Genomic DNA, 85634 nt, shown 5'->3' on the forward strand with positions numbered 1-85634 from the left:
GAGCGAGCAGTCGGGCAGCTACGTGGTCGACAGCGGCCGCCTGCGCGGCGGGCAAAGCAAGTCGAGCGACCACATCGACCGCAGCCTCTTCCTGCAGTACGACTACGCCCACAACCGCGGCACCGACGCGCCGCCCTCGGCCTCGGCCGTCACCGCCAACTGGGGCTGGACCGGGCGCTACTTCGACGACAACTCGGCGCCCTCGCGCGGCTACGGCCTGGCGCTCGAAATGGCCGCGGGCTACACGCTCACCGGCCAGCAGCTGCCCTTCACCCGCACCTACGCGCGCTTTCTCGGCGTGCTGCCGCTGGGCGCGGCCGACGACAAGAACGCCCGCGCGCGCCGCAGCCGGCTGCAGATGCGCCTGGAGGCCGGCGCCGTCGCCGCCAAGGACAGCGCGCAGATCCCGTCCACGCTGATGTTCCTCACCGGCGGCGACACCACCGTGCGCGGCTACAGCTACAAGCAGATCGGCACCGTGCGCGCCGACGGCAAGACCGTGTCGGGCCGCTACCTCGGCGTGGCCAGTCTCGAATGGCAGCGCCCCTTCGTCTACAAGGACAAGCTCACCGAATGGGAGAGCGTGGTGTTCGTGGATGCCGGCGCCGTGGCCGACAAGCCCGGCGAGCTCAAGCCCAAGGTCGGCGTGGGCGTCGGCGCGCGCTGGCGCAGCCCCATCGGCCCCGTGCAGGCCGACCTGGCCTACGGCGTCGACTCGAAGAAATTCCGCCTGCACTTCCGTCTCGGCTTCACCTTCTGACCCGCTCCATGCCGACCACGCCCGCCACAGCCACGCCCCCTCCCAGCCCCCGCCGCCGCTCGCGCACCCGCCGCGTGCTGCGCGCGCTGGGCTGGACCCTGGCGGGCCTGTTGCTGGTCGTGCTGCTGCTCGCCGCAGGCACCTGGTGGTGGCTCGGCTCGAACAAATCATTGGCCTTCGCACTCGCGCAGGCCGCACAGCGCCTGCCCGCGGGCCAGACACTCGAGAGCCGCGACGTCACCGGCTCGCTGCGCACCGGCGGACGCATCGGCTGGCTCAAGTGGCAAAGCGAAACCCTCGCCGTCGAGGTGAACGACGCCACGCTCGGCTGGCAGCTCGCACCGCTGTTCCAGCGCAAGGTGCAGCTCGGCGACATCCACGCGGCGAGCCTGTCGATCGAACGCCGCGGTCCACCCAGCGACACGCCGACCGAGCCGCTGACGCAGGTCGCGCTGCCCGTCGAGGTGGCCGAGGTGCCCTTCCGCATCGACGAACTGCGCTGGGCCGGCCCGCCCCCGCTGAAGGCCACCGGCCTCGCGGGCCGCTACAGCTACCTCGGCGCGCAGCACGCGCTGGACATCGAAGGCGTCGACATCGCCGATGGCCACTACAGCGCCCGCGTGCGGCTGCAGGGCCCGGCGCCGATGGCGCTCGACGCCACGCTCGACGGCCGCGTGAAAGCCCCGCTCGCCGAAGACCGCCACCTCGAGGTGCAGGCCAAGGCCTCGGTGAAGGGCACGCTGGCCGGCCCCAAGGCGCGCCTGCAGGTCGCCGCCGACCTGCAGCCCACCGAGCCCAACGCCGAAGCGCCCATGGAAGCCAAGCTGCGCGCGCAGATCGCGCCCTGGCTGCCGCAGCCTGTGGTCGATGCCAAGGCCGACCTGCGCAACGTCGACGCCGCCAGCCTCTGGCCCGGCGCGCCGCAGACCCGGCTCACCGGCACCGTCGAACTCACGCCCGACGCCGCCACCGGCCCCGCCGCATGGAAGGCCTCGGCCGACATCCGCAACGCCGTCGCCGGCCCGTGGGACCAACAGAAGCTGCCGGTCGAGCAGGTCGAAGCGCAGGTCGGCTTCGACGGCACGACCTGGACCGTGCCCGAAGCCACCGTGCGCGCCGGCGGCGGCCGCATCGACGCCGAAGGCAGCTGGAGCCCCGCGCCCTCGCCCTGGCAGGTGCGCGCCACCGTGCGCGGCGTGCGGCCCGGCGCGCTGTACAGCGAGCTGTCGGGCGCGCCCATCGGCGGGCAGATCAGCGCACGGCAGGCCGAAGGCTCCGACACCCTCGTCTTCGACGTGGCCCTCCGCGCCGGAGGCAACGGCGGCGCCGGCAGCAAGGCGCTGCCCGGCTTCGGCCTCGACCGCGCATTGGCGCAGGGCCAGTGGAAAGACCAGGTGCTCGACCTGCGCACCTTGCGCGTCGAAGCCATGCGCGCCCGCATCGACGGCAAGCTGCAGGTGCGCGTGGCCGACCAGGCCGCCAGCGGCAAGCTCGACCTCTCACTGCCGGGCGGCAGCGCGCAGCTCGACGGCCGCATCGCGCCCACCACCGGCGGCGGCGACCTCAAGGCGCGCATCGACGACGCCGAAGCGATGCAGCGCTGGGTACAAAGCCTGCCGGGCCTGTCGGGCGTGTTCGCGAACGCCAGCGCCAAGGGCAGCGCCCGCCTCGACGCCAGCTGGCAAGGCGGCTGGCAGACCGTGCAACGCCGCATCGAAAACCCCGGCGCCCCCACCGCACGCGGCAGCGCCGAGCCCAGCCTCAAGGCCGCGCTCGCCGTGCCGCGCCTCGACCTGAACCTGCCCGCCGCACAGCCCGACGGCACGGCCACCTCCGTGCAGTTACGCGAACTTCAGGCCGACCTCGCCGGCAGCATCGCCCAGGCCACGCTCACGCTCAAGGGCGAAGCCACCACCGGCACGCAAAAGCTCGCGCTCGACACCCGCGCCAGCGGCGGCCTCGCCAGCGCCAACCAATGGCGCGCCACGCTCGCCAGCCTGCGACTTCAAGCGCAAGACACCGCCACCGCGCGCCCCGGCCAAGGGCCCTGGGTGCTCGAGCTGGGCCGCGAAGTCACGGCCACCGTGCGCGCCGCCGACAACCGCCTCGACGTCGAAGCCTCCGCCGCCGACGCCACCCTGCGCGGCCCGTTGCCCGGCACCGTGCGCATCGACTGGCAGCCGCTGCGCTTCAACCAGAGCGGCGCCGCACCGAACCGCGTGTTCCGCCTGCAATCCAAGGGCCAGATGCAGGGCCTGCCCATGGCCTGGGCCGGCGCGTTCGGTGCCAACGCCACGCTGAGCGAACTCGGCATCAGCGGCGACCTCTTGTTCAACGGCGACTGGGACATCGACGCCGGCGACACCCTGCGCGCCAAGGCCCGCCTCGCACGCCAGAGCGGCGACATCCGCGTGCAGGCCGGCGAGGCCGCGCTCGTCACCCGCATCACCAGCACCGGAACCGGCACCGCGAGCGAACGCACCATGAGCTCGGCCAGCGGCAAGAACGACGTCAACGGCGTCGATCTCACCGCCACCCCGGCCGGCCTGCGCCGCGCCGAACTGCAGCTCGACGCGCAAGGCGACGCCGTGCGCGCCACCCTGGCCTGGGACAGCGAACGCGCCGGCCGCCTCGACGCCGAACTCGGCACCCGCATGCAGCAGCGCAGCGGCGGCTGGCAGTGGGCGCCCGACGCGCCGCTCAACGGCACCCTGCGCGCCGCGCTGCCCAACCTCGGCGTGTGGTCGATGCTCGCGCCGCCGGGCTGGCGCATCGCCGGCACGCTCGACGCCAACGCCACCCTGTCGGGCAACCGCACCGCGCCGCGCTGGAACGGCACGCTCGGCGCCGACCAGCTCGCGCTGCGCGCGCCGGTCGAAGGCCTCGACCTGCGCGACGGCCGCCTGCGCGCCTCGCTCACCGGCGACCGCCTCGAAATTGCCGAGTTCACGCTCAAGGGCGGCGCCGGCAGCACCGCGCGCATCGGCGGCCAGAGCGGCAACCGCAGCACCGCCGCCAGCGAAGCGCGCACCGACGGCGGCTCGCTCACCGCGCACGGCGACCTGAGCTGGGGCAGCAACAACAGTGCGACCAGCACCGGCATCCGCATGGCCCTGCAGGCCGAGCTGCGCGCCCTGCGCGTGCTGGTGCGCACCGACCGCCAGGTGTCGCTGTCGGGCAACCTGCAGGCGCGGCTGGACAACGGCCAGTTCAACGTGCGCGGCAAGCTCAAGACCGACCGCGCCGTCATCATCCTGCCCGACGAGACCGCGCCCAGCCTGGGCAGCGACGTCGTCGTGCGCTCGGCCGCCAAGGACAAGGCGGACGCCGAGGCCGCGCAGCGCGAATCCGCCAAGGCCGACGCCCAGGCGGCCAAGGCCGCCAACAAACCCCAGACCGCCAAGCCACCCGACATCGTCGTCACCTTCGACCTCGGCGACGACTTCGCCGTGCAGGGCCGCGGCATCACCACGCGGCTCGAGGGCGAACTCGAAATCCGCAGCACCCGCCTCGATGCCCCACCCCGCATCACCGGCGAAGTGAAGACCGTGAAGGGCCAGTACCGCGCCTACGGCCAGCAGCTCGATGTCGAGACCGGCATCGCGCGCTTCAACGGCCCGTTCGACAACCCCGCGCTCGACATCCTGGCCATCCGCCCGAACATCTCGCAGCGCGCCGGCGTGCAGATCACCGGCTCCGCGCAGTCGCCCCGCGTGAAGCTCTACGCCGAGCCCGCGCTGTCCGACGCCGAAACGCTGTCATGGGTCATCCTGGGCCGCGCCTCGGCCACCAGCGGCGGCGAATCGGCCCTGTTGCAACAGGCCGCCCTGTCGCTGCTCGGCAAGATCGGCGGCACCACCACCGGCGGCAGCCTGGCCAGCCGCTTCGGTCTGGACGAACTCGGCTTCAAGGGCCCCGGCAACGGCGGCGACCTGCGCGAGTCGGCCGTCACGCTCGGCAAGCGGCTGTCGAAAGACTTCTACATCACCTACGAACGCAGCCTGGGCGGCACCTTCGGCACGATCTTCATCTTCTACGACCTGACGAAACGCCTCACGCTGCGGGGGCAGGCGGGGCAGACGAGCGGGGTGGACCTGATCTATACGGTGAAGTACGACTGAGGGTGCAGACACCCCAAACTGGTAAAGTGCGGGCCGCGCAGCAGCAGCTGCAGCGCGCACCGTCTTCGTAGTTCAATGGATAGAACGGGGTCCTCCTAAGACTCAGATACAGGTTCGATTCCTGTCGAAGGCACCAAAGACCCGGTTCACGGCGTCTCACCACGCATCAAAACCCGCACGTTTCCCCAGCGTAGCGGGTTTTTCTTTGCCTCACGACTGTGCACGGCGTAGCATCCCATCTCACAGAAATACCGTTACTTTTGTCGGTATCCCGGAAATCCCCATGGCGGGATACCGTCAAGGAGTTGAGATGGCACTGACAGACACGTTTGTTCGGCAAGTGAAGGCCACCGAGAAGGCCATCGGAGACAAGTACGCGGACGGTGGCGGCATGTACCTGCTGGTGAAGGCAGCCGGGAAGTACTGGCGGATGGACTATTCATTCAGCGGCAAGCGCAAGACGCTCGCGCTAGGCACCTACCCAGAGATTTCGCTTGCCAAGGCCCGAGAGCGCCGAGCTGCGGCCAGAACGTTACTTGCCGAGGGCGTGGATCCGAGTGCGGCCAAGCGAGAGGAAAAGAAAGCCAGAGCCGACGCAGCGGCGAACACATTCGAGGCTGTGGGGCGCGAATGGCTAGGAAAGACTGCGGCGAAGCGAGCGAGCGGGACGCAGCTCAAGGTCAAGACCTGGCTGGAGAAGGACGTGTTCCCCTTCATCGGCAAGATGCCCATGTCCTCCATCGGTCCACGGGACATCCTGGAACGGGTTGTGCGTAAGCTGGAAGCACGAGGGGCCATCGATACCGCCCATCGCGTGAAGCAGCTTTGCGGGCAAGTGTTTCGCTTCGCCGTGGTGTCAGGGCTGGCAGAGCGGGACGTGACCGCCGACCTGAGCGAAGCCCTGGCCTCGAAAACGAGCAGACACTTCGCTGCCATTACTGAGCCCAAGAGAGTCGGCGACCTGATCCGATCAATCCATGCCTACAGCGGCCATCCCAGCACTGTTGCCGCGCTAAAGCTCTCCCCTTTGGTGTTTGTCCGGCCTGGTGAGCTGCGCACGGCCGAATGGGCAGAGATCGATCTAGATGCGGCCGAGTGGCGCATTGCCGGCGCAAAGATGAAGATGAAGGTCGATCACATCGTGCCCCTGGCGACGCAAGCGGTGGAAATCCTGCGCAACCTCTACCCCATCACGGGCCACGGGCGCTACGTTTTCCCCAGCATCCGCACGGGTGAGCGCCCCATGAGCGAAAACACGATCAATGCCGCACTGCGGGGGATGGGCTACAGCGCCGAGGTCCACACAGCCCACGGCTTCAGAGCAACGGCGCGGACCATCATGGACGAGGTGCTGGGTGAGCGCGTGGACTTCATCGAGCATCAGCTCGCGCACATGGTCAAGGATGCCAACGGTCGTGCGTACAACCGCACCGCCCACCTACCCGCGCGTCGCGAAATGATGCAGCGCTGGGCCGACTACCTGGACAAGCTTGCCGCAGGCGCCGAGATCATCCAGTTCAAGGCAGCCTGACCGATCGCTCGGCGCGCCGCGCCGGCACGGTTGTTCTGTCTGAAACGGGGAAACCTCGGGCGCCTGGGCTTCAACTGGACGCCGAAACAGTCGGTAGCCGAGATGTTCGGGCGCGGTTGGCACGCCATGCACCAGGGCGGCGGGCTTCTGCTGTGTTGCGAAGCGCCGGCCCGCGCGCTCATCTCCGCGCCCGACAGCCACAACCGATGGCTCGGTGAGGATGAATACGTGGTGGAGTCGTCGATGCTCCAGGTAGTGCGCGTGGTAGCTCGCTACCCAAGGTCCGGCGCCTGAATAGCCCGATGGGCGCTAACCTCGGCACTGACCATCGCAGCGCTAACCTGCCGAGGAGACGCTCGCAGGCAACGCGGGATTTTCCCGGGTTCCCTGCGTACCTCGTTGCGTAGTGGCGCCTCGCGTACCCATCTCCGAGCACTCAGCGCTATGGCATCCTCGCCCATCTAACGGTCACTCAACGATTCGAGGCTACGTATGGACGAAGAGGCAAAAGCGGTCGGAGAGATCGCCAAGACAACGGGCAAGGCAATCGACGCAGCCCGCGACGCTGGCGGCTTCATCGCTAAGTTCATCGCCGGGCCCATCGAGCAAGGCGTGGGAATTTTCGAGGACCGGCTTCGATATACCCGATGGGAGCGCCAGCATCGCCTGATGCAGAGAGCCGAAGAGTTTTTGCGCCTGTCGGGCTTGAGCGGCCCCACCCGTGCGGTCCCTCTGAAGCTGGCGCTCCCGCTGATCCAGGGCGCCTCCCTCGAAGACGACGACATGCTTCAGGATCGGTGGGCTGCACTACTCGTCAACGCTGGAAATGCGAGCTTCCCATTCGAAATTCGCCGGGCATACGCTTCAATCCTTGAGCAACTCACGTCGCTTGATGTCGCCGTCTTGGACGCGATCTATGCGCGCCCATTTGAGGCCTGCCAACATGATGGGGTACTGACCTCCGCCCTCCCGAGCGAAGCTTCGATTGCGCCGCAAGGTCAAAGCGAGGTTACAGAACCATCGAGCGATGTGCTAATTTCTTTAGCCAACCTCACCAGAGTTGGTTGCATCCGACCGTCTTTTACTTGGGGCGGGGGCGAGTCGTTCTCGAGGGTGCTTCCGACAGTGGCAGGAAGGGCATTTTTCGATGCCTGCCAAATGCCAGCTTTGAAAGAGTGAGGCCGCGCGATCCGCACGCACCCACCCGGCCCAAGCCACTCACTTTTAGAGTGAGTTGAGATGCGCTGGTTGCCTCGATGCTTCCGCCCTCTCGCTTTGCACTTCGTCTGGATCAAGATATGGAATCGCTCTTCATCAGCTGCCTCGCACTGTTCTTCACCGTTCTGAGCTTTTGGTGGATGCATTGGCGCCCAGGAAAGCTAGAGGTCGGCAACCTGCAGCATTTCGCCGCAGGAAGCGTCCGTTTCGGCAGAACTGACGCTCCGAACGGCTGGATCGTCGGGCTGCCGCTCATCCTGATGAACACTGGCGCAAGCCCCCTTGTATTGGAATCGTTGAGACTTGTACCAGCCAAGGACAATCCCGCCGGGAAATTGATCTTCAATGGCGTCGACACGGTGCTATGGACAGCAGACTCGGACGAAGAGAATGTGCATGACTTTCTCTACCTTCCGAAGATCATCAAACCCAATGACGCACTAGCCGCCAACGTGTCGTTTCTTTGGGCGCCAACCGATGCTCAATATCAAGCTCGGCTCTATCACTTCTTTCTCGAGGCGAAGATCTCCGGCACGAGGGCTTGGCAGAAGGTGAAAGACATCGAGCTGAATTTCGCCGGCTCCAACGACGACACGCTCTACGAACTTTCCGCGTTCTACAAGGTGTACCGCTATGCGCCCAGTGCATAGACTTCGTCCATCTACGCTTCCCGCCCGAACTGCATCACCACGCCGGCGGTAGCTAGGCCCACCATGCGAAGCTCGCGCAGCGTGAGGTCGAGGCGGGTATCGCCTACCTCGGGCGTCCCTCCGCCGCCGGGCACGAACGTCATGGAGACCGCGCGACCCTCAAGGCTGGCGGCACAACAAGCGGCAACTTCGTGGCGCAGCCCGCGCTCAGCAGCGTCACGCGCTACAGCAATCTGTAGTTGGCATCTTGACTCAGTCCTTCAGCGCGAGCGCGCCAGATGCGGTAGTGAAGCAGTACCTAGGCGCCAATGCCAGCGACAGGCCCTTGCACATGCGGATGCCACACTTCGCCCGCCCTGCTTGCCTTGGCAAGTCGCTCAAGAAACTGCTTCGGCAGCGCTCCTCCAGGCGGATGCGAACAGAGCATCCCAGTAGGCGAGACCTGCGTAACCACAATCCCTGCGCCGTACCCCGCGAGTCGATCGAGAGCTTCGGCCACAAACAACGGCATGCCTGGCTGAGTCACTTCGATCCACACGGTGACATTCTGGTCCATGCGATTTGCTGCGTCGATGGCAGCAGACAACAACTCAGCCGCCCTCCCCGTGGTTATTGCAGCCGTCGATCCAGCCGCGCTGATGGTCAAATGCATGACGGAAAAGTTCCAATCCAGGGAGTCGCTCCAGATTTTCGGATGAAACATGTCAGCTACTGCGTTGAGCGCGGCTGCATCGGTAGCATTGAATCCCATGGACACCCCTTAGTGATGAAGATTCGCTATGGTATTGGACAACTCGTCTGGGGCTCATGACGTGTGCCTCTCACTCCAGCAAGTCGAGGCCGATGCGCGCTGAGCATCAATGTACGTCGCAACGTCTGGGATGTAGGCAACCCATTCCCCTGACTCCCCCAGCTTGAACATGGGAAACGGCAAGTCTTTCTTGTAGATCTTGTTCTGAACAGTCCTCGCTCCAAGGCTGAGCAGGTCCGCGACCTCCGAGAGCCGCAGTACTGGTCGTCCATCGGTCATCAAAAGAAGCATCATTTCTGTCTTCACGGTATCAGCCCTCATGTACTCGATCGAGGACACGGTGGCGCCTCGATCCTGAGTGGTGCGCGAGAATCACTCAAGCTTGGTGATCAGGCGTTAAGACTTGGAGCGACCGATGGATATGCCAAAGCCAGTTGACCCGTCAACGACGATCAGCCGCTACGTGAGCTTCGCAACCTTCCTGAGCATAGTGCGGACCAGGAAGATGTATTTCCCGGCTGCTGGCACCTTCAGCGACAAGCATGAAGGCAGTGGCACGGTAATCGACGAGATGCACCTTGACGGATTGTTCGACGCGCTTCACGCACTGGTGAACTATCGCATGACCGCGTCTCTTGGGATCGGTGTCACACCGGAGAGGCGCGAAACGCTCAAAGCTGAAGCCGAGGCTATTGAAAAGCGCCGGCGAACAATCCAAACGCCGTTTGGCGCCCTCGATGTAACTCCCGAGCGCAAGTATCGGCAGATCCTCGCGGCTCTTCGCCTCTCCCTAGACGTGTCGTGCTGGCATGAAAACATCGATGAGAGCCTCGCGATGTGGAAAATCTACGGCGGATCCGCGGAGTCGGTATGCATACGGTCAACCGTTGGTGCGCTCGACTCGGCGCTTCAGCTCGAACCAGACGCCCGAAAAGTCGTGGCGCGGGTGAAGTACATCGATCACCAGCAAGACTGGTTTGAAGACGGTCACGCGTTCTCCTCGGTGACGCACAAGCAGAAGCCCTACTCGTTCGAACAGGAGGTGCGGGCTATTGTGTGGAACCCTGGATCTGATCCTTTCGAGCCTCGCGCTGCAACGGGAAGTCTGGTCGATATTGACCTGCACAAGCTTGTTACCAGTATCCGCCTATCCCCCGAGGCACAGCCGTGGTTCAGGGCACTGGTGGCGGGCGTAGTTGCAGACGACCTGAAAGTTGAGATCGAACAGTCGATCATCAGCCGTGACCCGATACTCTGAGGGCGCCATGGGCTGGACGATTGCTGCGCCTCCGCACGGTGCGGGTCAGCCTCTCTCTGCGTCAGCGGAACCGCACACCCTGACTGATGTGAGTTTGCACATGAGCAGCAAGCAAGAAGCCGGACGGCGGCCCTTCGAAACCGATGCCACGCATCGTGTCGTCAGTACTTCCCTGCGGATGAATGAAAAAGCGCATCCCCTCCTCGAAGCCTTTCTCGCGCCTGAGGGCTTCATTCAGTAGGTCCACATACTGGCTTGGCGTTACCTGGCGCACATCTTTTTCCTCGGAGTGGCGCCGTCAGTATGGCTCCGAATCGGTAGGCACTTGACGCCATATTTGATTTGGAACTACCATATCTAAATGGACAAACCAATATCAAGCCGAGGTGGAGCGGGACGCGGCCAAGGCAGAAAGCCCCTTGACGGTGAATCGGCAATGAAGCCCATCTCAATCAAGATGACCGACGCACAGCGAGACAAGCTGAAAAAGCTTGGCGGGGCGCCTTGGGTGCGCGAGAAGATCGACAGAGCAAAGGAGCCGATCGATGACTGAGTTGATGACGTTGGAGCACATTGCCGAAATGCATCACTGCTCACTACGTCACGCCCGGGATGTGGTCGTGAAACTACCGGGCTTCCCAGCCGAAGCGCCGACAAGTACGCCCAGGAACAGGCTTTGGCTTCGATCCGAGATTTCGGCGTTCATCCATCGCCGATAACGTGTTGGCCTGCCACGTAAACGCAGGCTACAAAAGGCGACGGCCCAAGGTGGTACGAACACCAAGGACCGTCTAACCACAACGTGCAACTCTGAAAGGACCGCACATCATGGCTATCATCAATATTAGCAAGAAGCTCCAAAACCGAGCTGAAGCAGCCGCCAGCGGTGCGGCCAGCATTCACGACATTCGCGCCTGGATCGTTTCGGCCGACGCAAAGCTGGAAATGGCGTATGACGCCGCTGAAAATGGCGAGCCGGTCGATGTGCTTCTGGATCACATCTGCCACTCAGTAATGCTGGAGCCGGTTCGCATCATCCACCGTGAGAACCTGACGCAGGCTGACGCCCAGCGTGTCTACGACAGCCTGTTCCCTGCACTGGCCTGCATCCAAGGCGCCATCAAGCTGGCTGACGGTACGGTCCTGCAGCACACACTGGAAGAAGCCTTCGAGTTGCTGGATACCGCGCAGACGGCTCTCGACCCAGTGAACGAGGCTGTTCGCTCTCTCGCTGATGGCGACGAGTACTCGCCGGATCACCCGCATGCGGCACCCATCGCTGCGCCCGCCCCCGGAGAACGTGGCGCACGTATGGAACGAGGTGCAGCATGACCACTGCGCCGTCTTCGATTCACGCCGCCGATAAAAGCGCGGAGCGTTCGCCCTGCAACGTCGTGCCTTTCCCTGCGCGAGCGGTTACGGCTCAAGTCAAAGCTATCCGCAGAAGGAGAAAGGCCAAGGGCTCCAACGTACTGAAGTTCACCGGGCTCACGCGCTACAACTACGACCGCGAAACACTACTTGCCAAGCACAAGGAGTGCATGCAGAAAAAGGTCATCGACCTATTCGGCCAGCTCGTCAACGGCGAAGTAACGGGGTTGGCCCTCTCCGTCACTAAGGGCGGGCCGCTGAGCGGTGTCGAGACAACCTTTCATGGCCTGCTGGCTGAGGAATACAACCTCACACGCAAGATCGCAAAAGGCGTCTTCGAGTACTCCTATGAACGGTTGCTCGAAAAGGGGATGCATGTATGGGCCAACGAAGAATAGGCGGCGTGAGATTCTGATTTTTGAAGGCGCTGGGGGTTGCTCCCGAACATCCGTTTCCCTGACGGACTGCGCCAACTCCCTCGATCCTTGAAAGAACTGCCGTGAGCGATGACCTGCCAATCCATACGGAATTCGAAGCCATGACCATTGCTCTTGCCCGCGATGGAGATGCAGAAGCGGGGATGGAAGCACTGCGGCTTTGCGCGACGGGGTTGTACGCGAACAACCTATCAGAGCCGATGCGCTTCTACCTAGCCCAGTGCTTGCTCGACCTCACCGACGGGATTCAGGCTGATCGAGCGATGAATGTGGAGGTCGAGCGAGGGAAGGGGCGGCCTACCAACCCATTCCCCGAATGGGAAACACCACTTGCTGCATTCGGCGCCCTCCTTCATCGACGCGGGTACATCGCTGCGCGAATTGAAGAAGCGATGAGCGATGCGCGCCGAGCGACCGAAGGCAAAGACTTGGATTCAAGGGAGGCCCGCCGCATTCGAAAGAAATACGCTGCCATGGAACTACTGGATGACGATCTTCTAGCCCACCTGTGCGGTGATCAAAAGATGCGGGGAGAAATCGGAAAATTTCCCCCCGTGCCCTAGAGGCGTCACAACGGAACACTTCATATCAGCCGCGAAGGAGGCGGCCGATATGTCACACAACACTCCGTCATTCGACGCACTACCCAACAGTGCTTTCATCCGCGTCGCGCAGTTGGTGCAAAGCCCTAAACGGCCAAATGCCCCAGCTCCTCTACCCTTCAGCGCCCCAACTTTATGGCGAAAAGTTAAGGCGCGAACCTTTCCCGCCCCCTGCCGGATCTCTGAGCGAGTAACCGCATGGAAGGTGGGCGACGTGCGCGAATGGATCGCGGCTCAGACGGAAGGAGGTGCGCAATGACCGACCTTCTCAGTCCGAACAGCGCGCCGACGCTAAACCCTATCGCCAGCCGTGGAAGCGCCGTGAAAGAGCAGGAGCGACGCATAGTCGCGGCCCTCAGGCTGCGCCCAATGACGACCGATGATTTTCGAAAGATCGGCATCTTTCAGATCAGTGCTCGTATCTGGGGCCTACGCGCACAGCAATACGCGATCACCACGGATCGCATCACCGTTGTCGACCGAGACGGATACGCACATCCCCGCGCCGCGCTCTACACATTGGTTTCGGAACCGGACGGAGGCGTCAAATGCTGACCCAGCAAATGGAAACGCCTGGAGAAGCGGTGGCAGCCGCAACCCAGGCGCAAAAACTAAGCACTAACGAAGCAATTGTCAGCGAACCATCGGCAAAGCTCAAGGCCTTGCTGATGGAGCGTGCCGCACGAGCTGGCGTAAACGTCTACGAGATGGGATCGGGCGGCTATGCCGTGGGCTGGTGGGCACGCAGTCGAGAGGTTCCGGACCTTCGAGCGCTCAGCCGCTGCCTCACGCAGTTGGGTGTCGCAGCATGAACGCCGCCCAGCACACCACAGGATCGGCTGAGGATGGCCAACGGCCGAAATAGCGGCAGGAAGGGCGATTCCGGGCGGGATTCGGGTGGGTTCGTCGCCCTCCCCTGGTCCGTGCTCGATTGCCCCGCCTACGCCGCTCTAAGCCATCCTGCGCGCTCCCTGCTGCTGGAGATCGCGCGGCAGTTCGTCCGCGACAACAACGGGCGACTGCTGGCCTCCGCTGCCCACCTTTCAAAACGGGGCTGGAACAGCGCTGATGTGATCACCCGTGCCAAGCGCGAATTGTTGGCAGCCGGCTTCATCCACGAGACCGTGATGGGCCACCGACCAAATAAAGCAAGCTGGTATGCCGTCACGTGGCGGGCATTGGACCGCCTGCCCGGCTACGACGACGGCGCTGCTCAGACCTTTGTGAGAGGCGCCTATCAAAACGCAGGGCTTAGACCGTCTCGCGGTGTAGAGAGGCGCGCCATTGCACCGTCTCACGGCGTAGGGAAGGCCCGCCCTACACCGTCTCACGGTGCTATCAGCCCCACTTTTCAGGCTCTCTCTACACCGTCTCACGGAAACCATCTAGAGAAGCCATCTCCTGTGTTGAGAACCTCGCATTGAAAGCAAGTCATGAACGAACACATCCCGCACTTGAACATCGAGACCTTGGACAACGGCAACCTGAGGCTGGAGAACGAAACGGTGGGCGACAGCTATGTCGTTGACCTTCATCCGATCCACGTCCGCCTTCTTGCTGAACGGCTCGGTCTGATCGCGAGTCCTTCTGAACCGAGCGCTGATCAGCCCACCCTTGCCGAACAGGCACGAGACATCGACCGGCTGAAACGGGACATGCTTCGTGTTCGACAGCACGCCTTGCAACTCCAGCACAAGTTTGCGACTGGTGCAGATTGGGCGCATGCGGATCTCACCTTTGAAATGTGCCTGATCAACGCGCTTGTGGATCTGCTGGACATGGCGGTGGATGACTTCGTGGACGATTTCACGCCGCACGATCCAGCGCCCTATCCGTCCCCTCCCTCGAACCAACTGGAGCCAGGCGTTGAAGCCGACAAGCGCGGAAGGAAAACGCGAGATGGCGCCACGCCGGAAATAGTCGGCACACAGACCGAGCCGCTATTTGCCGAGGTGCGAGAGTGAGAGGAATCTCAGAGCCTCAACCCGATGCACGGGGCACGCCCCTGGCAGATACCGCCGTACTGCTTCTGAGCGCCGCGAGATCGAGGGCCATAGTGCTTTCAGGCGATCTGCGCGTCAACGAAAAGGACGCAGCATCGCTGCTTGGATACTCCGGCGAATATCTCAAGAAGATGCGTCAAGAGGGGAAGTCGCCGCCGTTCTTCCTGCGAGGCGTTGGCGGCGGAAGGATCAGCTATCGCATCACAGACATGGCGCAATGGATCGATGAGCGGCAAGAGAGCGGATAGATGAAAGAGCGCGACCAGTCCCAAAAACGGGACCAGTACCGATTTCGGGACCTCTCCCAAACGCCGGATTCCATCTTATTTTCTTGCTGCTTTCCGCGACAAAACGGGATGTAGCGGGATGGATTTGTGAGGGCCATCGGAAGATCATGGATGAATGTCCAATGATGCGCAACGCAATACATCGATGCCTTTCACCAAGGTGTCGCACGGCGACGGAACCATTCGGATCTTGCGGCTTCCCGCGGTCATCAATCGGGTCGGTCTGTGCCGCTCATCCATCTACAACCGCCAGCGCGCCGGAGACTTTCCTCCTGCGGTGAAGCTCGGCCCGCGCGCTGTGGGATTCGTAGAGGATGAAATTGACGCCTGGCTGCAGGCAGCCTGTGGCCGTCGCGAAGGCGCAGGCGCATGACGGAAGTTCTAGCGTCCGAGGCGGTCGCGATCACCCATCACTTCGGGGGAGGGGTTTACGCCAAAGAAACGCACATCGCTGCCGGCCTCATTCTCATCCAGCACAAACATGAACACGATCATCTTTCGGTGCTGGCCTCCGGCACAGTCGAACTGTTGATTGACGGCGTGCGGAGCGAGATGACGGGCCCGGCCTGCCTAACGATCACCGCAGGCAAGCATCACGGCGTGAAGGCGCTCACTGATGTAGTTTGGTTTTGCATCCATGCGACCGACTGCACCGACTCGCACAAAGTAGACGAGGTGCTGATTGCCGCGCCAGATGATGCCCTTATGGGCTCGATGATTCAGGAGCTGCAACAGTGACTGCGCCGCGCATCCTCCTCATCGACGAAGGAATCGCCGTTGGCCCGATGCAAGTGGCATTGGCTGCACATCCAGAACTGTGGGACCAAAACACCGGCAGAACCGCACCGGAGACCTCGCCTCATCACGGCCTGTCCGACATTTGGGCTCGCTACGCAGATCCGTCCACAATGAATGAGGATGGCTCGCACGATTCGGTTTGGTATCCGTGTGCAGACCTCCTGCCGGTGAGAGAGATCGTGTACGGCCTCATGGCCAAAGTCCGCGGTGAGCGTCTGGGTGGCGTGCTCATCACGCGCATCAAGCCCGGGAAAATCTGCAAGCCTCACACAGATCCCGGCTGGCACGCCCGTTACTACGACAAGTACGCCATCCAAATCGAGGCAGCACCCGAGCAGACCTTTCATTTCGAAGGGCAGTCACTTGTGACCAAGCCCGGCGATCTGTTCTGGTTTGACAACTCGTTCACGCACTGGGTCACGAACGACAGCCAGCGCGACCGAATCACCATGATCGTCTGCATCAAGACGGGGAGTAACTGATATGCCATGGAGCATTGCAGCACCAGTAATCGGCGCGGTAGCCAGCAGCGCGCTTTCGGACAGTGGCGGAGGTGGTGGCGGAGCCGGGTCACAAACCCAGAGCAAAGAGCCGTGGGCGCCCGCGCAACCGTGGATCATGAACAACCTGATGCAAGGTCAGAACCTGCAGAACGCCTACACAGCCCAGCCGTTCAGCGCCTTGCAGAACCAGGCCTATGCCAATCAGGGAAACCAGAGCAACTACATGCGCGCTCTGGTTCCCGGCCTTCTTACCCAACTCAGTCAACAGCCGCTCGCCTATGACCGGTCGAATCAGAACGCTCGACCGCAAGCCTTCGACTTCGCCAGCGGTGACACGCTGAAGGGGCTTTTGGCTCAAATGGCGAGCGGCCAAAGCAATGCACCCCCGATCCAGAACACGCCCCAGGTGACTCCGCCGAAGGCCGACGAAGGCGCATTCGCTCAGCAGAACGGCATCGTCTCTGGCATGAACATGAGCAGCTTCGACGGCCAGAACATGTATGGCTCGGGTGGCTATGGGACGTTCAAGTACGGCATGCCGACGCCTCAGCCTGGCACGCAGCAGTACCGCGACATGTCGGCCTACTTCGCCAATGGCGGCGTGGACCCGAACAACTACTACGGCAAGGGTGCCGACTACAAGGACTCGAACGCCAATCCGCTGGCTTACATGTGGGGCGGCGGTCAGGTCAATGGCGGTGTTGGCATCGGCGATACCGGCGCGAACGCGGCTGCTTCGGCCTCTGGCAACGACGGTTGGTAAGGAGAACTGAAATGGCAGGCTTCGGCGATCAAAACCCATTCCTGGGTCAAAACAACCCCTACCTTCAGCAGAACATCGACAAGGCCCAGGGCGATCTCGTTCGGAACTACAACCTGACGACACAGCCGGCCTACAACACCGCCATGGTGAAGTCGGGTTCTTTCGGGAATGCGGGCGTTCAGCAGATGAACGAGAACGCGCAGAAGAACCTGCAGGGCTCGCTCGGCGACGTGTCCAACAGCATGCGGATGCAGGACTACAACAACCAGCAAGGCATGTACCAGTGGGACCAGGGTTTCAACCGTCAGCTGTTTAACGACGCCTATTCTCAGAACATGAACAACCTGACCACTGGCGTCGGGCTGCTCGGAACACTCGCCGGCTACAACTCCAACGACCTGACCAACGCGAACAACATCCAGAACACGCCGTTCAACTACTGGTCGCAGTTCTCAAATCAGGCCAACGCGCTGGGCCAAGGCTACGGCACGCAGACCAACAACATGGGTAGCTCAAGCAATCCCGCGCTTACCGCGATGGGCGGTGCGATGCTCGGCTCACGTGCTTACAACGCATGGCAGAACGCAAACGGCGGCAACACCTACCAGAGCGTTAACCAAAACGCCCAGAGCAACGGCTACGGCGACACGTTCCAGCAAAACGGATACTCCGGCGATCAGAGCTACGGCTAGGGAGAAATGAAGATCATGGCAAAGACCATTCCAAGCATCCCAGTAGTAGACAACGGCAGCGCGAAAGAAGTGTTCGTGAGTGAAGCGGTCGGCCTCATTCACAACCTGGGCAACTATCACATTTCTTTCGCGGGCCTGATTGCAGATCACAGTAATCCGGAGGCGCCAATGGCTCGCTTGGTGAATCTTCGACTCGTCATGCCTATGGAGGCTGCTCACTATTTGGCAGATGAGTTGATAGGACACGAGAGGGCGCGTCACGCGCTTGCTAAGGCGGCAAGGGGAGCGTGATGGCACTAGAGAGTGCATACCGAATGGCACGGGACCATAGATTACCTACAACCGAGGCCCCGAATTTCGCATGCGCAGAGGGCACAGCATGACAGCCTCTGCGACGCAAGGGCACGCTCTGCAGCTCGTCCAGAAAGCACACGCGGACGGCACTAAAGAGACGGAGGCGGAGGTGGTGGGCCGCTCCCTGGCCGATTCCGCGGTCAGCGCCGGCCTGATGGCAATGGCCTACAGCGCCCATATTGGCGGGGGAAGCTCGGTCAATGCCAACATTGCCGAAGTGCGGCGAATCACCGCGGCGGTGAAGGACGGCGACCTCTCGGACCTTGAGGGGATGTTGGTCGGTCAAGCGGTGGCACTGCAGACCATGGCGGCCAACTTCGCCCATCGAGCACAGATCCAGGACAAGCAACGCAACCTGGAGGCGTTCTACAGCCTCGCGTTGAAGACGCAGGCGCAAAGCCGGGCAACGATTCAGGCACTCGTGGAACTGAAGTTTCCCCGGCAAGTGGTTTTCTCAAAGAACGCGAACATCAACAACGGCCAGCAGCAGATCAACAACGGGGTTCCCTCGCAGGCGGAGCAAACCGAATCCACGCAAAACAAAATTTTGGAGAGCAGCAATGGCCAATGGCTGGACACAGGAGCGCCGGGAACGGCAATCCCTACTCATCCGCACCTGGCGACCGTGGGACAAGGCCACCGGGCCGACAAGCCCAGAAGGAAAAGCAAAGGTGTCGCGTAACGCCTATACCGGCGGCGCGTGGCGCGAGCTGCGAGAGCTTGCCAAGGAAACGAATGCACTGCTTCGTGAGCAGCGTGACGCAGTAGAAGCCTTGACCTAACGCCAAGGAGACCTGCTATGTTTTTCGAGATGAAGACGACGAACACCCCAGTTCAGGGTTTGCTCGCAATCAAGGTCGAAACGGCCAAAAAGAGGATTGCGACCGTACCCCTCAAACAGAAGAAGCAAGCCCCGCCGAAGCGCGATTAAGTGATTCGTGATCGCCAAAAACAAGAATCGCGGCCACGTGTCAGCCGGCGCTTTGACCTTGGTCGAGGTGTCGCTTTCGGCCTGGCGGAAAGACGGTCGGATTGCTTCAACCGGCACCCGGCGCCCGGTTCTACCAACGCCGAAATGGCCGAGCGCGCGGACGCCTCGGAACGCACGATCAAGCAGGCCAAGGTAGTGCAAGAGAAGGCGGCATCCAGGATCCCATCACTTCAGCCGAGCGCATCCTTGGCTAGCCACGGCAGCGGCCCCGGCTTGGGCGCCGAGGCTGTAGCCCTTGGCATAGTCTGCGTTGTCAAACTTTCCGTGCACCATCGTTGATCGGAAATTGCATGTGGTGTTGACTGTAGCTGCGTAACCGTCCTGTTGCCCCGCAGATTCCCAGTCTTTTGAATCGCAGGCGGACAAGGCAAGTGCGCCAGCCAGAAGGACCATTCGCATTTGAAAATACATCTCAGACTCCGGACATCGCCCGGCCTTTTGGTTTTGTAGCCCTCCCGATGGAGGGTTTCCGGGACGACCTTGCATTTCGCGACAACTACGCGCGCGCGACGGTGACCGAGCCTAACGGCGCATCATTCCATTTCTGTCAGCCTCCAAAGCCCATGCAACGCGGGCCACTGGTAGCCAGTGGATCACATACGCTTGAGCCGATTCACCAAGCGCAGCGAATCGGCAACCTCGGCGATATGCAGCGCATCTTGATCGACAAAATAGGATCGCCCAATCTTGACCGGCGCTGGAACGATGCGCCCTTGACGCACCCATATGCGCAGCGTGTTCCGGGCCGGTGGCGGGCTGAAGCGGAGCGCAGCCCAAGCATCTAGGGTTATCTTTGGGCGCATTCAGCTGTCCTTCGTTCGTCGTGGGTGCCTAGCTACATCTCTAGTCGCCGTGAGGAGAGTCCGTGATCTCTCTCCAAAATTTCCAGCAAGCTGTCCTTTCCGCACAGGTGCCCGGCACCGCAAAAAACCATCACCGACGATCCCGTCGCCGCCTCTTCCGCGATCTTTGGTGCCCAAGCTTGATTGCGGCGCTTGTACATGGCATTGTGGATCGCTGGCGTTGTGTCCCTCTTGGTCATCTCTGAGAGCTTCTTTACGTCGTGGCGGCGCCATGCGTTGTACGTGGTATCGAGGTTCTTCTGCGCTTGCAGCGAATTGGGAATGCGCTTGCGCAATGTGGCGACATAGTCTGCCAGCGGCACCTCGGAGAAGCTTCCCAAAAAATCCGAGGCCCCCTCCAGCTCTCGCATTGATTGCTCGCCGTACCACTCTGCCAAGAGTGCCTCCACGCCGAGCGAAAAACGAAGTCCCATCTGCCCAGCGGCGAGCCACGCGCCCAGCAAATTGCAACGATCAAGAGCGGGTAAGGATGTGGTTTCCCAGTATTTCGAGATTACCGCCAGAACATCAGCGGGCAATTGTGTTGGCGAGAGGTGCGACGGAGTCGCAAAAACTCCTTGAGCTTTCGCCTGGTGCGTCTCCACGTAGTGGACCTCAGCCGATTCAAATGCTCGTCGCATCGCGACTTGCCACTTTTCCTGTCCGACCGACACGATATGCATGGTCCCCATGATTCGGACATTCGTCCCTTGAATCTGATACAGCACTGCGGCGCCTCCTCGTGAATGGCTTGATTGTCAGACACTTCATGTCGCGACACGAGCAACGTTGCCCTAGAACACTACCCGCGTCGGAGCCGATTTACCAATCGGTCCCCTGCCATGACCTCGGCAATGTGCCGTGCCCCAGGCTCCACGTACCAGGTCTTTCCAATCTTGATTGGGGCTGGGATGATGCGTCCCGCCTTCACCCACAGGCGTAATGTCCGATCTGCTGGTGGTGGGTCGAACTGCTGAACGGCCCATTTGGCCAATGAGATTTTGAGAGCCATTTCAAGAGGTCCTTGAGCATTATCTTCAGGCCCATCCTGCCGAATATGCCTCGGATAGGGCAACGCCGCCCAGCCCGAAGAAGTCACAATGTCGCCATGCCTGACATCACATCAATCCTCAAAGCTGAAATCTCTCGCGTAGCTCGGAAAGAGGTCCGCGCAGAAATCGAAACGCTCAAGAAGGCCTCGACAAGCCATCGCTCAGCAATTGCAGACCTGCGCCGGCAGATTAGCGCGCTGGAGAAGGAATTGCGGCGCGTCAGCAAAGGCACTACACGCCAAGCCGCTGCGGCGACACCAGACGATGCAGACGGCTCAGACACAAAGCGCCGATTCAGTGCAACCCGCCTTGCGGGACATCGGGCCAAGCTCGGACTCTCCGCCGCAAGCTATGGAGCGCTTGTCGGTGTTTCGGGCCAGACGATCTATCACTGGGAGCAAGGCAAGGCACGTCCGCGTGCGGCCCAGCTCGAAAGTCTGGCGACGGTGCGAAGCCTTGGGGCGCGTGATATTGCGGAGCGCTTGGCCGCTCAATGATCCAGCCGTTTGGCGGCTACTGTAGGGCGCAACTCACTCGCAGTCAGTCGTCACGACACAGCCCTGGGCGACCTCCCCACACGTCCGGGGAGCAATGGAGGGTGGTTGCCTCTGTGTGCAGCGCCAAAGTGACGGGTTTTGCCACCCGATTGCTGCTTGCCATTGCAACCAGCAATGAGGCGAGCAGACAGAAGGCCGGGATTCTGGAAGTTGTTACCAAGAAACTTAGCAACTATTAGCCACTTGGACGAAAACCGAGGGAAACGGGCTCTTCGCCGGCATCCTGCAAGTCTGAGGTCGGGCCCAAGAACAGGCTTTCCGCTTGACTCGGGACGCGCGTCGAGTGACAAAGCAGTGGTGTGCCCTGCCCCGGCCTTCCACCGCCTTTTTTGAGCATCCTCAAACTCTCCATCCCGTGAGTGCGCCGCAGGAAGCTGGCCAGCAGAGCGAATGGAGGTTCAAGCTTCGTCTTCAATCAGGCGAGCACCGTCTGAATCTGGACGCGCTACCGAATTCCGCTTAAAGAGATAGCAGGTACAAACCCCTAGCGCAAATTCCTAGGCATTCCGGAAACTCAAAGCGTCCGGCTTAGGATGAGGAGTAGGTCTTGAATAAATTCGAGGGATATAAATCCTGTTTCGATGCACAGAGGCTTGTTAAGCCATGGTAGCTGTGCCCAAAAAGCGCCGCCCTCCAGCGAAACGCACAAGTTCCGCCACGACGGCCACCACGGCTGCACCGTCTGTCGAGTCTTTCGACGCAGAATCTCCTCTTACCCCGAAGGCATATCCGGAACTTGTATTCGGATTGGTTGGCCCTGTGGGTGTGGATCTTGATCCGGTGATCAATGCTCTCTCGAAGGAGTTGAAGATCGCGCAATACCGGACCCAAACCATTCGTCTCAGCGAACAAATTCAACGGTTCTTCGGAACGGATCACAGTAGAGACGCCGAAGACGAGCGGATCGTCAGTCTCATGGACGAAGGTACTCGTTTACGAGAGGGAAGCGAGCGAGGCGACGCTGTCGCCCTGCTGGCAATCGCTGAAATTCGTCGCGTCCGCGCGGAAGTACTTGGTGGACGGGCCGAAAAAAACGCCTACGTACTGCGCTCTCTTAAACATCCGCACGAGGTGCAGACCCTTCGCCAAGTCTACGGTAAAGGATTCTTTCTAATTTCCGTCTACTCTCCGCGCGATGTGCGTGTCAGTGCCATGGCAGAGCGAATCAGCAAAGCGCTGTATGGCGCCTCAAAAGGCGCCAGAGCAAAGGCGGAGAGCATTGTGGAGAGGGATGAGATTGAGGAAAACACAAAGCTTGGTCAGGACGTGAAGGATGCGTTCCCGCTTGCAGATTTGTTTGTAGATGGGAGGAACAAGACTGCACTAGCAAACCAGATTTCGCGCTTCGTCGAATTGCTCTTCGGGAATGTTTTCCATACTCCGAGTCGAGACGAGCATGGCATGTACCATGCGCGTTCTGCAGCCCTGCGTTCTGCAGACCTCAATCGCCAAGTAGGTGCTGCAATCCTTCGGCCAGAAGGAGACTTAGTTGTCGTCGGTTGCAACGATGTTCCAAAGGCAGGCGGGGATCTGTATTGGCCTGAGGATGCCGGTGATGCGAGGGATTTTCAGAAAGGTGTTGATGCGAGCGCTGATCAGCGCGTGCAGGTGCTTGGCGAGCTGATTGAAAGATTCAAGGAGCACGGACTCCTTTCGAACAACGCAGCATCAGAGAAAACCGACAAGTTCGTGCGAGAACTAATTTCGGGGTCCAAGAAGGTTGTTCTCAAGGGAACAAACGTCATGAATCTTTTGGAGTTTGGACGAAGTGTTCATGCGGAAATGGCTGCTCTCACTTCCGCTGCGAGGCTAGGAGTTTCGGTTAAGGGGGCAACGCTGTTCTGCACAACGTTTCCGTGCCACATGTGTGCCCGCCACATAGTGGCGAGCGGCATCAAGCGAGTTGTCTATGTGGAGCCGTACCCGAAGAGCAAAGCCAAACTTCTTCACCCAGACGCTATCAGCGTCGACCCCACGGTTCCCTCCACAGATCTAGTCAACTTCGAGCCCTTCGAAGGAGTCTCCCCACGGCAGTATCAAGAGATCTTCGACTCGGCAGATCTCAGAAAAGACGCTGACGGACGCGCTGTCGAGTGGAGGCTCAACAGCGGCACGCCGAGAATCTTGAGGTTTCGCAACACATACATGGCCATCGAAGATGCGATCGTCGCCTTCGAAGTGCCTCGTCTTGCCAGGGCTCTCGGAATTAGTCTAGAGTTGGAGTTTGACGAATCAAGGAGCACGAATGACCATGAAAAAGCACACAAGCCTCGCTGAGCAAGTCAAGCAAGCTCAGACGGTCGTGAGCGGTTGGTCTGAAGCGAAGCGCTCATCGCTTCATCTTGACGGCGTCGATGTGTTTCTCAATCGAAAATCGACGACGCACAGGACGCCGCAAAGCTCCCTTCAAGAGCCTCGCTCCAAGAAGGTTGCGGCATAGGTCTTGCGATTGAGGATTTGCTGTCCTCTCTGCTTGGCCCTCATCGGCGTTGCATTAAAGCGACGCAGTAGATTTTCGCGGTATTTTTCCCGGTACTTCTACTGGGGGGCCGAAGAAAGTCCAACAACCATGCGCCCTACAGCCTGATTTTCGATTCCTGTCGAAGCACCACATCCAAGGCCTGGGACTTCCCAAGCGCCTTTCGGCTCCCCCAGTGACACAGTGCCTTCAATGGCCTGCCTCACCCCAAGCACGTCATCACGTGCCTGGAGTTCGAGGGTTTCAGGCGTCTCGGAGACTCACGCCTGCGAGCGCACGTTGTCGCGCGATCTCACGGACATCCGCCCACCATGTGGACCACCGCTGCGCGACCTTGTCCGCCGTGAAGCGCTCTGCGGACGCCAATGCGCCGAAGCGAAGGTCATACGCTTTCTCGGGGTCCTCCAGCAGCGCCACGATCGCATCGGCCATCGCGCCGACCTCTCCGGGAGGAACCAGGATGCCGGCATTCCGGCCCTCCAGCAAATCCTTCGGACCGTACTTCACGGAAAAGGCCACCAGCGGGCGCGCGTGGGCCAGGCACTCCAATCCGAACAACGAGAAACCCTCCTCGCTGGACGCCATCACGCCGAGACTCGACGCCCTGAAGAGGGTGGCAACGTCACTCGCGTAGCCGTGGACAAAGATGCTCCCCGCCAGACCGGCGGCGTCGACGCGTGCCTGGAGCGCCGCCTGCAGAGGGCCGACGCCGTAGTTGTGCAACTGCGCATCCGGGATCTTTCGGAGGACGCGCTCGAACACCTGAAAAAGCAACTCATGCTGCTTCTTCGCTGTGTAGCGCGCCAGATAGATCACCCGTTTCTCCGGCAAAGAAGCAGATTCGACGGTCTCGGGCACACGAGACAACGCGTGCGGGATCACATTCAACTTCATGGCCGGCACACCGGTCTCGAGCAAGTCCCGCTGCTGCTCTTCCGTGGCAACAATGAGGCTGTCGAAAGAGTCCGGATCTTCGAGCAGATGCCGATAGCTGATTTTCAGTTGCCCACTGGGAAGCCGATGGGTGCTGTGCACGAAGGCACTGACAGTGCAGTGAAGCCGGCGGCTTGCCGCGCTCTGCCGGAGCTTGCGGTACATCTCGTTCTTGTCGACGAGAAAGTGCCAGGTCACGTCTTCTTCCAGATTGGCGCCCATCATCGCGCAGACAAAGTCACTCTCGGTCGCGTAGGTGATCGAGATGCCCTGCGCACTGCGCAACTCGATGGCCTGCAGATCCGCGCCGCCTCGGCCCGGCTTGAACGTCTTTCGCATCAAGACCTGGCCGTTCGCCAGTTCGAATTCTTCGCAACCGGTCTGCGTCGAATCCCACGCTGCGGGGTGGCTGACCTTTCGCAGCGAAAGCCTGGCAATGTTCGGCTTGCCTCCCCCCGCAGGCGAGCCAGCCGCCGAACGCGATGAAGCAAGCGGGATCAGCAGGCCCTCGTCACGCATGTCCACGAGCCAGTCATAGACATTGAGCACCCTCGTTTCCGAAGGCAGCGCTCCCTCGGCCTTCAAGGTCGCCACGTTTTCACGCAGGCGAGGAGAGAAATTGCTGGTCAGTATCCATGGGGTGATGCCGAGGTGCCCATGGAAGAGATGGGCTCGGCGGATGCCTGCGACCTCAATGCCGTTGCCGATCTGGCGCAGATTTTCCTGCAAGAACAACACGCGCTCCGCCCGGGAAGGCCCCACAACTCCCGCCGTTCCTGAAATCGCCGATGCGTGGTCGGCCTTGAGCGGCGAATTCCCAGTGTCGTTCGTCAAACCCAACTCCTCGAGGTACGTGCTTGCAGGGTGCGTGGCGTCGAATTGTCAATCAAGACGGCATTGCAGCGTCGCTGCTTCGGACCGTCGACGGTGGTGCGTCGATTCGGGCGCTGCATTCAAACCCGGATGCGTGCGTGCCGCCTCGCGCAGTGACGCGCCTTCCATCCACGGCCCGACGGCGCGACGGACTACTTTTGGATGCGCGGCGTAACGGCATGCTGCCCCTCATAGCAGACACAACACAGCAGGGGGCAAGCGATGAACAAGACCGAGGCCTTGGCGGCCATGGTGGAAGTGGCTCGGATCGGGCGCGGCATGACGCCCGCCGACGCACTCACGCACCTGGGCGAACTGATCGCGCAAGAGTCACCGGACGATCCGGCGCATGACGCCAATGTCGAAAGGCTGCTGCGCCTCGGCGCCTGCATCTGGTCCTTGCGGCGTGGGCTGTTCTTGCCCGAGCTGGCCGGGCGCGGCGACGCGCCGGAAGCAGCGCAGCGACCCCGCGAGATCGCACCCATCGGCACGGTGCCTGCGCGTGCATCGCACCCCGTCTCGCACCACCCGGTGATTCCGGCGCTGAGCACGTCGGGGCACTACGGGCTCGCGACCGCGTTCACACCACCCGATATTCCTCCACCACAAAGGCGGTGATCTCGGCCAGGAAGGTCTTGGCGTGCGCCATCGTGCGTTGGCCTTCGGGTGAGGCAAAAGCGGCGTTCAGCGTGTCGGGGTTCTCGAACCACAGCTCGACGATGCCGTCGATCGGCAGCTCGGCGTAGCCGCAGGGCGTGCCTTTGTCGAACTCGCGCGCGACCACCACGTTCTGGCGGTAGCCGGCCACGCCGGGCATGCGGCGCACATGGTCGGCGTGCACCTTCCATTCACGGCGGAAGTCGGCCTCCGACTGCGCGGCCGGGCGGCGCAGGGTCGAGATGCGCTTGAGCATCACCGGCCCCGCCAACGATGCGGGCGATGGCGGCGCGATGACCTCGGTCTGCTCGACCGTCACGATATGCAGCCCGCCCAGAAAGTGCTGCTCGTCGGCGCGGATCTCTGCGGCGAGTTCGCCGATGTTGAAAGCCGCATCGGCCTGCGCCGCGGCATCGAACAGCAGCTGCGAGAAGCCATCGAAGTCCCACGGTCCGCGCGCGAAGTCGATGCCGCGCTGCAGGCGATCGGTCACGCGGTTCTGGCGGTAGCCGCGCAGCGTGGGCAGGCGCGCGACGAGCGGGCCGTGGCGTTCGCGCCAGTGGCGGCTGAAGGCCTCGTCGGTCCAGCCGGGCTGCTTGCGGATCAGGCCCATGCGCAGGGTCGTGGTGGTCGGTTCGGTCATCGGCCGGTCTCCTTGTGAGGTTGCGTGTGCTCTGCTTCGGCGCGCGCACGCGCCAGGCCGGGCGCGCGCTTGGCGAGCCACACGCCGTGGCGCACGGGCCAGCGCTGGTATTGCGGGTCGGCGCCGAGTGCGGCGGCTGCGTGGTGCGGCCAGTAGGGGTCGAACAAGGCTTCGCGGCCGAGCGCGATCAAGTCGGCCTGCCCGGCGGCGAGCACGGCTTCTGCCTGCTGCGCGTCGACGATCATCCCGACGGCCTGAGTGACCACGCCGGCCTCGCGCCGGATGCGCTCCGAGAACGGCACCTGGAAGCCCAGGCCGCGCGGCACGGGCAGCGCGCGTGTCTCTTCGGTGAGGCCACCCGACGAGCAGTCGATCACGTCGACGCCGCAACGCTTCAGCTCGCGCGCAAGCACCACCGAGTCGTCGAGGTTCCAGCCGTCGAGCGTGCCGTCCACGGCCGAGAGGCGACAGAACAGCGGCTTGCCGGCGGGCCATGCGGCGCGCACGCGCTGCGCGATTTCCAAGGCGAGCGACATGCGGTGCTCGCGGCTGCCGCCGAGCGCGTCGTCGCGGTGGTTGGCATTGGGCGACAGGAAGCTCGCCACCAGATAACCATGGCCGAAGTGCAGCTCGACCACGTCGAAGCCGGCCTTGTCGGCGCGCACGGTGGCATCGACAAAACGCTGCACGACCTCGGCCATGTCTGCGGCATCAAGCGCGCGCGGCGCCGACCAGCCGGGGCCGGCCGCGAGCGCGCTGGGGCCCAGGCGCTCCCACGGCTCGTCGTCGGCCGCCATGCGCGCCGGGTCGATGGCGGCACCGCCCTCCCACAGCGGCTCGCTGCCGGCTTTGCGGCCCGCGTGCGCGAGCTGCACGCCGATGGCGCTGCCTTGCGCGTGGACGAAGTCGACCACGGCCTTCAGCGGTGCGATCTGGCTGTCGTTCCACAGGCCGAGGTCGGCGGTGCCGATGCGCCCGCGCGGATCGACGGCGGTGCTCTCGGTGAGGATCAGGCCCGCGCCGCCGAGCGCGAACTTGCCCAGGTGCACCAGGTGCCACGGCGTGGCATGGCCGCGCTCGGCAGCGTGCTGGCACATGGGCGAGATGACGATGCGGTTGGCGAGCGTGAGCTCGCGCAGCTGCAAAGGCTGGAACAGCAGGGGAAGTGAATCGGACATGAGAAGAAGGGTTCAGGGTGCGCGGGCAGCCACGGGCCGCGTGCCGAGCCAGGTGCCGGTCATCACCGCGGCAAAGCCGAACAGGTGCCACCACGTGAGCACTTCGCCCAGCAGCAGCGCCGCGAACAGCACGCCGAACACCGGCACCCAGTAGAGAAAGACGGCCGTGCGCGCCACGCCGATGACGGAGATCGCACGGTTCCAGATGAGGTTGCCCGCGGCGGTGGCCGCGATGCCCGAGAACAGCACCAGCGCCCACGGCCACACGCCGGGAAAGAGCTGCGCTGTGCCCAGCCGCGACGGCCCGAGCACGGTGTGCACCACGAGCATGAGCGTGCCGATCATGTAGATGACCCAGCTGATCGACAGCGGATCGATCTGCCGCGCCAGCCGCTGCACGCCCACGCCGCCGACCGCGAAGCTCACCACCGACAGCGCAAGCATCAGATCGCCGATGCCGGCGCTCGACAGCCCCGCGCCCGGGTGGCTCAGCACCACCGCGGCCACGCCCATGAAGCCCAAGGCCACACCCACCATGCGGCGCGGCGTGAAGCGCTCGCCGAAGACCAGCGCGGCCATCAGCGCCGACACCAGCGGACTCAGCGCCATGATGAGCGCGCCGTTGGTGGCGGTGGAGCGCAGCAGCCCCTGCGCGAACAGGATCTGGTTGCCGTAGACCATGAGGAATGCGCAGCCCGCCATCACCGCGAGCTGCCGCGCCGTGAGCTTGGGCACGCCGCCCCGCCGCCACAGCACGATGGCGCTGAGCGCGCAGCACGCCACACCCATGCGCAGTGCCGAGAGCGGCAGCGTCTCGAAGGACGTGGTGAGCGCCTTCACGACCGACACGTTCACGCCCCACACCAGCATCGCGAGCAGCATCCAGCCCTGCACGGACGCGGGCGTGGCGCCGTGCGAGGGCGCGTGTTGGATCACGCTAGCTTTCGAGCGCGTTCCACATCTCGATGTCGCGCTCGGCTGTCCAGATGCGCGGGTGCACGTGGCCGGTGGCCTCGTCGTAAGCACGGGTCACGTCGAAGGGCATGCAGTGGTCGAAGATGACCCAGTGGCCGTAGGTCGGGCGCAGCGCGGCCACGGTTTCCTTGTAGATCACGTTGAGCGACTTGCCTTCTGCCACGCCGTTGTTCACCAGCGTGTAGACGTCGGAGATGAAGGCGCGCGTGGAGGCAATCGCCTTGCGCACGTCGGCGGCGTTTTCCAGCGCGGCACCACGGCCGGGCACCAGCTTCTCGAAGCCGAAGCCAGCCAGGCGATCCAGCGTGGTGGGCCAGTCGCGGAAATAGCAGTCGCCCGCGTACGCGGTGCTCTGGTATTCGACGAGGTCGCCCGCGAAGCAGATCTTCTGGTCTTCGAGGTAGGCGATGGTGTCGCCCTTGGTGTGGCCGCGGCCCACTTGAGCGATCTTCACTTCGAGTTTCTTGCCGAGCCACACGCTCATGGTGCCGTCGAAGGTCATGGTGGGCCAGGTGAGGCCGGCCGGCACCGACTCGACGTTGCGGAACAGGCGCGGGAAGCGGCCGATCTCGCTGGCCTTGTCCTGCTCGCCGCGCTCGACGATCAGGTCGTAGGTGTCGCGGCTGGCAATGATCTGCTCGGCGCCTTCCTTGAAGTACGCCGACGCGCCCAGCACGCGCACCGCGTGGTAGTGGCTCAGCAGCACGTACTTGATGGGCAGCGGCGTCACTTCGCGGATGCGGCGAATCACGTCCTGCGCCATCGCGGGCGTGGCCTGGGTGTCGACCACCATCACGGCCTCATCGCCGATGAAGACGCCGGTGTTCGGGTCGCCCTCGGCGGTGTAGGCGTAGGCGTTCTCCGAGAGGCGGGTGAAGGAGACCTTCTTTTCTTCGAGGTCGGCCTGGCTGGCGAATTTCTTGGTGGTCATGAGTGGTCCTTTGAAGTGAGAGGGAAAGTCAGTGCGTGCCGAGATAGGCGGACTTCACCTTGGGGTTGTCGAGCAGCTCGCGGCCGGAGCCTTCGAGCGTGATGCAGCCGGTTTCGAGCACGTAGGCACGGTCGGCCACGCCAAGCGCCTGCTTGGCCATCTGTTCCACCAGCAGGATCGTGAGACCCGAGCTGCGCAGCTGGCGGATGGCGTCGAAGATGTCCTTGATGATGAGCGGCGCCAGGCCCAGCGAGGGCTCGTCGAGCAGCAGCAGGCGCGGCTCGCTCATGAGCGCGCGGGCAATCGCGAGCATCTGCTGCTCGCCGCCCGACAGCGTGCCGGACAGTTGATGCTCGCGTTCCTTCAAGCGCGGAAAGCGCGCGAACTCACGCGCGATGGCGCGCTCCACGAAGGCCTTGTCGCTGCGGCGCGAATAAGCGCCGAGCATCAGGTTCTCGCGCACGGTCTGGTCGGGGAACACGCCGCGGCCTTCGGGCGACAGCGCCACGCCCAGGCCCACGCGCTGGTGCGCGGGCACCTGCGTGCAGTCCTTGCCGTCGATGAGCACGCGGCCTTCGGCCACGGGCTCCAGCCCGACGATGCTCTTGAGCAGCGTGCTCTTGCCGGCGCCGTTGGCGCCGATGATGGTGACGACCTCGCCCGCGCGCACTTCCAGGCTCACGCCCTTGACGGCCTCGATGGCGCCGTACGAGACCTTCACCGATTCGATTTTCAACATGATGGTTTCGGTCCTCTGGCTCAGGCGGGCACGGCCTGCACCGTGTGCGCTGGTTCTTCGTCGTCCACGCCCAGGTAGGCCTCGACCACGCGCGGGTTCGACTGCACCTCGGCGGGCTTGCCTTCGGCGATCTTCACGCCGTAGTCGAGCACGATCACGTGGTCGGAAATCGACATCACCAGGTCCATGTGGTGCTCCACCATCAGGATGGACACGCCGCACTTGCCGATGCGCACCAGCAGTTCGCCGAGCTCGGCGGTCTCCTGCGGGTTGAGGCCGGCGGCGGGCTCGTCGAGCAGCAGAAGCTGCGGCTCGGTGGCCAGCGCACGCGCCAGTTCCACGCGGCGCTGCAGGCCGTAGGGCAGGCTGCCGGCGGGCCAGTGCGCCAGGTGGCCCAGGCCCACGAGGTCGAGCAGCTGCAGCGCGCGGTCGCGCGTGGCGCGCTCCTGCTTGCCGGCCGTGGGCCAGGCCACGAGCGACGACAGGAAGCCGTTGCTCATGCGGCTGTGCCGCCCGAGCATCACGTTGTCGAGCACCGAGAGGTCGGCGAACAGCCGCAGGTTCTGGAAGGTGCGGCCCATGCCCAGGCAGCAGATGGTGTGCGCCGGCTGGCCCACGATGTTGCGGCCCAGGAAGCGGATCACGCCCGCGTCGGGTTCGACCACGCCGGTGAGCATGTTGATCATGGTGCTCTTGCCGGCACCGTTCGGTCCGATGAGCGCATGGATGTGGCCGCGCTGCAGGCGGAACGACACGTCCTGCGCGGGCTTCACGCCGCCGTACGACTTGGTCACGCCCTGCACCACCAGCAGCTCGCCTTCGCCGCCGGGACCGATCTGGCCCGGCACGCCGTTGCCGGCCGTCCCCTCGCCGCGATGGCGCGACTTCAGGAACCACTTGTTGAAGAGACCCACCACGCCGCCCGGCATGACATACAGCGCGAACAGCAGCAGGAAGCCGTACAGGAAGTGCTGCGCCGAGGGCCAGCGCGCGAGCAGCGCGTCGGTCGCCGTGAGCAGCACCGCGCCCACGATGGGGCCGTACATCGAGCCCGCGCCGCCGAACAGCACCAGCAGCAGGATGAAGATCGACAGGTGGAAGGTGATGAAGTCGGAGTTGATGTACTGGTTCTGCTGCGCCACGAGCGCGCCCGCGATGCCGCAGGTGACGGCCGCGACCACGAAGGCCATGACCTTGGCGCGGTACACGCGCACGCCCACCGACGACGAGGCGATCTCGTCCGCCTGCAGCGACAGCAGCGCACGGCCGAAGCGACCCTGCAGCAGGTTGCGCAGCAGCAGGTGCAGCGCGGCGCTGAGCACGATGCCCAGGATCACCCATTGCACGCTGCTCAGCGGCTGGCCGTTCCAGGTCAGCGGGCGAATGCCGTAGATGCCCTGCGCGCCGCCGAACACGTCGGTCCATTCGCCCACGAGCTTCTCGACCACGATGCCGAAGGCCAGCGTGACCATTGCGAGGTACGGGCCCTTCACGCGCAGCGAAGGCAGCGCGATGAGCACGCCGCACACGCCCGAGACGACAGCCGCGAGCACCAGGGCCAGCCACGGGTTCAGCTCGGTGCGCGAGGTGATGAGCGCAACCGCGTAGGCGCCGGCCGCGAACAAGCCGGCCTGCCCCAGCGATTTCTGCCCTGCATAACCGACCAGCACGTTCATGCCGGCGGCGCACAGGTAGTAGACGCACATCATGAAAGCGATGCGCAGGTAGTAGTCGTTGCCGGACAGCGAGACGAGGCCGCACAGCACGGCCGCCACCAGCACCACGGCGGCGGGATGCATCAGGCGCTTCATACCTTCTCCACCGTCGAGCGTCCGAACAGGCCCGTGGGTCGGAAGGCCAGCACCAGGATGACGAGCGCGAACACCGCGACCTCGCGCCACTGCGCCTGCCAGAGGTTCACCATCGACTCGAGCACGCCCAGCAGAAAGCCGCCGATGACGCAGCCGCGCGGGTTGCTCAGGCCACCGATCATGGCGCCCGAAAAACCCTTGAGCCCCACGGTCAGCCCCATGAAGAGCGAGGCCTGCGCGATGGGCGCAAGCAAGAAGCCCGACAGCCCCGCCAGCGCCGAGCTGACGACGAAGGCGCCGATCATCATCGCGTTGGTGTTGATGCCCATGAGGCTGGCGACGTTGCCGTTCTGCGCCACGGCGCGCATGGCCTTGCCGATCATGGTGCGGTTCATCACGCGGTCGAAACCGATCATCACGACCACGGCCACGCCGAGCGTGAGCAGTTCCTGCGGGCGCACGCCCACGCCGAACATGCGGATCACGGTGTCGCCCACGGGCGCGGGCACCACCACGGGCTTCGGACCCCAGATGGCAAGCCCCACGCTCTGCAAGATCACGCCGAAACCCAGCGTGCTCATGACCCAGGCCATGCCGGGGCGGCCCGCGAAGGGACGCACGCCGAGCACGTAGAGCAGCCAGCCCAGGAAGCCCATCACGCCGAGCGCGGCGAGCAGCGCAAACAGCTGCGCGCCCGCGCCGGGCACGGCGTCGCCGAAGGTGGTGGAACTGAGCGGCTTGCCCAGCACGAGGAACAGTGCGCTCATGCCGATGAACGCGCCGGCCGAGACGAACTCGCCGTGCGAGAAGTTCAGCGTCTTGGTCGTCGTGAACGTGATGCTGAATCCCAGCGCCACCAGCGCATAGGCACCGCCGACGGCGAGCCCGCTGATGAGCGCCTGCAGGAGCGCTTCAACCATGGTGTGTATCTCCGTTGCGGAACGAGGCCGTGCCCCGTTCCTTTGTCTCAGACGTTTATTGCTTGAAGTCGGCCGGCTTGAGCGCGCCGATCAGCGCGTCGCTGTAGGGCAGCAGCTTGCCGTCCTTCCAGCGGATCCAGACCAGGTCCTTGGCCGTGAGGGCTTCGTGGTTGGTCTTGCTGAAGGGCTTCTCGTAGGTCTTGAGCACGCCCTGCACCGGCGTCTTCAGGTCTTCGAGCGCGACGCGCACGGCGGCGCCGTCGGTGCTGTTGGCCTGCTTCATGGCCTGGGCCAGCAGCAGCACCGAGTCGTAGCCGTGCAGCGCGAACGAGAACGAGCCCGGCGCCTTCAGCTTGCTGCCGATGCGGTCGAACAGCTTCTGCTGCGCGGGCGTGCGCGTTTCGCTCACGGTGCGCATGAAGATCGGCTTCTCGGCCAGGGCCTTGCCGGCTGCGTCGTAGAAGGTGATGTTGTCGGCCGCCCACGAGGTGAGCGTCAGCGGGAAGTAGTTGATCTTCTCCATGCTGCGCACCAGCTGCGCGATGGGCGTGCCCTGCGCCCACACCACCACGGTGTCGACATTGGCGGCCTTCATCTTGCTGAGCTGCGAGGTCATGTCGGTGTCGCCGACGCCGAAGCGCTCGGTGGCCGCGATCTTGATGTCCTGCAGCTTGGCGATTTCTTCCATGTCCTTCAGGCCGCCCTGGCCGTAGCCGGTGGTCTCGGCCATGAGGCCCACGACCTTGGAGCCAGCCGTGTTGCGCTTCACGTAGGCCATGAGCGCGGCGACCTGCTCGCGGTCGACCATCGAGACGCGGAACATGTAGTTGTCGGCGCCGGCGCTCATCGGCTTGGTGATGTCGGTGCCCGAACCCACGTTGCCCAGCACGGGGATCTTCTTCTGGTTGGCGATGTGCTTCCAGGCCATGGCGTTGCCCGAGTTGGTGGGGCCGAACACCGCCACCACCTTCTCGTTGTCGACCAGGTCGCTCATGTTCTGGATCGACTTCGGCGGCGCCGAGACGTCGTCGCGCGTGACCAGCGTGAACTTCCGTCCGAGCGCGCCGCCGGCGGCGTTCAGGTCGGCAATGGCCGCCGCCATGCCCAGCACCGCGGCCTGGCCGCTCTGCGCCGAGGGCGACGCCGAGAGGTCACCGTTGTAGCCGAGCTTGATGTCTTGCGCGTAAGCACCGGCACTGAACGCAGCGAAGGCGGCGGTCGCGAGCAGGGTCTTGTACAGACGGATCGTTTTCATTCTTTGTCTCCTAAGGATTGACGGACGGGGAACGGGAAATCGAAAAAGAGCGGACGTGCCTCAGACCGCGAGAAAGCCGCCGTCCACCGGCAGCGTGATGCCGGTGACGTAGCGCGACATGTCGCTCGCCAGGAAGATCACCGGGCCCACGAGGTCTTCGGTCTGGCCGACGCGGCCCAGCGGGATGCGCGTCATGAACGATTCGAGGCGCTGCGGGTTCTCGCGCGTGGCGGCGGTCATGGGCGTCTCGATCACGCCGGGTGCGAGTGCGTTGACGCGCACGCCGGCCGGTGCGAGCTCTTGCGCCAGCGACTGCGTGAGCATCTTGATGGCGCCCTTCGAGGGCGCGTAGCCCAGGCTCGCGGCCTGCCCTGCATAGGCGGCGATGGAGGCGATGTTGATGATCGATCCCTTCGTCTGCTTGAGCACGGGGATGAAGGCCAGCGTGGTGTTGAAGGTGCCGTGCACGTTCACGTCGATGGTCTTCTTCCAGTTGGCCGCGGCGTTCGGGCTGCTGGTGGTCTCGCGGATGATGATGCCGGCGTTGTTCACCAGCAGGTCGACGTTGCCGACCTCTTGCGCCACGCGCGCGGCCAGTGCATGGCAGGCCTCGGGCGCGGTGACGTCGAGCACGAACGACCAGGCCTCGCCGCCTTCGTTGCGCACCAGCTGCGCGGTCTCGGCCACGGTGGCTTCGTTCATGTCGGTGACGACGACGCGCGCGCCCGCCTGGGCCAGGCCGAGCGCGAGCGCACGGCCGTTGCCCTGGCCGGCGCCGGTGATCAGTGCGAGGCGGCCTTCGAGCAGGCGCGGTGCGACGTGAGGAGGAAAGGGCATGGTCGGCTCCTTGAATGAATGCGTGCGTTCGTGCGTTGAATCGGATCGGGGTCAGGCGCCGCGCGGCACGGCCACGGCTTCGCGCTGTTCGACGTGCAAGGGCACGGCCACTTCGGCCTGCGCGACCTGCAGGCCCGCGACGTAGCCGAAGGTGAGCGCCGGGCCGAGCGTGATGCCCGCGCCGGGGTAGTTGCCGCCCATCACGCTGGCCGCGTCGTTGCCGACGGCGTACAGGCCCTTGATCGGCTGGCGGTCGGCATCGAGCACGCGCGTCTTCTCGTCGGTGACGAGACCGGCGAAGGTGCCGATGTCGCCGACGACGAGCTTGATCGCGTAGTACGGGCCGTTTTCCAGCGGTGCCACGCACGGGTTCGGCGTGACGTTGGCGTCGCCCTGGTAGCGGTTGTAGGCCTTGCTGCCTTTGCCGAAGGCCGGGTCGTCGCCGGTGCGCGCACCTTCGTTGAACGCTTGCACGGTGGCTTCGAGCGCGGCGGGGGCGATGCCGATTTCTTTCGCCAGCTCACCGATGCTTGCGCCGCGCTTCAGGTAGCCGGTCTTCAGGTGGCGGCCGATGGGCAGCGGTGCGGGCGCGACGCAGCCCAGGCCGTAGTCGCGCAGCGCCTTGTGGTCGCACAGCAGCCAGGCCGTGACCTCGGGCTCACCGTCGCTTTCGCAGGCCTTGACCATCGCCTGCACGAAGTCGTGGTACGAGTTGCCTTCGTTCGCGAAGCGCTTGCCCTTGGGCGTGACCGCGATCACGCCGGGCTTGGCGCGGTCGATGAAGTGCGGCATGACACCCTTGCTGCCGTCGGGCCGCGTGGTGACCGACGCCGGCACCCAGGCCGCGGCGTGCGGGATAGTGCCGTCGACGCGGCCACCCACGGCCTCCGCCAGGCGCAGGCCGTCGCCGGTGTTCGTGGAAGGCGACGGCGAGTAGTGCTCCTTGCCGGTCGGCGCGTGCGGGAACAGTTGCTTGCGGCGCTCCACGTCGTACGGGAAACCGCCGCAAGCCAGCACCACGCCGCGTTTGGCGGTGATGCGCACCGACTTGCCTTCGTGCTGCACCACGGCGCCCGAGACGCCGTCGTACTCGACCACGAGCTTCTTCACGGGCGACGAGAGCCAGACGGGAATGTCGAGGTCCATCGCGGCCTTGGCCAAACGGCCGGCCAGCGCGTTGCCGTTGGTCAGCGTCATGCCGCGGCCGTGGCGCACCACGTCCAGGAAGTGCCGGCTCAGTCGCTTGGTCACGTACCAGAACGAGGTCGGCGACTTGAAGGCCCGCATGAAGTGTTTGATCTCGGGGCCCGAGCCCAACATCATTCCGAACACCGTGAGTTCGGGCAGCGGCGGTGCCAGGTGCTTGATGCGCGCGCCGAGTTCGCGGCCGTCGAACGGGCGCGTGACCATCGAACGCCCGCCGGGCTGGCCGCCGGGCGCTTCGGCGTGGTAGTCGGGGAAGACGGGCGGCATGTCGAACTGCACGCAGGTGTTGCGCGTGAAGAAGTCGATGGCCTTGGGGCCCATGTCGAGAAAGGCGCCCACGCGCGCGGCGTCGAAGTGCGTCGTGGTCTCGTGCTGCATGTAGGCGAGCGCGGCGCCGGGCGGCTCATGGATGCCCTGCTCGGTGGCCAGGCGCGTGCCCGGAATCCACAGCCAGCCGCCCGAGCGCGCGGTGGTGCCGCCGAAGCGCGGCTCTTTCTCGACCACCAGCACCTTCAAACCCTGCGACGCCGCCGTGACGGCGGTGGCCATGCCCGATGCGCCGCTGCCGACGACGAGGACATCGCATTCCCACGTGTTCTGTTCCATCTCTCTGTTCGCTCTCGTGTTGTGTACGACTTAAGTGCGGCGGAGTTTATGGAGCGATGTTGATATGGTCAAGTCGTTTAGTTACTATCAGATGATCAGTCATCGTCGATTGAACACGACAATATCAGTAAAAACCCTGATGGCTATACTCGCTCCCTCCCTCAACCCCCACGCCGGGCGCCCCATGGAAAAGCCAAGACGTGGCATTCAATCCGTCGAAATCGGAACGCAGTTGCTGGTCGCGCTCGGGCGGCACGTGGCGCCCATGGCGCTGCGCGACCTCGGCAAATCGGCCGGCATTCCGGTCGGCAAGGCGCACCCCTACCTCGTGAGTTTTCTGAAGGTCGGGTTCGTGGTGCAGGACGGCGCCGGCCGCTACGAGCTGGGCCCGCTGGCCCTGCAACTGGGCCTGGCCAAGCTGCAGCGGCTCGACCCGATCAAGGAAGCGTCGCCCCTCATCGAGGCGCTGGCGTCCGAGACCGAACAGAGCATCGCGGTCGCGGTCTGGGGCAACTTCGGGCCGACCGTGGTGCGGCTGGAAGAACCGATCCACCCGCTGCACGTGAACCTGCGCACCGGCACCGTGATGTCGCTGGCCTACACGGCCACGGGACGTTTGTTCGCGGCCTACCTGCCGCCGAAGGTGGTGGAAAAGATGATGGTGGACGACCTCGCGCGCCTGCGCGGGCCGGCCGGCGGCCGTGGCGCCGAAGAGCTGTCGACCTCGCAGATCGAGGCGCTGCTGGTCGAGACGCGGCTGCACGGCATGTCGCGCACGCTGGGCCAGCCGATTCCGGGCATCGACGCCTTCTGCGCGCCGGTGTTCGACTCGACCAACAACCTGGTGCTGGGCATCACGGCCATGGGCCCCGAGGCCACCTTCGACAGCGACTGGAACGGCCGCGTGGCCGTACCGCTGAAGGCCTGCGCGCTGGAAATCTCGCGCCGCCTGGGCTTCGTGGCGACGGACGCGCCGGCTTGATTTGTAGGCAGGCGCTCACGCGCTTGGTTTGACTTATCCCGCACGCGCGGGCCGGCGGCGCGGCCACTGTAGAGGCCTACTCACCTCACGGAGACCGGTCATGAAAAGCATCATCCTTTGGCTCTGCGGCGTGCCGCTGATCGTGGTCATCGGGCTGAAGATCTTCGGCATTCTCTGACCGGCCACGGCCCCGCGACGAACGATCCGCTTCCTCCTCACGGCGCATTCTTGCGTCGTTACAGCGCCCCTCCCGGGGCGCTTTTTTTTGCGGATCGATCCGGTCAGTGGGTGTCGCGGCGCAGCTGCTGCACGTCTTCATGCAGCGAATGCGCCCAGCTGCGGCGTTCGCGGCTGTACGAGGGCTGCGACTCGCCGAAGCGCACGATGGCCAGCAGCGGCGGCGCGCGCAGCGTGTTCCACACCGAGGTCAGCAGGCTGTCGTCGTCGATGTAGCGCGGCGCCTGGCTGGTCTCGCCGGTGGCGGCGTCGGCAAAGCGCAGCGCGGCCGGGATCACCGGCGCGCCCGAGGAAATTGCGGCCTGCAGCAGGTTGGCGTGGAACGGCAGCAGCCCGCGCCCGTCGCTCGTCGTGCCTTCGGGGAACACGCCGATCAGGTCGCCGCCGCGCAGCGCCTCGGTCATGTGGTGCACCACGCGCATGGCGTCGCGACGGCGTTCGCGCTCGATGTAGAGCGTGCCGGCGCCGGTGGAGAGCGTGCCGATCACCGGCCACTGCTTGACGTCCGACTTCGACACGAAGCGCACATGGCGCGCCGCATGGATGGCGGTGATGTCGAGCCACGAGAGGTGGTTGCAGATGAGCAGCGCCGGCCCGTGCGCGGGCGGCTCGCCCTGCACGCGCAGCGTGACGCCCATGATCTGCAGCATGCGCGCCGACCAGGCCTGCACGCGCGCGCTGCGCTCGTCGGGCGACAGGTTCGGAAAGGCGAAGCGGATCGTCCACCAGCCCGACAGCGCATGCGACGCCGCATGCAGCAATCGCCAGCCGGCCTTCAACGAGTGCAGCATCTGGACGCGGGCCCTCTTCTTCTTTTTTCTGCGTGCTTGCGACGGTGTGCGTTGGCTGTCGTTCAGCCGTGCACGACGCGACCGGCCACCAGCGTGTGGCGCACGCGCCCCTGCATCGGGTAGCTGGAGAACGGCGTGTGCTTGCCCTGGCTGCGCAGCGCCTCGGGCACCACCTGCCATTCGAGCGATGGATCGGCAATGCACAGGTCGGCCACGCCGCCCTGCACGATGCGCCCGATGCCGCTAGCCGCGTCGACCGCGTTCAGCAACCGCGCCGGCGCCGAAGTGATGACCTCGATGGCGCGCGCCACGCCCGCGCCGCTGCGCTCGCCCCACTGCAGCGCGAGCGGCAGCAGCAGTTCGAGGCCGGTGGCGCCGGGTTCGGCTTCGGCAAAGGGCAACGTCTTGGCATCGGCCTCGACGGGCGTGTGGTCGGACACCAGCGCGTCGATGGTGCCGTCGGCCAGCGCGGCCGAGAGCGCATCGCGGTCGCCCTGCTGGCGCAGCGGCGGGTTCAGGCGCGCGCGGCTGTCGAAGAAGCCGATGTCGGTGTCGGCCAGGTGCAGCGAGTTGATGCTGACGTCGCAGGTGAGCGGCAGGCCCTGTGCCTTCGCATCACGCACCAGCGCCACGCCGCGGGCGCTGGACACACGGCACAGGTGCACGCGCGCGCCGGTGCTCTTCATGAGCTCGATGATGGTGAAGATGGCGATCGTCTCGGCCGCCACCGGCACGCCGCCCAGGCCCAGGCGCGTGGCGAGTGCGCCGCTGGCCGCGACGCCCTTGCCGAGGTCGCGGTCTTGAGGGCGCAGCCACACGGTGTAGCCGAAGGTGCTGGCGTACGACAGCGCGCGCTGCAGCACCTGCGTGTCGGCCAGCGGCACGTCGGCCTGACTGAAGCCGATGCAGCCGGCTTCGGTGAGCTCGGCCATTTCGGTGAGCACGCCGCCGGCGAGGTTGCGCGTGAGCGCACCGAGCGGGAACAGGCGCGCGCACTGCAGTTTCTCGGCGCGGAACTTGAGCATCTCGACCAGGCCGGGCTCGTCGAGCACGGGGTCGGTGTCGGGCGGGCACACGAGGCTGGTCACGCCGCCCGCGATGGCCGCGGCCATTTCGCTTTCGAGCATGCCTTCGTGTTCGTAGCCCGGCTCGCGCAGCCGCGCGGCGAGGTCGACGAGGCCGGGGGTGACGATGCAGCCCGTGGCGTCGAGCGTGCGCTCGGGCTTGAAGCCCGCCGGTGCCTGCCCGATGCCGGCGATCTTGCCGTCGGCGATGGCGATGTCGGTTTGTTTGTCGGTGCCCGAGGCGGGGTCGATGACGCGGCCGTTGGTGATGAGGATGTTCATGCGTCTGTACTTCCGGTGGCAGTCAGGGCCTTTTCGGGAAACACCGTGGAACCGGCTTTGCCGGGCCACTGGTGTTGCCCCCGGTAGGGGGTTGGCGAAGCGACACGAAGTGCGCGAAGACTGGGGGCGAGCAACATTTCTATGCTTCGTTGCCTGCGACGATGCTCATGACGGCCATGCGCACGGCGATGCCGAAAGTGACTTGCGGGAGGATCACGCTCTGCTTGCCGTCGACCACGGCGGAGTCGATTTCGACGCCGCGGTTGATCGGGCCCGGGTGCATCACGATGGCGTCGGGCTTGGCCAGTTGCAGCTTCTCTTGCGTGAGGCCGAAGGTCTTGAAGAACTCTTGCGACGACGGCAGCAGCGCGCCGCTCATGCGTTCGTTCTGCAGGCGCAGCATGATGACGACGTCGCAGTCCTTGATGCCTTCTTCGAGCGTGTGGCACACACGCACGCCCATGCCGGCCATGTCGGCGGGCACCAGCGTCTTCGGGCCGACCACGCGCACTTCAGCGCAGCCGAGTGTGGTGAGTGCATGAATGTCCGAACGCGCCACGCGCGAGTGCAGCACGTCGCCGACGATCGCGACCGTGAGGTTGGAAAAATCTTTCTTGTAGTGGCGGATCGTGTACATGTCGAGCAGCCCCTGCGTCGGGTGCGCGTGGCGGCCGTCGCCGGCGTTCACCACGTGCACGTGCGGCGCGACGTGCTGCGCGATCAGGTACGGCGCGCCCGACTCGCTGTGGCGCACCACGAACAGGTCGGCGGCCATGGCGCTCAGGTTGGCGATGGTGTCCAGCAGCGACTCGCCCTTGGTGGCCGAGGAGCGCGCGATGTCCAGGTTGATGACGTCGGCGCTCAGGCGCTTGGCCGCGATCTCGAAGGTGGTGCGCGTGCGCGTGCTGTTCTCGAAGAACAGGTTGAACACGCTCTTGCCGCGCAAGAGCGGCACCTTCTTCACCTCGCGGTCGCTCACGCTCGTGAAGTTGGCGGCCGTGTCGAGGATGTGCGTGACGATGTCCTTGGGCAGGCCCTCGATCGACAGCAGGTGGATCAGCTCGCCGTTCTTGTTGAGCTGCGGATTTCGCTTGTAGAGCATTACGTGTTGTCCTCTACCTTGAGGCTGAAGGCGCCGTTGTCGGCGCGTGCGAGGGCTAGCAACTGGGTGTCGGGCAGCGTGAGCGTGGTGGCAGCGAAGTCGGCGGCGACAGGCAGTTCGCGCCCGCCGCGATCGACCAGCACCGCCAGGCGCACGCAGGCGGGGCGGCCGAAGTCGAACAGCTCGTTGAGCACGGCGCGGATCGTGCGGCCGGTGTAGAGCACGTCATCGAGCAGCAGCACGTCGGCGCCGTTCACGTCGAAGGGCAGCGCGGTCTGCGCGCTGGCCGAGAGGCCGCGGCGCGCAAAGTCGTCGCGGTGCATGGCCGACGAGATGACACCGGGGGCACCGGCCAGGCCCAGGTCTTTCTGCAGGCGCTCGACCAGCCAGGCGCCGCCGGAGGTGATGCCCACCAGCTTCGTCTCGGGGCGCATCAGCGCCTTCACGCCAGACAGCAGCGTCGTGTAGAGCGCTTCGGCATCGGGGATTGAACTCACGGGAGACTCCTCAAAAATTGCTCCAGGATGATGCAGGCCGACGCCGCATCGGCATCGCGGGCGCCGGACGACAGCGCCTCGGTGGTGCTGTAGCGCTCGTCGACTTCGAACACCTGGAGATTGAAACGGCCGCGCAGTTGGCGCGCGAACTTCTGGGCCCGGCGGGTGTTCTCGTGCGGGGCGCCGTCGGGGTGGTAGGGCACGCCGACCACGAGCGCGTCGGGCTGCCATTCCTTGATGCGGGCCTTGACCTGCGCAAAGCGGGCGTCGGCGCCCTCGGCCTTGATGGTGGTCTGCGGGGTCGCCGTGCGCAGCAGCCGGTTGCCGCTGGCCACGCCGGTGCGCTTGGCGCCGAAGTCGAAGCCCAGGAAGCTCTGGAAATGCGCGGGAACAGGAACGGAAGCAGGAGCGGGTGCGTCGGACATGACGTCGCTCATGCGTGGCCCGCTTCGGGAGACAGCGTCCACGCTTCGAGCCCCAAGAGCATCAGCGCCTTGTCGTAGCGCTTTTCCACCGGCGTATCGAAGATCACGGCGGGGTCGGCCAGCACGGTGAGCCAGCTGTTCTCGGCCAGTTCGGACTCCAGCTGGCCCTCGCCCCAGGCCGAATAGCCCAGCGAGACCAGCACCTTGCGCGGGCCGGCGCCGGTGGCCAGGGCCTCCAGCACGTCTTTCGAGGTGGTCATTTCGAGCCCGCCGGGGATGGTCATGGTCGAGGCGTAGACCGATTCCTCGGGCTTCTCGGCCTGGGTGAACACCGGCTCGTGCAGCACGAAGCCGCGCTCGGTCTGCACCGGGCCACCCTGGAAAACGGGGGCGTCGCCCAGCTCGGGGCGGGTCAGGTGCAGCTCGATTTTTTCGAACAGCACCTTGAGGTTGATGTCGCTGGGTTTGTTGATCACCAGCCCGAGCGCGCCGCGCTCGCTGTGTTCGCAGAGGTAAACGACGCTGCGGTTGAAAGTTTTGTCTTCCATCCCCGGCATCGCGATCAGAAAGTGATGCGTCAGGTTCATCGGGGCAGAATCGGCAGCCATATGCCCCCGATTTTACTGGCCGTCGATAAGACCTATCCCAAAGGGCTCATGTGGTTCCGCCGCGACCTTCGCGTGGACGACAACGCGGCACTGTACCGGGCGCTGCGGGCCTGTCGGCAGGTGGTGTGCGTTTTCGTGTTCGACCAGTCCATTCTGGACGCCCTGCCCCGCGCGGACCGGCGGGTCGAATTCATCCGCGAGTCGCTGGTGGAACTCGAAGCCGAGCTGCGCGGCCTGGGCAGCGGGCTCATCGTGCGGCACGCCGTGGCCGCCGAAGAGATTCCGGCGCTGGCCCACACGCTCGACGTGCAGGCGGTGTTCGCCAACCGCGACGACGAGCCCGACGCCCTGGCGCGCGATGCCCGCGTGCTCGGCGCGCTGGCCAACACGGGCATCAGCTTCCACACCTTCAAGGACAGCACCGTCTTCGACCGCGACGAGGTCATGACCAAGGCCGGCCTGCCCTACACGGTGTTCACGCCGTACAAGCGGGCCTGGCTGGCGAAGGTGGATTCGTTCTTCCTGAAGTCGTACCCCGTGCGCAGCCACGCCGACGCGCTCGCCCCGCCGCCCCCGGCCCTGAATGCGCCGGTGCCCACGCTGGGCGAGATCGGTTTTGAAAGCACCAACCTCCAGACGCTGGAGATTCCCACCGGCACGCGCGGCGCGGGTGCGCTGTTCGAAGATTTCTTCGAGCGCATCGACCGCTACGACGAGGCCCGCAACTTCCCGGCCGTGCGCGGCCCGAGCTACATGGGCGTGCACCTGCGCTTCGGCACGGTGTCGATCCGCCAGCTGGCCAGCGTGGCGCACCAGCTGGCGCTGCAGGGCAACACCGGGGCCGCGACCTGGCTCAGCGAGCTGGTCTGGCGCGACTTCTACTTCCAGATCCTGGCGCACTTTCCGCATGTGCACGCGAACGGCGAGTCGAAGAGCTTCCGTCCTGAGTACGACAAGATCCAGTGGCACCACGGCAAGCACGCCGACCAGCTGTTCGACGCCTGGTGCGAGGGCCGCACCGGCTACCCGCTGGTCGATGCGGCGATGCTGCAGATCCGGCAGAGCGGCTACATGCACAACCGGCTGCGCATGGTGGTGGCGAGTTTCCTGTGCAAGGACCTGGGACTGGACTGGCGGCGCGGCGAGCGTTACTTCGCGGAGCACCTCAACGACTTCGAGCTGGCCTCGAACAACGGCGGCTGGCAGTGGGCCAGCTCGACCGGCTGCGACGCCCAGCCCTACTTTCGCATCTTCAACCCGGTGACGCAGAGCGAACGCTTCGACCCCGAAGGCAAGTTCATCCGCCGCTACCTGCCGCAGCTCGCGGGGCTGTCGAACGTGGCGATCCATGCGCCGTGGATGGCCACGCCGGTCGAGCTGGAGGCGGCAGGCGTCAGGCTGGGCGACAACTATCCCCAGCCGGTGGTGGACCACGCCGAGGCGCGCGAGAAGACGATGCAGCGCTATGCGACGGCGCGGAGCAAGGCCCTGCAGAAGCCGTAGCCAAAGAGAAAGGGCCCCGAAGGGCCCTTCTCTTTTGCGCGTCGATCGCCGACGCAGCCGAGGCTGATCAGGCCACGGCCAGTGCAGCCGGCTCGCTTGTGTACGCACGCACCAGGCGCAGCAGTTCCTCTTCCGAGTACGGCTTGCCGAGGTAGTGGTTCACGCCCAGCTCGCGGGCGTACTCGCGGTGCTTTTCGGCGATGCGCGAGGTGATCATGATGATCGGCAGCTCGGCCAGCGCCGTGTCGGCCCGGATGTTGCGGGCCAGGTCGAAGCCGTCCATGCGCGGCATCTCGATGTCCGACAGCACCACGGCCGGGCGCTCCTGCTGCAGCCGTTCGAGCGCCTGCAGGCCGTCGGCCGCGAGCGACACACGATAGCCTTCGCGCTGCAGCAGACGCTGCGTGACGCGACGCACGGTGATGGAGTCGTCCACCACCAGCACGAGCGGAATCTGCGGCACCACCGGCGCGAAGGCCGCCGGGGTTTGCGGCGCACCGGCGTCTGCCGACGTTGCATGCGTCGGCGCGGCCAGCGCGGCGGTCTGGCGCGCGCGCGCCTGGTCGCCATGCACCGCGGCCAGCGCCACCGGGTTGTAGATCAGCGCCACCGCGCCCGAAGCCAGCACCGAGATGCCGGCCAGGCCGGGCAGCCGTGCAAGCTGCGGGCCGAGGTTCTTGACCACGACTTCCTGGTTGCCCAGCACTTCGTCCACGTGCAGGGCGACGCGCTGCGCCGCGCTTCGCACGATCACCAGCGTGTTGTTCTTGGTGGCGGCGTGTTCGCTGCGGATGGAATGCTGCAGCAGCGCGCCGGCCCAGTAGAACGGCACCTGCTCGCTGCCGAAGGCGAAGCTGTGGTTCAGGTAGGCCGCCTCGAGGTCGGCACCGCTCACGCGCTGCACGAGTTCCACGAGGTTCGACGGCACGCCGATCGACACCTCGCCGGCACGCAGCATCACCACGTGCGTCACGGCGGTAGTCAGCGGCAGCACCAGCTTGAAGGTGGTGCCGTGGCCCGGCGTGCTGTGCGTTTCGATGCGGCCGCCGAGCGCGGCGATCTGCGCGCGCACCACGTCCATGCCGATGCCGCGGCCGGCCAGTTCGGACACCTGTCCTGCGGTCGAGAAGCCGGGCTTGAAGATCAGCTCGGTGGCTTCTTCGGGCGACAGGTCCTGGTCGTGGCCGAGCAGGCCGAGTGCGCGGGCGCGTTCGGCGATGCGCTTCTGGTCGAGGCCTGCGCCGTCGTCGCGGAAGCTCACCGACACGTCGTTGCCTTCGTGGTGCAGGTCGATGACGATCAGGCCGCTGGCGTCCTTGCCGGACGCTTCGCGCGCCGCCGCGTCTTCGATGCCGTGCGCCACGCAGTTGCGCAGCAGGTGTTCGAAGGCGGGCGTCATGCGGTCGAGCACGCCGCGGTCCATTTCGATGGAGCCGCCGACGATGTCCAGGCGCACCTGCTTGCCGGTGTCCTTCGAGGCCTGGCGCACCACGCGGTACAGGCGGTCGGAGATGCCCTCGAACTCCACCATGCGCGTGCGCAGCAGGCCGCGCTGCAGTTCGCGGGTCTGGCGTGCCTGCACGCTCAGGTCGTCTTCCGTGGCCTGCACGGTCTTCTGCAAGGTGCGCTGCACGGTGGCTACGTCGTTCACCGACTCGGCCATCATGCGCGTGAGTTCCTGCACGCGGGTGAAGCGGTCGAACTCGAGCGGGTCGAAGCTCTGCTGCGAGTCCTTGGCTTGCGCCAGGCGCGACTGCATCTGGCTTTCGGCCTGCACTTCGATGTCGCGCAGCTGCTGGCGCAGGCGGTCGAGGTTGCCCGTGAGGTCGGCGAGCGAGCCGCGCAGCTGGCCGAGTTCGGCTTCGAGGCGCGAGCGCGTGATGATGACCTCGCCGGTCTGCGCGACCAGGCGGTCGAGCAGCTGGGTGCGGATGCGCACCGCCTGGCCCGATGCCGCACGCAGTGGCGCGAGCAGGGCCGGCGCGGGGCGCGGCAGCAAGGACGACGGGGCTGCAGCGGACGCCGCATCAGCGGCCTCGCCGGCTTCGGCCTGGTCGTCGTTCGCAGACACGCGAACCTCGGGCGCCGATTGCACGCGCTGGATGGCGGGTGCGGTCGGGCTGGCGGTCGCGATCAGTTGGGCCACCTCGACCTGGGCAGCGTCGTCGGCCGCGCGCAGGGCGTCGAAGGTGTGTTGCAGCGTGTCGAGGCGGGCCAGCAGCTTCTCGATGTCGGCCCGCTCTGCACCCTGGGACCCCAGGAGTTCGATCTCGGACTCCATGCGGTGCGCGCGCTCGCCCAGGCGCATGGCGCCGGCCAGCCGGGCGCTGCCCTTGAGCGTGTGCAGCGTGCGCAGCACCGAGGCGCGCGGTGCGCTGTCGTCGGGGTGGTGCGACCACTGGCGCAGCGCCTCGCCCAGCTGGGGCATCAGTTCAGCCGCCTCTTCCTCGAAGATCGGGAACAGGTCGACGTCGACCGCATCGGCCAGGTCGATGGCGTCTTCGTTGTCGTCCAGTACCACGTCGGCAAAGGCGTCGTTGGCGACGATCTGCTTCGGCAGCAGCGTCTCGAAACGGGCCGCGGCGATTTCGGGCGGCATCGGCGCGGCGGCGATTTCGCGCAGCGCCTGCAGCGTGGCTTCGGACGGATCACGCAGGAAGCCGACGGCGAACTGGTGCAACAGGCGACGCAGCTCGTCGGCTGCGGCCACCAGCACGACGCCCTGCTCGCGCGTGCCACTGCCTTGCATCTGCAAGTGCTGCAGCGCGGATTCGAGCAGACGGGCCATGCCCGAAAGGCTGTGGAAGCCGACGGTGGCCGAGCTGCCGGCCAGCGAGTGGGCCAGCGCAATGGTCGAGTCGGGCAGGCGCTCGTGGGTTTCGAGCGCCCATTCGCCGACATCGGTCGCCAGCTGGCGGGACCATTCGTCGGCTTCGTTGAGGTAGACGTTGTAGAGCGCGATGCCGATGCGCAGCGGACCGATCACCTTGACCTGGTCTTCGGCGCTCGGCGCGGTGGAAGACTCGGGTTCGGAGAAGGCCTCGGCCAGCACGGGCTCGGGCTCCGGTTCGGCCACGACGACTGCAGCCAGCTCTTCGACGACGGGGGCCTCGGGGGCGACTTCGACGATCGCCGACACAGGCTCTGGCTCCGGCTGCAATTCAGCCGGCACGTCCAGCGCCGGTAGTTCTTCGGCGACTTCGATGACCTCGACAGCGTCCACCACCTCGGCGACGGGCTCTGCTGCGGCCAGCGGCAGCGGCTCGGGCGCCCATTCGAGATCGGGCAGGCCCGATGCGGTCGGCATCGTCGCTTCGATCTCTGCAGTGGGCTCGGGCTCGACGTACGACACGACGGGCTCGGCGGGTGCGTGCGTCTTCGGCGGTGCGAGGAAATCGAAATCGTCGCCGCTGGGCAGCGCTTCAAGCGGTGCGGGCGCGGTGCTTTGCTTGGTCTCGAAGTCGATGAAATCGGTGGAGGCGAAATCGTCGTCGGGCTCGGGTGTGACAGGCTGGGTGGATGCGTGTTGTGCGTCTTGCGCCTGCTGCCAGTCGGAGAAGTCCAACGTGGCGTCAGGGGCTGCGACGTCTTGCGGCGTCAGCGACAGATCGGGCAACTCTGGCAGTTCCGGCAGCGCGAGCGATGCCGATTCGGCGGCGATGTGGCGCGCCGCCACGGCGAGCGCTTCGGCGTCGGCCACGCGCACCGGTGCGGGCACGGGCTCGCCGGCCAGCAGGGCGTTGGCCACGCGGCTGAACGGCGCCGAATGCCAGGTGCCTGCATCGCCGGCGGCAATGGCTTCGACCCACTGGCTGAAATCGCGCAGCATGCGCTCGGTGCTCGACAGCAGCTCGGGCGTGGCGTCGCGCTGGTCGGCCAGCCAGGTGTTGACCACCTGTTCGAGCGACCAGGCGGCATCACCGAAGTCGGTGAGGCCGACCATGCGCGAGCTGCCCTTGAGCGTGTGGAACGCGCGGCGCAGGATGGTGAGTTCTTCGGTGTCGCCGGGACGGCTGCCGAGCGCGGTGATGGCGGCCAGGCCGTTGCCCACCACTTCGCGGGCTTCGTCCAGGAAGATGTTCTGCAGGTCGTCTTCTTCGAGCTCGGTGACCTCGGTGTCGGGCAAGGCCGACGGTCCGCTGATCTTGGTGGTCCAGCTCTCGGCCTTGCGGCTGAATTCCTCCAGCGGCGACGGCTTGGTCTTGCGGTTGGGCGTGGCCAACGCGGCGAGCTTGGAGGCGATCTGCGCGTCGACCTCTTCGATGCTGAGCACGGGCTCAGCGGCCGGCGCGGCAGCGCCTTCGGCCGGGGCCGTGGCATCAGTGGCGTGGCGGCCCATCAAGGGCTTGAGTTCGCCTGCTTCGGCGTCGAACACGAACAGGCGCTTGGCCAGTGCGGGCTGGTAACCCAGCATGTCGATGAGGAAACCGAGCGCGCCCAGGTTGTTGCCGAGCGCGTCGAAGGTGGCCATTTCCTCGACGGGCGAGCGGTTGGCCTGCAGCATCTGGTCGACGTCGTCGCGCATGCGCTGCACGGTGAGTGCGGCCTGCTCGAGCCCCAGCACCGAGAACACACCGCGCATCTGCATGAGCTGGGTGGGCACGGTGCGCAGCAGCGGCTTTTCGGCCGGGCGGCGGAAATACTGGTCGAGCGACTTCTCGAGTTCGCTCAGGTGGCTGCGCAGCTCGTCGACCACGGTGCCCATGGTCTGGCGGTCGCTGACGCGGCGGTACAGGTCCTCCATCCACGGCTCGAGCGGCTCGGAACGGCCACCGTCGCGCACGCGCTCGATGCGGCCGGCCAGCTGCAGCGTGCGGGCCGTGAGTTGCGGATCGCTGGGGTCGAGGTCTTCGAGCGCGGCTTCGAGGTACAGCACCGAGGTGGCGACTTCCATCGCCAGTTCGGTGTCGGGCGGCTGACCGGAACGCACCGAGGCGTCCACGGCATGGGTCAGCGCCTCCACCATCGGCTGGCTCGGCGGGTGCAGCTTGTGCAGCGATTCGCCGAGTTGCGCGAAGGTGTCGGCCACCTGGCGCGTGCGCGTGATGTCACCGCCCGAGAGCGCCGACCACATTTCCTTGGCGGTTTCGATGCGCTTGCGTGCCTGCGAGAGCACCAGCGGATCGAAGCGGCCGAACTGCACCACCGTGTAGTCGACGCGCGGCTCTTGCGCCACGCCCCAGGCGCTGCGCACGGTGCGCAGCGTGGCGGCGTCGTCGTCTGGTGCGCCAGGCCCGGCCTGGGCGCAGAAGAACAGCAGATCCTGGCCAAGGCGGTCGGACACCACGCTGTCGCCGCGTGCCAACGTGGCGTACTGCAGCAGCACGCGCGAGGCCGCGCGCTTGACGTAGGTGTCGAAGGGAATCAGGCCCAGTGCGAGGGCTTCGAAGAAGCCCGCAGCCAGTGTCCAGAAGCTGGCGACGCGCGGCAGCAGCGCGCCGCGACCGAGCCCCAGGCACAGCGCATGCAGCCGGCGCGCGGCCTGCGGATCGCTGCTCTTGACCAACTGCAGCACCTCGCGGTCGAGCCGCGAGCGCACGGCCGGGTCGTAGGCCAGTGCCGCCTGCGTGAGTGCGGGCTTGACCTCGACCCAACGCCACGCCGTGCTCCACAGGTCCGCCGGGTGGACGCGCTCATTGCCGACCAGCTCCAGCACGTCGCGGTACTGCGGGAACAGCGCCACCGACGAAACAGCCTTGCCGGCCAGCAATGCGCTGAGGAAATCGGTGACGGCAAAGCCGGCACGCTCGATCTTGTGCACGGCACTCTCGGTGCAGCGCTGCGGCTCGGCGATGAAGCCTTGCACCGCGAATTCGATGGTGCCGAGCACCAGCGCGGGCGAGCTGTGGCCCACCATCTGCAGCGCGCCGACGGCCTGGTGCAGTTGCTGGCGGGCCATCTGCAGCGGACCGCTCTCAGGCTCCGTGGCACTGCCCACGTCGCGCACGAAACGCCGCAGCGACTTGCCGACACCGTCGAGGGATTTCTGGATTTCTCCCAGCACCCAGGCCAACGGCCCGAGGTCTTCGGTGGCCGGCATGTTGCCGGCGAGGGGGGCCGTGGCAGGGGTTTGGATCGACACGTGGTTGCTCGCCGTTCTTATCTATCTGTTGTCAGGCAATCTTGAAACGAGCCACGGAGCGACGCAGTTCTTCAGCCATCTGCGAGAGCTCGCGCACCTGCTGGGCCGTGGTCCGCGTGCCTTCTCCGGTCTGTTCCGTCACCGCAAAAATGTGCTGGATGTTGGCGGCCACCACGTTGGCCGAATCGGCCTCGCGGGAGGCGGACTGCGAAATCTGTTCGATGAGGTCAGCAAGGCGGCGCGACACGCGGTCAATCTCGGTCAGCGCGGTACCTGCGTTGTCGGACAGCTTCGCCCCTTCGACCACACCCTGCGTGGAACGCTCCATGGCGCCCACCGCATCCTGGGTGTCGGTCTGAATCGCCTTCACCAGCGCCGAAATCTGGCGCGTGGCGTCTGCGGAGCGTTCAGCCAGTCGCTGCACTTCTTCCGCCACCACCGAGAAGCCTCGACCGGCTTCACCGGCCGATGCGGCCTGGATGGCGGCGTTCAGGGCCAGCACGTTCGTCTGTTCGGTAATGTCCGAGATCAGCTCGGTGATTTCGCCAATCTCTTGCGACGATTCGCCCAGACGCTTGATCCGCTTGGAGGTTTCCTGGATCTGGTCGCGGATGGAGTTCATACCGCCGATGGCATTCTGCACGGCCTGCAGACCCGACGAGGCGGCTTGCAGCGACTGGCGCGCCACCGTGGCGGACTCTTGCGCTTGCGTGGACACGCCGTTGATTCGCTCGGCCATGGTCAGCACCGACTGGCCGGTTTCGCGAATTTCGCGCAGCTGTTCGGTCGAGGCGGCGAGCAGTTCGGTCGAGGTGTTTTCCACCTGCGACGTCGTCTGCGCCACGCGGGTTGCCGTGTTCTGCACGTTGCCCACCAGCAAACGCAGTTCTTCCACCGTGTAGTTCACCGAGTCGGCGATGGCGCCGGTGATGTCCTCGGTCACGGTGGCTTCCTGCGTCAGGTCGCCTTCGGCCACTGTCTGCAGTTCGTTCATCAGCCGAAGAATGGCGGCCTGGTTGGCGTTGTTGACGCGGCCGGCTTCTTCCGAAGTTTGCTCGGCCGCCAGACGTTCGCGTTCGGCGGTTGCGGCACGTTCGCGGCCTTCGCGCACCTGCACGAAACCGATGGCGCCGGCCAGAGCCAGGGCGGCCAGCGACAGCACGAACAGCAACACGATCGTTCCGGCGCCCAGGCCGGTACGGGCAGAGAGCTTGTCCTGCAGGTCGCCCAGCGACTTACGCAGCGGCTCGCTGTCGGTCAGGATGGAGGCCTGCGCTTCGCGCGCTGCGACCAGACCCTGCAGGTTGCCCAGAATGGCCGACGCCTGCGTGCGCATCTGCTCGTAGGTCTTCAGGATGGCTTCGAGCTGCTGGCGCGTCTGCGGGTCTTTCGAGCCGGGGAAGCGCTGCTGCGCATTGCCGTCGAGCAGGCCGCGGGTGGTTTCCTGGAAGGTGTTCAGGTCCTTGCCGAGCAGGAACACGGCGTCGGGGTTCACACCCTCGACGGTGAAGAACTCGTTGGTCGACTTGCCGATGCGCTGCGTCAGCATCACGAGCTGGCCGGCGGCCGAAATTTCAGGCAGCGTGGCGTTCTGCTGCATCTTCAGCGACGCGACGGTTTCCGTCATTTCGAGCAGCGTGGACGACTGCTGGTTGATGTCGCGCAAGGCGGCACCCACCTGCGTCAGGATTTGACGCTGGGCCAACACGGCCTTGGCGCTGGTGTCGGCGCGAGCGACCAGCGGGTTGATCTCGTTCATCTCCTCGTCGTACTGGTTGCCGACGGCTTCCAGGCGCAAGGCGTCGTCGCCGTTGGTCAGGCCCTGCACGCGGCGCGTGAGGTCGTCGGCGCTGTCCTTCACTTCGACGAACGCCGAGGCGCTGCCGACGAGGGCCTGCGAGATCGATTTCGCCAAACGCTGCGACTGCATCAGCGACTGGCCGGTGGCCGCCACCTGCTGCGCGAGGCGTTCCGCGCGAAGAATGGCGGAGCCGGCCACCAGCAACAGCGCCAGCACCACGATGGCCAGCAAGATGGCCAGCACGCGCTGCTGCTTGGCGGGGTTGGCGCCCATGCTGCCGCCCGTGGTGGCAGCCAGCGGGGCTGCTTCGAGCGTGGCCGCGTTGGCGGCCTCGATGGACGCGGGGTCGCCCAGCGCGTCGATGCCGCCGAAGCCGGTGTCGGTCACGGCGGCAGACGCGGAAACGCCGTCGCCTTTTTTGGCGAGGCGGATCGTTTTTTCGTCCGGAACCTGAACCGTGTCGACATCGTCGAGCGATATCGAACCGGAGCCGTCGACGCGGGCCTTGTCGTTCCCGTTGTTCGCGGGGAGTAATTTCTTGAACTTGTCGGCGATCGAGCTCACGGTCGGTCCTTCAGGTGGTTGCCAGTGCCATGTGCCGAAGCACTACGCACCAATACTCAAAAACTGGGGTTGCTGCGAAAGCGCCTGCAGGTTGACTTCCTGCCAGCGCTCTCCTGCTGCGTCGGTGTACAGATGCCCGTGCCAGGCAGGTGCTTCTGCGCCCGGGGCCTCGGCGGCCGTGAAGGCCTCGACACCCCGCAACCCCGCCAGTCGATCGACCAGCAATGCGCAGTTGACTTCGAGCAGCTCGTTGAATGCCACGAGCCGCGATTGCATGCGTGCCGCTTCAGAGGCGGCGGGGGCGCCCGGCGCACCGGACGCAAACGCCGACAGCTGCACGACGCCGTACAGGCCGCCGCGCAGGTTGGCGACGCCGAGAAACCAGGGCTCCGTGTAGGGCACGGGCTGGGGCGGCGTCCAGGGAAAGATTTCGCCGGCGTGCGCGAGCGGAAAGAGGTACTTGCCCTCGCCCGCCTCGACCGCCAGCCAGCTCGCGGCCACGCCCGTGGTGCGCGCAGCCTGGAGGCGGCTCGCAAGACGGGACTGGAAGGCGCGGAGCGCGTCGCGATTCGCCATGGATTGCGCAGGTTCCCGGTCAGGCGAGCGCGCTGATCTTGGACATCAGGTCGGCCGCGTTGACCGGCTTCACGATGTAGTCGCGAGCGCCCTGGCGCATGCCCCAGACACGATCGGTTTCCTGGTTCTTGCTGGTGCACAGGATGATCGGGATGGCGGCGTACTTCGGGTCACGGGCGATGGCGCGCGTGAGCTGGAAGCCGTTCTGGCCGGGCATGACCACGTCCATGAGGATCAGGTCGGGGTGGTCTTCCTCGAGGCGGCGCATCGCGTCGTCGGCGTTTTCGGCCGTCTTCACGGAGAAACCGTTCTTCTGGAGGAGGTCGGTCAGGAACATCAGTTCCGTCTTGGAGTCGTCAACGACGAGGATTTTTCGAATCGGCATTACTGCACTTCCTGTTGAACAATGCCAAACTGCTGCACGGCCTGCAGCAGCTGGTCTTTGGTGAACGGCTTGGTGAGATAGTCCTGGGACCCGACCATGCGGCCACGGGCCTTGTCGAACACGCCGTCTTTCGAAGACAGCATGACGACCGGGACATTGGAGAAATGCGCGTTGCGCTTGATGATGGCGCAGGTCTGATAGCCGTCGAGACGAGGCATCAGGATGTCGCAGAAAATCAGGTGAGGCTTGTGGTCGTTAACCTTGGAGAGCGCGTCGAAGCCGTCTTCCGCGAGAAGAACCTCGTGCCCACCCTGCTTCAAAAAAATCTCGGCACTGCGCCGGATGGTGTTGCTGTCGTCGATGACCAGCACCTTGTAACCAGATCCATTCGGGCTCATTGCAAACGCTCCTGCTCATCAGAGACTTGGATGCCCGCCGCGCCGAACATCGACGCAGATCGCGTAGCCCTATGCCATGCTTGTCAGATCTCAACCATTTCGAAGTCTTCCTTGCGCGCACCGCACTCAGGACAGGTCCAGTTCATCGGCACCTCGGCCCAGGCCGTGCCTGCCGCGATGCCGTCTTCCGGCACACCAACCGCTTCGTCATAGATCCACCCACAAATCAGGCACATCCAAGTTTTCGTGTTCATCGGAGCTTAAAGTCCTTGTTCATTAAATGCAACGAGTGTATCTATGCGTATCTCACTGGCAGACCGTAAACGTCGCGCCTATGCCACCATCCAGGGGATTTCGCCAGGCGTATGACCATCTACTTACATCCAGACGAGAACGCCCGCACACCGGGCAATCTTAACGACCCCTCGCAGGAGGACGATGAGGCGCTGAGCGAACGCGACCTGAATCCCCCCTGCGTGCTGGTGTTCAATGCCAGCGACCCGAGCGGCGCGGGCGGCCTGGGCGCCGACGCACTGGCCATGGGATCGGTGGGCGCTCACATCCTGCCGGTGGTGACCGGCGCCTACGCCCGCGACACGGCCGAGATCTTCGACCACTTTGCCTTCGAGGAAGAGGCCGTGGCCGAGCAGGCGCGCGCCATCCTCGAAGACGTCGAGGTCCAGCTGATCAAGGTCGGCTTTGCCGGCACGCCGGAGGCGCTGAGCACCATCGCCGAGACCGCCGCCGACTATCCCGACGTGCCCGTCGTGGCCTACATGCCCAACCTGTCGTGGTGGGACGAGAACCTGATCGAGGCCTATCACGACGCTTTTCGCGACCTCGTACTGCCCCAGACCACGGTGTTGGTTGGAAACCACAGCACCCTGTGGCGCTGGCTGCTGCCCGACTGGAGCGGCGAGCGTCCGCCCAGCGCGCGCGACATCGCCAAGGCCGCCGGCGAGTTCGGCGTGCCCTACACATTGGTCACCGGCATGGTGCTGCCCGACCAGTTCATCGACAACGTGCTCGCCTCGCCCCAATCGGTGCTGGCCAGCGAGAAGTACGAACGGCTCGAAGCCGTCTTTGCCGGTGCCGGCGACACGCTCTCGGCCGCGCTCGCGGCCCTGCTGGCCAGCGGCACCGACCTCGTCGCCGCCACGACCGAAGCGCTCGCTTACATGGACCGCTGCCTCGACGCGGGCTTCCGCCCCGGCATGGGCCATGTGCTGCCCGACCGCCTGTTCTGGGCCGAGCCCGAGGACGACGAAGACGATGACGAACCCGATGCCCCACCCGATTTCGCCTTGCCCCCCCACGACACCCGACACTGATGACTGACCAGAACGACATTCTTTTCGAGCGCGCCCGCGCCGTGATCCCCGGCGGCGTGAACTCGCCCGTGCGCGCCTTCAAGGCCGTCGGCGGCACGCCCCGTTTCATCCAGCGCGCGCAAGGCGCGTATTTCTGGGACGCCAACGACAAGCGCTACATCGACTACATCGGCTCCTGGGGTCCGATGATCCTGGGCCATGGCCACCCCGCCGTGGTCGAGGCGGTGCAGAAGGCCGTGCTCGAAGGCTTCTCGTACGGCGCGCCGACCGAGCGCGAGATCGAACTGGCCGAAGCCATCCTGGCCCTGGTGCCGTCGATGGAAATGGTGCGCCTCGTGAGTTCGGGCACCGAAGCCGCCATGAGCGCGCTGCGCCTGGCGCGCGGCGCCACCGGCCGCAAGACCATAGTCAAGTTCGAAGGCTGCTACCACGGCCACGCCGATGCGCTGCTGGTGAAGGCCGGCTCCGGCCTCGCCACCTTCGGCAACCCGACCTCCGCCGGCGTGCCGCCCGAGGTGGTGCAGCACACTCTGGTGCTCGAGTACAACAACCTGCAGCAGCTCGACGAAGCCTTCGCGCTGCATGGCAAGGACATCGCCTGCCTGATGATCGAGGCGATCGCCGGCAACATGAACTTCGTGCGCGCCACGCCCGAATTCGCGAAGCGCTGCCGCGAGCTGTGCACGCAGCACGGCGCGCTGCTGATCTTCGACGAGGTGATGACGGGCTTCCGCGTCGGCCTGCACGGCGCGCAAGGCGTGCTGGGCATCACGCCCGACCTCACGGTGCTCGGCAAGGTGATCGGCGGCGGCATGCCGCTGGCGGCCTTCGGCGGCCCGCGCGCCATCATGGAACAGCTGGCGCCGCTGGGCCCGGTCTACCAGGCCGGCACGCTGTCGGGCAACCCGGTGGCCACCGCCTGCGGCCTGGCCACGCTGAAGGAAATCTCGAAGCCCGGCTTCTACGAAGCGCTGGCGAAGAAGACCCGCACGCTGGTCGACGGCCTCAAGGCCGCCGCGGCCGCCGAGGGCCAGCCCTTCAACGCCGACAGCGAAGGCGGCATGTTCGGCTTCTTCCTCATGAACGAGCTGCCGCAGAACTACGCGACGGTGATGACCACCGACAACGCGCAGTTCAATGCCCTGTTCCATGGCCTGCTCGACCGCGGCGTGTACATCGCGCCGGCACTCTACGAAGCAGGCTTCGTGAGCGCCGCGCACAGCGAGGACGACATCGCAGCCACCATCGCGGCGGCACGCGAGATCTTCAGCAAGCGCTGACGCACGCCCTCCCCGCTCAGGCGGGGTCGACCACGGCCACCGGCCCGGCCTCGGCTTCGAGCACCTCGGCCGCGGCCAGGCACAGGTCTTCGCGGAAACGGTCGCTCACGAGCTGCACGCCCGTGGGCAAGCCCCGGCGCAAGCCCATGGGCACCGACAACCCCGGCAACCCCAGGATCGCGGTGGACAGCAGCGGGCTCTGCGCGTCCAGGATCTCCCGCATCGCAGCGCTGCCGCGCTGGTCGGCATCGACCGGGAACGGATGGCGCCACGACACGGGCATCAGCAGCAGCGGATGACGCTGCAGGAACAGCGCCCATTCACGCATCAGGCCCGTGCGCGCGGCCAGGGCACGCATGTAACTCACCGTGTCGAACTGCGGCGCATGCGCATCCATGGCGCGGTAGGCCTGGCGGATGGTGTCGTCGCCGTCGCGCATCAGCGCTTCTTCCACCAGCAGCCGGCTGTCGGCCATCGTCAATGACAGCCAGAGGTCGGCCGCTTCGCGCAGGCGCGGCGGCTGCGCGGGCTCGACGCGGTAGCCAGCGCTCTCCAGCCGGCGCGCCGCGCGCTGCAATGCATCGGCCACCTCGGGATCGCAGGCGTAGCCGGGCAGCTCGGTGCACAGCGCCACGCTGACGGGGCTGCTCGAGGTTGCGGATTCGAGCGGCGCGGGCGCCCACCACGGGTCGCGCACATCGCGCTGCGCCATCGCGGCGAAGGCCAGCCGCAGGTCGCGCACGCTGCGCGCCAGCGGCCCTTGCACCGACGTGAGCTGGACCACCATCGGCCGCTCGCTCCCGCCCGAAGGATTGAAGGCCGGCACGCGGCCGAAGCTCGGGCGCAGGCCGTACACGCCGCAGGCGTAGGCCGGGTAGCGGATCGATCCGCCCTGGTCATTGCCGTGCGCGATCGCGCCGATGCCGACCGCCACCGCCGCCGCCGCGCCGCCGCTCGAACCGCCCGGCGTCACGTCGGCGTTGTGCGGATTCAGCGTGCGGCCGTGGGCTGCGTTGTCGGTGAACCAGCGCATCGAGAACGCGGGCGTGTTGGTGCGACCGACGACGATCGCGCCGGCGCGCTGCAGGTTTGCCACCACGGGACTGTCTTCCGTGGCCACGACACTGCGGTAGGCCTCCACGCCGTTGGTGGTGGCGTGCGCGCGCTGGTCGACGTTGACCTTGATGGTGACGGGCACGCCGTGCAGCGGCCCGGTCGCTTCGCCGCTCGCCAGTGCCGCGTCGGCCTGCGCCGCCGCGCCCAGCGCTTCGTCGGCGCAGCGGTCGACCACGGCGTTCAGCTGCGGGTTCACCGCGTCGAGCCGCGCCAGGCTGCTGCGCACCGCGTCGACGCACGAGACCTCGCGCGCCTTGATGCGCTGCGCCAGGTCGGCGGCTTCCAGTTGCCAGAGTTGCATGCGTTGTCTCCTTGGGAAAAAGTGAAATCCATCGGGCCGTTCGTCAGTCGCCCTTGACGCCCGCGCGCCGCACGGCGTCGGCCCAGCGCGGCTTCTCGCGTTTCATCAGCGCGCTGAGTTCCTCGGGGCTCGAAGGCAGCGCCTCGATCGACAGCGCGGCGTTGGCCCGGACCACGGCCGGGTCGGCCAGTGCGGCGCGCAGCGCGGTGTTGAGCCGGTCGACCGTCTTGCGCGGCGTGCCTGCCGGCGCCATCAGTGCGCCCCAGGCCACCACCTCGAAACCGGGCACGCCGCTTTCGGCCACCGTCGCCACCTCGGGCAGCACGCCGGCGCGCTTGGCGCTGGTCACGGCAATCGCCTTGACCCGACCTTGCTGGATGAACGGCAGCACCGCCGAGATGTTCTCTATGGTCACGTCGAGCTGGCCGTTGACCATGTCGCCGACCGCCTGCGTGCCGGTCTTGTAGGGCACCTGCACCATCGTCAGGCCCGTCTCTGCCTTCAGCAGTTCGCCGGTCAGGTGGCCCGCACTGCCGATGCCGGGCGAGCCGACCGAGAGCTTGCCCGGGTGCTCGCGCCCGTAGGCGACCAGCTCCTGCAGCGTGCGCACTGGCAGGTCCTTGCGCACGATCAGCACGTAGGCGTTGCTCGAGATCAGGCCGACCGGCACCAGGTCTTTCTCGGGCGCGTACGGCAGCTTCGAGAAGAAGGCCGGGTTGATGCTCAGCGTGACGAGGTTGCCGTAGCCGACCGTGTAGCCGTCGGGCGCGGAGGTCGCCAGTGCTTGCGTGCCGACGATGCCGCCGGCGCTGGGGCGGTTGTCCACCGCCATGGCCTGGCCCAGTTCGCGGCCCATCGCGTCGGCCACGGGCCGCACCGCCACGTCCACGCCCGAGCCGGCGGCGTAAGGCACGATGAACTTCAGCGGGCGCTCGGGGTACTGGGCCGAGGCGCCGAGGGCGACGGCGGCAAGCCCGGCAAGAAGGGTGCGGCGGGTCCACGCGAATGACAGCAGTGCAGGCACGAAGGTATCTCCTGTGAGAAGCCCGCCGCTCACGATGAGACGACCGGTGCGCAAAGTCTAGGAATCGACTGCCCGCCGGAAAAGACAATCGCTTGTCGCGATGACAACCTGTGTTTGTCTGGGGATCACCCGGTGGCGCCGCCCGGCAGAATGCGCCGCATGAAGGACCACCAGCTCAAGGCCTGGCTGCGGCTGGCCGACACCGGCAGCATCCGCGCCGCCGCGCGCAGCCTGCACCTGAGCCAGGCGGCCGTGACCAAGGCGATCCGCGAGCTCGAGGCCGAGGTCGATGCGCAGCTGGTGCTGCGCAGTTCGCGCGGCATCGAGTTCACCGAATGCGGCCGCCAGCTCACCGTGCGCGCGCGGCTCGCGCACCAGCAGCTCGAACTCGCGCGCCAGGACATCCGCATCCTGCAAGGCAGCCAGCACGGGCGCGTGGCCATTGCGGTGACGCCGATGGTGTTCCTGGGCGTGCTGCCCGAGGTGGTGCGCGCCTTTCGCAAGGCGATGCCGCATGCGCAGCTCAAGCTCTTCGACGGCCTGATTCCCCAGGTGCTGCCGCTGCTGCGCGAGGGCATGATCGATTTCGCGGTGGCCGGCCCGGTGGCCGCGGCGCTCGATACCGACTTCGCGTTCGAGCGGCTCGACATGATCGAGATGGCGGTGCTCTGTCGCCGCGGCCATCCGCTGAACCGCGCCACGCGTTGGGAAGAGGTGGCGGGCGCCGAATGGCTCATGCACCTGGCGCCGGGCAGCCAGCACACCTTCTTGCTCGAGCAGTACGCCGAACAGGGACTGCCGCTGCCGGAGCACCGCATCGAGGTGGCGTCGTTCGGTGTGAGCTGGGGCCTGCTGACCCGCAGCGACGCGCTGATGGTCGGGCCGGCCGGCATGCTCACGATGCCGCCCTATGCCGACATGGTGGAGCGCGTGCCGCTCGCGATGCCGGTGCCTCCGCTGGAGCTGGGCATCGTCTCGCCGCGCGGCAAGCCGCTGTCGCTGGCGGCGCTGCGGCTGGCCGAGCTGTTTCGCAAGTACCTGGCGCGGCCCGCCTGAGCGATGTCATCGTTTTCGCGATCGCCGCGTGTATATTGCGCCGGCGTTCGCGGGTCCATTCCCACGCTCGCAGACCCAAGGGAAGCCGTCATCGCAGCCACCATCGAAGCCGCGAGACAGACCAATGATTCAGGACGCCCCGCCCATGACCCCCTTGCGCATGCTGCCGCTGCTGAGTGCCCTTCTTCTGCCGGGCCTCGCGCTGGCGCAGTCTTTCGAGCCGAAGAACATCTGGGTCAACCCCGGCTTCTACTCGGCCCACTTCGACAGCGGCAAGGGCCTGGAAAACGCCAACCCGGGCCTGGGCTTCGAGTACCCGCTGAACGACACCTACCGCGTCACGGCCGGCACCTTCCACAACAGCAACCGGCGCCAGTCGCACTACGTCGGCCTGTACATCCTGCCCTTCGAGTTCTACGGCGTGAAGTTCGGCGCGGTGGTGGGCGGCTTCGACGGCTACCCCGACTACCGCAACGGCAACTGGTTCCCGGCCATCATTCCGACGGCCGCCATCGAAGGCAAGAACTGGGGCCTCAACATCGCCTACGTGCCGACGATCAGGAACCGGTTGTACGGCGCGATCAGCTTCCAGCTCAAGTACCGTTTCGGTACGCACGAGTAGCGACAACGAAAAAGGCCAAGGCCGCGTGAGCGACCTTGGCCTTGTGTGCGAAGGCCCAACAGGGCCGCAGGCTCAGTGCCGGAAGTGGCGCACGCCCGACAGCACCATCACCACGCCGCGCTCGTCGGCCGCGTCGATCACTTCCTGGTCGCGCATCGAGCCGCCCGGCTGGATGACGCAGCCCGCGCCCGCATCCACCACCACGTCGAGGCCGTCGCGGAACGGGAAGAAGGCGTCGCTGGCCACCGCCGTGTCCTTGAGCGACAGGCCTGCGTGCTCGGCCTTGATGCTCGCGATGCGCGCGGAGTCGAGGCGGCTCATCTGGCCGGCACCCACGCCCATGGTCATGCCGTCGGCGCAGAACACGATCGCGTTGCTCTTGACGTACTTCGCGACCTTCCAGGCGAACAGCAGGTCTTGCAGTTGTTGCGGCGTGGGCTGCTTCTTGCTGACCACCTTGAGGTCGGCCAGTGCCAGCTCGTGGTTGTCGGCGGTCTGGATCAGCAGGCCCGAGCCGACGCGCTTGACGTCCATCGCGTTGCGGCCGTTGTCCCAGTCGGTGCTTCCACCCTTGGGCAGTGCGATCTCGAGCACGCGCACGTTGAGCTTGGCCTTGGTGGCCTGGAACACTTCGAGCGCCTCGGGCGTGTAGCCCGGTGCCATCAGCACTTCGACGAACTGCTTGTTGACGGCCTGCGCCGTCGCAAGGTCCACCGTTCGGTTGAAAGCGATGATCCCGCCGAAGGCCGAGGTCGGGTCGGTCTTGAAGGCCTTGCTGTAGGCCTCGAGCGCGTCGGTGCCCACGGCCACGCCGCAGGGGTTGGCGTGCTTCACGATCACGCAGGCGGGCTCGTCGAAGCTCTTCACGCATTCCCACGCCGCATCGGCGTCGGCGATGTTGTTGTAGCTGAGCTCCTTGCCCTGCAGCTGCCTGGCCGACACGAGCGAACCGGGCGCCGAGTACAGGTCGCGATAGAACGCGGCCTGCTGGTGCGGGTTCTCGCCGTAGCGCAGGTCCTGCACCTTCACGAAGCGGCCGTTGCTCTGCGCCGGGAACAGCGAGCGCGTGGGTGCGGGCTGGCCGATGCTGGCGTCGAAGTCGATGGCCGAGAGGTAGTCGCTGATCGCGCCGTCGTAGTCGGCGATGCGGTTGAACGCAGCCACCGAGAACGCGAACTTGGTCTTGTCGCTGAGCTTGCCGTCGGCCTGGAGCTCGGCCAGCGCCACGGCGTACTGCGAGGCGTCGGTGAGCACGCCCACGTCTTTCCAGTTCTTGGCCGCGCTGCGCACCATGGCCGGGCCGCCGATGTCGATGTTCTCGATGGCGTCTTCGAGCGTGCAGCCGGGCTTGGCCACGGTGGCTTCGAACGGGTACAGGTTGACCACCAGCAGGTCGATGGTGTCGATGCCGTGTTCCTTGATGGCGGCCACGTGCGCGGGCAGGTCGCGGCGCGCCAGCAGGCCGCCGTGGATCTTCGGGTGCAGCGTCTTCACGCGGCCGTCGAGCATTTCGGGAAAGCCGGTGTGGTCGGCGACCTCGGTCACCGGCAGGCCGGCGTCGGCCAGGAGCTTGGCGGTGCCGCCGGTGGACAGCAGCTTGACGCCCAAGCCATGCAGGGCTTGCGCGAATTCGAGGATGCCGGTCTTGTCGGAAACGGAAAGGAGTGCGGTCTGAGCCATGGATGTGCCGTGGAGTTATTTCAAAAGTTTGTGCTCGACCAATTTCTTGCGGAGCGTGTTGCGGTTCAGGCCCAGCCATTGGGCGGCCCGGGACTGGTTGCCTTCGGCGCGCGTCATGACGACGTCGAGCAGGGGTTTCTCGACCACGCGCACGAGCATCTCGTACATGCCGTCGGGTTCGGTGCCCCGCAGATCGCGAAAGTAGCTGTCCAGACTGCTGCGAACGCAGTCCTCGATGTGTTTCTTGCTCATTGCTTGCTTCTTCTCTTTTTCTCTTCTTCTCTCAATCGACGGCGCAGGCCGTCTCCTCTTCCCCCGACGGCTCCTCGTCTGCCGTCGGAGCGGGCATGCGGTCCATGCGGTCCGCAAGCCCCTGGAAATAGTCGTCGACCGCGCGCAGCTGTCCGGCGCAGTCTTCGATGGCGTTCATCCGTGCGCGGAACGCCTCGCCGTCGGGCAGCGCGCGCACATACCAGCCGATGTGCTTGCGCGCCGTGCGCACGCCGCTGAACTCGCCGTACAGCGCGTAGTGCTCCACCAGGTGATCGAGCAGCAGCCGGCGCACCTCGGCCACCAGCGGCGGTGCAAGGTGCGTGCCGGTGTCCAGGAAATGCGTGATCTCGCGGAAGATCCACGGCCGGCCCTGCGCGGCGCGGCCGATCATCACGGCGTCGGCGCCCGTGGCCGCGAGCACGTCGCGCGCCTTCTCGGGCGAACGGATGTCGCCGTTGGCCACCACCGGCACACGCACCGCGGCCTTCACGGCGGCGATGGTGTCGTACTCGGCGTGGCCCTTGTAGCCCTGCTCGCGCGTGCGTCCGTGCACGGTGAGCATCTGCACGCCGGCCGATTCGAAGTCGCGTGCGAGCTTCACCGCATTGCGGTTGTCTTCGCTCCAGCCGGTGCGCATCTTGAGCGTGACCGGCACGTTGAAGGGTTGCGCCGCATCGACCACGGCCTGCACGATCTCAAGCGCCAGCGGCTCGTCGCGCATCAGCGCCGAGCCGGCCCACTTGTTGCAGACCTTCTTGGCCGGGCAGCCCATGTTGATGTCGATGATCTGCGCGCCGCGCTCGATGTTGTAGACCGCGGCCTCGGCCATCATGGCCGCGTCGGTGCCGGCAATCTGCACCGCAATGGGGCCCGGCTCGCCGTCGTGGTTGGCGCGCCGCGAGGTCTTCAGCGTGTTCCAGAGCTCCTTGCGCGAGGTGACCATCTCGCTGACCGCATAGCCCGCGCCGAGTTCGCGGCACAGCATGCGGAAGGGCCGGTCCGTCACGCCGGCCATGGGCGCGACGAACAGCCGGTTTTCCAGCGTGTGGGTGCCGATCTGCAAGGTCATGGGAAGGGGTGCTGTGCGGGTCGGCTGCTGAAAAATGAGGCACGATTGTAGCCACGTGGCATTTCAGCGACTGAAACGATTTACGCCTTTTTGCGCCTGAGACACAGGCGTAAACACCAGTATTTCGCGGGGCCTTCTCCCACGCCGCCGCGACGTGAGCGCTGCCTATACTTCGCCGACCTTATGCAAGCCTGGCTCGACGCACTCCTGGCGCTCCTTGCGCTCCCCCAGTACGGACTTTCGACGCTGTTCATCGCAGCCTTCGTATCGGCCACGCTGCTGCCGGTCGGTTCCGAACCGATCTTGTTCGGCCTGCTGAAACTCAACCCCGAGATGTTCTGGCAGGCCATCGCCGTGGCCACCGTGGGCAACACGCTGGGCGGTGCGGTCGACTGGTGGATGGGCTACGGCGCGCACAAGGTCGCCGACAAATACTCGCACTCGAAACACCACCTGCGCGTGCTCGGCTGGCTCGAGCGGCTGGGCCCGAAGGCCTGCCTGCTGAGTTGGCTGCCGATCGTGGGCGATCCGCTGTGCGCGGTCGCCGGTTGGCTCAAGCTGCCGTTCTGGCCCTGTGTGGGCTACATGGCGATCGGCAAGTTCCTGCGCTACGTGACGATGACCTACGCGCTTCTATACGCCTTCCCGTCATGAAGCGCGCGTTCGAAAAAACTCAGCTCAGCAGTTCGTAGGGGCCGCCGCGTTCCAGCGCGCGCTGGTAGGCCGGGCGCGCATGGATGCGCTCCAGGTAGGCCATGAGCTTCGGTCGCTTCGCATCGAGGCCGCCGCGCGCCTGCGAGGCTTCGACCACGAAACTCATCTGGATATCGGCGCCCGTGAACTCATGGCCCGCGAACCACTCGCTCCGGCCGAGTTCGGCCTCCATGAAATTCAGATGGCCCGTGATGTTCGGATGAATGAAGGCCGACTTCGCCTTGCTTGCGATGGCCTTGGCGATCGGCTTCGCGAAGAAGGGCATCTTGCTCGTCTCGATCCGGTCGAACACCAGCTTGAGCAGCAGCGGCGACATCGCCGTGCCTTCGGCGAAGTGCAGCCAGTAGCGGTAGCGCAACGCCTCGGGCGAGCCTGCCGCAGGGGCGAGCCGGCCCTGGCCGTAGCGCTCGATGAGCGACTCGATGATCGCGCCCGATTCCGCCAGCGTCGCGCCGTCGTCAGTCGTCACCACCGGCGACTTGCCCAGCGGATGCACGGCCTTCAGCGAAGCGGGCGCCAACATGGTCTTGGGGTCGCGCTGGTAGTGGACGATCTCGTAAGGCAGCTCGAGTTCTTCGAGCAGCCAGAGCACGCGCTGCGAGCGCGAGTTGTTCAGGTGATGGACAGTGAGCATGGCGAATGAAGGCCTTCCGGCAGAGGATGCAGCGGGCGCGCAGTCTAACCACAACGCACGCAGCTTTCAGGCGCCCGCTGCGACAGCGTCACCGCCTACGGCAAACCGTGGACCTGCTTCCTACACTGACCGGAATGCCCCACCTCTTCACGCGGCGCCGCCGCACCTCGCTCATCGGACTCTGGCTCGGCCTTGCGGCCTGCCACGCCTGGGCATTGACGCCCGAGGAGGTGTTCCGCAAGGTCTCGCCCGCTGTCTGGACCGTCAAGGGCGAGCGAGGCAACAACCAGACCGCCATCGGCAGCGCGGTGGCCGTGACCTCGGGCGCGCTGGCCACGGCCTGCCACGTGGTCGATGGCGCCGTCTCCGTCACCGTGACGCAGGGCCCGACCACGCTGCGCATCGCCCGCATCGTGCGTGACCCCGACCCGTCGCGCGACCTGTGCGTGCTCACGAGCGAAACGCCGCTGCAATTGCCCGCCGTGCAGATCGTGCCCGCCGGTGAGCTGCGTGTCGGCCAGCGCGTGTTCGCCGTCGGCAGCCCACACGGCCTCGAACGCACGCTGAGCGAAGGCCTGATCTCCGCGCTGCGCCCGCGCGCGCCCGGGCAACTGCCGATCGTGCAGACGTCGGCGCCGGTGTCTTCAGGCTCCAGCGGCGGCGGGTTGTTCGATACCGAAGGCCGGCTGGTCGGCGTGACCGACAGCGTGGCGCCCGGCGGCGCGAACCTCGGCTTTGCCTATCCGGCGCAATGGGTGATGGAGCTGCCGCAGCGCGTGACCACGGAGCTGGCGACATGGCGCGATCTGCTGAAAAGCACCGGCGTAGTGTTCGGCAGCAACGGGGAGCCTGCGCCTTCAGGACACGCCGAGTTGGCAGATCTGCAAGCTCTGCCGCCCATCGGCGCCGACCCGACCCCGGTGCGCAACGCCTACCGCCAGTTCCTGCTGCAGGCGCGGCCCCGCATCTTCCTGATCACAAGCGACCAGAAGTTCGGCACCGCCACCAACTCGGCCGCGCTGACAGAGCATCTGAAAGGCTGCACCGAACGCAAGGTGACGTGCGCGGCCTATGCGGTGGACGACACCGTGGTGTGGGGCAAGCAGAAGACCAATTGATCGACGAGGCAAGCGACAGCGAAGCCCGTTCGTGAAACACCGAGGAACCGGCTTCGCCGGGCCTCAGGTGTTGCCCCCGGCAGGGGGTTGGCGCAGCGGACACGCAGTGCCGCGCAGCCTGGGGGCGAGCGAAATCAGGAGCTGAACAGGAAGTTCATCACGTCGCCATCCTTCACGACGTATTCCTTGCCTTCCGAACGCATCTTCCCCGCGTCCTTCGCGCCCTGCTCACCCTTGAAGGCGATGTAGTCGTCGAACGCAATGGTCTGGGCACGGATGTAGCCCTTCTCGAAGTCGCCGTGGATCACGCCGGCGGCTTGCGGGCCGGTGTCGCCGATGTGGATGGTCCAGGCGCGCACTTCCTTCACGCCGGCGGTGAAGTAGGTCTGCAGGCCCAGCAGCTTGTAAGCCGCACGGATCAGGCGGTTCAGGCCCGGTTCTTCCTGGCCGATTTCGGCGAGGAACATCTTCTTGTCTTCCTCGTCCATCTCGGACAGGTCGGCTTCGATCTTGGCGCAGATGGCGACCACGGGGGCGCCCTGCTTGGCGGCGTATTCGCGCAGGCGGTCGAGGTACGGGTTGTTCTCGAAACCGTCTTCGGCCACGTTGCCCACGAACATCGCGGGCTTGGCGGTGATGAGCGTGAAGCTCTTCACCAGCGGCACTTCTTCCTTCGTGAACTCGAGCGCGCGCACCGGCGTGTTCTCGTTTAGCGCGGCCTGGCAGCGTTCGAGCAGGCCGACGAGCTTCTGCGCGTCCTTGTCGCCCGAACGGGCGACCTTGGTGTGGCGGTGCAGCGCCTTCTCGACCGTGGCCAGGTCGGCCAGGCAGAGTTCGGTCTGGATCACTTCGATGTCGGAGATCGGGTCGACCTTGCCGGCCACGTGGATCACGTTCTCGTCGTCGAAGCAGCGCACCACGTTGACGGTGGCGTCGGTCTCGCGGATGTGCGCCAAAAACTTGTTGCCCAGGCCTTCACCAGTGCTGGCACCGGCCACCAGGCCGGCGATGTCGACGAACTCGACGATGGCGGGCACCACGCGCTCGGGCTTGACGATCTCGCTCAATTGGTCGAGCCGCGGATCGGGCACTTCCACCACGCCCACGTTGGGCTCGATGGTGCAGAACGGATAGTTTTCCGCTGCGATGCCGGCCTTGGTCAACGCATTGAAAAGGGTGGATTTACCGACGTTGGGCAGGCCGACGATGCCGCATTGCAAACTCATGGGAGGTCCTCTTGGGTAACCCCCGATTTTAGGCTGACCGGGTTCTCCCCCGGGCCGAGCCCACTTCCGGCCATTCCCGCGCACCATTTCCGAAGCGGTCAGCCCCGCACGAAAGCCCTCTGGCAGCGGCTTTTCGGCCTCAAAAGCTCAGGGTTAGACCCGACTCGCAAACGTTTGCGCAAACGTTTCCCTCGATTAATATCGGGGCCCCCGGCACAGACCGGCGTTCCGCTCTGACCCCTCATTTCAGGAGACATCCACCATGAAGTTCACCCGCCGTACCCTGCAAAGCGCTGCCGCATTGACCTTGCTGGGCGCCATCGCCGGAACGCCCGCCTTCGCGCAGGACAAGCCGAAGGTCGCGCTGGTCATGAAGTCGCTGGCCAACGAATTCTTCCGCACCATGGAAGACGGCGCCAAGGCGCACCAGAAGGCCAACGCCGCGCAGTACACGCTGGTGGCCAACGGCATCAAGGACGAGACCGACACCGCCGCGCAGATCAAGATGGTCGAGCAGATGGTGGCGCAGAAGATCAACGCGCTGGTCATCGCGCCCGCCGATTCGAAGGCGCTGGTGCCGGTGATCAAGGCGGCCATCGACAAGGGCATCCTGGTCGTGAACATCGACAACCAGCTCGACGGCGCTGCCCTGAAGGAAAAGGGCATCCAGGTGCCCTTCGTCGGCCCCGACAACCGCGCCGGCGCCAAGCTGGTGGGCGACGCGCTCGCCAAGGAGCTGAAGTCGGGCGACAAGGTCGGCATCATCGAAGGCGTGTCGACCACCTTCAATGCGCAGCAGCGCACGCTGGGCTACCAGGACGCCATGAAGGCCGGCGGCATGACCGTGGTCGGCGTGCAGTCGGGCCAGTGGGAAATCGACAAGGGCAACACCGTGGCCGCCGGCATGATGCGCGAGCACCCCGACCTGAAGGCCCTGCTGGCCGGCAACGACAGCATGGCACTGGGCGCCGTGGCGGCCGTCAAGGCTGCGGGCAAGACCGGCAAGGTGCTGGTCGTGGGCTACGACAACATCGGCGCCATCAAGCCGATGCTGAAGGACGGCCGCGTGCTCGCCACCGCCGACCAGTTCGCCGCCAAGCAGGCCGTGTTCGGCATCGAGACCGCGCTGAAGGCCATCGCCGACAAGAAGAAGCAATCGGAAATGCCCGCCGAAGTGAAGACCGACGTGGTGCTGGTCACCAAGTCGTCCAAGTAAGCCCACGCCCTCCGTTTCCCCTCAACAAAAAGAAGACTCCGTTTTGACTGCCGCCACCGACGCCGCCCTGCATCCCCCCTTACCCACCGCGGTGCTCTCTTTGAGCACCGTGGGCAAGGACTACGCGGCGCCGGTGCTCGACGACGTGTCTCTCGAGCTGCGCGCGGGCGAAGTGCTCGCGCTCACGGGCGAGAACGGCGCGGGCAAGAGCACGCTGTCGAAAATCGTCTGCGGGCTGGTACAGCCCACGCGCGGCGGCATGTTGCTCGACGGGCAGCCCTTCGCGCCGGCCTCGCGCCGCGACGCCGAGCGCCTGGGCGTGCGCATGGTCATGCAGGAGCTCGGCCTCGTCACCACGCTGTCGGTGGCCGAGAACCTGCTGCTCGACCGCCTGCCGCACAAGAGCGGCTGGATCCGCCGTGCCACGCTGCACGAGCTGGCCGAGCGCCAGCTCGCCAAGATCGGGCTGGACGGCATCGACCCGGCCACGCCGGTGGCGCGGCTGGGCATCGGCCAGCAGCAGATGGTGGAAATTGCGCGCAACCTGCAGGACGACACGCGCGTGCTGGTGCTCGACGAGCCCACCGCCATGCTCACGCCGCGCGAAACCGCGCACCTGTTCGAGCAGATCGAACTGCTGAAGCTGCGCGGCGTGGCGATCGTCTACGTGTCGCACCGCCTCGAAGAACTGCAGCGCATCGCCGACCGCGTGGCGGTGCTGCGCGACGGCAAGCTGGTCGACGTGCGCGCCATGGCCGGCGTGCGCGAATCCGAACTCGTGCAGCGCATGGTCGGCCGCGCGGTGCACGAGCACGAGGGCCGCGCGCGCCGCGTGGCGGGCCCGGTGCTGCTGAGCGCGCGCGGCATCGGCCGGGCGCAGGTGGTGCGCGATGTCGACCTCGAGCTGCGCGCCGGTGAAATCATGGGCCTGGCCGGCCTCGTCGGCTCGGGCCGCACCGAGCTCGTGCGGCTGCTGTTCGGTGCCGACCGCGCCGACCGCGGCGAGGTCGTGCTGCACGACGGTACGCCAGCCGCACAGCCCGTGCAGCATGCGCGCAAGGGCTGGCGCTCGCCGATGCAGGCGATTCGCGCAGGCATCGGCCTCGTCACCGAAGACCGCAAGTCGCAGGGTCTGCTGCTGTCGCAGCCGATCCGCGTCAACGCCACGCTGAGCGACCTCGGCGCGATCTCGCATGCCGGCTGGCTGCGCCGCGCCAAGGAGCGCCAGATTGCGCGCCGGCTGGTGGAACTGCTGCGCATCCGCTCGCGCAGCATCGAGCAGCCCGTGTCGACACTCAGCGGCGGCAACCAGCAGAAGGTGGTGTTCGCGCGCTGGCTGCACCGCGAATGCAAGGTGCTGCTGCTGGACGAACCCACGCGCGGCGTGGACGTGGGCGCGCGCGCCGACCTGTACACCGAACTCGACCGCATGACCGACGCCGGCAAAGCACTCCTGATGGTGTCGAGCGACCTGCGCGAGCTGATGGCCATGTGCGACCGCATCGGCGTGATGAGCGCCGGCCGGCTGGTCGCTGTGTTCGAGCGCGGCGAATGGACCGAGCAGTCGCTGCTCGCCGCCGCCTTCAGCGATGCCACGGGCCGCGTGCCCGGCTCTCCCGCGGACTCTGCCCATTCCGCAGCTTCCGCCCCGACTTCCGCCGACGCCTGACGACCATGAACGCCGCCTCCCCTTCTTCTTCCGCTGCCACCCGCAAGCCGCCGTCCGCACTCAAGGGCCAGCTCGGCACCTACCTGGGCCTGACGGTCGTGCTGCTGGGCATGATTGCGCTGTTCGGCTCGATGAGCGAATACTTCCTCACGCGCGACACCTTCATCTCGATCGCCAATGAAATCCCGGCGCTGGCCGTGATGGCGGTGGGCATGACCTTCGTGCTGATCATCGCGGGCATCGACCTGTCGGTGGGCTCGGTGCTCGCACTCAGCGCGGCCGTCACGGCCGCCGCCATCCTCGAATGGAAACTCTCGGTGCCGCTGGCCGCCATGCTCGGCCTGGCCACGGGGCTGGTCTGCGGCACGGTGACCGGCGCGGTGTCGGTCGCGTGGCGGCTGCCGAGTTTCATCGTCTCTCTGGGCATGCTCGAAGCCGTGCGCGGCGGCGCCTACCTGGTCACCGATTCGCGCACGCAGTACGTGGGCGACGCCATCTCGGGCCTGGCCGCACCGTGGATCGGCGGCATCTCGGCCGCCTTCGTGCTCGCGGTGGTGCTGGTCGCCGTGGGGCAGCTGGTGCTCACGCGCTCCGTGTTCGGCCGCCATGTCGTGGGCATCGGCACCAATGAAGAAGCCATGCGCCTGGCGGGCATCGACCCGCGGCCGATCCGCATCATCGTCTTCGCCGTCACCGGCCTGCTGGCCGGGCTCGCGGGCCTGATGCAGTCGGCCCGCCTCGAAGCGGCCGACCCGAACGCCGGTGTCGGCATCGAGCTGCAGGTGATCGCGGCCGTGGTCATCGGCGGCACCAGCCTCATGGGCGGACGCGGCTCTGTCGTCAACACCTTCTTCGGCGTGCTAATCATCGCGGTGCTCGAGGCCGGCCTGGCACAGGTCGGCGCGAGCGAGCCGAGCAAGCGCATCATCACGGGCGCGGTGATCGTGGTGGCCGTCATCATCGACACCCTGCGCCAGCGCCGGGCCGATCGTCGACTGGCCTGAGCTTCCACAGGAACTAGGACAACCATGGCCACCATCAAGGACGTTGCACTCCAGGCGGGCGTTTCCGTCACCACCGTGTCGCACGTCGTCAACGACACGCGCCACGTGAGCGCCAAGGTGCGCGAGCGCGTGGAGCTGGCGATCCGCGAGCTCGGCTACGTGCCCAACGCGATGGCGCGCAGCCTCAAGAGCAACACCACCTCGACGCTGGGCATGCTCATTCCCAACAGCTCGAACCCCTATTTCGCCGAGATCGTGCGCATCGTGGAAGACCGCTGCTTCGGCGCCGGCTACACGCTGGTGCTGTGCAACACCGACGACGAGCCCCGGCGCCAGAGCGTGTACCTGCAGGTGCTGGCCGAGCGCCGCATCGACGGGCTCATCGTGGTGTCGACCGGCGCCGACGAAGACGACTCGCTCGCCACGCAACTGCGCGGCCTGCGCATTCCCACCGTGCTGGTCGACCGCGAGATCGCCGACCCAGCCTGCGACCTGGTGGAAACCGCCCACATGCAGGGCGGCCTGCTCGCCGTGCGGCACCTGCTGTCGCTGGGCCACAAGCGCATCGCCTGCATCGGCGGACCGACCGGCGTGACGTCGAGCGAGCAGCGCATCGAAGGCTGGCGCATGGCGCTGGCGGAGACCGGCTCGGCACCGAACGCCGACGCGCTGCTGTGGCGCGGCGGCTTCACCAGCCAGGGCGGCTACGAGGCGATGCACGCCATCCTGCGCACCGAGCAAAAACCTTCGGCCGTGTTCGTGTGCAACGACCTCATGGCCATTGGCGCGCTGCGTGCCGCGCATGAAAGCGGCGTGCGCGTGCCCGACGAACTGTCGATCGTGGGCTTCGACGACATCGAACTGTCGGCCTACACCAGCCCGCCGCTCACCACCGTGGCCCAGCCCAAGGAGCGCATCGGCGCGCTGGCGGTCGACATGCTGCTGGAGCGCATGGGCGGCAAGCGCCGCGACGCGCGCAAGGTCGTGCTGCAACCCGAGCTGCGCGTGCGCGCCTCGACCACGCGCCACGCGGGCTTTCGCGAAGCGGGCGTGACGCCCGCCTCCTCCTCCACCACCGCCACACCTTCCAAGTCCCGCACCTCGTGAGCCTTCAGCCTCCTTCTTCTTCCTCCTCTGTGCCGCCGCGCATCGTGGTGCTCGGCAGCCTGAACATGGACATCGTGCTGCGCGTGCCGCACGCGCCGGCCGCGGGCGAAACCCTGCTGGGCCGCTCGATCGACGCCATCCCCGGCGGCAAGGGCGCCAACCAGGCCGTGAGCTGCGCGCGCGAAGGTGCGCAGGTGCACATGATCGGTTGCGTGGGCGACGACGCCCATGGCCAGGCACTGCGCGATGCGCTCGCGCGCGACGGCATCGACACCTCGGCGCTGCGCACCGACACCGCCGAGCCCACCGGCACGGCGCTGATCCTGGTGGAAGACAGCGGCCAGAACCGCATCGTGATGATCCCCGGCGCCAACGCGCGCGTCGCCCTCGACGACGCTGCGCTGCGCACGCAACTGCAAGGCGCAGCCTTCCTCGTCGCGCAGTTCGAGACCCCGATGGATCAGGTGGCGCGCGCCATCGCCGCCGCGCACGACGCGGGCTGCGCGGTGATGCTCAACCCCTCGCCGGTGCAAACCATCGCCGAGGCGCTCTGGCCCCGCATCGACACGCTCGTGGTCAACGAGATCGAGGCGCAGACGCTGTCGGGCCAGAACGCCGACAGCCCCGAGGAAGCCGCGCAGGCCGGCCAGGCGCTGCGCGCGCGCGGCATCGCCCGCGTGGTCGTGACGCTGGGCTCGCGCGGCGCGGTGGCGGTCGATGCCGATGGCGCACGCCACCATCCCGCGCCGAAGGTGCAGGCGGTCGACACCACCGCCGCTGGCGACACCTTTCTGGGTGCGCTCGCCGTGGCACTGGGCGAAGGCCAATCGTTCGACGAGGCCGTGCGCCTGGGCGTCCGCGCCGCCGCGCTGTGCATCCAGCAGCCCGGCGCCCAACCCTCCATTCCGCTGCGCGACGCCGTGCTGCGCAGCCCCCTGCCCCCCGACTGGATCACGCTGTGAAACGCTCTCCCCTGCTGCACGCCGAACTCTCCCACGTGATCGCCTCCATGGGCCACGGCGACATGCTGGTGATCGGCGACGCCGGCCTGCCCATTCCCGACGGCCCGCGCCGCATCGACCTGGCCGTGGCGCGCGGTGTGCCGGGGATCAGCGATGTGCTGAAGGCGGTGCTGTCGGAGATGCAGGTGGAAAGCGCACTCATGGCGCGCGAAGCGCTGGAGCACTTGCCTGCCGGCACGCTGCCCGCGTGGTGCGAAGGCCAGCTGAGCGTGGTGCCGCAGGTCATATCGCACGAAGAACTGAAGCGCGTGAGCGCGCGCGCCAAGGCCGTGGTGCGCACGGGCGAATGCACGCCTTACGCAAACATCATCCTGGTCGCCGGCGTGGCGTTCTGATCGCCCCTTACTCGAAGCGGTAGTTCGCGCCCACAGGCTGCCCCACCTTCAGCAGGTGCTCCACGCCCTGCACCACGATGCAGTTCATGCCGAAGGTGATGCCGCCGTCCACGCGCGCGTCGGCGCGGTAGGTGCGCAGCATGTCGCCGACCTCGGGGCTGCTGAGCGCGGTGGCGGGGTTGATGTCGGGAATCGGGCAGCGCGTGCAGGGCTTGACCGGGCGCAGCTCGGCTTGGCCCTGGCCGGTGGTGACGTGCAGCGCGTCGACCCGGTCTTCGTCGTGCGACTCGATGCCGGCCAGCACGATGTTCGGGCGGAAGCGCTCGATGCCGACCGGGCCGTGGCCGGCCGCGGCGAGGCGCTCGTTGAGTTCGGCGAGCGAGCCTTCGCTGGCCACCAGCAGCGGAAAGCCGTCGGCAAACTGGTTCAGCGCTTCGACGCCGTCGGTCCACTTCAGGCTCGACAGGCGCTGGTGCTCGGGGTCGAAGCGCACGAGGCGCAGCGTCTGCGGCTTGCCGGGCTCCGAGAGGAAATCGCTGAACCACTGGGCGGCAATGTCGCCCATGTCGTAGGCCGCCACGTCGTCCTTCCACACGCGCACGCGCACCGGCTGCTCGACGCGGTCGAAGGCCAGGTGCAGCGCCAGCATGCCGGGCGCGCGCAACACGACCTCGGTGTGCTTCATCTGCGGCCGAATGAGCGCCATGCGCGGCAGCTGGCGCTGGGTGACGAACTCGCCCTGCGCATCGACGACCATCCAGGCCCGGTCGAACTCCAGGCCGGTTTCGGTGAGCAGCATCTCGTCGAGCTCGACGCCCGCGCACGACTTGACGGGGTACACGAACAGGCGCGAGATGGTGGCCTGGAGATCGAAAGCGGACGGCTGCGACACGGTGGGGTTCCTTTGAAATCGCTGGCCATTCTCCTGCATGAACGGGTATCGGCGCCCGTGCGCGAGGCAACTCCTACAATCATCTGATGGCCCTTTCCCCCGAAGTTTGTATCCGCGGCGCCGGCATCGTCGGCCGTACGCTGGCGCTGCTGCTGGCGCGCGAACGCGTGCGCGTCGCGCTGGTGGTGCCGCCCGCCCCGCCGGCCAAGGAAGACATCCGGGCGTACGCGCTCAACGTGGCGTCCCGCACGCTGCTCGAATCGCTGCGCGGCTGGCCCGACACGGCCCATGCCACGCCGGTGCACGAGATGCAGGTGCACGGCGACGACGGCGGCCGGGTGCAGTTCAGCGCCGCGCGCCAGAAGGTCGAGGCGCTGGCCTGGATCGTCGACGTGCCCGCGCTCGAACAGCAACTGGCCGACGCGGTGCGCTTCCAGCCCCTGATCGACGTGGTGACCGAGCCCGTGGCCGCGCCGCTCACCGTGGTGTGCGAAGGCAAGGCCAGCGCCTCGCGCGCGGCGCTGGGCGTGAGCTACGAGGTGACGCGCTACCCGCAGCACGCCATTGCCGCGCGGCTCGAGGCCGCGCACACGCACGACGGCATCGCGCGCCAGTGGTTCAACGACCGCGGCGAGGTGTTCGCCCTGCTGCCGCTGGGCGGCGTGCACGGCAAGACGCTGGCGCTGGTGTGGTCGGTCGACCAGTTGCGTGTGCCCGAGCTGGTCGCGCAAAGCGTCGAAGAATTCAGCGCCGCCGTGAGCGAAGCCAGCCACGGTGAGCTGGGCTCGCTGCGGCTCACGAGCGAACGCGCCGTGTGGCCGCTGTCGCGCGCCATCGCCGACCGCTGGTCCGGCACGATGCCCGGCCAGCCCACCCAATCGTGGGTGCTCGCGGGCGACGCCGCCCACACGGTGCATCCGCTGGCGGGCCAGGGCCTGAACCTCGGCCTGTCTGATGCGACCGCGCTGGCCGAGGTGATCCGCACCCGCGATTACTGGCGCAGCGTGGGCGACGCCCGCCTGCTGCGCCGCTACGAACGCGCCCGCCGCGCCGACGTGCTGCAGATGAGCCTGGCGACCGACGGATTGCAGCAACTTTTCTCGCACAACCTGGGTCCACTCCCTGCGTTGCGCAACTGGGGCATGCGCGGTTTCGACCGCACGCGCTTCGTGAAGCACTGGATCACCGCCCAGGCCATGGGCCTCAAAGCCTGACCGCCTGACGCCGCCCACCAGCCCTCCACCTTTTTCCCGAAACCTTCCCGATGACCTTCGTCCGCCACCTTCTCGTCGCCGCCTGCGCGCTGCTCACGCTCTCCACCGCCGGCGCGGGCGAGGCCGAGATCCGCAAGAACCTGCCGACGCACATCCCGCAGCTCCCGCCCATCGAGGAAGTCACCAAGACGCCCGTGCCGGGCCTGTACGAAGTGCGCGTCGGCGGCAGTCAGCTGCTCTACACCGACGAACAGGGCAACTACCTGCTGCAGGGCAACCTGATCGACGCCAAGACGCGCCGCAACCTCACCGAGGAACGCGTCGAGAAGCTCACCGCTGTCGCCTTCGACAAGCTGCCCGTGAAAGACGCGATCAAGATCGTGCGCGGCAACGGCAAGCGCAAGGTCGCGGTCTTCGAAGACCCGAACTGCGGCTACTGCAAGCGCTTCGAGAAAGACATGAAGAAGGTCGACAACGTGACCGTCTACATGTTCCTGTACCCCGTGCTCGGCGCCGACTCGACCGCCAAGTCGCGCGACATCTGGTGCAGCAAGGACCCGGGCAAGGCCTGGGCCGACTGGATGGAAAACAGCGTCAAGCCGGCCGCCGCCGCCAGCACCTGCAACGTGACGGCGCTGGAGCGCAACGTGGAGTTCGGCCGCAAGTACAACATCACGGGCACGCCCACGCTGATCTTCACCGACGGCAGCCGCGTCCCGGGCGCGATCCCCGCCGAACAGGTCGAGAAGCAACTCGCCGCCGCCAACTGATCCAATGGCGACGACCTCGACGACTTCTGCTTCCCGGCGCGCGGGCGCTGCTGCAACCGCCCCTGCCGCCGTGCATTGCCGCGTCGAATGCGCGGACCTTCATGCCCGCCTGTTCGCTGTCACGCTGACCATCGCCGCGCCCGCCGCGCAGCAGCGCGTGGCGCTGCCGGTGTGGATTCCGGGCAGCTACCTCGTGCGCGAGTTCTCCAAGAACCTGCAGGGCCTGCGCGCCACGCAGGGCCGCCGCAAGCCGGTGCTCACGCAGCTCGACAAATGCAGCTGGCAGATCGACTGCGTGCCGGGCCAGCCGCTGGTGCTGCACTACCAGGTCTGCGCCTACGACAACTCGGTGCGAACCGCGTGGCTCGACGCCACGCGCGGCTTCTTCAACGGCACCAGCGTCTGCCTGCGCGTCGAAGGCCAGACCGAAGCGCCGCATGCGCTCGAAATCGTGCCGCCCACACAGTCGCCAGACGCCGCGCGCTGGTCGTGCGCCACCGCGCTCGTGCCGACGAAGGCCGACAAGTACGGCTTCGGCAGCTACCGCGCCGCCGGCTACGACGAACTGGCCGACAGCCCGGTCGAGATGGGCGCTTTCTGGAGCGCCGAATTCGAAGCCTGCGGCGTGCCGCACCGCTTCGTGATCGCAGGCGCCGCGGCCTCGTTCGATGGCGAGCGGCTCATCGCCGACACGCAGGCCATCTGCGAAGCCGAGATCCGTTTCTGGCACGGCGACAAGGCCGGCAAGCGCGGCGGGCCCAAACTGCCGATCGACCGCTACGTGTTCATGCTCAATGCCGTGGACGACGGCTACGGCGGGCTCGAGCACCGCCACTCCACCGCGCTCATCTGCAACCGCCGCGACCTGCCGCAGCGTGGCGAAAAGAAGAAGCAGCCCGAGGGCTACACCACGCTGATGGGCCTCATCAGCCACGAGTACTTCCACACCTGGAACGTCAAGCGCATGCGCCCGGCGGAGTTCGCGCGCTACGACTACAGCCAGGAAAACTACACGCAGCTGCTGTGGTTCTTCGAAGGCTTCACGAGCTACTACGACGACCTGCTGCTGCGCCGCGCCGGCCGCATCGACGACGCGGCCTACCTGCGACTGCTCAACAAGACCATCAACCAGGTGCTGCAGACGCCCGGCCGGCTTGTGCAACCGGTGGCCGACGCGAGCTTCGACGCCTGGGTCAAGTACTACCGCCAGGACGAGCAGACGCCCAACAGCACCGTCAGCTACTACACCAAGGGCGCGCTGGTGGCGCTGTGCTTCGACCTCACGCTGCGCCACGAAGGCAAGGGCACGCTCGACGACGTGATGCGCCACCTCTGGACGCACAGCAACGGCGGCCCGATCAGCGAGGCCGACATTGCGGCCGCGCTCGAAGCCGTGGGCGGACGCTCGTACGCGCCGGAACTGGCGCGCTGGGTGCATTCCACCGACGAACTCCCGCTGGCCGATTTGCTGCGCGCGCACGGCGTCGCCACGCTCGACGACCCCTCGCAACCGGCGCAGGCGCTCGGCCTGCGCGTGGCCGAAACCGGCGGCAGCGTGCAGATCAAGGTGGTGCTGCGCGGCGGCGCCGCCGAGAAGGCCGGGTTCTCGGCCAACGACGAATGGCTCGGCATTGAACTGCCGGCCGTTGGCGGTCGCGGCAAGGGTGCGTCGCAACCTGCGCAGGCCTGGCGCCTAACGAAGCTCGACGACCTGGCGCTGTACCTCGGCCATGCCACCAAGTGCACGGCCCTCGTCTCGCGCGACCGCCGGCTGCTGCGCCTGCCGCTCACGCTGCCGACGGGCTCGACCACGTGGCGGCTGTTCTCGCACGACGCGGCCAAGGTCTCGGCCTGGCTCGCAGCCAAGCCGTAATTTCTTCCGTTCAGGCTGAGTGATCGACGGCCGCCGCCAGCGGCGGCCGCACGAACAGCATCGGCTGCGGCTCGCCCACCAGCACGCAGGGCTTGCCGGTGCGGCGGCAGTGGTCCTGCACGCGCCAGTAGGCGCCGTGGCTCACGCAGCCGGTCTGGCAGATCACGAGGTCGGCCGCGCGCAGGCCCGCTTCGAGCGCCGCGGGGTCGTCGGCCTCGTCGCCGCCGTCGTGGTGCAGGTAACGTCCGCCGGCAATCTCGACCAATTGACGCGCCAGCGAAGGCGCCTCTTGCGCCGCTTCCGAACGGCCGACGCACAACACCGACTTGGCACGCAGATCGGCCGGCACTTCCGGCCCCGGCGGCAGTGCATGGTGTCGCCGGCCGCCCGGCGCCAGCAACCCATGAAGGCGTTTGGGCAAGGCGGTGCCCACGGCCGCGCGCGCCGCCAGCTCTTCGCGCACGATGGCGATCGCCGAGTCGCGCGCCACCAGTGCGCCGCGCAACCGCACGATCTGCGCCTCGAGCCGCTCGACCCGGGCGGCCTGCTCGATCAGCAGGCGCGAGCAACGCTCCTGCACCCGGGCGTAAGCCCGCAGCAACACGGCATGTTCTTGCATCGGGAAGTCCATGGCGGCCATTCTAGATGAGAACAATTCTCAAATGAAACACCCGCGCGTCAGCGGGCCCAAGGCCATGCTCGGTATAGTGGAACGCGTTTTTTCCCCCACCTCCCCCGGAGACAGAGACACCATGAGCTACGAAAACATCGAAGTGCGGACCGAAGCAGGCAAGGTCGGCATCGTCACCCTCAACCGCCCCAAGGCCCTCAATGCGCTGAACGACGCGCTGATGACCGAACTGGGCCAGGCGCTCAAGGCTTTCGACGCCGACGACGCCATCGGCTGCATCATCCTCACCGGCAGCGAGCGCGCCTTCGCGGCCGGCGCCGACATCGCGGCGATGGCCAAGTACAGCTTCATCGACACCTACAAGGGCGACTACATCACGCGCAACTGGGAAACCATCCGCTCGATCCGCAAGCCGGTGATCGCGGCCGTGAGCGGCTTTGCGCTGGGCGGCGGCTGCGAGCTGGCGATGATGTGCGACTTCATCATCGCGGCCGACAACGCCAAGTTCGGCCAGCCCGAAATCAAGATCGGCGTGATCCCCGGCGCCGGTGGCACGCAGCGCCTGCCGCGCGCAGTGGGCAAGAGCAAGGCCATGGACATGGCGCTCACCGCCCGCATGATGGACGCCGCCGAAGCCGAGCGCGCGGGCCTCGTGAGCCGCGTGGTGCCCTTCGAGAAACTGGCCGACGAGGCCCTGGGCGCCGCGCTGATCATCGCGGGCTACTCGCAGATCGCCGTGATGGCCGCCAAGGAATCGGTCAACCGCGCCTTCGAGAGCGGCCTGAGCGACGGCGTGATGTTCGAACGCCGCCTGTTCCACGCGCTGTTCGCCACGCAGGACCAGAAGGAAGGCATGGACGCCTTCCTGAACAAGCGGGCCCCGGACTTCAAGAACGCCTGATCCGCTGAATCGCGGGCCCGGCGACTGCAACGGTCGCCGTCAGCGGGTCCGCGAGACCGCCGTGCGCAGCGCATCGAGCGCCTGTGCCGGTGGTGTGCCGATGGATGCGGGGCCGCCCGGTTGCGGCGTCCACCGCACCTGATCGCCCGCGATCTCGAGCACGGCCAGCAACACGCCGTCGCGCCGCAGTTCGATGCGCGCTTCGACCGGCGCAACCAGTTCCCCGCCCGACATGGTGGCCGCGCGCGCCACGGTGTTCACCAATGCCGCGAGGCCTTCGGTGTCGCCGCGCGCCTGGCGCGTGGTGGCGCCGGCACGCGTGATGTCGAGGGTGGTCCAGCGGTCCAGTGCTGTGAAGCCGCCGCTCGTGGCGGCTTCGGTGGCTGCGCGTGGTGCAGCAGCCTTCGCAGCGGCCGATGCGGGTGCAGCGCGGCGCTGCATGCCTGCGACGTTCGCGCTGGCACCGCCTTGTGCGGCGAGCGATGACGTCGTTTCTGCGGACTCGCGCTGCATCGGCGGTGCTGCTGCGGCTGCGGCCGGCGCGGGCGCGGGTGGTGCAGCGGCATAGGGCACCGGGCTCTGGCCGACATCGGCCATGGGAGGAGCCGCGGGCACAGGCGCCGACGCGATGGCGGGTGCGGCGGGCGCAGGTGCCGGGGCTTGCACCACCGGAGCCGCGGGCGCGGCCTTTTCTCGCATCCGTTCTTCGTCCTTCTGAATCGACGCCGCAGCAGCAGGGGCTTCGCGCCGCCGCGATGCGTCACGCGCTTCGGTTGTTTCGCGCTGCTTCAGCGTCTCTTTCGCATCGCGCGCCGCTTCGCTGCGCTGCGCAGCGGGCGGCATCATGTCCGCCGTTGCGGCCGGTTCAGCAGCAGGCGCGGCTGGCGTCGGTGCCGACGCCGCTGCCGGCGCCTCAGCCGTTTGCGCAGGTGGTGCCGATGCCGGCGCGGGCGCCCCGGCCACTTGCGCCTCGCCATCGAGCCCTGCCTCGGGCACCGGCTCGCGATGCCACAACACGGTGACGAAAGTCGCCACGAGCACAGTCGCGAAGGCGGCGTTCCACGGCATGCGCGAGCGCGGCCCGCCACCGCCGCCGAACACGCGTCGCCACCACGGCGCGGCCTCAGCCACATGGCCGACCGCCGGTGCGGGAGCCCCGGCGAGGTTGTGCGCCATCTTCAGGATCGCGTCGCGTGTGTGGGCCGCGGGCATCGCATCGCGGTCGGGCGCGTGGTCCAGCGCGCGGCGCAGCCGCGGGTCGTGCAGGTCGTCGTTGCTCTCGCTCATGCCCGCTGCTCCAGCACCGCCAGGTAGCGTTCCATGCAGCCGCGCAGCTTCTGCAGCCCGTAGCGCAGGCGGCTGCGCACGGTCTCGAAGCCGATCTCCAGCTTGGCCGCGAGCGCGTCGACGGTCAGGCCGTCTTCATGGTGCAAGAGAAAAGCCGCGCGCTGCTCGGCCGGCAGTTCGTCGAGGCAGACCAGCAACCGGCGACCGGCGGCGCGCCAGAACGCCAGCTCTTCGGCCGACGGATGCGCCGACAGGTCGGTGGCACCGTGCACGCCGCGGTCGAGTGCGGGCACCGCGTCGCCGTCATCGTCGGTCGCGTGGCCATCGAGCGTCACCTCGCGCCCGCTCACGCGCAGGCGGTCCATCGCGAGGTTGTGCGCGATGGTGAAGGCCCAGGTGCGCCACGTGGCGCCCTGCGGCGAGAAGCTGTCGCGCGCCGAGATGATCCGCACCCAGGTGTCCTGGAACACCTCGTCGGCCTGCGCCACCAGCCGCGCGCCGAGCAGGCGCTTGACGAAGCGGAACAGGCCGCCTTCGTGGCGCGCATAGAGCACGTCGAAGGCAGCGGCATCGCCGTGGGCGTAGGCCAGCATCAACTGATCGTCGGGCATGGCGTCGCGCGCAAGGGCGGCAGCAGAAGAAGGGGCGCGTGGCAGCGCAGACATCGGAGGATTGTCACCCGAGCTTGTACGGCTCAGAGACGCGATCGGGGTTAAGCCGGTGTGCGATCCGATGCGATCGCACGCAGAAAAATCGACCTGAAAACGCCGGGTGTTGAACTCGGCCCAAAGCCTGGGCTATAATTTTGGGCTTCGGTGCAGTTTTGTACTGAACGGCTCTTTAGCTCAGTCGGTTAGAGCGATGGAATCATAATCCACAGGTCCGCGGTTCGAATCCGTGAAGAGCCACCAACACAGCACTCCCGCCCCGCGGGGATGCACAAAAAGCCCTAAGTTTTCAACGACTTAGGGCTTTTTTCTTGCCCGGAACCGACTCAGGAACCCACCGGCACCACCGGCACGCGGTCCAGCCTGAACGCCTCCGGCTCGCAATGCTCCAGGCGCCAGCCATGGGCGCCGCGAAGTTCCAGCGAGGTCACGAGATCGGTCATCGTGCCGATGATCTCGTTGCCCCAGAACCTGCGCGCGCCGCGCGCGGGGTTCAGCATCCGGCGCAGCCGCGGGATCGAGAGCACCTGCTCGGCGTTGAAGAAAAGCTCGAGCGCAAGGTCGAAGAAGACGGCATCGAGGCGCACCGTCCGCCCCGAAAAAGTCACGCTCCGGTCCGCCGGGTGGAAGCTGTAGGCGCCCCACACCAGCGGCATCGGCGTTGCGCACGCCAGGCTGCGGGTTCTCAGCGTCAGCAGGATGGTGCGATAGAAGTCGTCGAACGACGGCGCCACGGCGGGCGGGCGGCCCCGAAGCTGGCGGGTCGGCGGCGCATCGGTCGCGGCCTGCGTCAGCAGGACGACCCGCGTTCCCAGCGGAGCCAGCACCGCCTTCGCGGACACCCCGCCCTCGCGCTCCACTTCGGGCAGGTCGCTCACGAACAGCAGATTGAGCCGGGCGAGGTCGTCGCCCATGGCCGCCAGCTCGTCGATGCTGGTGAACACCAAAGGCGCAACGCCCAGTGCGCGCAAGACGCGCCGCACGTACTCTCGCTCGCGCAAGGCGTGCCCGACCACGCCGACGCGCCGCGCGGGTTGCAGCGCGGGCGCGGGTGAAGCATGGAAGCGGATCATGCGCATGCACTCCCACGACCCGCCGCACAGGCAGGGGTTCCGAGGCAACGCCTCCGCAGGCTCGGGCCGCAGTTCGCGACCCCTGTGATCAGGACCGGCATGGTTGCTCGAAATTCTCAAAGGAATGAATGAGGCCGCTGCCGATGCGCCCGCTTCTCAGGCCGCACACCGATGCGCGACAGCCACGACGAAACGAGTGAACCGATCGATGCGACCCCGCGCGAACCTATCGTAGGCAGGCGCGCAGCGCGCGTACATAGGACTGTTCTGAAAAGCGCTGCCTTTCGCGCCCTCACAGCACCTTCGCGCCGCGCAGCCAGTCCAGCAACATCGCCGAGTCGGCGCGCATGCGCAGGTCGGCCGCTTCGGCATCGAAGCGTGTCGTCACCTGCGCCGACTGGTTGCCGTAGTGATCGCTCTCGGCCGTCAGCACGTCGAGCAGCGTGCGCTTGCCCAGGTGGTACCACTGCTCGAAGAAGATCTTGCGCACGCGATCGGTTTCCTGGATCAGCTCGCTGTACTCGCCGGCGCGGCTCGCGGACGCGTCGCGCTGTTCGGCCGACGTGCGCAAGCGGTAGGCCAGGTCGCGCGCCGAGGCCTCGGCCTTTTCTTCACCGGCCGCCGCGCGCTCGAACGCCGCGCGTTCCGACGCGCGGCCCGAGCCGCCCTGGAACGCATTCCACTGCAGCGACAGGCCCGTGGACCACGGCTGCTTGTTGCCCAGCGAATCTTCCTGCGTGCTCTTGCCGACCACCCAGTTCAGCTGCGGCAGGCGCCCCGCCTTCACCGACTCCGCGTACAGGCCGGCGGCCTTGGCTTCGGCCCGCGCCTGCTGCATCGCCGGATGCTCGGCACCCGCGACCAATGCGTCCTGCAGCACGACGGGGCGCATCTCCCATGCCAGGTCGGCCGGCCACTGCACTTCTTCGCCGACCAGCTTCACGAGGCTCACCTGCACCTCGCGCAGCTTGGCCGTGATGGCGTCGCGGCCGGTCACGGCCTGCAGCCGGCGTGCGCGCGCCTGCGTGAGTTCGCTGGCGCGGCCGCGGTCGCTCTGCACGATCTGGCTGAGCATGTCGACCAGCTCTTCCATGCGCGTCACATAGCCCTGGCTGGCCTCGAGCGCCGCCTGGTGGCGCCGCTGTTCGAGCAGCGCCGACACCGTGTCGTAGGCGATCTTCTGGCGCACCTGCTGCGCCGCCTGGTAGGCCGCCTTCGAGGTCTCGGTGCGGCTGTCGATGGTGGCGCTCAGGCGCCCCCAGTCGTACACCGGCGTCGTGACCGACAGGTTGCCGGCCGCGCTGCGCGTGCCGCTGTTGCTGTTGGCGCCGCTGCCGAAGGTCGCAGTCGGCGACGACACGCCCACCTGCACCTGCGGCCAACGCTGGCCCTTGGCCTGGTCGATGTCGTACTCGGCGGCCTTCCAGTTGGCGTTGGCCTCGCGCGCCTCGGCGCTGAGCTCGAGCGCCTTGCGCACCGTCTCGTCGAGGTACGCACGCAGCCGCTCGCCGGCGTCGGCCGACAGCCCGAGCGCCGAAGCGGACGCCGCCACCTTGCGCATCTGGAACGGTGCGGGCGACGACGCGACGAGCGGCGCGGGCGCGGGCGCGAAGGCCATCGGCGCCACGGCCACCGGCAGGTTCGCCA

At 66.2% G+C, this 85634-nt stretch carries 85 protein-coding genes and 2 tRNA genes; 45 read left to right on the top strand and 42 right to left on the bottom strand.

What is annotated here, in order from left to right:
* The 6 genes from AAG801_RS02595 to AAG801_RS02620 all read left to right on the top strand — a co-directional run.
* Positions 1 to 760: BamA/TamA family outer membrane protein (locus AAG801_RS02595; protein ID WP_341887036.1), on the top strand; the 760-nt coding region annotated here is incomplete at its 5' end.
* Between the two features lie 8 nt (positions 761 to 768).
* Positions 769 to 4881 carry a translocation/assembly module TamB domain-containing protein gene (locus AAG801_RS02600; RefSeq protein WP_341887037.1) on the top strand — a complete coding sequence of 1371 codons (4113 nt, stop codon included), beginning with the start codon at positions 769 to 771 and terminating at the stop codon, positions 4879 to 4881.
* A 61-nt stretch (positions 4882 to 4942) separates the two neighbouring features.
* Positions 4943 to 5017: transfer RNA gene (locus AAG801_RS02605), tRNA-Arg, on the top strand.
* 174 nt (positions 5018 to 5191) lie between these two features.
* Complete coding sequence (locus AAG801_RS02610; RefSeq protein WP_341887038.1) at positions 5192 to 6412, top strand: integrase arm-type DNA-binding domain-containing protein; 1221 nt, start codon at positions 5192 to 5194, stop codon at positions 6410 to 6412.
* 492 nt (positions 6413 to 6904) lie between these two features.
* A complete protein-coding gene (locus AAG801_RS02615) occupies positions 6905 to 7591 on the top strand; it encodes an Abi-alpha family protein (protein WP_341887039.1) in 687 nt (228 codons plus the stop codon).
* 119 nt (positions 7592 to 7710) lie between these two features.
* The gene (locus AAG801_RS02620; protein ID WP_341887040.1) at positions 7711 to 8280 is read left to right on the top strand and encodes a hypothetical protein; all 570 of its coding nucleotides are present in this window, start codon (positions 7711 to 7713) and stop codon (positions 8278 to 8280) included.
* Between the two features lie 11 nt (positions 8281 to 8291).
* Here AAG801_RS02620 and AAG801_RS02625 read toward each other — a convergent pair whose 3' ends face one another.
* The 3 genes from AAG801_RS02625 to AAG801_RS02635 all read right to left on the bottom strand — a co-directional run bounded on the left by AAG801_RS02625 (position 8292) and on the right by AAG801_RS02635 (position 9370).
* Positions 8292 to 8423, bottom strand: a complete 132-nt coding sequence (locus AAG801_RS02625; RefSeq protein WP_341887041.1) for a hypothetical protein — start codon at positions 8421 to 8423, stop codon at positions 8292 to 8294.
* A 155-nt stretch (positions 8424 to 8578) separates the two neighbouring features.
* Positions 8579 to 9031: a hypothetical protein gene (locus AAG801_RS02630; RefSeq protein WP_341887042.1), complete on the bottom strand. Its 453-nt coding sequence runs from the start codon at positions 9029 to 9031 to the stop codon at positions 8579 to 8581.
* Between the two features lie 54 nt (positions 9032 to 9085).
* Positions 9086 to 9370, bottom strand: coding sequence for a pyocin activator PrtN family protein (locus AAG801_RS02635; RefSeq protein WP_341887043.1), 285 nt, complete (start codon positions 9368 to 9370; stop codon positions 9086 to 9088).
* A gap of 76 nt (positions 9371 to 9446) precedes the next feature.
* Between AAG801_RS02635 and AAG801_RS02640 the strand changes: the two genes are divergently transcribed.
* The 17 genes from AAG801_RS02640 to AAG801_RS02720 all read left to right on the top strand — a co-directional run bounded on the left by AAG801_RS02640 (position 9447) and on the right by AAG801_RS02720 (position 18781).
* Positions 9447 to 10289, top strand: a complete 843-nt coding sequence (locus AAG801_RS02640) for a hypothetical protein (protein ID WP_341887044.1) — start codon at positions 9447 to 9449, stop codon at positions 10287 to 10289.
* A 100-nt stretch (positions 10290 to 10389) separates the two neighbouring features.
* The gene (locus tag AAG801_RS02645) at positions 10390 to 10530 is read left to right on the top strand and encodes a hypothetical protein (protein WP_341887045.1); all 141 of its coding nucleotides are present in this window, start codon (positions 10390 to 10392) and stop codon (positions 10528 to 10530) included.
* A 587-nt stretch (positions 10531 to 11117) separates the two neighbouring features.
* Positions 11118 to 11621: a hypothetical protein gene (locus AAG801_RS02650; RefSeq protein WP_341887046.1), complete on the top strand. Its 504-nt coding sequence runs from the start codon at positions 11118 to 11120 to the stop codon at positions 11619 to 11621.
* Positions 11618 to 12058 (top strand): hypothetical protein, encoded by a 441-nt coding sequence (locus AAG801_RS02655; RefSeq protein ID WP_341887047.1) that lies wholly within the window; start codon positions 11618 to 11620, stop codon positions 12056 to 12058. The genes AAG801_RS02650 and AAG801_RS02655 overlap by 4 nt, the downstream gene beginning before the upstream one ends.
* Before the next feature lie 101 nt (positions 12059 to 12159).
* Positions 12160 to 12660, top strand: a complete 501-nt coding sequence (locus tag AAG801_RS02660) for a hypothetical protein (protein ID WP_341887048.1) — start codon at positions 12160 to 12162, stop codon at positions 12658 to 12660.
* 49 nt (positions 12661 to 12709) lie between these two features.
* The gene (locus AAG801_RS02665) at positions 12710 to 12958 is read left to right on the top strand and encodes an AlpA family phage regulatory protein (RefSeq protein WP_341887049.1); all 249 of its coding nucleotides are present in this window, start codon (positions 12710 to 12712) and stop codon (positions 12956 to 12958) included.
* A complete protein-coding gene (locus tag AAG801_RS02670) occupies positions 12955 to 13254 on the top strand; it encodes a helix-turn-helix domain-containing protein (RefSeq protein WP_341887050.1) in 300 nt (99 codons plus the stop codon). The genes AAG801_RS02665 and AAG801_RS02670 overlap by 4 nt, the downstream gene beginning before the upstream one ends.
* The gene (locus AAG801_RS02675; RefSeq protein WP_341887051.1) at positions 13248 to 13511 is read left to right on the top strand and encodes a hypothetical protein; all 264 of its coding nucleotides are present in this window, start codon (positions 13248 to 13250) and stop codon (positions 13509 to 13511) included. The genes AAG801_RS02670 and AAG801_RS02675 overlap by 7 nt, the downstream gene beginning before the upstream one ends.
* Before the next feature lie 621 nt (positions 13512 to 14132).
* Entirely contained in the window at positions 14133 to 14663 is a 531-nt protein-coding gene (locus AAG801_RS02680) for a hypothetical protein (RefSeq protein ID WP_341887052.1), read from the top strand.
* Between the two features lie 92 nt (positions 14664 to 14755).
* Positions 14756 to 14950 carry a hypothetical protein gene (locus AAG801_RS02685; protein ID WP_341887053.1) on the top strand — a complete coding sequence of 65 codons (195 nt, stop codon included), beginning with the start codon at positions 14756 to 14758 and terminating at the stop codon, positions 14948 to 14950.
* A gap of 154 nt (positions 14951 to 15104) precedes the next feature.
* Positions 15105 to 15362 carry an AlpA family transcriptional regulator gene (locus AAG801_RS02690; protein ID WP_341887054.1) on the top strand — a complete coding sequence of 86 codons (258 nt, stop codon included), beginning with the start codon at positions 15105 to 15107 and terminating at the stop codon, positions 15360 to 15362.
* On the top strand, positions 15359 to 15727 hold the full coding sequence (locus tag AAG801_RS02695) for a hypothetical protein (RefSeq protein WP_341887055.1): 369 nt from the start codon (positions 15359 to 15361) through the stop codon (positions 15725 to 15727). The genes AAG801_RS02690 and AAG801_RS02695 overlap by 4 nt, the downstream gene beginning before the upstream one ends.
* A complete protein-coding gene (locus AAG801_RS02700; RefSeq protein WP_341887056.1) occupies positions 15724 to 16269 on the top strand; it encodes an aspartyl/asparaginyl beta-hydroxylase domain-containing protein in 546 nt (181 codons plus the stop codon). The genes AAG801_RS02695 and AAG801_RS02700 overlap by 4 nt, the downstream gene beginning before the upstream one ends.
* A gap of 136 nt (positions 16270 to 16405) precedes the next feature.
* A complete protein-coding gene (locus AAG801_RS02705; protein WP_341887057.1) occupies positions 16406 to 17053 on the top strand; it encodes a hypothetical protein in 648 nt (215 codons plus the stop codon).
* 11 nt (positions 17054 to 17064) lie between these two features.
* Entirely contained in the window at positions 17065 to 17745 is a 681-nt protein-coding gene (locus tag AAG801_RS02710; RefSeq protein WP_341887058.1) for a hypothetical protein, read from the top strand.
* 6 nt (positions 17746 to 17751) lie between these two features.
* Entirely contained in the window at positions 17752 to 18036 is a 285-nt protein-coding gene (locus AAG801_RS02715; protein ID WP_341887059.1) for a hypothetical protein, read from the top strand.
* Positions 18037 to 18124: 88 nt separating this feature from the next.
* Complete coding sequence (locus tag AAG801_RS02720; protein ID WP_341887060.1) at positions 18125 to 18781, top strand: hypothetical protein; 657 nt, start codon at positions 18125 to 18127, stop codon at positions 18779 to 18781.
* 902 nt (positions 18782 to 19683) lie between these two features.
* On the opposite strand, the gene AAG801_RS02725 is transcribed toward AAG801_RS02720, so the two are convergent.
* From AAG801_RS02725 to AAG801_RS02735, 3 genes are all read right to left on the bottom strand, one after another.
* A complete protein-coding gene (locus tag AAG801_RS02725; RefSeq protein ID WP_341887061.1) occupies positions 19684 to 19893 on the bottom strand; it encodes an excisionase in 210 nt (69 codons plus the stop codon).
* Between the two features lie 32 nt (positions 19894 to 19925).
* Positions 19926 to 20660, bottom strand: coding sequence for a TraB/GumN family protein (locus AAG801_RS02730; RefSeq protein ID WP_341887062.1), 735 nt, complete (start codon positions 20658 to 20660; stop codon positions 19926 to 19928).
* Positions 20661 to 20734: 74 nt separating this feature from the next.
* Positions 20735 to 20944, bottom strand: coding sequence for an excisionase (locus tag AAG801_RS02735; protein ID WP_341887063.1), 210 nt, complete (start codon positions 20942 to 20944; stop codon positions 20735 to 20737).
* Positions 20945 to 21040: 96 nt separating this feature from the next.
* Here AAG801_RS02735 and AAG801_RS02740 point away from each other — a divergent pair, with 96 nt between their 5' ends.
* Positions 21041 to 21481 (top strand): helix-turn-helix transcriptional regulator, encoded by a 441-nt coding sequence (locus AAG801_RS02740; RefSeq protein WP_341887064.1) that lies wholly within the window; start codon positions 21041 to 21043, stop codon positions 21479 to 21481.
* Between the two features lie 663 nt (positions 21482 to 22144).
* Positions 22145 to 23818: an anti-phage dCTP deaminase gene (locus AAG801_RS02745; protein ID WP_341887065.1), complete on the top strand. Its 1674-nt coding sequence runs from the start codon at positions 22145 to 22147 to the stop codon at positions 23816 to 23818.
* A gap of 445 nt (positions 23819 to 24263) precedes the next feature.
* Here the strand turns inward: AAG801_RS02745 and AAG801_RS02750 are convergent, their stop codons facing one another.
* Positions 24264 to 25787 (bottom strand): glycosyltransferase, encoded by a 1524-nt coding sequence (locus AAG801_RS02750; RefSeq protein WP_341887066.1) that lies wholly within the window; start codon positions 25785 to 25787, stop codon positions 24264 to 24266.
* Positions 25788 to 26048: 261 nt separating this feature from the next.
* Here AAG801_RS02750 and AAG801_RS02755 point away from each other — a divergent pair, with 261 nt between their 5' ends.
* Positions 26049 to 26444: a hypothetical protein gene (locus AAG801_RS02755; protein WP_341887067.1), complete on the top strand. Its 396-nt coding sequence runs from the start codon at positions 26049 to 26051 to the stop codon at positions 26442 to 26444.
* On the opposite strand, the gene AAG801_RS02760 is transcribed toward AAG801_RS02755, so the two are convergent.
* The 10 genes from AAG801_RS02760 to AAG801_RS02805 are packed head-to-tail and all read right to left on the bottom strand — an operon-like array spanning position 26407 to position 37584.
* A complete protein-coding gene (locus tag AAG801_RS02760) occupies positions 26407 to 27126 on the bottom strand; it encodes an EthD domain-containing protein (RefSeq protein ID WP_341887068.1) in 720 nt (239 codons plus the stop codon). The two genes, AAG801_RS02755 and AAG801_RS02760, sit on opposite strands and share 38 nt — an antisense overlap.
* Positions 27123 to 28304: an NADH:flavin oxidoreductase/NADH oxidase gene (locus AAG801_RS02765; protein WP_341887069.1), complete on the bottom strand. Its 1182-nt coding sequence runs from the start codon at positions 28302 to 28304 to the stop codon at positions 27123 to 27125. The genes AAG801_RS02760 and AAG801_RS02765 overlap by 4 nt, the downstream gene beginning before the upstream one ends.
* Before the next feature lie 12 nt (positions 28305 to 28316).
* Positions 28317 to 29240 (bottom strand): DMT family transporter, encoded by a 924-nt coding sequence (locus tag AAG801_RS02770; RefSeq protein ID WP_341887070.1) that lies wholly within the window; start codon positions 29238 to 29240, stop codon positions 28317 to 28319.
* Position 29241: 1 nt separating this feature from the next.
* Positions 29242 to 30210 (bottom strand): MBL fold metallo-hydrolase, encoded by a 969-nt coding sequence (locus AAG801_RS02775; protein ID WP_341887071.1) that lies wholly within the window; start codon positions 30208 to 30210, stop codon positions 29242 to 29244.
* A 28-nt stretch (positions 30211 to 30238) separates the two neighbouring features.
* Entirely contained in the window at positions 30239 to 30949 is a 711-nt protein-coding gene (locus AAG801_RS02780) for an ABC transporter ATP-binding protein (RefSeq protein WP_341887072.1), read from the bottom strand.
* A 20-nt stretch (positions 30950 to 30969) separates the two neighbouring features.
* Positions 30970 to 32760, bottom strand: coding sequence for a branched-chain amino acid ABC transporter ATP-binding protein/permease (locus tag AAG801_RS02785; protein WP_341887073.1), 1791 nt, complete (start codon positions 32758 to 32760; stop codon positions 30970 to 30972).
* Positions 32757 to 33680, bottom strand: coding sequence for a branched-chain amino acid ABC transporter permease (locus tag AAG801_RS02790; RefSeq protein ID WP_056577796.1), 924 nt, complete (start codon positions 33678 to 33680; stop codon positions 32757 to 32759). The genes AAG801_RS02785 and AAG801_RS02790 overlap by 4 nt, the downstream gene beginning before the upstream one ends.
* Before the next feature lie 55 nt (positions 33681 to 33735).
* Entirely contained in the window at positions 33736 to 34935 is a 1200-nt protein-coding gene (locus AAG801_RS02795; RefSeq protein WP_341887074.1) for an ABC transporter substrate-binding protein, read from the bottom strand.
* Between the two features lie 60 nt (positions 34936 to 34995).
* Complete coding sequence (locus tag AAG801_RS02800; RefSeq protein ID WP_192193659.1) at positions 34996 to 35772, bottom strand: glucose 1-dehydrogenase; 777 nt, start codon at positions 35770 to 35772, stop codon at positions 34996 to 34998.
* A 51-nt stretch (positions 35773 to 35823) separates the two neighbouring features.
* The gene (locus tag AAG801_RS02805) at positions 35824 to 37584 is read right to left on the bottom strand and encodes an FAD-dependent oxidoreductase (RefSeq protein ID WP_341887075.1); all 1761 of its coding nucleotides are present in this window, start codon (positions 37582 to 37584) and stop codon (positions 35824 to 35826) included.
* A 184-nt stretch (positions 37585 to 37768) separates the two neighbouring features.
* On the opposite strand from AAG801_RS02805, the gene AAG801_RS02810 reads away from it, so the two are divergent.
* The gene (locus tag AAG801_RS02810; RefSeq protein ID WP_153282071.1) at positions 37769 to 38566 is read left to right on the top strand and encodes an IclR family transcriptional regulator; all 798 of its coding nucleotides are present in this window, start codon (positions 37769 to 37771) and stop codon (positions 38564 to 38566) included.
* 281 nt (positions 38567 to 38847) lie between these two features.
* Here AAG801_RS02810 and AAG801_RS02815 read toward each other — a convergent pair whose 3' ends face one another.
* From AAG801_RS02815 to AAG801_RS02840, 6 genes are all read right to left on the bottom strand, one after another.
* Positions 38848 to 39594, bottom strand: a complete 747-nt coding sequence (locus AAG801_RS02815; RefSeq protein ID WP_341887076.1) for a lysophospholipid acyltransferase family protein — start codon at positions 39592 to 39594, stop codon at positions 38848 to 38850.
* A gap of 62 nt (positions 39595 to 39656) precedes the next feature.
* Positions 39657 to 40940 (bottom strand): dihydroorotase, encoded by a 1284-nt coding sequence (locus AAG801_RS02820; protein ID WP_341887077.1) that lies wholly within the window; start codon positions 40938 to 40940, stop codon positions 39657 to 39659.
* 139 nt (positions 40941 to 41079) lie between these two features.
* Positions 41080 to 42042, bottom strand: a complete 963-nt coding sequence (locus AAG801_RS02825) for an aspartate carbamoyltransferase catalytic subunit (RefSeq protein ID WP_056577783.1) — start codon at positions 42040 to 42042, stop codon at positions 41080 to 41082.
* Entirely contained in the window at positions 42042 to 42539 is a 498-nt protein-coding gene (pyrR, locus tag AAG801_RS02830) for a bifunctional pyr operon transcriptional regulator/uracil phosphoribosyltransferase PyrR (protein ID WP_099792903.1), read from the bottom strand. The genes AAG801_RS02825 and pyrR overlap by 1 nt, the downstream gene beginning before the upstream one ends.
* On the bottom strand, positions 42536 to 42964 hold the full coding sequence (gene ruvX / locus AAG801_RS02835) for a Holliday junction resolvase RuvX (RefSeq protein ID WP_341887078.1): 429 nt from the start codon (positions 42962 to 42964) through the stop codon (positions 42536 to 42538). Before ruvX ends, pyrR begins: the two co-directional genes overlap by 4 nt.
* An 8-nt stretch (positions 42965 to 42972) precedes the next feature.
* A complete protein-coding gene (locus tag AAG801_RS02840) occupies positions 42973 to 43572 on the bottom strand; it encodes a YqgE/AlgH family protein (protein WP_101490345.1) in 600 nt (199 codons plus the stop codon).
* Between AAG801_RS02840 and AAG801_RS02845 the strand changes: the two genes are divergently transcribed.
* Positions 43573 to 45075, top strand: coding sequence for a deoxyribodipyrimidine photo-lyase (locus AAG801_RS02845; protein WP_341887079.1), 1503 nt, complete (start codon positions 43573 to 43575; stop codon positions 45073 to 45075).
* A 67-nt stretch (positions 45076 to 45142) separates the two neighbouring features.
* Here the strand turns inward: AAG801_RS02845 and AAG801_RS02850 are convergent, their stop codons facing one another.
* The 6 genes from AAG801_RS02850 to AAG801_RS02875 form a co-directional block, all read right to left on the bottom strand.
* Positions 45143 to 51157: an Hpt domain-containing protein gene (locus AAG801_RS02850; RefSeq protein ID WP_341887080.1), complete on the bottom strand. Its 6015-nt coding sequence runs from the start codon at positions 51155 to 51157 to the stop codon at positions 45143 to 45145.
* A 31-nt stretch (positions 51158 to 51188) separates the two neighbouring features.
* Positions 51189 to 53522, bottom strand: coding sequence for a methyl-accepting chemotaxis protein (locus AAG801_RS02855; RefSeq protein ID WP_341887081.1), 2334 nt, complete (start codon positions 53520 to 53522; stop codon positions 51189 to 51191).
* Between the two features lie 42 nt (positions 53523 to 53564).
* Positions 53565 to 54098, bottom strand: a complete 534-nt coding sequence (locus tag AAG801_RS02860) for a chemotaxis protein CheW (RefSeq protein ID WP_101490349.1) — start codon at positions 54096 to 54098, stop codon at positions 53565 to 53567.
* 19 nt (positions 54099 to 54117) lie between these two features.
* A complete protein-coding gene (locus AAG801_RS02865; protein WP_099792919.1) occupies positions 54118 to 54483 on the bottom strand; it encodes a response regulator in 366 nt (121 codons plus the stop codon).
* Positions 54483 to 54881: a response regulator gene (locus tag AAG801_RS02870; protein ID WP_099792921.1), complete on the bottom strand. Its 399-nt coding sequence runs from the start codon at positions 54879 to 54881 to the stop codon at positions 54483 to 54485. The genes AAG801_RS02865 and AAG801_RS02870 overlap by 1 nt, the downstream gene beginning before the upstream one ends.
* 83 nt (positions 54882 to 54964) lie before the next feature.
* Positions 54965 to 55135: a rubredoxin gene (locus AAG801_RS02875; RefSeq protein ID WP_099792923.1), complete on the bottom strand. Its 171-nt coding sequence runs from the start codon at positions 55133 to 55135 to the stop codon at positions 54965 to 54967.
* A gap of 111 nt (positions 55136 to 55246) precedes the next feature.
* Between AAG801_RS02875 and AAG801_RS02880 the strand changes: the two genes are divergently transcribed.
* Positions 55247 to 56212, top strand: coding sequence for a bifunctional hydroxymethylpyrimidine kinase/phosphomethylpyrimidine kinase (locus AAG801_RS02880; protein ID WP_341887082.1), 966 nt, complete (start codon positions 55247 to 55249; stop codon positions 56210 to 56212).
* On the top strand, positions 56212 to 57492 hold the full coding sequence (gene hemL / locus AAG801_RS02885; RefSeq protein ID WP_341887083.1) for a glutamate-1-semialdehyde 2,1-aminomutase: 1281 nt from the start codon (positions 56212 to 56214) through the stop codon (positions 57490 to 57492). The genes AAG801_RS02880 and hemL overlap by 1 nt, the downstream gene beginning before the upstream one ends.
* Before the next feature lie 16 nt (positions 57493 to 57508).
* Here hemL and AAG801_RS02890 read toward each other — a convergent pair whose 3' ends face one another.
* Entirely contained in the window at positions 57509 to 58909 is a 1401-nt protein-coding gene (locus tag AAG801_RS02890; protein ID WP_341887084.1) for an amidase family protein, read from the bottom strand.
* A gap of 43 nt (positions 58910 to 58952) precedes the next feature.
* Positions 58953 to 59933 carry a tripartite tricarboxylate transporter substrate binding protein gene (locus AAG801_RS02895; RefSeq protein WP_341887085.1) on the bottom strand — a complete coding sequence of 327 codons (981 nt, stop codon included), beginning with the start codon at positions 59931 to 59933 and terminating at the stop codon, positions 58953 to 58955.
* A gap of 159 nt (positions 59934 to 60092) precedes the next feature.
* Between AAG801_RS02895 and AAG801_RS02900 the strand changes: the two genes are divergently transcribed.
* Entirely contained in the window at positions 60093 to 60989 is an 897-nt protein-coding gene (locus tag AAG801_RS02900; RefSeq protein ID WP_341887086.1) for a LysR substrate-binding domain-containing protein, read from the top strand.
* Positions 60990 to 61134: 145 nt separating this feature from the next.
* Positions 61135 to 61611 (top strand): hypothetical protein, encoded by a 477-nt coding sequence (locus AAG801_RS02905; RefSeq protein ID WP_062479124.1) that lies wholly within the window; start codon positions 61135 to 61137, stop codon positions 61609 to 61611.
* Positions 61612 to 61683: 72 nt separating this feature from the next.
* On the opposite strand, the gene purH is transcribed toward AAG801_RS02905, so the two are convergent.
* The 3 genes from purH to dusB are packed head-to-tail and all read right to left on the bottom strand — an operon-like array spanning position 61684 to position 64633.
* On the bottom strand, positions 61684 to 63291 hold the full coding sequence (purH, locus tag AAG801_RS02910; protein WP_341887087.1) for a bifunctional phosphoribosylaminoimidazolecarboxamide formyltransferase/IMP cyclohydrolase: 1608 nt from the start codon (positions 63289 to 63291) through the stop codon (positions 61684 to 61686).
* 15 nt (positions 63292 to 63306) lie between these two features.
* A complete protein-coding gene (locus tag AAG801_RS02915) occupies positions 63307 to 63543 on the bottom strand; it encodes a Fis family transcriptional regulator (protein ID WP_056577757.1) in 237 nt (78 codons plus the stop codon).
* Between the two features lie 31 nt (positions 63544 to 63574).
* Positions 63575 to 64633 carry a tRNA dihydrouridine synthase DusB gene (gene dusB / locus AAG801_RS02920; protein ID WP_099792935.1) on the bottom strand — a complete coding sequence of 353 codons (1059 nt, stop codon included), beginning with the start codon at positions 64631 to 64633 and terminating at the stop codon, positions 63575 to 63577.
* Positions 64634 to 64816: 183 nt separating this feature from the next.
* On the opposite strand from dusB, the gene AAG801_RS02925 reads away from it, so the two are divergent.
* Entirely contained in the window at positions 64817 to 65287 is a 471-nt protein-coding gene (locus AAG801_RS02925) for a YqaA family protein (protein ID WP_101490357.1), read from the top strand.
* Between the two features lie 19 nt (positions 65288 to 65306).
* Here the strand turns inward: AAG801_RS02925 and AAG801_RS02930 are convergent, their stop codons facing one another.
* Positions 65307 to 65981, bottom strand: a complete 675-nt coding sequence (locus AAG801_RS02930) for a glutathione S-transferase (protein WP_099792937.1) — start codon at positions 65979 to 65981, stop codon at positions 65307 to 65309.
* Between the two features lie 134 nt (positions 65982 to 66115).
* On the opposite strand from AAG801_RS02930, the gene AAG801_RS02935 reads away from it, so the two are divergent.
* Positions 66116 to 67099 carry a trypsin-like peptidase domain-containing protein gene (locus AAG801_RS02935; RefSeq protein ID WP_341887088.1) on the top strand — a complete coding sequence of 328 codons (984 nt, stop codon included), beginning with the start codon at positions 66116 to 66118 and terminating at the stop codon, positions 67097 to 67099.
* Positions 67100 to 67233: 134 nt separating this feature from the next.
* On the opposite strand, the gene ychF is transcribed toward AAG801_RS02935, so the two are convergent.
* Positions 67234 to 68325: a redox-regulated ATPase YchF gene (gene ychF, locus AAG801_RS02940; protein ID WP_099792945.1), complete on the bottom strand. Its 1092-nt coding sequence runs from the start codon at positions 68323 to 68325 to the stop codon at positions 67234 to 67236.
* 262 nt (positions 68326 to 68587) lie between these two features.
* Between ychF and AAG801_RS02945 the strand changes: the two genes are divergently transcribed.
* From AAG801_RS02945 to rbsD, 6 genes are all read left to right on the top strand, one after another.
* Complete coding sequence (locus AAG801_RS02945) at positions 68588 to 69541, top strand: sugar ABC transporter substrate-binding protein (protein WP_101490361.1); 954 nt, start codon at positions 68588 to 68590, stop codon at positions 69539 to 69541.
* A 91-nt stretch (positions 69542 to 69632) separates the two neighbouring features.
* Positions 69633 to 71210 (top strand): sugar ABC transporter ATP-binding protein, encoded by a 1578-nt coding sequence (locus AAG801_RS02950; RefSeq protein ID WP_341887089.1) that lies wholly within the window; start codon positions 69633 to 69635, stop codon positions 71208 to 71210.
* Between the two features lie 5 nt (positions 71211 to 71215).
* Positions 71216 to 72214 carry an ABC transporter permease gene (locus AAG801_RS02955; RefSeq protein ID WP_099792949.1) on the top strand — a complete coding sequence of 333 codons (999 nt, stop codon included), beginning with the start codon at positions 71216 to 71218 and terminating at the stop codon, positions 72212 to 72214.
* Between the two features lie 24 nt (positions 72215 to 72238).
* Positions 72239 to 73321, top strand: coding sequence for a LacI family DNA-binding transcriptional regulator (locus tag AAG801_RS02960; RefSeq protein WP_341887090.1), 1083 nt, complete (start codon positions 72239 to 72241; stop codon positions 73319 to 73321).
* Positions 73318 to 74283, top strand: coding sequence for a ribokinase (gene rbsK, locus AAG801_RS02965; RefSeq protein ID WP_341887091.1), 966 nt, complete (start codon positions 73318 to 73320; stop codon positions 74281 to 74283). The genes AAG801_RS02960 and rbsK overlap by 4 nt, the downstream gene beginning before the upstream one ends.
* Positions 74280 to 74678 (top strand): D-ribose pyranase, encoded by a 399-nt coding sequence (gene rbsD / locus AAG801_RS02970; protein WP_341887092.1) that lies wholly within the window; start codon positions 74280 to 74282, stop codon positions 74676 to 74678. The genes rbsK and rbsD overlap by 4 nt, the downstream gene beginning before the upstream one ends.
* Positions 74679 to 74685: 7 nt before the next feature.
* On the opposite strand, the gene AAG801_RS02975 is transcribed toward rbsD, so the two are convergent.
* Positions 74686 to 75570: an MOSC N-terminal beta barrel domain-containing protein gene (locus AAG801_RS02975; protein WP_341887093.1), complete on the bottom strand. Its 885-nt coding sequence runs from the start codon at positions 75568 to 75570 to the stop codon at positions 74686 to 74688.
* Positions 75571 to 75656: 86 nt separating this feature from the next.
* On the opposite strand from AAG801_RS02975, the gene AAG801_RS02980 reads away from it, so the two are divergent.
* From AAG801_RS02980 to AAG801_RS02990, 3 genes are read left to right on the top strand one after another with little or no spacing between them, the layout of a single operon-like run.
* Positions 75657 to 76784, top strand: a complete 1128-nt coding sequence (locus AAG801_RS02980) for an FAD-dependent monooxygenase (RefSeq protein WP_341887094.1) — start codon at positions 75657 to 75659, stop codon at positions 76782 to 76784.
* Positions 76785 to 76834: 50 nt separating this feature from the next.
* Positions 76835 to 77554 (top strand): DsbC family protein, encoded by a 720-nt coding sequence (locus AAG801_RS02985; RefSeq protein WP_341887095.1) that lies wholly within the window; start codon positions 76835 to 76837, stop codon positions 77552 to 77554.
* 4 nt (positions 77555 to 77558) lie between these two features.
* Positions 77559 to 79427 (top strand): peptidase M61, encoded by a 1869-nt coding sequence (locus AAG801_RS02990; RefSeq protein WP_341887096.1) that lies wholly within the window; start codon positions 77559 to 77561, stop codon positions 79425 to 79427.
* 10 nt (positions 79428 to 79437) lie between these two features.
* On the opposite strand, the gene AAG801_RS02995 is transcribed toward AAG801_RS02990, so the two are convergent.
* The gene (locus tag AAG801_RS02995) at positions 79438 to 80067 is read right to left on the bottom strand and encodes a DUF2325 domain-containing protein (RefSeq protein ID WP_341887097.1); all 630 of its coding nucleotides are present in this window, start codon (positions 80065 to 80067) and stop codon (positions 79438 to 79440) included.
* 112 nt (positions 80068 to 80179) lie between these two features.
* Here AAG801_RS02995 and AAG801_RS03000 point away from each other — a divergent pair, with 112 nt between their 5' ends.
* The gene (locus tag AAG801_RS03000) at positions 80180 to 80959 is read left to right on the top strand and encodes an enoyl-CoA hydratase (RefSeq protein ID WP_099792965.1); all 780 of its coding nucleotides are present in this window, start codon (positions 80180 to 80182) and stop codon (positions 80957 to 80959) included.
* A gap of 39 nt (positions 80960 to 80998) precedes the next feature.
* Here the strand turns inward: AAG801_RS03000 and AAG801_RS03005 are convergent, their stop codons facing one another.
* Both AAG801_RS03005 and AAG801_RS03010 read right to left on the bottom strand, forming a co-directional pair.
* Positions 80999 to 82246 (bottom strand): hypothetical protein, encoded by a 1248-nt coding sequence (locus tag AAG801_RS03005; RefSeq protein WP_341887098.1) that lies wholly within the window; start codon positions 82244 to 82246, stop codon positions 80999 to 81001.
* Positions 82243 to 82911 (bottom strand): sigma-70 family RNA polymerase sigma factor, encoded by a 669-nt coding sequence (locus tag AAG801_RS03010; RefSeq protein ID WP_341887099.1) that lies wholly within the window; start codon positions 82909 to 82911, stop codon positions 82243 to 82245. Before AAG801_RS03010 ends, AAG801_RS03005 begins: the two co-directional genes overlap by 4 nt.
* Before the next feature lie 169 nt (positions 82912 to 83080).
* Here AAG801_RS03010 and AAG801_RS03015 point away from each other — a divergent pair.
* A tRNA-Met gene (locus AAG801_RS03015) sits at positions 83081 to 83157 on the top strand.
* Positions 83158 to 83240: 83 nt separating this feature from the next.
* On the opposite strand, the gene AAG801_RS03020 is transcribed toward AAG801_RS03015, so the two are convergent.
* Together AAG801_RS03020 and AAG801_RS03025 are read right to left on the bottom strand one after the other, a co-directional pair.
* A complete protein-coding gene (locus tag AAG801_RS03020) occupies positions 83241 to 83987 on the bottom strand; it encodes a hypothetical protein (protein WP_341887100.1) in 747 nt (248 codons plus the stop codon).
* A 292-nt stretch (positions 83988 to 84279) separates the two neighbouring features.
* A partial coding sequence (locus AAG801_RS03025) for a TolC family protein (protein ID WP_341887101.1) occupies positions 84280 to 85634 on the bottom strand: 1355 nt, incomplete at its 5' end.

The organism is Variovorax sp. YR752 (assembly GCF_943372545.1).

Excerpts from the sequence above, each read along its gene's own strand:
- AAG801_RS03000 (WP_099792965.1), top strand. The coding sequence starts at position 80,180 with ATGAGCTACGAAAACATCGAAGTGCGGACCGAAGCAGGCAAGGTCGGC.
- AAG801_RS02760 (WP_341887068.1), bottom strand. The coding sequence starts at position 27,126 with ATGACCGAACCGACCACCACGACCCTGCGCATGGGCCTGATCCGCAAG.
- ychF (WP_099792945.1), bottom strand. The coding sequence starts at position 68,325 with ATGAGTTTGCAATGCGGCATCGTCGGCCTGCCCAACGTCGGTAAATCC.
- AAG801_RS02955 (WP_099792949.1), top strand. The coding sequence starts at position 71,216 with ATGAACGCCGCCTCCCCTTCTTCTTCCGCTGCCACCCGCAAGCCGCCG.
- AAG801_RS02625 (WP_341887041.1), bottom strand. The coding sequence starts at position 8,423 with ATGACGTTCGTGCCCGGCGGCGGAGGGACGCCCGAGGTAGGCGATACC.
- AAG801_RS02900 (WP_341887086.1), top strand. The coding sequence starts at position 60,093 with ATGAAGGACCACCAGCTCAAGGCCTGGCTGCGGCTGGCCGACACCGGC.
- AAG801_RS02620 (WP_341887040.1), top strand. The coding sequence starts at position 7,711 with ATGGAATCGCTCTTCATCAGCTGCCTCGCACTGTTCTTCACCGTTCTG.
- AAG801_RS02825 (WP_056577783.1), bottom strand. The coding sequence starts at position 42,042 with ATGCTCTACAAGCGAAATCCGCAGCTCAACAAGAACGGCGAGCTGATC.
- AAG801_RS02995 (WP_341887097.1), bottom strand. The coding sequence starts at position 80,067 with ATGGCCGCCATGGACTTCCCGATGCAAGAACATGCCGTGTTGCTGCGG.
- AAG801_RS02725 (WP_341887061.1), bottom strand. The coding sequence starts at position 19,893 with ATGCGCCCAAAGATAACCCTAGATGCTTGGGCTGCGCTCCGCTTCAGC.
- AAG801_RS02985 (WP_341887095.1), top strand. The coding sequence starts at position 76,835 with ATGACCTTCGTCCGCCACCTTCTCGTCGCCGCCTGCGCGCTGCTCACG.
- AAG801_RS02905 (WP_062479124.1), top strand. The coding sequence starts at position 61,135 with ATGACCCCCTTGCGCATGCTGCCGCTGCTGAGTGCCCTTCTTCTGCCG.
- AAG801_RS02695 (WP_341887055.1), top strand. The coding sequence starts at position 15,359 with ATGACGGAAGTTCTAGCGTCCGAGGCGGTCGCGATCACCCATCACTTC.
- AAG801_RS02670 (WP_341887050.1), top strand. The coding sequence starts at position 12,955 with ATGACCGACCTTCTCAGTCCGAACAGCGCGCCGACGCTAAACCCTATC.
- AAG801_RS02775 (WP_341887071.1), bottom strand. The coding sequence starts at position 30,210 with ATGACCACCAAGAAATTCGCCAGCCAGGCCGACCTCGAAGAAAAGAAG.
- AAG801_RS02630 (WP_341887042.1), bottom strand. The coding sequence starts at position 9,031 with ATGGGATTCAATGCTACCGATGCAGCCGCGCTCAACGCAGTAGCTGAC.
- hemL (WP_341887083.1), top strand. The coding sequence starts at position 56,212 with ATGACTGACCAGAACGACATTCTTTTCGAGCGCGCCCGCGCCGTGATC.
- AAG801_RS02810 (WP_153282071.1), top strand. The coding sequence starts at position 37,769 with ATGGAAAAGCCAAGACGTGGCATTCAATCCGTCGAAATCGGAACGCAG.
- dusB (WP_099792935.1), bottom strand. The coding sequence starts at position 64,633 with ATGACCTTGCAGATCGGCACCCACACGCTGGAAAACCGGCTGTTCGTC.
- AAG801_RS03020 (WP_341887100.1), bottom strand. The coding sequence starts at position 83,987 with ATGATCCGCTTCCATGCTTCACCCGCGCCCGCGCTGCAACCCGCGCGG.
- AAG801_RS02870 (WP_099792921.1), bottom strand. The coding sequence starts at position 54,881 with ATGAGCCCGAATGGATCTGGTTACAAGGTGCTGGTCATCGACGACAGC.
- AAG801_RS02645 (WP_341887045.1), top strand. The coding sequence starts at position 10,390 with ATGAGCAGCAAGCAAGAAGCCGGACGGCGGCCCTTCGAAACCGATGCC.
- AAG801_RS02705 (WP_341887057.1), top strand. The coding sequence starts at position 16,406 with ATGAACAACCTGATGCAAGGTCAGAACCTGCAGAACGCCTACACAGCC.
- AAG801_RS02980 (WP_341887094.1), top strand. The coding sequence starts at position 75,657 with ATGGCCCTTTCCCCCGAAGTTTGTATCCGCGGCGCCGGCATCGTCGGC.
- AAG801_RS02600 (WP_341887037.1), top strand. The coding sequence starts at position 769 with ATGCCGACCACGCCCGCCACAGCCACGCCCCCTCCCAGCCCCCGCCGC.
- ruvX (WP_341887078.1), bottom strand. The coding sequence starts at position 42,964 with ATGTCCGACGCACCCGCTCCTGCTTCCGTTCCTGTTCCCGCGCATTTC.
- AAG801_RS02990 (WP_341887096.1), top strand. The coding sequence starts at position 77,559 with ATGGCGACGACCTCGACGACTTCTGCTTCCCGGCGCGCGGGCGCTGCT.
- purH (WP_341887087.1), bottom strand. The coding sequence starts at position 63,291 with ATGGCTCAGACCGCACTCCTTTCCGTTTCCGACAAGACCGGCATCCTC.
- AAG801_RS02960 (WP_341887090.1), top strand. The coding sequence starts at position 72,239 with ATGGCCACCATCAAGGACGTTGCACTCCAGGCGGGCGTTTCCGTCACC.
- AAG801_RS02640 (WP_341887044.1), top strand. The coding sequence starts at position 9,447 with ATGGATATGCCAAAGCCAGTTGACCCGTCAACGACGATCAGCCGCTAC.
- AAG801_RS02675 (WP_341887051.1), top strand. The coding sequence starts at position 13,248 with ATGCTGACCCAGCAAATGGAAACGCCTGGAGAAGCGGTGGCAGCCGCA.
- AAG801_RS02735 (WP_341887063.1), bottom strand. The coding sequence starts at position 20,944 with ATGGCTCTCAAAATCTCATTGGCCAAATGGGCCGTTCAGCAGTTCGAC.
- AAG801_RS02780 (WP_341887072.1), bottom strand. The coding sequence starts at position 30,949 with ATGTTGAAAATCGAATCGGTGAAGGTCTCGTACGGCGCCATCGAGGCC.
- AAG801_RS02865 (WP_099792919.1), bottom strand. The coding sequence starts at position 54,483 with ATGCCGATTCGAAAAATCCTCGTCGTTGACGACTCCAAGACGGAACTG.
- AAG801_RS02925 (WP_101490357.1), top strand. The coding sequence starts at position 64,817 with ATGCAAGCCTGGCTCGACGCACTCCTGGCGCTCCTTGCGCTCCCCCAG.
- AAG801_RS02785 (WP_341887073.1), bottom strand. The coding sequence starts at position 32,760 with ATGAAGCGCCTGATGCATCCCGCCGCCGTGGTGCTGGTGGCGGCCGTG.
- AAG801_RS02755 (WP_341887067.1), top strand. The coding sequence starts at position 26,049 with ATGAACAAGACCGAGGCCTTGGCGGCCATGGTGGAAGTGGCTCGGATC.
- AAG801_RS02790 (WP_056577796.1), bottom strand. The coding sequence starts at position 33,680 with ATGGTTGAAGCGCTCCTGCAGGCGCTCATCAGCGGGCTCGCCGTCGGC.
- AAG801_RS02610 (WP_341887038.1), top strand. The coding sequence starts at position 5,192 with ATGGCACTGACAGACACGTTTGTTCGGCAAGTGAAGGCCACCGAGAAG.
- AAG801_RS02875 (WP_099792923.1), bottom strand. The coding sequence starts at position 55,135 with ATGAACACGAAAACTTGGATGTGCCTGATTTGTGGGTGGATCTATGAC.
- AAG801_RS02765 (WP_341887069.1), bottom strand. The coding sequence starts at position 28,304 with ATGTCCGATTCACTTCCCCTGCTGTTCCAGCCTTTGCAGCTGCGCGAG.
- AAG801_RS02665 (WP_341887049.1), top strand. The coding sequence starts at position 12,710 with ATGTCACACAACACTCCGTCATTCGACGCACTACCCAACAGTGCTTTC.
- AAG801_RS02840 (WP_101490345.1), bottom strand. The coding sequence starts at position 43,572 with ATGGCTGCCGATTCTGCCCCGATGAACCTGACGCATCACTTTCTGATC.
- AAG801_RS02805 (WP_341887075.1), bottom strand. The coding sequence starts at position 37,584 with ATGGAACAGAACACGTGGGAATGCGATGTCCTCGTCGTCGGCAGCGGC.
- AAG801_RS03010 (WP_341887099.1), bottom strand. The coding sequence starts at position 82,911 with ATGTCTGCGCTGCCACGCGCCCCTTCTTCTGCTGCCGCCCTTGCGCGC.
- AAG801_RS02745 (WP_341887065.1), top strand. The coding sequence starts at position 22,145 with ATGGTAGCTGTGCCCAAAAAGCGCCGCCCTCCAGCGAAACGCACAAGT.
- AAG801_RS02650 (WP_341887046.1), top strand. The coding sequence starts at position 11,118 with ATGGCTATCATCAATATTAGCAAGAAGCTCCAAAACCGAGCTGAAGCA.
- AAG801_RS02820 (WP_341887077.1), bottom strand. The coding sequence starts at position 40,940 with ATGAACATCCTCATCACCAACGGCCGCGTCATCGACCCCGCCTCGGGC.
- AAG801_RS02860 (WP_101490349.1), bottom strand. The coding sequence starts at position 54,098 with ATGGCGAATCGCGACGCGCTCCGCGCCTTCCAGTCCCGTCTTGCGAGC.
- AAG801_RS02740 (WP_341887064.1), top strand. The coding sequence starts at position 21,041 with ATGCCTGACATCACATCAATCCTCAAAGCTGAAATCTCTCGCGTAGCT.
- AAG801_RS02615 (WP_341887039.1), top strand. The coding sequence starts at position 6,905 with ATGGACGAAGAGGCAAAAGCGGTCGGAGAGATCGCCAAGACAACGGGC.
- AAG801_RS03005 (WP_341887098.1), bottom strand. The coding sequence starts at position 82,246 with ATGAGCGAGAGCAACGACGACCTGCACGACCCGCGGCTGCGCCGCGCG.
- AAG801_RS02945 (WP_101490361.1), top strand. The coding sequence starts at position 68,588 with ATGAAGTTCACCCGCCGTACCCTGCAAAGCGCTGCCGCATTGACCTTG.
- AAG801_RS02845 (WP_341887079.1), top strand. The coding sequence starts at position 43,573 with ATGCCCCCGATTTTACTGGCCGTCGATAAGACCTATCCCAAAGGGCTC.
- AAG801_RS02795 (WP_341887074.1), bottom strand. The coding sequence starts at position 34,935 with ATGAAAACGATCCGTCTGTACAAGACCCTGCTCGCGACCGCCGCCTTC.
- AAG801_RS02680 (WP_341887052.1), top strand. The coding sequence starts at position 14,133 with ATGAACGAACACATCCCGCACTTGAACATCGAGACCTTGGACAACGGC.
- AAG801_RS02710 (WP_341887058.1), top strand. The coding sequence starts at position 17,065 with ATGGCAGGCTTCGGCGATCAAAACCCATTCCTGGGTCAAAACAACCCC.
- AAG801_RS02930 (WP_099792937.1), bottom strand. The coding sequence starts at position 65,981 with ATGCTCACTGTCCATCACCTGAACAACTCGCGCTCGCAGCGCGTGCTC.
- AAG801_RS02715 (WP_341887059.1), top strand. The coding sequence starts at position 17,752 with ATGAAGATCATGGCAAAGACCATTCCAAGCATCCCAGTAGTAGACAAC.
- AAG801_RS02935 (WP_341887088.1), top strand. The coding sequence starts at position 66,116 with ATGCCCCACCTCTTCACGCGGCGCCGCCGCACCTCGCTCATCGGACTC.
- AAG801_RS02655 (WP_341887047.1), top strand. The coding sequence starts at position 11,618 with ATGACCACTGCGCCGTCTTCGATTCACGCCGCCGATAAAAGCGCGGAG.
- AAG801_RS02690 (WP_341887054.1), top strand. The coding sequence starts at position 15,105 with ATGTCCAATGATGCGCAACGCAATACATCGATGCCTTTCACCAAGGTG.
- AAG801_RS02890 (WP_341887084.1), bottom strand. The coding sequence starts at position 58,909 with ATGCAACTCTGGCAACTGGAAGCCGCCGACCTGGCGCAGCGCATCAAG.
- AAG801_RS02815 (WP_341887076.1), bottom strand. The coding sequence starts at position 39,594 with ATGCTGCACTCGTTGAAGGCCGGCTGGCGATTGCTGCATGCGGCGTCG.
- AAG801_RS02915 (WP_056577757.1), bottom strand. The coding sequence starts at position 63,543 with ATGAGCAAGAAACACATCGAGGACTGCGTTCGCAGCAGTCTGGACAGC.
- AAG801_RS02720 (WP_341887060.1), top strand. The coding sequence starts at position 18,125 with ATGACAGCCTCTGCGACGCAAGGGCACGCTCTGCAGCTCGTCCAGAAA.
- AAG801_RS02800 (WP_192193659.1), bottom strand. The coding sequence starts at position 35,772 with ATGCCCTTTCCTCCTCACGTCGCACCGCGCCTGCTCGAAGGCCGCCTC.
- AAG801_RS02880 (WP_341887082.1), top strand. The coding sequence starts at position 55,247 with ATGACCATCTACTTACATCCAGACGAGAACGCCCGCACACCGGGCAAT.